We start from the raw sequence: 115,343 nt of genomic DNA, 5'->3' as shown, positions 1-115,343 counted from the left end.
CCCTCCCTGCCGACGTACGGCAGCAGGGCGTCGTCGTCGTCCTCGTCCGCGGTCACGAAGGCGGTGAACGGGTGGAGGCCGTCGCGCGCGTCGAAGTCGGCGGTCACGGCGGCCGCCGTGGTCGTCTCGTACGGCCTCACGCGGGTCGCGGTGCGGAACGCCCACACGGTGCGGTCGCCGACGGCGACGCTGTGTCCGCCCTGTTCGACCGACAGGTCCGCCAGCCGCTGCAGCGGCACGTCGCCGAGCGGGATCGCCTCGGCCGCGCGCACGCTCGGCGCGCCGCCGCAGCCGCCGGCCGGCAGCGCCAAGAGACATGTCCCGGCGAGCATGCCCGTTCGAACATGTGATTTTCGTCGCCGACGCCCGAGCAGCAGCAGCCCGAGCAGCAGCGCCGCGCCGCCGGGCTCGCCGCTGCGGCAGCCGCAGCCCGCCGGGGCCAGGCAGGTGTCGGGCGGCTCCCAGCTCGAGTCGGGCTCGACGAAGTTGAACGGGGCCGGCTCGCGGGTGCCAGCCCACGTGAACTCGAGGCTCGCCGACAGGTCGCCGTGACGCGCGCGCAACACCAGCTCGCGCGGGCCGTCGCGGTCCTCGGGGGCGACGCAGTCGTCGGACAGGATGAGCTGCTCCGGCGACGCCATCTCGGGCCAATAGGCCATGTTGCCGACCTCGGCCGACCACGTGACCGGCAGCCCGACCACGAGGTCGCCGGCGTCGTCGCGCGCGACCGCCCGGGCCGCGAACGGCACCGAGGTGCGGCCGATCAGCGGCGCGTCGGCGTCCTCCATGAAGTAGAAGGCGCCGGCCAGCTCGAGCGAGGTCGCCGCGTCGGCGGGCACGCCCGTCACGCGCGCGAGCGGCCAGCGGTGGCCGGCGAATTCGAAGCTCGCCTCGGACTCGGTGCCCGCGAAGGTGACGAGCTCGAGCTGCTGGCTGGGGTAGGTGATCGGCGCTCGCCCGCGCGTGGTCGTCCAGGTGACGGCGGCCTCGGGCTCGGATTGACGCGCGACGATGAGGTTCGTGCCGGGCTCGAACAGGCCGACGCCGATCGCGACCTGCTCGCCGGCCACGACCTTGAACTCGCGGGGCAACAGAGCGAGCCAGTCGGCGCCGAAAGCGGTGACGACCGGGTTGTCGCGCATCGCATGGCGCACGACCATCGCGTCGAGGGTGGAGGTGACGCGGGCCTCGACGGCGTCGGGGCCGACGACGCGCATCCGGACGCGGTCGGGCTGCTGGCCCGGGGCGCCGCAGCTCGGGTCGACCGTCCACACCACCTCGCCGGGCGACTCGACGACGAAACAGCCGTCCTCGTCGACCGCGACCGGGCCGCTGGCGTGGACGGCCGCGTCGTCGCAGGCCCCCTCTTCGGGGCAGGCCTGGCAGCGCAGCTCGGGACAGATCCGCGTGCCCGCGAGCACCGGGTAGGGAGGGTCCCAGTAGCTGCCGGTGAAGAGGTCGCGGGCGGTGCTCAGGCCGTCGACCACCAGGCGAAAGTCGCCGCGCTCGCTGACCATCTCCGGCGGGTCACAGGCCGTGAACGCGACTGCACAGAATACCATCCAACCTATACGCACCATGCCGGCAGGATAGCCCGAGTCCTCGCGACTGTCGAAGCCGCCCGGCGATTTTTTTCCATCGTGCCAGCGGCGAACGTCGCTTCCTGCGACGCGGCGGAATGCCACGCCCGGGCCTCAGGCGGCGCGGCGGAGGAAGAGCCGCTCGCGGGCGTCGAGCGGCTCGTAGTCGTGCTCGTGCGGGGTGCCGATCAGCGACTCCTTGCGCCCGAGCGCCAGCAGGCCGCCGTCGCCGAGGCTGGCGTGGAGCAGCCGGTGGACCCGCGCGAGCAGCTCGGCGCCGAAGTAGATCAGCACGTTGCGGCACACGATCAGGTCGTAGCGCCCGGGTGAGGGGTCGCTGGCGAGGTCGTGGCGGCCGAACACGATGTTGCGCCGCAGCGACTGCTTGACGATCGCGCGGTCGTAGCGGGCGGTGTAATAATGCGAGAAGTCGCCGCAGGCGCCCGAGTGCAGGTAATTGGCGGTGTACTCCTGCATCACCTCGATCGGGAAGATGCCGGCCCGGGCGGTGCGCACCAGCGTCTCGTTGACGTCGGTCGCGTGCAGCCGCGCGCGCTCGTACAGGCCCTCCTCCTCGAGCAGGATCGCCATGCTGTAGGCCTCCTCGCCCGTCGAGCAGCCGGCGTGCCAGATCCGCAGCTGCGGCCGCTCGCGCAGGCGCGGCACCACCTGCTCGCGCAGCGCCCGGTAAAAGCTCGGGTCGCGGAACATCGCCGTGACCCGCACCGACAGCGCCAGCCGCAGTCGCTCCATGCAGGTGACGTCGTGGAGCACGCGCTCCTGCAAGGCGGTGACGGTGGCGAGCCCCTCGGCCCGGATCTGGTTCCAGATCCGGCGGCGCAGCGAGGCGGGGGCGTAGCCGCGGAAGTCGAGGCCGTAGCGGCGGTGGATCGCCTCGAGCAGCAGGTCGAGCTCGAGCTGTTCGAGCTCGGACGGGGGCCGGAGGGCCGCGACCGAGAGCAGCCGCTTCGGCGCTTCAGCCATACAGCCACACGCGCAGCAGCGAGAGCAGTCGGTCGGGCTCGACGGGCTTGGTGATGTAGTCGGAGGCGCCGGCGCCGAGGCACTTCTCACGATCGCCGCGCATGGCCTTGGCGGTGAGGGCGATGAGCGGCAGCGAGGCGAACCGCGGGTCCTTGCGGATCTCTCGCATCGCCTCGTAGCCGTCCATCTCGGGCATCATGACGTCGAGCAGGACGGCGTGGATGTCGGGGTTGTCGCGCAGGATCGCCAGGCCGCGCCGGCCGTCCTCGGCGTAGAGCACCCGCATCTTGTGGCGCTCGAGCACGCTGGTGATGGCGAAGATGTTGCGCACGTCGTCGTCGACGACCAGCACCCGCTTGCCGGTGAGCACCGGGTCGGCGTCGATCTGCTGCGCGAGCAGCTGGTGGCGCGAGGCCGGCAGGTCGGCCTCCACGCGGTGGAGGAACAGCGCGGTCTCGTCGAGCAGGCGCTCGAGCGACTGCGGGCTCTTGACGATGATCGCCTCGGTCATGCGCCCGAGCTCGAGCTCCTCCTCGGCGGTCAGCGACTGGCCGGTGTGGACGATGATCGGCAGCTCGCGCAGGCGGGCGTCGCCGCGGATCTTGCGGATCATCTCGAAGCCCGACATCGCCGGCAGGCCGAGGTCGATCACCGCGCAGTCGAAGTGACGCTCGCGCAGCAGGGCGAGGCCCTCCTCGGCGCTGGGCACGGCGGTGACGGCGACGTCGCCGTCGCCGATCAGGTCGACGAGGACGTCGCGCTGGAGCGGGTCGTCCTCGACGAGGAGGAGGCTGCGGACGCGGCGCTCGACGAAGCCCTTGACGTCGGCGAGCGCGGCGGCCAGCGCCTCGCGCGAGACCGGCTTCGACAGGAAGGCCAGCGCGCCCTGCTTGAGCGCGCGCGTGCGGGCGTCGACCTCGCTGCCGGAGATCAGGTGGACGGGGATGTGGCGGGTGCGCGGGTCGTGCTTGAGGCGGTCGAGGACGGTCCAGCCGTCGAGCCCCGGCAGATCGAGGTCGAGGGTGATGGCGTCGGGCTTGACGTCGCGGGCGAGCGCGAGGCCGTCGTCGCCGCGCAGGGCGACGAGGCCCTTGAAGCCCTTCTCGCGCCCGAGGTCGAGGAGCAGGCGGGCGAAGGCGGGGTCGTCCTCGATGATGAGGAGGGTGCGGTCGCCGGGGACGATGCGCTCGCGGTCGTCGCGGAGGATCGCCGGCGAGGACCCGTCGGGCGCGCCGTCGGCCGGCAGGCCGAGCGAGCTGGCGCCGAGCACGGCCTCGGGGGTCTGCGGGATCAACAGGGTGAAGGTGCTGCCGGCGCCCGGGGCCGAGCGGACCAGGATCTCGCCGCCGAGCAGGCGGGCGATCTCGCGGCTGATCGAGAGGCCGAGCCCGGTGCCGCCGTAGCGGCGGCTGGTGGTGCCGTCGGCCTGCTGGAAGGCCTCGAAGATGATCCGCTGCTTGTGCGGGGGGATGCCGATGCCGGTGTCGCTGACCGAGAACGCGAGCACCTCGCCCGAGCGACCGTGGCGGTCCGGCGCCGGCTCGATGCGGAGCTCGACCTTGCCCTTGTCGGTGAACTTGAAGGCGTTCGACAGCAGGTTCTTCAGCACCTGCAGGAGCCGCCGCGGGTCGGTGTAGAGGACGGGCGGGACGTCGGCGCCGACGTGGATCTCGAAGGCCAGCCGGCGGGTCTCGGCGACCGGCCGAAAGCCGCGCTCGACCTGGTCGCACAGGTTTTCGATCAGCAGCTCGTCGATGTCGATGCCCATGGTGCCGGACTCGATCTTCGACAGGTCGAGGATGTCGTTGATCAGCGCGAGCAGCTCGGAGCCGGCGCTGTGGATCGTGCGCGCGAACTCGACCTGCTTGGGGTCGAGGTTGCCCTCGGGGTTGTCGGCCAAGAGCTGCGCCAAGATCAGCAGGCTGTTCAGCGGGGTGCGCAGCTCGTGCGACATGTTGGCGAGGAACTCGGACTTGTACTTCGAGGACAGGATGAGCTGCTGCGCCCGCTCCTCGAGGTCGAGCTTGGCCCGCTCGATCTCCCGGTTGTTGCGCTCGACCTCGAGGTTCTGCTGCTGCAGCAGCTCGGACCGCTCCTCGAGCTCACGGTTGGTCTGCTGCAGCTCCTCCTGCTGCAGGCGCAGCCGCTCCTCGCTGGCCTGCAGCGCGAGCGCCTGCTGCTCGAGCCGACGGTTGGTGGCGGTGAGCTCGCGCTGCTGGCCGCGCAGCTCCTCGGCGAGCGACTGCGACTGGGCCAGCAGCTGCTCGGTGCGGGCGCCGGCGGCCAGGGTGTGGAGGACGACGCCGATCGAGTCGGTGAGCTGGTCGAGGAAGGCGAGGTGGATGTCGCCGAAGGCGTAGACGGAGGCGAGCTCGACGACGGCCTTGAGCTCGCCCTCGAAGGTGACCGGGAGGACGACGACGTTGCGCGGGCTGGTGTCGCCGAGGCCGGAGCCGATCCGCACGTAGTCGGCGGGGACGTCGGTCAGCAAGATCCGCCGCCGCTCGAGCGCGCACTGACCGACGAGCCCCTCGCCGAGCTGCACGACCTCGCGGCTCAGCTCGGCCGGCGCGGCCCAGCTCGAGACGAGGCGGAGGAACCTCGGCTCGTCGTCCGACTCGCCGCCCTCGACGACGTAGAAGAGGCCGAGCTGGGCCCGCACCAGCGGGGTCAGCTCGCGCAGCACCAGCGCGGCCAGCTGGGCGCGGTCGCGGTGGCCCTGGAGCAGCCGGGTGATGCGCGCGAGGTTGGTCTTGAGCCAGTCCTGCTCCTTGTTCTTGCGGGTGGTGTCGCGCAGGTTGGCGATGAGGAGGCCGATGCTGTGGGCGAGCGCGCCGAACTCGCCGCGGGCGTCGCCAGGGACGCTGCGGGTGAGGTCGCCCTCGGTGACGGCGACGACGACGTCGGCGAGCGCCCGCATCTGCATGCCGAGGTTGACGACCATGCTGTCGACGCGGTCGCTGGGGGTGACGCCGCCGACGCGGGCGACCTCGGCGCGGGCGCGGTCGAGGTCGCGCGTGAGCCGGCGGTTCTGGTCGAGCAGGTCGTTGAGGGCGGCGTAGAGCTCGCCGACGATGCCGGGTTCACCGGCGGGCAGGCGCCGCGAGGGGTCGAGGGAGCGCAGGGTGTCGAGCAGCGGCCGCAGCTCGGGGGCGTCGGCGAGGCTGCGCGGCAAGTGGACTCGCGACATGACAGCGGACTCTACGTGGCGAGCAGTCGGAACAGATCGTCGAGGTCGATCGGCTTGACGAGGTGGGCCATGAAGCCGGCCTCGAGCGAGCGCCGGCGGTCCTCGGGCTGACCGTAGCCGGTCATGGCGACGAGGCGCGTGCGCAGGTCGGGCTCGGACTGGAGGATCTGCGCGACGCGATAGCCGTCGAGGCCGGGCAGGCTGATGTCGATCAGCGCGAGCTCGGGGTGGGCGGAGCGGATCCGCTCGAGGCCCTCGTGCCCGCTCTCGGCGACCTCGACCCGGTGCCCGAGCAGCTCGAGCTGGTCGGCGAGCGTGGCCCGGATGTCGGGGTTGTCGTCGACGATGAGGATGTGCCGCGAGAGGTCGGGCGCGGCGACCTCCCGCGGCGCGGCGACGGGGGCCGGGGCGCCGGCGTTGACCGGCAGGCGGACCACGAACTCGGCCCCCTGCCCTTCGCCGCGGCTGTGTGCGGCCACGCTGCCGCCGTGGAGCTCGGCGAGGCGCTTGACCATCGCCAGGCCGACGGCGAAGCCGCCCTCGGCGCGGTCGCGGGCGCGGTCGTTGTGGACGAAGAGCTCGAAGATCCGCGGCAGCACTTCGGGGCGGATCCCGCGGCCCGGATCGCGGACGCGGAACTCGAGCTCGTCGCCGTCGCGGGCGACCGAGAGGGTGATCGTGCCGCCGGGGTCGGTGCAGCGGGCGGCGTTGTTGAGCAGGTTGACCAGCATCTGGGCGACGCGGTCGGGGTCGGCGACCAGCTCGAGCCGGCCCTCGGGCAGCTGCACCTCGAGGCGGTGCTGGCGGGCGCTGAACAGCGGTTGGCTCATCTGCGCGGCCTGCTGGACGACGGCCGCGACGTCGATGGTCTGGTGGTGCAGCTCGATGGTGCCGGCGGTGTAGCGCGAGGCGTCGAGCAGGCCGTCGACGAGGCGGACGAGGTGCTGCACCTGGCGCTCCATGGCCTGGCGGGCGCGCTCGAGCTGGAGGGTGCCGGGCTGGGCGCGCCGCAGGGTCTCGAGCGCGGTGGCGATCGGCGTCAGCGGGTTGCGCAACTCGTGCGCCATGACGGCCATGAATTCGTCCTTGCGCCGGTCGGCCTCGGCGAGCACCTGCGCGCGCGCCTCGAGCTCGGCGACGGCCAGGCGGCGCTCGTGAGCCTGTCGCTCGGCGACCCGCAGCTGCTCGGCCTGACGGCGGACCTCCTCGGTCTTGCGGTAGAGGTCGGCGAACACCGCCACCTTGGAGCGCAAGATCTCGGGCACGATCGGCTTGAACAGGAAGTCGACGGCCCCGAGAGCGTAACCGCGGTGAACCTGGGTATCGCTGCGGTTGAACGCCGTGAGGAAGATGATCGGGATCCGCCGCGAACGCTCGCGGCCGCGGATCATGGCGGCCGTCTCGAAGCCGTCCATGTCCGGCATCTGGATGTCGAGGATGATGAGCGCGAAGTCCTGCTCCAGCAGGCACTTGAGGGCGTCGACGCCGGAGCGCGCCTTGACGAAGCGGGCGCCGATGTCCGACAGCAAAGCCTCGAGCGCCAGGAGGTTGTTCGGATTGTCGTCGACCAGCAGGATGTCTACGGGCGCTTCCACCAGGTGTGCTCCCCTCCTGAGAGGAGCCTATCGGTGTTCGTTCCAAGTTGTCGGCCAGACCGGCGCGGGGTCCTCACGCACAGGCCTCGGAGGGCGCGCGCGACGGGCCGCGGTGCGGGGTGGGCGCATTCGGCGCATTGGCAATGAATCAATGTTCACTGCCGCAGCGACGATGTTCCGTGGGCTCGCGGCGCAAGCCGTCGAGGCGGCGGTACGGCCGCCGGACGGTGTGTCGGGGTCGGAAGCCCGCGCTGCAACGGATCGTCCTGACCCCCACGCTGGGCTCAGGCGGATCGGCTGGTGCCGCGGTTGACGAGGTAACCGAACGCGGCCGCGGTGAAGAACATGATCAGGCTGTAGACGGCGGGCGGCACGGCCATGGTGGTGTTATTGAGCAAGGACGGCGCGCTGGCGATGGCGATCGCCAGGGTGCCGTTGTGGATCCCGATCTCCATGCCGATCGCGATCGCCTGGCGCTTGGGCAGGCGCACCACCACCGGCACGAGGTAGCCGACGGCCATGCTGACGAGGTTGAAGGCCAGCGCGGCCAGGCCGACCTGCTGGAAGTACTCGACGACGTGGGCCCGCTCCTTGGCGACGGTGGCGGCGATGACGAGCAGGAGGAACACGGCCGAGAGGATCTTGACCGGCTTCTCGAGGCGGTCGGCGAGGCCCTGCTTCCTGGCGCGCACGAACATGCCGATGCCGACCGGCACGAGCACGATGGCGAACACCTGCACGACCTTGTCGAACTGCAGCGGGATGACCTTGCCCTCGCCCATGAAGTGCATGAGCGAGTAGTTGACGATGAACGGCAGGGTCAGCAGCGAGAGCACGCTGTTGACGGCGGTGAGCGTGATGTTGAGGGCCACGTCGCCCTTGGCGAGGTGGCTGAACAGGTTGGCCGTGGCCCCGCCCGGCGAGGCCGACAACAACATCAGGCCGACGGCGAGCGCCGGCGGCAGGTCGAAGCCGGTGGCGATGGCGAAGCAGACGACCGGCAAGAGGAGCATCTGACACAAGAGCCCGATGAACACCGGCTTCGGCATCACGATGACGCGCTTGAAGTCCTCGAGCGTGAGGCTGAGGCCGAGGCCCAACATGATGACGCCGAGCGCGATGGGCATCAGGACGGCAGTAAGAACACTCGACTCCACGCGGGACCTCCGACGTTCGCACGATACCCCGCCGCTCACGCACGCCCAAGCGCCGCGCACGCGGGCCTGGAGGCGACAGGCGCGAGTTCGCGCGGCTGCAGGGGTGGGTCAGTCGAGACCCAGGCGCTGCATGTCGTCCTCGTCGAGGCCGAAATAGTGGCCGATTTCGTGGAGGATCGTGACTTCGACCTGCTCGCGCAGCTCGTCCTCGTCGGCGAACATCGCCAGCAGGTTGGCGTAAAAAAGGACGATTCGGCTCGGGGCGGCCGCGGCCTCGATGCCCCGCTGGTTGAAGTGGTCGGGGCCCTCGAACAGGCCCAGCGCGCGCGGGTCGAAGCCGTCCTGCACGAGGTACTTGGCCGGCCGGGCCTCGAGCACCACCGGGACGTTGCCCAGGCGCTGCTTGAATTCTTCGGGCAGGTTCTCGAGGACAGCCTCGGCGACCCCGGCGATGAAGCGCTGGTCCTCCTTGGTGCCGATGCCGGCGCCGATGTCGTCGTGGGCGTCGAGCCGCAGGACCTCGAGGTAGTGGCGGATCATCGCCGGCCGCTCGTCCATGGCCTCGTGGACCTGGGCCAGCGCGTGGTGGGCGTCGGCGAACCGGGGGTCGCGCTCGAGCGCGCGGCGGAAGTGCGGCTCGGCGGCCTCGGGGCCCTCGAGCGTCCACACGAGGTCGCCGCGGAAGTAGTGGATCTCGGGGTGGTCGTGCCAGTCGGGGCTGGCCTCGTCGAGCAGCTCCAGCGCCTCGGCAGGGTCGTCGGCGGCGACGTCGGCGACGTCGTCGAGGAAGGCGTGGAGGGCGGGATCTTCGGGCGGCCGGGACTTCACGGGCGGGGCTCCGGGGCTGGCGGGACGAGGACGGTGATCTTGGAGATCCGCTGGATGAAGGCGCCGCGCGAGGTGCCACGCCCGAGCTCGAGGTCGCTGACGTGGACGCCGTCGACCTTGAGCAGGGTCTCGCGCTCGCCGGCGGGGGCGCCGTCCTGCCGGCCGGGGCACGGGACAAGGTACTCGGCGAACGAGTGGATCGCCATCGGCGCGCCGGCGTCGTCGCGCCCGAGGTAGAGCATGATGTGCCCCGGGAAGTGCAGCAGGACCACGCCCCGGCGGTGGGCGGCGTCGATCCGCCGCAGCCGCTCGGCCTCCGGCAGGTCGGGCGCGAGGTCCTCGACGGCGCCGGCCAGCGCCTGGTCGCTGGTGTGCCGCGGGAGCACCAGGCCGAGGCCGCCGAACATGTCCATGAGGAAGCGCGAGCAGTCGCGCCCGCCGGCGTAGTCGCCCCAGCCGTAGGGCCGGTGCAGGAAGGAGAAGGCCTCGGTGAGCACGGCCCGGCGCGTCAGCGGGCGCTCGGGGGCCGAGACGAGCTCGGGGTCGACGCGGCGCGTGACGACCCCGCCGGGGCCGGCCAGCAGCACCTCGCCGCGGCGCGCGGCGGTCGGCAGCAGGCTGGCGAACGGGACATGTATTTCGGGACCTTGCCCACCGGACATGTCCTCGGAGACATTGAAGTCGCGGGCGGCGCGGACGAACGGGCCGTCGCTGAAGCGACGCACGTGCTCGGCGGCGATCGGCGGCGACAGGGCGGCGCTGCCGAGGTCGATCCAGCCCATGACGTAGGGGGTGCGGGCGAGCGCGAGGCCGCCGTCCCAGGGGCGGAGGATCTGCACCGGCTCCTGCGCGCGGGCCATGCTGCACAGGTTGCGGTCGAAGGCGAGGTCGCGGGTCGGGGTGTAGTAGGGCTCGCGCCGGGGGGCGCAGCGGATCGGGATCAGGTCGAGGGCGACGCGCACCTCGACCGGCAGCTCGGCGAAGGCGCCGGCGTCGAGGACGGGCGTGAGCGCGGCGATCTGCGCCGGCGTCATGGCGGCGCCGTCGGGGTTGACGTAGGCCGCCGACTCGAACTTGCCGCGCAGGTAGCCGAGGCGCGTGTTGAGGTCGTCGGCGAGGCGCGCGGGGTCGACGGGCGCCAGCAGGTCGGCGCGGGCGCTGGCGCCGAAGACGTCGCGGCGGGCGATCCGGGCGTTGTGGGCGGCGAGCTCTTTGGGGGAGAAGAGCGGGCGATCGAGGTCGGCGACGGCGGCGGTGCGCGTGAGCCAGTAGTCGAGCTGCTCGTGCTCGGGGCGGGTCCGCGGCAGGGGGTCGACGGCGACGCCGGTGGCCGGGCAGTCGGCCGCGGGCTCGGCAGGCCCGGCCGTGCGCGCCGCGCCCGGCGGAGGCGGAGCCTGCGAGGCGAGCTCCGGCGGCGGGGTGCCGCAGGCGAGCCCGAGGAGGCCGCCGAGGAGGACACCGCAGGGAGAGGCGGACTTCACGGGTCGCGGCAGTGTACGCGAAGCGGCCGGACGAGGAGAAATTCGCGGCCCGAGCGAGCACATGCGCGCGCGCAGCGGCGCCGGCGCCCGACGCGGGAGGGGGATGGGACCGGAGCGCGCGTCTTGCAGCCGCGCGGCCGTTCGGCTCGCAGGCGACCCTGGCGGCAGCGAGCACGACGGGCGCGAAAAGCTGGTATGAGGTCGCTCGTGCACGCTGCGCTGCGAGTGGCGCTGGGTCTGACGCTGGCCATGGGCTGCGCGGGGCGACCCCCCGAGGAGCGCGGGCGGGCCGAAGCCAGGGCGGAGGAAGGCCTCGCGCGCGGGTCGCTGGGACAAGAACGATCGGACATGTCCGATTCGCCAGCCGCTCCCCGGGCCCCGGCCGCAGCGGAGGAGACGGTCGAGTCGCCGGCCGGGACGTCGCCGCGAGCCGCGGGCGAGCCGGTCGGAGGGGCTGCGGGCCCGCATGGCGAAGAGAACATGTCCCGTGCGACAGGCTCTGCGGCGGCCGGCGCTCCCCTGCCCTCGCCGCGGCCGATGCCGGCCGGCTACCTGGCGTTCTCGCGGGCGTGCGAGCCGGGCGAGCGGATCGTGGTGGCGGCGGTCGGCGACCTGCTGCTGCACCACGAGCTGCAGATCCAGGCGACCGTGGCGAAGCAGCGGTTCCGCGTGCTGTGGGAGAACGTCGAGGACCTGCTCGCCGCGGCCGACCTCACCTACGCCAACCTCGAGGTGCCGCTGGCGGCCGGGGTGCTGCGCTCGGGCGAGGAGGTCGCGGACCCGGGGCTGGTGTTCGACCGCAAGGTCTACACCGCGTACCCGCGCTTCAACGTCCATCCGTCGCTGGCGCTCGACCTGGTGGCGAGCGGCGTCGACGTGGTGTCGACCGCCAACAACCACGCGCTCGACCGCGGGCCGCTCGGGGTCGACAAGACGCTGGCGGCGCTCGCAACGGCCAAGCTGCGGCACACGGGCACGCGCGCGCGCGGAAAAGACGGGCCGTGGCACGCGGTGACCCAGGCGGGCTCGTTCACGGTGGCCTGGCTGGCCTGCACGCTGCACACGAACATGATCGCCGACGAGCACGGCCAGGTGCTGCGCTGCTTCGACTCGCCGACGGCGGTGGCCGACGCGGTGCGGGCGCTGGCGCGGACGCCGGGGATCGACGCGGTGATCGTGACGCCGCACTGGGGCAAGGAGTACGCGCCCACGGCGACCAAGCAGCAGACGGAGTTCGCCCGCCGCTGGGCCGAGGCGGGCGCGACGGCGATCGTCGGCAACCATCCGCACGTGCTGCAGCCGTGGGAGTCGCTGACGACCGGCGACGGCCGCGAGGTGCTGGTCGCCTACTCGCTCGGCAACTTCGTCAGCCACCAGCCGGAGCTGCCCAAGCGGTCGACGGCGATCCTGTACTTCGGCCTCGGCCGCGCGGCGAAGGGGCCCGCGTTCGTCACCGGCGCGGGCTACGTGCCGGTCCACGTGCGCCAGACCGGCGAGGAATTCTTCGCCGAGGCGATCGACCGCGTCGGCGGGCCGGCCGACAGCCGCGCGCACATCGTCGCCAACTTCGGCGCGGCCAACCTGCTGGCCGCCGACAAGCCGATCGAGGTGACGCCGCAGTGCACGCCGCCGCGCGAGTGAACGGGGCCTCGACGAGGCCCGGCCGCCGCGCTGAGACGAGGCGTAGCGGAGGTTTACCGCGTGCTCGGTCGGACATGCCCTCTCGAGCATGCCCGATCGGTCATGTTCTGCGCAGCGGGTAGGGCCCGCCACGGTCTGCGGCGGGTCGGAACGCCGGCCGCCGCTCTGCGCGATCCGACCGCGCCTGGAAAATCCGACGCCCTGCCCGCTGGTGCCTGCGTCAGACGATCGTGGTGCCCGCGAGGCCGGGCGGGCTCTTGGGGTACTCGAGGTCCATGCGCTCGAGCGCGCGGACGACGATGCGGGCGACCAGGTAGTTGCGGAACCACTTGCGGTCGGCGGGGATGACGTACCAGGGCGCGTCGTCGCTCGAGGTGCGGAGGAAGATCTGCTGGTACACGGCGGTGAATTCGTCCCAGGCGGCGCGCGCCCTGAGGTCGTGCGGGTCGAACTTCCAGTGCTTCTCGGGGGTGTCGAGCCGCTCCTGCAGCCGCTCGCGCTGCTCGTCCTTGCTGATGTGGAGGAAGAACTTGAGCACGCAGGTCCCCGAGTCGTGCAGCAGCTCCTCGAAGCGGCGGATGTGGTCGTAGCGCGGCTCGACGACCTGCTTCGGCAGCAGTTTTTCCACCGTCGGGACCAGGATGTCCTCGTAGTGCGAGCGGTTGAAGATGGCGACGTGACCGGCCGGAGGGACGTGGTGGTGGATCCGCCACAAGAAGTCGTGCGCCCGCTCGAGCTCGTTGGGCGCCTTGAACGCCATGACGTGGGTGCCGAGCGGGTTGAAGCCGCCCGCGACGTGCTTGATCGTGCCGTCCTTGCCGCTGGCGTCCCGGCCCTGCAAGATCAGCAGCAGCGACCGCTTGCGCTCGGCGTACAGCCGCTCCTGCAGGTCCTGCATGCGCGCCAGCAGGCCGGGCAGCTCGGCCTCGGCCTCGGAACGCTCGAGCCCGCCGTTGTCGTCGGGCTCGTACCCGCTGAGCTTGGCCCCACCCGCCCCGCGCACCCGGTAGTCGTCGAGATCCATGGAGCTGTTTTTGCGCGATCGGCGGCGAATGTCCACCCCGCCCCCGCGCAGGCGGAGCCGAGCGCTGGAACGGGCATGTCCTTTGGGACAGGGGCGATCGGACGATAATGTCTCTTCGGGCATGTCTTCATAGACATGACCGAAAAGTTAGCCGACCCTCGGCGCGCGGGGCCGGGAGCGATGGATCCGGCACGACGCCGGGATCGGCGACGGCCGCCGCGTGAGGACGCGGGCGGCCGAGGACGAGGTGCGGGCTAGCGACGGCCCGCGCGCGGGGTCGGCCGCGGGACGGCCGAGGGACGCGGCGACGAGGGGCGCGGGGACGAGGGACGCGCTTCGGGGCGCGGGGTCGGCCGCGGAGTCGGCCGCGACTCCGGCGGGCGCGGGGTCGGCCGCGGGCGCGACTCGGGCATCGGCGTGGGCCGCCACTCGGGCTGCGGCCGCGGGCGCGACTCGGGCACCGGCCGCGGCTGCGGGCGGGGTTCGGGCCGCGGGCGCGACTCGGGCTGCGGGCGCTCGGGTCGCGGGCCGGAGCCGGGCTCGTAAGGCCGCGGGCTCGGCCGCGTGCTCGGGCCGGGGTCCGGCCGGGGGCCCGGATCGGGCCGCGTGCTCGGGCCAGGGTCGGGCCGCGGCTCGGGCCGCGGGATCGGCACCGGCCGGTCCGGGTAGTCGGGCCGCGTGCCCGGGTTGGGCCGCGGGATCGGCACCGGCCGGTCCGGGTAGTCGGGCCGCGTGCCCGGGTTGGGCCGCGGGATCGGCACCGGACGGTCCGGGTACGTGGGATCGGGCCGCGTGCCCGGGTTGGGCCGCGGGATCGGCACCGGACGGTCCGGACGCGTCGGGTCGGGCCGGGTGCCCGGGTCGGGCCGCGGGATCGGCACCGGCCGGTCCGGACGCGTCGGGTCGGGCCGGGTGCCCGGGTCGGGCCGCGGGACGGTCGGGTCGGGCCGATCGGGGTCGGGCCGTGGGATCGGCACCGGCCGCTCGCCGGGCTGCGTCGGATCGGGGCGCGGGACCGTCGGATCGGGCCTGTCCGGACGGTCAGGCAGCGGCTGGCCGCCGGGGCCGGGCACCGGGCGCGTGCCCGGCGGCGGCACCGGGATCGGCTGGCCGCCGGGGCCGGGCACCGGGCGCGTGCTCGGCGGCGGGACCGGGACCGGCTGGCCGCCGGGGCCGGGCACGGGTCGGGTGCCCGGAGGGACAGGTTCGGGCAAGGGCTGGCCGCCGGGGCCCGGCATCGGCCGCGTGCCCGGGTCCGGATACGGATGGTCGGGATACGGGCGGCTCGGCGGCGGCACCGGCACGGGTCGGCCGCCGGGTCGCGGGTACGGGCGCACGCCGGGGCGCCCCGCGGGCACCGGCAGGACCGGGCGATAGCTGCTGTCGGCGTAGCTGTGGAAGCCGTCCGGGCGCGGGCCGCCCCAGTACCAGCCGGCCCCGTAGCAGCCGTCGCCCCAGCTGTACTGGCGGGCCGGATAGGCCCCGTTCCACACGTAGATCAGCGCGGTGGGCGGGGTCCAGTAGTAGACCCACGTGTGCATCTCCGGGCTGAAGAAGACGAGGTGGCCCTCGATGTTGTAGTAGGGCCGCCCGGCCCACGTGACTCGCGGGTACGAGTCGATGGGCATCGTCGACAGGTGGGTGTACTCGACCAGCTCGAGCTGCTGGTTGTCGTACATCTCGTAACCGACGACCACGCTGGACCGGGTGCCGCACACCGACTCGCAAGTGCCAGTGCCGTAGCCGTAGCCGCCGACCGTCGTCACCCGGGTGTCCCGGGCCTGGGGATAGACGCTGTAGTAAGTGCAGCCGGAGCCGCCGAGGAGCGCCGCGACGGCTATCGCGGCCAGCGAGAGGAACCGAAACCGAGAACCACTCATAAGAGGACCGACTCTCGAAGATGAAAAACTGTTCATGATCGTCTTCACTTCCCGGTCGCATCTCGGTCTGCGATGGAGGACCAGCCTCGCTGGTCGCTCGCGCGCGGTCCCCAGGCCGTGGCGGCGATCGGGACGCCCGCTTCGACGGCGACGAAGTCGAGGAATTCGCGGCTTTCTCGGCTGTCGGGGCCGCTCCAGCCGGGCAGCCGGCGCCACCGCGGACGCGCCTCCACCAGCGCGCGGGTGGCCTCGGCGCGGGCTTCGAGGCTGCCCTCGACCGGGGCGAATTCGCGCACGACGGCGCCGTTTCTGAAGATCCAGGCGTCGCAGACCGAGATCTCCCGGCGGCCGGCGAGGCGGTCGAGGTGGGTGACGACGAGGCCGTCGACGCGACCGGCGATGGCGAGGCCGAGCCGCGCGGCGACGAGGTCGAACCAGCCGACGCGCATCGGCCCCTGCCAGGGACCGGGGAGGTTGTGCGGCTCGGGCAGGTCGAGCGACGGCTCTTCGGCGACGAAGGGGCCGGGGCCGTGGCGCGTGCCGTGGGCCCGCAGCACCCCGAGCCGGCGCAGCGGCGGCGCCGACGAGACCTCGGCGCACAGCGCCTCGGCCTGGGCGAAGGAGACCGGCGACGGGGTGACGAAGGGGAAGAAGCCGCGGTCGGCGTCCAGCAGCGCGCCGTGGGCCCCCTCGAAGATCACGGCCGCGGGATCGCTCTGCAGGGCTCCGCGCAGCTGCTCGCCCTCGTCCACCTGCAGGCGCGCGGCGATCGCGAGGTAGGCGTCGGCGACGACCTCGGCGAGGCCGGGGCGCGCGAGCTCGGCGACGAGCGGGGCGATCGCGGGCGCGGGCGCGGCCTCGGCGAGCTGCTCGGCGCGGTCGAGCTTGAGCAGCTGGATCTGCCGCAACGCGCGGACCAGGACGCCGCGGTCGCCGGCGAGCGCGCCGACGCGAAGGCACGGCGCGTGCGGGTTGTGAGCGTCGCGCCAGGCCGGCCCGACGCCGAGGCCGCAGCTGCCGTGGCGACCTGTCCCTCGGGACAGTTCTTCGATGCGGCCGAGCAGGCGGTGGAACGGGGTGACGACGGCGCAGCGGCGGTCGACGACGAGGCCGGACCAGGGGTCGACGAGACCGGCGTCCCGCAGGGCGTCGGCCTCGCGGGCGAGCGCCAGCGGCTCGACCAGCATGAAGCGACTCAGGACGCTGCGGGCCCCCGCGAGCGCGCCGGCGCCGAACTGGGCGAAGCAGTGGACGCGCCCCTCGGGGGTGACGACGTGGTGGGCCGCCTGCGGGCCGCCGTTGAAGCGGACCACCCGCGGCCGCCCGCGCGTCCGCAGGCGCGCGAGGGCGTCGACGACGGCGCCCTTGCCCTCGTCGCCGAAGCCGAGGCCGAGGACGGCGACAGGTCCTTCGGGACAGGTTCGAAGTGCCAGGTCGCCGACCACGGACGCGTCGCGGCAGGCTGGCACGAGGCGGCCGCGACGGTCAAGCCGCCCGCCGCGGCGCGCGGATCCGGCGGGCGCGGCCGGAGCCGGGCTTCGATCGTGAAGCGCTCTTCAGCGAGACCGCGAACGATCGCGCAGCCGAGGTGAGCGCGTCGACCAGCGATCGCTCAGGCGCTGTACTTGAGCGTGCCGCCGACCACCAGCGCCGCATGTCTCTTGAGCCAGGTCGTCACCGTGTCGCGGTGGCGCAGCTCCTGGGCCAGCGGCTCGCGCAGCTTGTGGGCCAGCGCGGCCTCGCCGAAGTCGTCGGCGAGGTCGACGAGCTGCTCCCACGACGTGCTGTCGACCAGCTCGGCGACCAGGTGAGCGTGGAGCGCCTGCGGCAAGGTCGTGCGCGGGTCGGACACGACCTGGACGATGCCGGCCAGCTCGACGCCGGCGAGGTCGGCCGAGGGCGTGATCGCCGTGGGGTCGGCGCCGAGGTTGATGAGGACGTCCTGCAAGAGCGCGAAGTGATGGGCCTCGTCGGCGCGGAACTGCGCCAGCTCGGCGAGCGTCGGTCCGCGGTCCCAGCTGCCCTGAGCCTCGAGCTTGGCCATCAGCGCGTCGAACAGGCGCACGCCGGTGCGCTCGAACGCCAGCCGTTCGCCGAGCTTGTCGAGCAGGAGGTGGACCTTGTGCCGCCGCAGCACCGCGCCGCCGACGTTCTCGACCACGCGCAGGCTGGCCGGCGCCGGCATGTGGCCGATCAGGCCGACCTCGCCGGCGTACTGTCGCCGCACCTCCGCGAGCGCGCGCGCACAGCCGGGCGAGCTCGGGGCGTCGCGCGCCCCCTCGACGACCGCGGGTCCGTCGGTCGGCGAGAGGTAGATGCCGGTGCGGTTGAGGGCCAGGTCGGTGGGTCGTCGAGCGCGGTTCATGATCCGGTCGCTTTCAGCGGGGGGAGGACGGAGGCGTCGCGGATCCGCGGGTCCGCGAGCTCGGTGCCGGGCGACCAGCGATAGCCGGCCGCCACGGTCTCGGACGGGGAGCCGTCGCGCTCGAGCTGGGCGCGGTAGCTCTGGGTGGCCCGCGACTCGGCGTCGCGCGGCACGAACTCGGTGCCCGCGGCCCCGAGATCGGCCTCGGCGGCCAGCACCTCGCGGATGAACGCGCGCTCGCCCGCGAACTGGAGCGGCTCGCTGAAGCAGAGCGGCACGACCTCGGAGGCGTCGCGCATCTCGGTCTTCTCGAACAGCTCGCGGACGATCCGCAGGTGCTCGAGCTCGTAGGCGAGGAAGCGGTCCCACACCGCCCGCACCCGCGGGTTCGACTCGGACGACAGGCAGCCCCAGTACAGGTAGACCTCGGCGGCCTCCTGGAGCAGCCACCGCTCGAGCCAGGTCTCGGCCGGGTCGAGCAGCGACTCGCACTGCGTGACGTGCTGCTCCTTGACCGAGGCGAGCTCGGCGTAGAGCTGGCGGGCGACCGGGTCGGCGAAGGTCGGGCCGACGTCGAGGTAATGGTCGCGGGCCTGGTAGGCGATCGCGCCGGCGATCCGCGCGTGCAGCTTGGTCGCGGGCGCGGTCGCGTAGCGGTCGTACCAGCGGCGCAGGTCGTCCTCCGGCGCGCGGTGCTGGGCCGCGGTCGGCCGGCCCGGGCGGATGTCGGTGTACGACTGGAGGATCGCGTTGGCGTCGCGGCCCTCGAGGCGGTCCATCAGCGCGGCCAGGCGGTAGAGGTGATCGAAGTCCTCGAGCAGGCCGAGGCGCAGCGCCTGGGCCACGTACGGGTCGGGCTCGCAGCGGGCGATCTGCGCCCCGACCTCGACCGCGGCCTGGGCGACGGCGATCGAGCACTCGAGCGGCGACTGATCGGCGGGCTGCAACCAGCGCAGCAGCGTGGCCTGGTGGTGCTCGACGCGTCGGATGTCGGCGAGGAGGAGCCGGTGCTCGGCGCCGAAGCGGACGGCCGCGTGCTGGAACCGCACGGCCGCCTGTTCGACCGCGTGGCCGACGATCAGCCGCACGCGCGTGAAGGCCTCGTCGTCGAGCTTGCTGATCGGCTCGCGCACCAGGTCCTTCCACGTGAACACCTGACGCGCGAGCGGGGTGCCATGCTCTCGCAGCAGATCGAGGGTCATGGCGAGAGGTGTGACCGGGTCAGCCGCGCAGGCAAGCTCAGGCGCGGCGCCGACGGCGAGAGACGGCGCGAGCGCCGGAGCCCCGGACGGCAGCAGCGGCGGCGGACGTCGGCGAGGCTGACGCCGCGGTCATCGCGCGCGACGGTCGAGGAGCTCGCCGCTGAGGCCCCTGGCCGCGTCGCTGGCGAGGAACACCAGGTCGCCGGCGCCGAGCTCGAGGTCCTCGCCGGGGACGACCGCGTTGACGCGGATCTTGACGCGCGCGAGGTTGTTGGCGAGCGAGCGCGTGCAGGTGCCGATCGCCGCCCGGATCGCCTCCTCGTCGCGCACCGGATCGGCGGGCGGCCGCGGCGACGAGGTGTTGACGATGCTCGCACCTGGCCGATCGCGCAGGTACGGCAAGAGCCGCCGCGTCAGGAAGAACAGCGAGAAGAAGCTCGGCGGGGCCTGGCGCGCGACCAGGTTGTTGACCAGCACGTCGACGCCGCCGAACCGCTCGATCACCCCGGCCACCAGCGCCTCGCAGAAGCCGGGGTCGTCGACGTCGCCGCACACGGCCAGGCACGCGCGACCCTCGCGCTCGACGGCGCGCACCAGCGTCTGGGCGTCGCCGTGCGCGGACAGGTGGGTGAAGGCCACGTCGGCGCCCTCGCGGGCGAACCGGATCGCGGCCGCGCGGCCGATCCCGGTCTCGCCGCCGGTGATCAGCGCGACCTTGCCGGCCAGCGTCAGGGTCCGCCGGGGCGCCGGCGACGAGGACTCGCGCGACGGGGCCCGGCGCGGTGGGTCGGCGGCGGAAATTTCGGCGGGATCGTCCATATCCCGGGTCTTTGGGCGGGGTCCGCCGGCCCCGCAAGAAAAAGCGCGGGGACCTGTGATCCGTTGCGTACCCTCGTGACACTACCTCGGTGCGACGACCGAGCCGGGCGCGGTCGTGCGCCGCTCCGGTGGTATTCCGGGCGACTATCCCGGCCCTCGTCGAGCAGCCGCCTTATCGTATCGTCGCGGCCCCGATCGGCGCTATTACTATGGGACATGTCCGATAGGACATGCAGGCCGGATAGACAACCAGCGGCGTATGAGCCCGCGGTCGCTGAGGGACGGACTTAACTCACGGACCTCAGCGCCCGCCACGGAACCCGCCCCACGGCGGCCGTTTATGGCCTGCTATCGTGCGGGCATGCGTACCAGTTTGCGGCTTATCGCAGCGTTCTCCATGATCGCCGGCTGCGGCGATTCGACGGCAAACACCGGCACGAGCGAGGGGACGAGCTCGACCGGTGAGTCGACGTCTTCGTCGTCGTCGACGACCCTCGACACCCCGACGACCACCGGGACCACCGCGCCGTCCGAGTGCGCGCCCGACAGCGTCGTCTGCGTCACCGAGACCGAGGTGTCCGTGTGCGGACCCGACGGCCAGCTCGGCGCGCCGACGACCTGCCCGGACGGGGGCGTCTGCGTCGACGAGGTCGGCTGCACCGGCTGCGAGCCCGGCGCGGTCCGCTGCGAGGGCGACGCGCTGCAGCAGTGCAGCGACGACGGCGCGTGGGAGGTCCAGCAGACCTGCAGCGCGGCTCAGGGCCTCACCTGCGACGCCGAGGCGATGGCCTGCGCCGGCGCGTGCGCCCCCGATGCGCTGCCCCTCACCGCCTCGGGCTGCGAGTTCTACGCGCTGACCGCCCTGCAGCTCAACCAGAACGGCGCGATCTTCGCGATCGCGGTCGAGAACCCGAACGACGGCCCGGCCACTGTCACGATCACGCAGAACGAGGACTTCATGCCGGTGGTCGAGACGGTCGACGCCGACAGCTACCGCGTGATCGAGCTGCCCTACACCATGGGCCTGTTCAACGCCCTGGTCGGCAAGCTCATCTACGACGGCGCCTACCGCATCGAGAGCGACCTGCCGGTGCGCGTGGTCCAGTACAACTCGCTCAACCTCACCGCCTCGAGCGACAGCTCGCTGCTGTGGCCGCGGCACACGTGGGGCACCGACTACTTCGTGTCGTCGTACGCGCCGAGCGAGGTCGAGGGCGGCTTTTACCACGGCGCGTGGGCGGTGGTCGCCGGCGCCGACGAGATGTCGGTCGAGGCCACCGCGCTGCCGGGCACCAAGTCGAAGGCGGCGCCGGGGATCGGCGTCGACGGCAACGGCAAGGCCCCGCTCAACACCGGCGACGTGCTGCAGCTCGTCAGCGCCGACGACGGCGACCTCACCGGCACCCGCCTGGTCGCCGACAAGCCGATCCAGGTGCTCGGCGGCCACGAGTGCAGCTTCATGCCCAAGGACGTGCCGTACTGCGACCACCTCGAGGACATGATGCTGCCGGTGTCCCAGCTCGGCACCGAGTACGCGATCGTCGCCCCGTCGCAGCACAACCCGCCGACCGAGCGGCGACGCCAGGTGGTGCGCGTGATCGCCAGCGAGCCGAACACCGAGCTGACGTTCGAGCCGCCGATCTTCGCGCCGATGACGATCGCGAACGCGGGCGAGTACGTCGAGCTCGAGCCGGAGAGCGAGCACTACGCGCTCGCCAGCAGCGCGCCGGTGCTGGTGACGCAGTACATGGTCGGCTCGACCCTCGAGGACGACTACACCGATCCGTCGATGCTGGTCGCGCTGCCGGTGACGCGCTGGCACGACACCCACTACGTCCACGCCCTGCCCGACTGGCTCCCGGTCGACGTCGACATCGTCGCGCCCACGGGGGCGACGGTCACCGTCGACGGCGCGCCGGTCGCCGGCTTCGAGGCGATCAGCGGCACCTCCTACCAGACCGCTCACGTCCGCTTCAACGAGGACCCGGGCCTGGTCGAGATCGTCGGCGACCAGCCGATCTCGGTGAGCGTCTACGCCACCCGCTCGGAGTCGCCGGCGAGCAGCTACTGGCACAGCACGGGGGGACAGCTCGCGCCCGAATGAGGCGTGGCCGGCGCGGAGGACATGGCCGAGAAAGCATGCTTGCTCGGCCATGTCCTTTTTAACATTTCCCATTAAACATGTTTGAATAGCCAGTCCGGTCCGAGGCGCGCCGAGCCCCGCTCGGCGCCGAGCCCGACACGTCGCGCTCACTCGACCCGCGCGCCGACGAAGACGTGCCCGCGGAGGTCACTGGCGCGCGCGTCGGCGCCGGCGAACACGAAGGTGAAGCCGCCCAGCTCCGGCCGCTTGGCGGCGAGGAAGCGATCGTCGCCGGCGTGCTCGAGCGGGACCTCGGCGAGCCCCAGCCCGGGCGCGGACAGCCGCAAACCGGCGCCCTGCGCCGAGATCGTCACCACCTCGCCGAGCCGCGCCGCGCGGTACGTGCCGGTGTAGCGGGCCGGGGGCCGCATCGCCGCCGCGCGCTCGGGCGCCACGCCCACCAGCTCCTGCAACACGGTCGCCACGGTGATGCGCAGCGGGTCGCCGGTGTTGCTCAGCACCGCGGCCGCGAATTTTCTCTCCGGCACGAACACCAGGTCGGCCGCGAAGTCGCCGGTCGCGCCGCTGTGGCCGTAGATCGCCGGGCCGCCGGCCGAGGTCCGCACGCGCACGCCGAGGCCGTAGCGCTCGCCGGGCCGCTCGAACGTCGGCACCTCGGCGGCCAACAGCTCGCCCCGGGCCGTCGGCGACAGCGGCGAGCGCCCGGGATCGACGAGGTCTCGCACCGCCGTCACGAGCTCCGCCGCCGCCAGGATCGCCCCGCCGGCCGGGGCCGTCCAGCGCGCGTCACCTGTCCCCAGGGCCAGGTCATCGACGACGCTGAACGCCCGGGCCCGCTCGCCGCGCCCGAGGTGGCCGCAGGCCGCACCTGTCCGCAAGGCCAGGCCCGGCTCGAGGACCGCCGCGCCGAGCCCGAGCGGCGCGAGCAGCTCGTCGGCGAACAGGCGCGAGAACTCGACCTCGCGCAGCCGCGCGAGCGCGGCGCCGACCAGCGCGTAGCCGTCGCTCGAGTAGCTCCACAGCGCCCCCGGCTCGCGCCACAGCGGCCGCTCGCCGAGCGCCGTCAGCCACTCGGCCCCGAGCTCGAGCGGCGACGGGTCGGGCACGCCGGCGGTGTGCGTGAGCAGCTGCCGCCAGGTGATCGCCCCGGCCCGCTCGTCGACGCCCGCGGCCAGCTCGGGCAGCACGCGCGCGACCTCGGCGTCGAGCTCGAGCCGCCCGGCGTCGACCTGACGCAGCACCAGCGCCGCCGTCAGCAGCTTGGTGATCGAGCCGACGCGGAAGCGCGTGTCCGCGGTGACCGCCTGTCCCGCGAGACAGGCGCTGCCGGCGGTCGCCACGAACGGCGGTCCGTCCCCCTCGACGATCGCCAGGCTCGCGCCGACCCCCGCCAGGTTGTGATGCTCGGCGCAGAAGGCCGCGACGATCCGGGCGTAGCGCGCAGGCGCCCCGGCGTTGCGGCGGAGACACTCGCCCCGGCGATCGGCCCCACCGGCCGGCTCCGGCCGTTTCGCCGCCGCCCCTCTCTCCTCGTCCTTCGAGGCACCACTCTCGGCGCGCGCCACCGGCTCCGGCTGGTTCGCCGCTCCCGCGCCCCGCCAAACACCGCTCCCGGCCCGGTCCACCCGCTCCACCGAATCGCCGCTCCCGGTCCGCTCCGCCGCTTGGGCCGCCGCCACGACGATCCCCGCGCCCCTCTCTGCCGGAGGGCCGTCGTCCCTCCGCTCGGTCGGGCCCGGAGCACACGCCAGGAACAGCGCGCACCAGCCGATTCGCCCGCGCCGCCTCACCTGTCCCGCTCCACCGGCGACGGCTGTCTCGCCGCCCCCGCGCCCCTCGCATCACCGCTCCCGACCCGCTCCGCCTGCTCGGGGTCGTCGTCCCTCCGCTCGGCCCGGCCCGGAGCACGCGCCAGGAACAGCGCGCACCAGCCGATTCGCCCGCGCCGTCTCACGCCCTCCGCTTCGAGCGCTCGCCGTCCGGCGAGCGCGGTCGCTCCGAGGGACATGCCCTCGAAAACATGTCCTTCGAAACATGTCCTATCACGTCTGTCCGAATAAACATGTCCCCGACGCATTGTTGGACGGGTGAGGCCCCGCGGGGAGCGCCCCTCCCGAGCAGCGCCCACGCGCACGCCCCGGCGCGCCGCCTGCCCGGCGAGCCTCGGCGCGCCGCGGCTCGCCACGTCTCGCCTACTCCGCCTCGCCGCGGATCGTCCGCAGGCGCACCGGCGCCCGCGCGCGCTGGCGGAAGCGGCGCTCGGCGTAGGCGACGTCTTCGAGCCACAGCCGGGCCGCGCGGCGCTCGATGAGCGGTCGCAGCAGCCGACCTGCCCCGAGAGCCAGCTTGAAGCCCGGGCGCTCCGACGTCGCCAGCGTCGCCTCGAGCACCACGCAGCGGCCGGGGCCGAGCGGCGTCGCGTGGGTCTCGACGACCGAGCCGACGCCCTCGCCGCCGACGATCGTCATCACGATCGTGCGCGGGTCGGGGCAGTGGAAGGTCGCGTCGACCTCGACCGCCAGCGGCCCGAGCACCCGGTACGCCACGCGCACCAGCAGGCGGTCGGGCTCGTCGGCCAGCACCTTGAGGCGGGCGAACGAGTGCGGGTGGTAGTGGGCGCCGTGCCACGGGTCGAGGCGGTTGGCGAGGATGTCCGAAGGGTCACATTCGGCCTCCATCCGCACCACGCCGGACAAGAATTGCGCCGGCCGCGGGGCGAGGATCGGCGCCGGCGTCGGCGCTTCGGCGTGACCTGCCTCTTCGGACAGCTGCACCCACACCAGCACCCCATCGTCGTGGGTGGGCAGCGGCCGCCAGCGGCCGTGCGGCTCGTCGCCGAGCTCGAGCCCGTGCCACGGGCAGATCAGGTTGTCGCCGCGGACCCTCGCGCACGCCAGCGACGCGCCCATGTGCGGGCACGCCTCGGGGGCCGCGCGCACGCTGCCGTCGCCGGTCCGCCACAGCACCAGCTCGTGGCCGTCGACCGCGTAGGCGCGCGGCGTGCGGCCGATCCGCTCGCGCGCGTCGACGGCGAACCACCCGCCGCCGGACAGCGTCAGCGCCCGCTGCAGCGCCTTCTCGATCCGCCCGGGGTTGGCCTGCACCCAGTCGGGCGCCTCGCTGTGCGCCTCCCCGGGGACGCCGGGAGCATTGCCGAAGGTGTAGAGGCGCGTCATCGGAGCGGCAGGGAGCGCCAGTGTACTATGGGCGCGCCCGTTCCGCACGAGCCGCGCGGAGCGAACGCGGTCCCGGTAGGGCCGAAGCGTTCACCGCCCGTCCGCCGCGGCGAGCCCGTCGCCGGGGCCTCGGGGCGAAGCTCGCGGCGGGCCGGCCGAGCGCCGGCCGGCCCGGACGACGGGGCGCTACCACGCCGCGAACGCGACGCAGCTCATGGCGTCCAGCGAACCCGAGTGGGTGAGCGCGACCGACTTCACGCTGTTGTTGTTGAGCGGGCCGGAGGTGGTGCCGACGAACGGCCCGGGCGTGCCATAATAGTGCGAGACCGTGTACGAGATCAGGGCGCCGCTCGGGATGTTCGTGCCGATCGAGCAACCCTCCGAGGCCAGCGTGGACAGCCGAACGTGCGGGTTGAAGATCGAGGGGAAGGTGATCGTGCAGCACAGGGACGCGAAGCCCTCGGCCGCATCGGGGCGGTCCTGCAGGACGTCGATGCCATGCTCGGCGAGGCCCCCGGCGGCCGCCTCGGCCTCCGCGGCCTCCTCGGCCGCGAGCTCGTCGCTGGCCTCGACATCGTCGAGCGCGGCGAGCTCCGCCTCCTGATCGGGGTCATCACAGGCGGTCGCCAGCAGCGCACACGGCAGGGCGAGCGCGCACAGTCGCAGCGAGCGAAGGTTCAAGCGATACGTACGGGACGCGATGGTCATTGCTGATTTTCCTTTCCTTCACCGAGTAAACAGCGTGCATGCTCGTCGCCCGCGCCCAGGCGGTGCCACGCTCATCACGCTCGATCGCAAGGTGCCCGTCGTCGACCAACCAATTGCAGCGCCGTCGTTTTTTTTGCCGCGAAGAGAGACGGCGCATTCGAATGGGTGGGGTCCAGGGCGGACGCCGGGCCGCGCCCGAGCGCAGGCTCGCCCGCACCCGCCTCCGAGCCGGCCAGGGGCTCTCCCCGCATTCTCGCGGAATGCGTCGTGGCATCCGCTCGATTCGCTCGATTCGCCGGCGGAACAGCGAATGCCTCGACGTCGGCCCCGCCGCCCCTGGTCAAAGTCCCGGCGAGCTGACTGCTCGTCACCCTCGATTCACCGGCGATTGGTCGGGGTGAAATTCCCCGCTCACCGCCGTTCGCACCGCCCGACGCGATGCGGCGTCAGGTGGCCGGGCGGAGCCACAGCGCCCGCGAGCGCACCACCGCCGCCGTCATCTCGGCCATCGGCGTGGCCAGCATCACCCGCGGGTAGTCGAGCGGCCCCGCGTGGTCGCTGAGGAAGCGACACAGCAGGTCCGGCGGCAGGCGCTCGAACAGGTCGACGAGCAGCGGCGGCCCGCGGCCGGGCGTGCGCTGCAGGTGGGCCAGCAGCACCCGGTCCATCGCCACCGCCGCGGCCGGCCGGGGCGCGGGCACCCGCGGCGGCGCACCTGGCCTTTCGAGCAGCTCGCGCGCCAGCAGCTCGGAGGTCCGCTGGATCGCCTGGAACGCGTAGCCGGTCGAGCCCTTGGCCAGGCCGCCGCGCAGGCCGAGGTGGATCACCCGCGGGCCGGAGCGCAGCGACGCCGGCCGGCTCGTCATCGGGATCGCCCCTCGCTCGCGCCAGCGCACCTCGGGCGCCGTCAACCCGTAGCGATCGCGCAGGTAGCCGCGCAGGTCGTCCTCGTAGGTCGCGTCGGGGAGGCTCGCCGGCGAGATGTAGGTCGTCTCGACCAGCGCGCGGGTCGGCGCGAACGGCAGCACGTACATGAAGTGGATCCCGCGGCTCTGGTCGACCGTGAAGTCCATCAGCGTCGGCACCTCGGGGTCGAACACCGGGGCGGGCGCCTCGACCTCCCAGCCGACGAAGTGCTGCAGCAGGTCGACCTCGTCGCCGCCGGGCGCCGGGGCCGGCGCCGGCCGGCCGTCGAACACCAGCCGCGCCTGCACCACCTCGCCGTCGGTCACCACCTCGCACGCGTCCGCGGCCTCGCGGATCGCCCGCACCGCGCAGCCGCGGCGCAGCTCGATCTCGGGGAACTCCGCGAGTGTCCCCAAGGCCATGTCGTAAAAGACATCCGACGGCACGTGCTCGTACGGGTGGCGGGTGGTGCCGCGGACCAGCGAGCGCCCGGCGTCGGCGACGCGCCAGCGGGTCCAGCGGTGGCGGACCGCGGCGGCGAACGGGTGATCGACGAAGCGCCAGTAGCACCACGTGCGGTCGCGGGCGTGCCGCGCGCGCGGCTCGATCAGCACCACGCGCGGGCAGGGGACCCCGCGGCGGCGGGCCTGGAGGGCGATCTGCACCGCGAGGCTGAGGCCCGCACAGCCGGCGCCGGCGATCACGTAGTCCGCGCGCACCGCCGCATCTATGGCCCAGGCGCGGCCGGATCTCAAGGTCCGACGATCTTCGTTGCGGTGATCACCCGGGCTCGGCGCGCGATCCTTAATGCTAACGTCGGCCGCATGCGCGACCTCCGGCTGCTCCGTCGACGCCTGCACACCGCCCTCACCTCGGGGCTCTTGCTCGCCGCCTGCGGCCCGGCGCCGACGCCCGCGCCGGTCGAGGCCGCCAAGGCCGCGCCGGCCAAGGCCGCCACGCCCGAGCCTGCGCCGGCCAAGGTCGAGGCGGCCCCGGTCGTCGCCGCCCCGCCGGCGCCGGCCGGACCGCAGTACCCCGCCCGCACCGGCATGGATCCCTTCGACCCCGACGGCCTCGAGGAGGAGGGCTGCACCAACGGCGACTGGTGCGGCTCGCCGGCGGCCGCCAACAAGTTCCGCGCCCCGCAGGCCACCGACGAGATCGGCTGTCCCACGCGCCTCATCGGCCGCCCCGACCCCGGCGTCAGCCCGAACGACAAGACCTACAAGGGCCTGTCGATGAACCCGATGATGATGGGCCGCCTGCGCAAGATCGCCACCGGCGACAAGCGCAAGGCCACCGGCGACGGCGAGATCTGCTGCTACCACTGGTTCGACTACTGCAGCGGCCGCCCGCTGCTGACCGCCGGCGACGACGCCGTGGCCGCGCCCGTAGTGTCCGGAAGTACATGGCTCGGGGACCAGGTCCCGGAGGACATGCTCGGAGAGCCAGGTGCCGACGAGCGCCCGCTGCTGGCCGCCGCCTGGCTCGAGGACGCGCAGATGGAGCACGCCTCGGTCGCCGCGTTCGCCCGCGCCGCGCTCGAGCTGATGGCCGTGGGCGCCCCGCCCGAGCTGCTGGCCGGCTGCGCCGAGGCCGGGCTCGACGAGGTCCGGCACGCGCAGGTGTGCTTCGCGCTGGCGGCCGCGTACGGCGGCGTCGCGCTCGGGCCGGGCCCGCTGCCGCCGGTGCAGCCGCGCGCGGGCGGCCTGGTCGCGCTGGCCTGCGACACCTTCCGCGAGGGCTGCGTCGGCGAGACGCTCGCCGCCCTCACCGCTCTGCGCGGCCGACGCGGCTGCGCGGCTCCGGCCGCCGATGCGGCCCTGGCGGCGATCGCCGCGGATGAGACCCGTCACGCCGAGCTCGCCTGGGCGACCGTGGCCTGGGCGATCGACGTCGGCGGCGTCGAGGTCGCCGAGGCGGTGCGCGCCGTCGCGGCCGAGCTGCGGGCCGCCGCCTTCGTCGACGAGCCGCCGGCGGCCCGAGCCGACCTGCGCCGCTTCGGTCGCCTCGGCCCCCAGGAGCGCGCCGCGGCGCGCCGCGACGCGTGGACGGGCGTCCTCGACCGCATGCTCGCGCTGGTGCTCGGCGACGAAGACGAGTTCATCGAACCGCCGGGTCGCGCCGAGGCCGCAAGGGCGGACGCGCACGCCAGCGCCTGATTTGCGGCGCGGCGGCGCCCCCGCCTATGATCGGGGGATGGTTCGCCGCATCACTCACCTCGCGCTCGTCACCCTCGCGGCCTGTGCCGGCGGCGAGGACGTGACCCAAAGTTCAGGTTTCGGCGGCTCATGGCCGGCGCCGACCGGCTCGCAGGTGACGACCCAGGGCATGTCGGGCACCTCGGCGCCGAGCACCGACGACTCCGCCGGCACCACCGACATGATCCGCCCCGACTTCGGTGACGTCGCCCCGACCACCGACGCCGAGCCGACCACCGGCGTCGATCCGTCGGGCGTCACCACCGACGACCCCGGCACCACCACCACCACCGGCCCGGCGATCACCTGCGGCGACGGGACGATCGAGCCGCCCGAGGAGTGCGAGGGCGCCAACGTCAACGGTCAGACCTGCCAGGGCCTCGGCTTCACCGGCGGCCTGCTCACCTGCGACGCCGCCACCTGCACGTGGAACAAGAGTCAGTGCGTCAGCGAGTCGTGCGGCGACGGCGTCAAGAACGGCGGCGAGGAGTGCGACTGCGGGCAGCAGGGCAGCAACTGCAGCGCGGCGCAGCTCGGCAACGCCGTGTGCGCGGGCCTCGTGGCGCCGGCCAACGGCAACTACCACGGCGGCACGCTGGCGTGCGGCAGCCCGGGCAGCTGCCTGTTCGACAAGGCCGGCTGCTTCTGGTGCGGGGACGGGGTGCGCAACGGGCCCGAGTCGTGCGAGGGCGCCGACCTCGGGGGCCAGACCTGCAACGGGCTCGGGTTCAGCGGCGGCACGCTGAGCTGCAACGCCAACTGCACCCACAACACCGCCGGCTGCGTCAACATGGTCTGCGGCGACGGCGTGTGCAGCGGCGGCGAGGACGATTGCTCGTGTCCCGAGGACTGCCCCGAAGACCCGTACTCGTGTTCGGACTGCGAGTGCGGCGGCTTCAGTGGCGCCTGCGCCTGCGACCCCGACTGCGTCTTCTTCGGCGACTGCTGCATCGACGGTCCGTGCTGAAGCCACCTCGACGGACGCTGACTCGCGGGCCTGCAATTCGGCCGCGGACGGCGTCGTCTCGGGGATGACTTTCGCGAGAGAATGTTCGCCGCGCGGCCTTCGTCCCCCCGCGCACGATTCTTGCCGGCGGTCGCGCGGATGCTATCGTCGGCTCGCGTACCCGGGGGAACTGCGACATGCGTCCAATCGCTCTGTTCAGCCTGACCTTCGCGGCCGCCGCCCTGCTCGGCCTCGGACCCGCCCGCGCCGCCGCGCCGGCCGACAACACCTGCTTCGCCGGCTGCACCGCGCCGGGCCTGTCCGCCGACGACCAGGCCACCTGCCGCCTCCAGTGCGCCCGCCTGGCCCAGTCCACGCCCTCAAGCCCGCCCCCCGCCGCCAAGCCAGCCACGCCGCCGTCGTCTTCGCCCCCCGCGTCTTCGCCGCCGCGTCCGGCTCAGCCCGCCAGCCAGCCCGCTCCCGACCTCGCCCACCAGAAATTCTTGTGCGAGTCGCAGTGCGACGCCGAGCCCACCCCGGGCGACCGCGCCACCTGCCGCCTGCAGTGCGGCCAGCTCGCCCGCGCCAGCGCCCCGCAGCCGACGTCGTCGCCGGCCGGCAACACCACCACGTACAGCTTCGCCCCCGGCGGCGGCTCGGTGCCCGTCGCGACCTCGTCGGTCGGCAACACCACCACGTACAGCTTCGCCCCCGGCGGCGGCTCGGCGCCGGTCACGACGGCGCCCGGCACCTCGCCCGCGTACAACCCCCACGCCGCGCAGCCGGGCAGCACTGCCGCCGCGTACAACCCCCACGCCGCGCAGCAGCAGCAGGTCGCCGCCTGCCAGGCCACCTGCGACCGCGAGGCCTCGGCCACCGACCGCGCCACCTGCCGCAACAACTGCGGCGCCGTCGGCACGGTGCTCGGCCCCGCGGCCCCCAGCCAGTGGGTCCTCGGCCCGGCGCCGACCATGACCGAGGCCGAGCAGCGCGCCGCGGTCATCCGCTCCTCGGGCGGCGTGGTCCCGGGCAGCGCCCCCGGCGGCGCGCCCCGCCCCGTCGCCGCGCCGACCCATCCGCCCACGCCGGCCCAGGCCACCTCCACGGCCCCGCAGGGCCAGCAGCCGCACAACCCCCAGTGCGCCGCCCAGGCCCAGAGCTGCAAGGTCGGCTGCGCGAGCGAGCAGACGTCGTGCAGCGCCCAGTGCGACCAGGGCAAGATGTCCGAGACCGACCGCGCCACCTGCAAGCTGACCTGCAGCAGCAGCGGCGACATGTGCCGCGACGACTGCCGCCTGAAAGAGGCGGCCTGCAAGCCGCCCGTGTACCGCTGAGCCGTGGCGCTCATGAACGAAGGGACATGCCCGCTCAGGCATGCCCCTTCAAACCTTTCCAAAAGGACATGCCCCGCCGGGCATGTCTCTTCGTTCACCCGGGGATCGGCACGTCGCAGCCGAACACCACGTCGACGTCGACCACCTGCCCGTTCTTGAGCGCCTCGCAGGCGGTGCCGTGGAAGGTGACGGTGTTGGTGTTCGGGTCGTAGGTCCAGCCGTTGTCGGGGTCGTTCGGGACCCCCGGGACCATGTCCTCGAAGAACACGTAGATCTCGCTCGGATCGTCGGGCACCGTGTCGAGCTCGAAGGTGCAGGACACCACCGCGCCGGCGATCGCGTCGAGCGCCGCCTCGAGCGAGGCCGGGTTGTTGGCGTTGTAGGGCGTCATCGTGCCGCCGTTGGTGGCGATCTCGGCCAGCGAGCCGAGGATCCCATCGGCGAACCCGACCGCGTAGGTGCGGACCGAGATCGCCTGCGCGAACAGCTCGGCGGCCGCCGCCGGCCCGTTGGTGGTGCCCTGGCACTCGCCGCTCTCGTTGCCGTCGGTGATCAGCAGCACCGCGTTGGCGCGGGTGGGGTCCTGGATCTGCGGCTCCCCGACCAGCGCCTTGAGCGTGTTGCCGGTGCTCGTCTCCGGGTCGCCGGAGTTGCACAGGTAGTCGTTGCCCTTGTCGGCCAAAAACTGCTGGATCGCCCCGCCGTTGAACTCGGCCAGCGGCACCACGACCGTCCCGGCCGAGCAGCCGTTGCCGACGCACGCCGAGTAGGTGACGAGGCCGAACCGGATCTCCTCGTTGAAGGTCGTCACCAGCTTGTTGATCGCGTCCTTCGCGACCTCCCAGCGGTTCTTGTCCGAGTCCTGGACGTCGCCCTCCATGCTGCCGCTGCGGTCGAGCACGATCATCACGTTCGGCACGACCTTGGTCAGCTCGAACTCCTGCGCCCCGCAGTCGCCGCCGATCATGCACATCCCGTCGGTGCAGGTCTGGCCGCCCTCGCAGTCCTCGTCGAACAGGCAGCCGCCCGCCGGCAGGCACTCGCCCGACCAGTCGCCGCAGTGCTGTCCTTCGGGACAGTCGGTGTCGGCGGTGCAGCCGGCGCCGCCGGTCGGCTGGGTGGTCGGCGTGCCGGTCGGGTCGCCGGACGGGTCGACGCTGGTGGTCGTCCCGTCGGTGGCCGTCTCCGTGGTCTCGCCGCCGGTCTCGGTCCCCCGGTCACGCCCGTGGCGCCGCTCGCCCCCGTGATGCCCGTCGGCGCCGTCGCCCCCGCGGTCGAATCGCCGCGGCCGCCGTCGTCCCCGCAGCCCCCGACCATCGCCCCCGCCAGCAGCCAACCCGAGACTCGCCCCGTTCGCGTGCGCATGACCGACTCCTCCGGCGCAAGATGCGCCAGGCGCGGCTCTTACCGGAGCACGCGCATTCGTGTCAATCAGCCGCGCACCGACGCACAAACCCTCATCGCTCGCGCGTGCTCGGGAGCAATCGCCGAACAGAGCACCGCCCGCTCGCGCGCCGCACTCGCGACAACGAGGCCTCGAGACCGCAAGCCGTCGCTCCCTCGCGCGACTCTCAGCGAACTCGACCGCGTGGGCCTCGCTGCCTGGCGCGACTTTTCAGCGGACTCGACTGAATGAACCTCGCTGCCTCACGCGACCTCCCGGCGAACCGAGCGCATGAACCTCGCTGCCGCGCGACTGCTCCGCGCGCTCGACCGCATGGGCCTCGCCGCCTGGCGCGACCCGGCGAACCGAGCGCATGACCTCGCTGCCGCGCGACCTCCGGCAAACCCGAGCGCATGAACCTCGCTGCCGCGCGAGTCCTGGCAAACCCGACCGCACGGACACGCTGCCTTGCGCGGCTTCCCGGCGAACCCGACCGCGCGGGCCTCCGCGACCCTCCTCAATTCCTCGCGCCCGACTCGAGTCATCCGAAGCATGCTCTCTGGAACATGTCCCCAAGGACAGCCTCCCATCGATTGCCGAAGTCGGCAGCCCTCGTTGCCGCGCTCGGCCGGCTCTCACCCTCACGATCTTCGCGAGCGGGCTTGAGAATCTTCGCGACCCCCGCTCGCGGCAGCCGCGCGATCGCCTGAAAACCTTGATATTTCCGGCCTGACCCGGGCCGTGCATATAGACGCCGCGTGCCTCTCGCGCGCGCCGTCTGCCTCGTCCTCGCCCTGTTCGCGGCCCCCGTGCGCGCGGCGCCGGCCGAGTCGGCCCTGAGCGGCTCATTCGACATCGACACCGCGGTCGCCGTCGCGCTCGAGCGCAGCCCCGGCCTGCAGGCCGCGGCGCACCGGATCCGCGCCGCCGAGCACCTCGCCGAGGCCGAGCGGCGACCCGAGGCCACGCGCCTCACCTTCGACATCTGGCAGGTCCCGCTGGCCCGGCCGTGGGCCTGGAACGAGTCGCCGATGGTGATGCTCGGCCTGCGCCAGCCGGTGCCCGCCGCCGGCAGCCTCAAGCTGCGCGCCGCGGCCCGGCGCAAGGACGCCGCCGCCGACGCGGCAGGCCGCGAGGTCGTCGCCCAGGATCTGGCCACCGCGGTGCGCCACGCCTTCATCGACTACGCCGCCGCGGTCGCGCGCCACAGCGTCCACCTCGAGCACCAGCGGGTCAGCGAGCACGTGCTCGCCCTGGCCCGCGCGCGGCAGGTCGTCGGCGGCACGCTCCTCGAGATCGCCCGCGCCGAGACCGAGGTGGCCCGCGCCCGCGCCGACGTCGCCACCGACGCGACCGCGACCCAGGCCGCGCGCACGCGCCTCAACACGCTCATGGCCCGCGAGGCCGACGCCCCGCTCGGCGCGCCGCAGGACCCGGCGCCCGCCACCGTCGCCGTCGACGCCCGCGGCCTCATCGCCGACGCCCAGCGCGCGCGCCCCGAGACCCGGGCCGCCGACGCCCGCCGCGAGGCCGCCGCCCTCGACCTGCGCGCCACCAGGCGCGAGGCCAACCTGCCGAGCGCGATGCTCGGCGTCGCCTACTTCCCCGCCACCAAGCCGATGCCGATGCACGGCTACGGCCTGATGATCGACCTCCAGCTGCCCTGGCTCACGGGACAGGGTCGAAAGCGCAGGGACGCCCAGGCCGAGCTCAGCGCCGCCGCGGTCCGCGACGTCGCCCAGGTCAAGCTCGGGATCGCCGGCGAGGTCTCGGGCGCGCTGGCGACCGTCCAGAGCGCCTCCGAACGCTACCAGGCGCTCGTCCGCGAGGCCGGCCCCGCCAGCGCGCGGGCCCGCGAGGTCGCCCTCACCGGCTACGAGTCCGGCCGCGGCGACTTCACCGCCCTCCTCGCCGCCGAGGCCGTCCACGTCGAGGTGGCGATGGACGTCATCGCCGCCAAGTCCGACCTCGACCACGCCCTCATCGACCTCGACCGCGCCGTCGGCTCGCCCGTCGCCCGCCGCCCGCTCGCGCAAGGCCCCGCCGATCGCTGACCGGCGGTTCTGTCCTCGCGGCCATCTCATCAATCTGTCCCAAAGGTCATCCCGTGCTCGACCCTCACCCCGACGACCCCCACTCCCTGCGCGAAGGCGCCGAGGCGCCGCCGCCCGGCGTCGCCCTGATGGCGGGCGTGCGCTGGCTGCTGCTGCTCGGCACCCTCGCCGCGGCCAGCTTCTCCTGGTGGTCGTACGCGAACGCCGAGCCGGTCGCGGCCCAGCACGCTCCCAGGTACAGGTGCCCCATGCACCCGCAGATCACCTCGCACGAGCCCGGCGAGTGCCCGATCTGCCACATGGCGCTCGAGCCGATCCCGGAGGACGACGTCGAGACGGTCTACCGCTGCCCGATGCACCCGCAGATCCAGCAAGCCCAACCCGGCGCCTGCCCGATCTGCGGCATGGACCTCGAGCCGGTCGCGGCCGAGGCCGCGGCTGTCTCTCCGGACATGCCCGCCGGGACAGCCGCGATCACGCTCGGCCTCGACCGCCTGCAGGCGATCGGCGCCCGGATCGTCGTCGCCGCCGAGCGCGAGTTCGCCGGCGAGCTGCGCAGCGCCGCCCTGACCGAGTTCTCCGAGGACGGCGCCGCGCGGGTCCACGTGCGCGCGGCCGGCTTCATCGAGCGGATCGCCGTCGCCGAGACCGGCGTCCGCGTGCGCAAGGGTCAGGTGCTGGCGGAGTACTACAGCCCGGAGATCTACCAGGCCCAGGCCGAGCTGCTGGCGGCGCACAGTTGGTCCGGGCCGGTGGTCGGGGCGGCGCGCCAGCGGCTCGAGCTGCTCGGCCTGTCGTCCGCCGCGGTCGACCGGATCCTCAAGTCCGGCAAGGCCGACCGCACCACCCCCGTGGTCGCGCCCGCCAGCGGCGTCGTCGTCGCTCGCACCGCCGTCCTCGGCGCCTACGTCCGCCCCGAGGAGCCGCTCTACGAGCTGCGCGAGGACCACGCGCTCTACCTGGTCGCCGAGCTGCCGGCCGCGCAGGCCTCGTCCATTCGGACAGGTACTAAGGGACATGTCCGATTCACCAGCAGGCCGCAGCTCGACCGCGACGTCGCCGTCGACCTGGTCTACCCGAGCGTCGCCGCCGACAGCCGCAGCGTCCGCGTGCGCATGCCGCTCGACAACGACGACCGCGCGCTGGTGGCCGGCATGCCGGCGGTGGTGACCTTCGCCCTGCCGAGCGAGACGGGGGTGGCGGTCCCGCGCGACGCGATCGTCGACGCCGGCAGTCAGCCCTACGTGTTCGTCGACGCCGGCGGCGGCCGCCTGGTCCCGCGCCAGGTCGTGCTCGGCGCGCGCGACGCCGAGTTCGTGCGCGTGCGCGAGGGCGTGACCGCCGGCGAGCGCGTGGTCGCCGGCGCGACCTTCCTCGTCGACGCCGAGAGCCGCCTGCGCGCCGCGCTGGTCCCGGCGGGCACTACTGACGGAGCCGCCGCGCCCCCGCACGCGCAGCACTCGACGAGCGCGGCGCACGGCTCGCAGCCCGCGCCCGAAAATCACTCGCAGCCCTCGCAGCACGGCACCGGCAATCACTCGCAGTCCGCGCCCGCGCAGCCTTCACCCGCCGCTCCTTCGCAGCACGCCGCCGACCCCCACGCGAAACACTCCGCCGCCGCGACGCACTCCTCCGACCCCCACGCGAACCACTCCGCCGCGGCGAAGCGATCTGCCGAGCACGCGCACCACTCCGCCGCGAAGCAACCCGCCGACGCTCACGCGAATCACTCGGCCGCGAACCACTCCGCCGAGTCCCACTCGCAGCACGCCGGGCACGCCCCGTGACCGCCGCGGCTCTCCTCTGAGCTCCCCATGATCTCCGCCATCGGCAAGCTGATCGACGCCTGCGCGCACCACCGCGGCCTCGTGATCATGGCCTACGTCGTGCTCGGCTGGCTGGCCTTGCGCGCCCTGGAAAAAGTCCCGCTCGACGCCGTGCCGGACCTCTCGGATCCGCAGGTCATCGTCTTCACCGAGTGGCGCGGGCGGTCGCCGACCCTGGTCGAGGACCAGGTCACCTACCCGCTCACCGCCTCGCTGCTGGCCGCCCCCGGCGTCGAGGCCGTGCGCGGCTACTCGATGTTCGGCATGTCCTTCGTCCACGTCCTGTTCGCCGAGGACGTCGACGTCTACTGGGCCCGCTCGCGCGTCCAGGAGTACCTCGCCGGCATCGGCCCGCGCCTGCCCGAGGGCGCCACCGTCACGCTCGGGCCCGACGCCACCGGCATCGGCTGGGTGTTCGAGTACGCCCTGGTCGACAGGACAGGTCAGCACGACCTCGCCGAGCTGCGGGCGATCCAGGACTTCGAGCTGCGCTACGCCCTCGAGAGCGTCCAGGGCGTCGCCCAGGTCGCCAGCGTCGGCGGCTACGAGCGCCAGTTCCAGGTCCAGCTCGACCCCCAGCGCCTGCGCGCCCACGGCCTCACGGTCGGCGACGTCGCCGACGCCGTGCGCAGGACCTCCGGCGAGTCCTCCGGGCGGATCCTCGAGCTCGGCGGCCGCGAGGCGTTCGTCCGCGGCCGCGGCTATCTGCACGACCTCGCCGGCCTCGAGTCGGCTGTCCTCAAGGCCAGCCCCGAGCTCGGCGCCCCGCTGCGCCTCGGCGACGTCGCCGAGGTCCGCTTCGGCCCCGACATCCGCCGCGGCCTCGCCGAGCTCGACGGCCAGGGCGAGGTCGTCGGCGCCATCGTCGTCGCGCGCTACGGCGTCAACGCGCGCGACGTCATCGAGCGCGTCAAGGCCCGGCTCGACGAGGTCGCCGCCGGCCTGCCGCCGGGCGTCGAGGTCGTCACCACCTACGACCGCAGCGGCCTCATCGACCGCGCGATCGACACGCTCAAGCACGCGCTGGTCGAGGAGGGGATCGTCGTCGCCCTGGTGATCTTGATCTTCCTCCTCCACGTGCGCAGCGCCTTGCTGCCGATCGTCGGCCTGCCGCTGGCGGTGCTGCTGGCGTTCTTGCCGATGGCGTGGCTGGGGATCCCCGCCACCATCATGAGCCTCGGCGGGATCGCCATCGCCATCGGCGCCACCGTCGACGCCGAGATCGTCATGGTCGAGGCCTGTCACAAGCGGCTCGAACATGCCCCTAAGGACATGTCCGAAGAGCAACGCCGGAACCTGCTCGCCGAGGCCGCGCGCGAGGTCACCCCGGCGATCTTCTTCTCGCTGCTGATCATCGCCGTCGCCTTCATCCCGGTGTTCGGGCTCGAGGGCCAGGCCGGGCGTCTGTTCAAGCCGCTCGCCTACACCAAGACCTTCGTCATGCTGGCGGCCGCGCTGCTCAGCGTGACCCTCGCGCCGGCGCTGCGCGACCTGCTCGTGCGCGGCAAGATCTACAGCGAGGAGCGCCACCCGATCTCTCGCGCCATCCGCGCGGTGTACGAGCCGTTCGTCTACGTCGCCCTGCGCAAGCCCCGGACCACCCTGGCGATCGGCGTGTTCGCGGTGCTGTCGGCGATCCCCGTGTTCATGCGCCTGGGCAGCGAGTTCATGCCGGCGCTGAACGAGGGCGACATCCTCTACATGCCGACGACCTTCCCGGGCCTGTCGATCGAGGAGGCCAAGCGGCAGCTCGCGCGCCAGGACGCCCGGCTCGCCGAGTTCCCCGAGGTCGAGCGCGTGTTCGGCAAGGTCGGGCGGGCCGAGACCGCGACCGACCCGGCGCCGCTCAGCATGGTCGAGACCGTGGTGATGCTGCGGCCGCCGGAGGAGTGGCCCACCGTCACGCGCGAGCGCTGGTGGAGCGGCTGGGCCCCGTCGTTTTTGCGCGGCCCGCTGACGCGGCTGTGGCCCGAGGAGACGCCGGAGACCTGGGACGAGTTGGTCGCCAAGCTGTCGGCCGCCGTGCAGATGCCGGGGTGGACGCAGGCCTTCACCATGCCGATCCGCGCCCGCGTCGACATGCTGACCACCGGGGTGCGGACCCCCGTCGGCGTCAAGGTGTTCGGCCGCGACCTGCCGGCGATCGAGGCCGCGGGGGCCCGCATCGAGGCCGTGCTGCGCGACGTGCCCGGCACCCGCAGCATCCTCTACGAGCGCTCGCTCGGCGGCGTCTACGTCGACATCGTCCCGCGCCGCGACGACCTCGCGCGCCACGGCCTGCAGGTCGCCGATCTCGGCGAGTTCGTCGACCTCGCGATCGGCGGCGAGCCGATCGCCGCGACCATCGACGGTCGGCGCCGGTACACCGTCCAGCTGCGGGTCGCCGAAGATCTGCGCGGCGACCTCGACCGCCTGCGCGAGCTCCCGGTCGCCGTGCCCGGGCCGACGAGCGCCGTCACCCGCACCGTGCCGCTGTCCGAGGTCGCCGACGTCGCGCTCGCCGAGGGTCCGCCGATGCTGCGCAGCGAGGCCGGCCTGCTCGTCGGCTATGTGTACGTCGACATCGAGCCGTGGCGCGACCTCGGCGGATACGTGGACGACGCCCGCACCCGCGTCGACGCCGCGCTCGCCTCGGGGGAGCTCGTCCTCGGGCCCGGGATGTACCTGAAGTGGACCGGGCAGTACGAGCAGATGCAGGCCATGGAGGCGCGGATGCGGGTGCTCGTCCCACTCGCCCTCGCGCTGGTGGCTCTGCTGTTGTGGCTACAGTTCCGCGACCTCACCGAGGTCCTCATCGTCCTGCTGTCGATCCCTTTCGCGCTCGTGGGCAGCGCCTGGTTGCTGTGGCTCCTCGACTATCGCCTGTCGACCGCGGTGTGGGTCGGCATCATCGCCCTCGTCGGCCTCGCCGCGCAGACCGGCGTCGTGATGATCGTCTACATCGACCAGGCCTTCTTTCGCCGTCTGCGGGCCGGCAAGATCCGCGACCTCGACGACATCATCTGGGCCCACATGGAGGGCACCGTCCTGCGGGTCCGCCCCAAGTTGATGACCGTCGCCTCTATGATGTTGGGGCTCGTGCCGCTGTTGTGGGCGACCGGCAGCGGCGCCGACGTGATGAAGCGGATCGCGGCGCCGATGGTCGGCGGACTGGTGTCCAGCGCCTTCCTGACCCTCGAGCTCATCCCCGTGGTCTACACCTACTGGCGTTACGCCCAGCTCCGCCGGTCCCAACGGACAGGTCGGCCGCTGGCCGAGATCTGCGGTTTGCACCGCTGAGCGCGCGGCCACCGTACGCATGCGCAGGCGCGCAATTCTGCCCGCGCGCCCACGCGCCCCGGCGGCTGCAGCGCCATGCGCCTACACGTGGGCGTGATCCGTCGCTGGCGATTTTTCGCTACAGTCGGTGAAGTGTCGACGGCCATCACGGACGGAGGAGGCTCCGCTCCTGTGGCGAGGCGTTCGCCAGCGTCCGCCTCGCTCGGCGACGCACGGATCCGCCAGATCCGCTTCGCCATCATGGCCTTCGTCGGGCTGACCACGACCCTGGTCGGCGCCGCGATCCTGAGCACAGCCGGGCCCGAGCAGGACTGGGACCGGCTGTGCGGCGTGGTCTACGTCGTCATCGCCGCGTTCTGCTTCCTCACCTGCTCGCTCACGCGGACGCGGCTGACCCGCACCTCGGAGCTGATGATGCTCGGCACCGCCTACGGCGGCACGGCCGGGGTCGTCATCACCAGCAAGCCCGACACCGCCCTGCTGGCCGGGGTCGCCGCCCTCACCCTCGTCGTCTTCCTGCCCGGCATCGCCATCCGCACCCGCGGCCGCTCCGGCATCGTCCACATCGTCACCATCAGCTTCGTCTACATCGCCAGCGTGGTCGCCCGCCTGCTCATGCGTGAGGATGAGACCGGTACCCAATTCGGCGACATCGCCATCAAGCTGCTGGTTCCCCCGACTGCCTTCTGGCTGCAGTGGTTGATGGCTCGCGCCCTCAACCAGCGGATCATGGAGGCCCTGGAGGAGAGCGAGCGCTCGCGCAGCGCCCTGGCCGTGAGCAACCAGCTGCTGGAGCTGACGAACCGCAGCCTCGAGGCCGCGCGCATCGACGCCGAGCGGGCCCGCGACGGCGCCGAGTCGGCCAACCGGGCCAAGAGCGCCTTCTTGGCCAACATGAGCCACGAGCTGCGGACCCCGCTCAACTCGGTGATCGGCTACACCGAGATGATCATCGAGGAGGCCCGCGAGGACCGGCAGCGGCCGATCAGCGGCGTCCTGCCCGACCTGCGCAACATCGTGCTGTCGGCCAAGCACCTGCTCGGCCTCATCGGCGGCGTGCTCGACCTGTCGAAGATCGAGGCCGGCCGGATGGAGCTGGTGCACGAGCAGTTCGCGCTCGACGAGTTCGTCAACGAGGTCGAGCAGACGATCTTGCCGGCCGTGCGCCGGCGCAACAACCAGCTGCACGTCAAGTGCGACGGCGACATCGGCTGGATCGTCACCGACCGCGGCAAGCTCAAGCAGGTCCTGCTCAACCTGCTCGGCAACGCGGCCAAGTTCACCAGCGAGGGCCAGATCTTCCTCCGCGTCCGCCGCGAGGCCGCCCGCCTGGTGTTCGAGGTCCGCGACACCGGCATCGGCATCGACCCGTCCAAGCTGAACCTGATCTTCGAGAAGTTCACGCAGATCGACGCCACCTCGACCCGCCGCTACGAGGGCGCCGGCCTCGGCCTCGCCATCACCCGCGAGCTGTGCGCGATGATGGGCGCGACCATCGACGTCGCCAGCGCGATCGGCAACGGCACCACCTTCACCGTCGTCCTGCCGCTCACCCCCACCCTGCCCGAGCGCGCCGCGGCCTGAATCTGTCTTTTTCGACATGCCCGCTCGGGCATGCTCGCAAGGACATCTCGATCGGCCGCGCGGACCGGCGGCCGCGAATGATTTTTGGGACATGTCTAAAAGGACATGCTCGATCACACATGTCGGCTTCCGCATGTTCGAATCGCCACCTCCCTCATGGCCCCCGGAGACCCCTCGCCCGCGCGCCCCGGGGGTCGTTCGGCCGCACCCGCTCGCGGACTCGCTCGCGCCGTCGCGGCGGGGTGACGGTTCGCCGCATCTCCGCGACCAGGCTCACAGCGCGGCACCGCCCGCGTGCGGCCGGGCGCCGCAGGTGGCGGTCGACGCCTGAACCGGCGCGAGGTTTTTGGGTACACCCTCGCCATGCCGTCCTCTGAACCGGTCTCGCGCCCGCGCCTGTGGGTGGGCGGGGCCATGCTGCTGATGGTCGCGCCGATCGCCGTCCAGGGGCTCGTGCTGCTGCTGTCCTCCTGGACAGGTGAACCGCACGCCGCCCTGCCGGTCACGCTGGCCACCCTCTTGGCCGTCGCCCTCGCGTGGGCCGTCGCCCTCGTGCGCGGCGCCGTCCACCCGCTCGTCGCCTGGCTCGCCGCCGGGCTCGCGGGCGGCCTCCTGTTGCTCGCCACCGGCGCGCCGCTGTCGTCGCTGGCGACCGCCGCGATCGCCGGCGGCCTGACCGCGGCCGGCCTGCCCCTGGCGGCCACCCGCGCTCCGCTGCCGCGCGGACGCGTGACCGCGGCGCTGTGGGGCCTGCTCGCCGTGCTGGCGCTGCTGCAGTTCGGGCGCATGAGCGTGTTCATGGCCGACCCGGCCCAGCGCTGGGGCGCGCTGGCGCCGGCCGAGTTCATGGCGCGCCACTCGTGCCTGACCAGCTACGTGCACGGCGCCGAGCTGGCGCGCCGCGGCGACGCCAACATCTACGACGACCGCTACGGCTTCGAGCTGCAGGACCCCGGGCCCGAGCTGCCGCCGGTGATCGACATCGGCCCGCTGACGATGGACACCTACGAGTACCCGCCGCAGTTCCTGCCGCTGCCGCGGCTGATGCTGGCGCTGACCGACCAGTTCATGGCGATCCGCGCGCTGTGGTTCGCGCTGACCGCCGCGGTGCTCCTCGCCGCCAGCCTCGCGCTCGCGCGCTGGCTCGGCGGCGAGGCCGAGCGGCGGGCCCAACTCTTGACGCTCGCCATCGGCCTGTCGCCGCCGCTGCTCATCACCGCCTACTTCGGCAATTTCCAGGTGATGGCGATGGGCCTGTCGGCGCTGGCGATGCTGTGGCTGGTCCAGGGCCACACGCGCCGCGGCGCGGCCCTGCTGGCGTTCACGATCAGCGCCAAGATCTTCCCCGGCATCCTCGGCGTGTGGCTGCTGGCCTCGCGCCGGTTCGCCGCCGCCGCCTGGACCGCGCTGTTCGCCGGCCTCTGGGCCGCGCTCGCCCTGCTGCTGTTCGGCGCCCGCCCGTTCGACGACTTCCTCGGCTACCACCTGCCGCGCCTCGCCAGCGGCGAGACCTTCGCCTTCCTCAGCCAGCCGCTGCCGACGATGTCCAACCTCGGCGTGTTCGGCCTGCCGTTCAAGGCGCGGCTGGCCGGCTGGGGCGGCTCCGAGGCCGACGCGTGGGCGCTCGGGCGCGAGCTCGCGTGGGACTACACCCTCGGCCTGTTCGTCGTCGCCCTGGCGTCGGGCTGGCGCCGTCCCGCGCCGACCACCACCCACGGCCGCGCCGTCATGCTCGGCGAGTGGTTCGGCCTGCTCGCCCTCGGCGCCCTGCGCAGCCCGTTCGCCCCGCCCGAGGCGCTGATCCCCCTGGTCTGGGCCCTCGCCTTCCGCGCCGCCGCGGCCGAGCGCCGCCGCGAGGTCGCGTGGGTCGTCGTCGTGTGGATCGCCATCATGATCGCGATCCCCTCGCCCTCGCAGCCGGCCGCCGTCGTCGCCCTGCTCGTGCAGGCCCTCGTCTACGCGGTCGCCCTGTGGCTGGCCCTGCCCGGCCGCCGCACGTGACCGTTCGGCCACGTCCGAGCGGTCGCGCCCATGCCCCGCGGCCCCGCCGCGCGGGCGCCCGCCCGCCGCCCGCCGCGCTTCGTGGTGTATGCCCTCGAGGCCATGCCTGAAGGAACATGTTCCTCAGGGCATTCTCCTTGAAACATGCTCTCGAGGGCATGTCCGATCAGTCTGGGTGCTCCGCCAGCCAGGCGTCGATGCGCCGCCGCGCCTCGGCCGGGTCGTGGAGCGGCAGGCCGTCGGCGGCGGCGCGGGCCTGAGCGCGGCCGGCGGCGCGATCGCGGCGCCAGCGGAGGCTCGCGGCCGCGAGGTGGTCCTGGACGATCTCGAGCCCGGCGGACGGGTTCGCCGCCACGATCGCGCGGCCGCGGGCGAGCAGGGGGGCGGCCTCGGCCTGGCGGCCGACGGCCGTCAGCGCCTCGCCGAGCAGGTTCGCCGCGAACCCGACCTCGACGTGCTCCGGCCCGAACACCCGCTCGCGGATCGCCAGCGCCTGCTGCAGCGGACCTATCGCCTCGGCCGGGCGCTCGTGCAGCTGCATCACCAGCCCGAGGTTGTAGAACACCCACGACGCGTCGCCGCTGGCCTGCTCGCCGTGCGCCTGCACGATCGCCTCGGCGCGGCGCAGGTGGCCCTCGGCCGCCGCGAACTCGCCGTGCGTGGCCAGCTCGAGCGCGAGGTTGCACAGCGGGTTCAGCAGCGCCATGTCGGCCGGTCCGTGGGCCTCCTCGGCCAGCGTCAGCGCGCGCCGGTTCAGCGCCAGGCACTCGGCGTCGCGGCCGGCCTGGCACGCCGCCACCGCCAGGCCGCCGAGCGTCTCCGCCACCCCCGGGTGACCGGGGCCGAGGCTGCGCTCGCGGATCGCCAGGGCCCGGCGGAAGTGCTCGAGCGCCGCCTCGTTGTCGAGCCGCATCACCCCCACCCGGCCGAGGTTGTGCAGCACCACCGCGACGTCCGGGTGGTGCTGCCCGAGCACCTGCTGGCGCAGCGCCAGCGACTCGCGCAGCAGCGCCTCGGCCTCGTCGAGGCGGTTCTGGTCCATGCGCGAGGCGGCCAGGGCGTTGGCGGCGCGCACGTAGTCGAGCGGCGCCTCGCGCCGCCGCGACTCGGCCAGCGCCAGCGCCCGCGTCTGCACCTCGGCCGCCTCGACCAGGCGGTCGGCGGCGGCGAGGGTCAAACCGAGCGCCGCGAGCTGGGCCAGCCGCGGCGTCGGCGGGTCGCCGAGCCGGCGCAGCTTGGCGTCGGCGACCTCGCTCCACAGCAGCGCCTCGGCCGGTTCGCGCAGGCGCACTCCGTTGACGTGGCTGAGCTGGGTCGCCGCCGCCGCCGCGACCTCGTCGTGGCCGGCCGCCTCGGCCACCGAGAAGGCCCGCCGCAGGGTCGTGCGCGCCTCGACGTACGCGCCGGAGGCCGCCTGCGCCGTCCCGTGGCGGACCAGCGCCTCGGCCAGCGCCGGCGCGTAGCCGATCGCCTCCGCCGCCTCGACGCAGGCGCGGGCCGCGTCGCGGGCGGTGGCGAAGCGACCGGCGTCGTGCTCCGCCTTGGCCGCCGCCAGCCGGTCGCGCAGCGCCGCCACCGCCTCGACCTCGGCCGGCTCGCGCGGCGGCGGCACCCGCTCGGCTTCGGCCCGCAGCGCCGCCAGGTCGGCGCAGCGCGCCAGCGGCGTCAGCCCGGCCGCCGCCTGCGCCGCCCCGCGCACCGCCTCGACGTCGGCCGCCTGCAGCACCCCCGCCAGCGCCCGCAGCTCGGCCCGCCGGCGCTCGAGGCAGCCCTCGTGCAGCGCCTGGACCTCCGGCGCCAGCCCGCCCGCGTGGCGCATGAGACATGCCCGCTCGGTCATGTCCTGAAGTTCACCCGCGTACACGTCGAGCCGGTGGGCCGCGGCCGCCCACGCGTCGGCGGCGAACGGGGCCGCGGTCGCCAGCACCGCCGCCCGCGCGGCCGCCCGCCCGTCCTCGTCCCAGCCCGAGACCAGCGCCGCGGCGGCGCGGCACTGCGCCGCCGGTCCCTCCGGACCTGTCCTTGCCGCCATGTACCCGAAGCCAGCCGCCATCGCGATCGCCGCCAGCGCCCCGGCGGCGACGAGCCGCCGCCGGCCGCGCTGGGCCGCCTCGGTCAGCGCGGCCAGCAGCGCCGTCATGTCGGGGAAGCGGGCGTCGGGGTCGAGCGACAGCCCGCGGCGCAGCACCGCCGCGATCGCCGCGGGCACCGATCCTCGCGGCGCCCGCAGCTCGCCGGCGAACACCTGCGGCGCCAGCTCCTCGACCCGCCGGCCGACGAACGGGCGCGCCCCGTACAACCCCTCCCACAGCGACACGCAGAACCCGAACTGGTCCGAGCGGGCGTCGGCCGGCGCGCGCATCATCTGCTCCGGCGCCATGTAGGCCGGCGTGCCGAGCAGCGTCCCCGCCTCGGTCAGCGGCCCCGACAGCGCCGACGCGTCCGACGCGAACAGCCGCGCCGAGTCGGTCAGCGTCTGCGGCAGCCGCGGCGGCCCGCGAACCTCGTCGCCGTCCTGCGCCGGCACGCGGGCGATCCCGAAGTCGACCACGCAGACCCGGCCGCTCGCGTCGATCATCGCGTTGTCGGGCTTGAAGTCGCGGTGGACCAGCCCGGCCGCGTGCGCCGCCGCCAGCCCGCGGCCGGCCTGCACGTAGGCCGCCAGGACCTCGCGCCACGTCCTCGCCTGCCGCTTCTGCCATGTCCTCAAGGTCAGGCCGTCGAAGAACTCCATGGCGAGGAACACCCGGTCGTCCGCCTTGCCGACCGCGTACACCTGGACCACGTTCGGGTGCGACAGCTTGGCCAGCGCCTGCGCCTCGCGCAGCATCCGCGCCCGCCCGAACGAGCCCTCGTTCTCGCCGGCGTGCATCCACTTGAGCGCGACGCAGCGGTCGAGCTCCTCGTCGTAGGCCAGGTAGACCGCCCCCATCCCGCCGACGCCGAGCTGACGGATCACCGTGTAGCGGTCGATGCGGAACGGCTGCGGCGCCCCGACGTCCCGCGGCGGCGGCCCGGCCTCGTGCCGCGTCGGGGCTTCGCTGGGGTCGCTTGTCGCCGCCGGATCCACCCTGGCCCCTCCAGCCTACCGAGCCGGTCCCGCGGCGGGAACGCGGCCGCGTCACTGTCCCGCAATTCGGGGCCCCTCGCCGCACAGGTGCGTACTCGGGCGATCGCCGAGCCCGCGCGCGCCTTCGAGCCGCGCGCCCGCGCCGCCGTTCACTCGGGGTCGCAGGCGCCGTCGCAGAAGTTCTCGATCTTCCCACCTGGCCGGAGGAACATGTCGATCTGCTCGCGGATCTTCGGGTTGCGGCGCACCAGCTCGTGGACGTTGTGCTCGTCGGCCGGCGCCGGCGGGATCTCGGCCTCGATGCCCGGCAGCTCCGGCACGTGGAAGTCGACGGGCACCCCGGCCGAGCCCGCTGCCGGCGAGGGTGTGGTCTGCAGGCCGTAGACCGCCTGGGCCGGCGGGTCGAGCAGCTCGATCCCGGTCGCGCGCAGCAGCAGGTGGCTGGCGAGGTTGTTGACCGAGTGGTCGCCGACCCCGTACGAGAACAGGATCTTGCGCTCCGGGCTGTCGTCGTACGGCTGCTGCAGCACGCGCGGCGCGTAGGTCAGCGGGTCGACGCGGTCCCAGGTGTGCTGCGACAGGGCGATGAACTTCTGGATCGCCAGCGGCTGGTCGCCGATCACCACCTTGACGATGTCGAACAGCATCGAGAACGAGCCCGAGCGCGTCATCATCAGCGAGTAGGGCCCCCCGCCGACGTCGAGCACCGCCTTCTCGACCACCGGCGACAGCGCCATGAACGTCAGGCCGAAGATCGAGCCCTGCGAGATGCCGTACCAGTAGACCTCGTCCGGCGCGTACAGCAGCTTGTCGAACGCCTTGAGCTCGTCGCTGGCCGCGAGGGTCGTCTGGATCGCGTACGACAGCGCGAGCTGGTTGGCGAAGCCCTGGTGGAGGCGGTCGGTGAACAGGAACACGTTCGACGGGTCGTCGAAGATCGCCTCGACCACCGCGCCCTGATCCTCGAGCGCCATCCCGGCCCACTCGGTCGCGACCATGATGAACTTGCGCTCGGTCGAGAACGCCCGCATCGCGCTCCAGTTGATCTCCTCGCGCTCGCCGAAGAACCCGTGGCCGTACTGGATGATGCGCGCCGGCTCGAAGTCGGCGTCGAGCGGGTACACCGACTTCGGCACCTGCAGCGTGAACGGCACCCAGGTCGTCCCGTTGGCCGCCGGCTTGCCGTCGGGTCCGCGGTGGATCCGCGCCATCGGCTCGTCCGCCTCGAGGTACAGCGGCACCTCGATCTTGCCCTCGACCCGCAGCGCGAACTCCTCGCTGTAGTCGGGGATCACGCTGTCGAACTCGACCGCCGGCCCGCTCTGCCCCAGCGTCGCGATCACGTCCTCGCGGATCGCCGCCAGGTCGTCCGTGTTGCGCGCCTCCGAGGCCGTCGTGAAGTCCCACGCCAGCTGCAGCCCCGCGCGGCTCACTCCGGCCTGCTCGAGCGCCGGGAAGATCTGCTCCTCGTAGCGCTGCGCCAGCGGCTCCAGCACCGGGTGCCCCGCGACGTCGCCCTGCAGCACGTGCGAAAAGCCCAGCGGCGGCGCCACGGCCGTCCCGTCGGCCGCCACCAGCCCCTGGAACGCCACGATGTAGCGCGTGCTGTCCTTCAGCCGCACGAACGGCCGCACGATCAGCGCCTGCCGCGTCGGGTCGGCCGTCATCGCGTCGAGCTCGACCCAGTGCGGCACCAGCTCGCCGCTGTCCGCCTCGAGCAGCAGCGTCGGGCTCGTCGCCGCCAGCGTCGCGTCGCCGCCGTCGGTGTGGAACGTCAGGTTCTGCGTGTCGATGCCCTCCGGGAACAGCGCCAGGATCGGCATGTGATGCGAGAACCCGTCGGCCGGGTGCGACTGCAGGTTGTCGATCGCCACGCCCATCATGGTCTTGGGGACAGCCTGCTCCGTCAGCGCCACCCGCACGCCGTTCGGCAGCCCCGCGTCCTCGACCAGGAAGAAGTCCGACGGGTACGGCAGCATGCAGTCGGCCGCGTACGCGATCGGGTTGCAGCCCTCGGGCACCTCCGCCGGCGGCAACGGCTCGCCCGTGGTCGGGTCCTCGCTCGTCGTGCTCGCGTCCGTCGTCGTCGTCCCCGAAGTCGTCGTCGGCGTCTCGTCGGTCGTCGCCGCCTCGGTCGTCGTCGCCGTCCCGGTCGAGCCGGCGTCGTCGGTCGTCGCCGACCCGGCGTCGCCGCAGGCCAGCACCGTCAGCGCCGCCAGCGACGCGAGACACGAACAGGAGATCGATAGCCGCGAGTGCTTCATGTTTGGGCGATCATAAGCGCCGCGGGCCCGACCCGACGCGTCCCCGCTCGCGGGCCCGCTCACCCTCGCCAGCCCCGCGCCGCGGACCCACGTCGCCGCGCCCTCGCCCGCGAGCCGCCCACTCTCGCCAAGTCCGCGCCGACGCGCCCTCGCCCGCGAGCCGCCCGCTCTCGCCAGATCTCGCGCCGCCAGCGACGAGTCGTGGGCCGGCCTCACGCGGTTTCGCGCACCCGCTCGTACGGGCCACAAACGCCGGCCGGAGCCGGCTCACGGGCGGCCGGACGGCAACGCCCGGCGCACCAGCGCCACGTACAGCAACAGCCCGACCGGTCCGAGCAGCAGCGTCAGCACCTGGCACGGCACCACCAGCCAGCGCGAAGCGCCGCGCGCCGCCGCGTCACGGCCGATCCACGCCCCGATCCACAGGTCGAACGCCAGGTAATGCACCCACCCCGCGAGCATGAACCACGGCTTCTGGAACTGGCGCAGCACCCCTTCGAGCGAGTTGCCGTCGCGGAACGCGTCGAGCTCGAGGTGCGGGACCAGGATCGCGATGTAAACCGCCGCGAGCAGCAGCGAGAACAGCCCGCTGTACACCAGCCGCTGCGTCACGCGAGCGCGCGGCGCCAGCCACAAGAGCACCCACCCGGCCAGCGCCGCGCTATTGAGGATTGTGAACAGTCGATGCGGATCCACGGCCCGCATCCTTTCACAAATTCTCCCCCGCCGCGCACCCCGACGCGCTCCCCCCTCGTCCGCTCCCTCACCGCGGGGTCCCGCCAGCCGGCCGACGGCCGCCCACGTCCAGGCACCGCGCCCTCCCTCGCGCCCGAGCTGCCGCTCCGGATCGCTCGCCGCCCACGCTCGCCACCTCGCTTCTCCCCCTCAGGCCCACGAAGACCTGTCCTTCCGGCCATCTTGTCCCTCACCCCCGCGCTCGCTCCCCGGCTCGAAGGCACCTGCCCTTCCGGCCAGCTCGCCCCGCACCCCGCCGTCCCGCTCGCTCTCCAGCTCGAAAGCACCTGCCCCTCCCGAGCAACTCGACCCGCACCCCGCCGCCCCGCTTGCTCCCCGGCTCGAAAGCTCCTGCCCTTCCGGCCATCTCGCCCCTCACCCCCCCACCGCCCAGCTTGCTGCCAGCTCGAAAGCACCTGCCCTTCCGACCAGATCGTCCTCACCCCGCCGCGGCGCTCGCTCCCCGCCGCGTGAGAACCTGTCCTTCCGACCAGCTCGCCCCTCACCCCCGCCGTGGCGCTCGCTCCCCGCCTCGAAGAACCTGTCCCTCCCGAGCAACTCGCCCCTCACCCCGCCGCCCGCCTCACTCTCGCCGACAGGAGATCCGCTCCCCCTGTAACTCGCCCCGCCGTGGCGCTCGCTCCCCGGCCCGTGAACGCCTGTCCCTCAGTCCAGCTCGCTGCCGACTCCGCCGCCTCCTCGTTCGCCGGCCCGTGAACGCCTGTCTCTCCAGCCAGCTCACCGCCGCCGCCTCGATCTGCGAACGACCTGTCCCTTCAGCCATCAGGTTGAGCGAGCCGGCGCGCTGCCTCTCGCCGCCGGACCAGGTGCGCCCGAGCGGCGGCGAACGTCGGCGAGCTTCACGACGGCTCCACGCCCGTGCGACGTCACCTGTCCCCGGGGACATCTCCTTGCGCGCACACCGACTCGCCGCGCTGGGGTCTGGGGCCCTCGCAAATCACGCGCGGATCCGTCCGATCGGCATTGTGCCGGCTTTTGCCCGGCATACGATCTCGCACCCCTCGCACCCCGTGATCGTGCGCGCCGCGCCGCGGGTGCCCGTGATAGATTGGCCGTGCTCCGGCCTGCCGCCGCACCGGGCGCCGGTCCCGCGGGAGCGAGCCTCGTGTACTTCCGTGTCGTCCAGCAGTCGCGCGACGCGCTCGCGTTCCAGGTCGTCCTCGAGGGCGAGCGCGTCGGCCTGACCAGCGTCGAGTTCCGCGACCAGGCCGCGGTGCAGCGCGCGATCGAGGCCGTCATCGCCAGCTTGCGCGAGGGCGTCGACGCCTCCTTGCAGGTCGAGGGCGACAGCTATCACTTCACCTTGCGCGGCGAGGACGGCGAGCTCCTGGCCCGCGGGATCGCCTGCTCGAGCCCGGCCGAGGCCGACGCCGGCCTCGCCGAGATGCAGCGCTGGGCCGCCACCGTCGAGCGGTTCCGCGTCGTCAACCTCGCCAGACCGCAGAAGAGCGGCGCCAAGCCGGTCGACACCATCCAGGTCGCCGTCCGCTACGACCTCGAGCCTTGCACCCGGGCCAAGAAGCCCGGCCTCGAGCTGCTGAACCGCGCCAGCGACGGACTCTTCACCGCGCACCTCCACGGCGAGCGCGGCGAGGTCCTGCTCTACCTGCGCGGCTTCACCACCCGGTTCGCGCGCGACGAGCAGGTCGAGTCGGTCTTCGTCGCCGCCGCCGACCCACGGCGCTACGATCGGCGCGAGGCCGAGGGCCGGCGGTACTTCGTGCTGACCGCCCGCAACGGCCGGGAGATCGCGCGCAGCCCCTGGCTGGCGAGCGAGGCCGAGTGCGACGCCGCGATCGCCCAGCTCGTGCGCCTCGCCCCGATCGAGGCGAAGGAGTACGGCGCCGCCCGGACCCGCCGCAAGGTCGCCGAATCCGGCTACGACCTCACCCGCAGATCGACCTCGGGCGCCGCCGGATTCGAGGCATTCAAAGCGGAAGACGGTCATCACTACTTCCACTTCAACGACGAGCGCGGCGAGGCCCTCCTCTTCAGCCACGGGTACAGCACGCCCAAGGCCCGCGATCACGGCATTCGCAGCCTCTTGAAGGGCGCCGGCGATCCGGTCTGCTACCGCGTCGCCGCCGACGAGCTGCGCTTCGCCATCTCGGCCGTCAACGGCCGCGAGCTCGCGCGCAGCCGCCTGTTCGGCAGCCGTGCCGCGCTCGACCGCGCGATCGCGTGGATCCGCAGCGAGATCATCCCCCTGGGCCGCAAGTACGGCATTCGCCTGTGGGAGTCCTCGTTCATCGAGCTCCCGCACGAGCTCGGCGGCGGCGACGACGGCGCCCATTCGCAGGACCCCGATGAGCTGGCCCGCCAGGCCCTCGACGCCTCGCGCGACGCCTCCCTCGCCCGCCTCGCCCCGCCGTCCGCCCCTCCGCGCCCGACCTCCGCCCCGCCTTCACCCGCCGCACCGCGCGACGTCTCCCTCCATTCCGCGCGCGCCGCCTCGTCCGCCCCGTCCGACGCCTCCCCCCATCCCCGCGCCCGACCTCCGCCCCGCCTTCACCCGCCGCACCGCGCGACGTCTCCCTCCATTCCGCGCGCGCCGCCTCGTCCGCCCCGTCCGACGCCTCCCCCCCATCCCCGCGCCCGACCTCCGCCCCGCCTTCACCCGCCGCACCGCGCGACGTCTCCCTCCATTCCGCGCGCGCCGCCTCGTCCGCCCCGTCCGACGCCTCCCCCCATCCCCGCGCCCGACCTCCGCCCCGCCTTCACCCGTTCCCGATCCCGCCGCACCGCGCGGCGCCTCCCTCCATTCCCCGTCCTCCGCCTCGCGCGACGCCTCGCCCGTCTCCCGCGCCGCTTCCCCCCGTTCGCCCGAGTCCGCGATCACCTCGCCTCACGCCTCCCGGACCTCCCCCGCCGCGGGCGACGCCTCCTCACAATCTCCATCCTCTCCCTCGCGCGACGTCTCCCCCCATTCCCCGCCCGCCGCCTCGCGCGACGACTCCCCTCAATCGCCGCGCTCTGCTGCCCGCGACGAGGTTATTCGCGACGACTCCCCGCATTCGTCCGACGCCGCCGGCTCGGCGCCCTCCTCCGCCCAGCTCCTCTCCGCCTCGCGCGACGCCTCCTCTCACTCCTCCGACTTCACCGCCCGCGACGCCGCCGATCACTCCGGTCCCGCGTCCACCTCCATCTCCGGCGCTCGCGACCCCGCCCCTTCGCCCGACCCATCCCGCGCTCTGTTCGTCGAGGGCGAACGAAACTCCCCGGCAGCCTCGCCGTCTCCCGCCGGGACCGACGCCCTCGAGCTCGACGCGCTCGAGCTCCCCGACCTCCAACTCTTCGATCCCTCGCCGCGCCGCGGCGAATCACCGGTCCCGGTCGCAGACGCGCCGGAGCCGCCGAGCGGCCCGTTCTCGGCCCGCGAGCTCGACGACGCCCTCGCCCCGCTCACCGCCCTCGAGTTCGACGACGACGCCCCGATCGCGGTCGACCCTGACGACTCCGCGACCTTCGCTGCCGCGTCCGTGCATGCCCTCCCGCACGTCCCGCTGCCCGAGGAGGACTCGCTGACCCTCGCCCTCGATTCGACCGACCTCTCGACCTTCGCGACCGCGTTTCCCCATCCTCCACCCCGCCCCCTCGATCCGCTCGACTCGCACGACCCGGACTCTTCGTCGCCCTCCGAACCCGTCCCCGCGCCTCGGTCCACCGATTCGCTCGTCGCGCGCGCCACTCCCGGCGTCGAGCCGTCGCCGCACCTCGTCCGCACGCCCGCGGCGTCACGACCGATCGCGACCTTCCCGCCTCCGTTCACGCCGACCCCGATCGATCCGCCCGATCTCGCAGCGAGCGATGGCACCGAGGATTCGCTGGCCATCGAGCTCGACCCATCGGAGGTCTCGACCTTCGACCTCGCCGACCCCGCGCGCGCCGCCTCGATCCTCGGCGACCGCGAGCAAGAGCCGGTGCCACCGCTCGCCGTCGTCGACGCCGCTCCCTTCACCGCCGAAGGCCACGCCAGCGGCTCCGGCCACGCGTCGGCCGAGCCCTCGCTCGATCCTCCGGAGGCGCACGCGCCCCGCGAGCCCGAGGCCACGGAGCTCTCGTCGCGCCGCGAGGACTCGCTGACCCTCGCCCTCGATGCTCTCGAGGCGCCTCTCGCGGCCGAACCTCCGACCGCCGCCATTCCCTCGACCGATCTTCGTTCTGCCCTTCCCGGCCCCCAGGACAATCCACCCGCCGGCGAGACCGGCGAAGATTCCCTGACGCGCTCGCTCGAGGCGCTGGACGTCCCCGAACCCGTCGCTCTGCCGACCGGCGACCGCGACGATGCACCGCCGCTCGCGTTCCGAGCCCCTCCGTCCGTCGCCCGGGAAGCGCCAGGAACGCCGGTCCCCTCGATCGAGGGAGCAAGCTCCGGCCCGGGCGCCGCTGTCGAGGACCGCACGAAGACTCCCGCGCTCGCGCCGTTCGTCGACGCTCCTCTCGCCGCCTCGGCCCGCATCCCCCCGCCGTCTCCGGCACGCGAGGATTCACTCACGCGAGCGCTCGACGCCCTCGACGTCCCTCCCGACGCCGAGCCGTTCACCTCGGATGACGACGACTCGTCGACTCGAGCCGTCGGCGCCGACGATGCACGACCCCAGCAACTCGATGGCGGCGACCCGCTGCCAGCCGATCGGCAAGATCCGCAATCTCGAGCGCTCGACGCTCTCGCCGTCGACACCGACGACGTCCCCAGCGATTCCCGACCGCCCCAGGCCGACACGTCCCCCGACCCCCAGGACTCGCTGGCTCGAGCCCTCGACGCTCTCGCCGTCGACGCCTCACCGGCCACCGATGACGACGACGCCCCCAGCGATTCCCGACCGCCCCAGGCCGACACGTCCCCCGACCCCCAGGACTCGCTGACTCGCGCCCTCGACGCTCTCGCCGTCGACGTCTCACCGGCCACTGACGACGACGACGCCCCCAGCGATTCTCGACCGCACCGGGCCGACCTCGCGCCCCTCGGCGGCGACACGTCCCCCGACCCCCAGGACTCGCTGACTCGAGTCCTCGGCGCTCTCGAGATCGACGCCGTCGACGACCTCGAGAAGGTCCGACCCACGGCTCAAGCCTCGCCAGTGCGCGCCGATGACGGCCTCCCGACCGAGGACGAAGCAGCTCTCGCTGCCGGCGCCGCCCCGGAGCCGACCCGCGCCGACCCTCCCGCGGGATCGCCCTCCCGCGGAGCCTCCACTGCGCTCCCCTTCTCGGCCGTCCCGCCGACGTACGCCCACGAGGACCTCGCCCCGAAGCCGGGAGATTCGCTCACCTCGCTGGCCAGTCTCGGGCCGCAGGATTCGGGTGGCGACCATCCCACCTCGCCGTCCCTCGACCCCGCCGATTCCCTCGCTGCCATCGCCGCCCTGCACTCGCGTCACCTCCCCTCGCCCGCGCGCGACCCCGCCGATTCCCTCGCCGACCTGCAATCGTCCGCTCTCTCCCCGCAGAAAGACCCGGCCGATTCCCTCTCCGACCCGAACCCGCGCAACCTCTCCGACTCGCCGCTCGACCCGGCCGATTCTCTCGCCGCCATCGTTCGACTCGAGGCCGACGTCTCCGGCGTCGATTCGCATCTCCACGCACGCTCCGACCTCGGTCAAGCCGACGAGGACTCGCCGCTCGACCCGGCCGATTCTCTCGCCGCCATCGTTCGACTCGAGGTCGACGTCTCCGGCGTCGATTCGCATCTCCACGCACACTCCGACCTCGGTCAAGCCGACGAGGACTCGCCGCTCGACCCTGCCGATTCTCTCGCCGCCATCGCCCGACTCGAGGTCGACGTCTCCGGCGTCGATTCGCATCTCCACGCACGCCCCGACCTCAGTCACGCCGACGAAGCCTCGCCGCTCGACCCTGCCGATTCTCTCGCCGCCATCGCCCGACTCGAGTCCGACCTCACGGCTCCTCAATCCCACGCGTCCCCTGGCCTCGGCGACGCGCACCAAGCCTCGCCGCTCGACCCTGCCGATTCTCTCGCCGCCATCGCCCGACTCGAGGCCGACCTCGCGGCTCCTCAATCCCACGCTTCCCCTGGCCTCGGCGAAGCGCACCAAGCCTCGCCGCTCGACCCTGCCGATTCTCTCGCCGCCATCGCCCGACTCGAGTCCGACGTCTCCGGCGGCCATCCGCGACCTCACGCGCGCCCCGACCTTGGTCAAGCCCACGAGGGATCGCCGCTCGACCCCGCCGATTCCCTCACCGCGCCCGGCGTCCTCGATCCTCGGCGCTCCGGCAGCGCTTCGTCGACGCGGCGGATCGATCCCGCCGAATCGCTCACCGCCTTCGCGGTGCTCGATCCGCAGGACTCCGGCACCGGTGTCCTCGACTCCCCCGCCGCCCGCCTCACACGGGCCGCGCGCGCCTCGGACCCTTCTCCCGCCGAGTCGCTGACCTCGCTGGCCGTCCTCGAGCCCGACGACGACGACGCCCCCACCCCGTCCCCGCCTCCGCCCACCGCGGCGCGCGGCCACTCACCGCTTCTCTTGACCGACAGCGACGGGTCCGACGAATCGTCCGAAATCGCGGAGTTTGACGTCGAGCCTGCCGGCCCGCCCGAGCCCGTCGCCGAATCCACGCTCGCCGCGCCTCAGCCCGACCAATCGATCGTCAGCGATTCCGCGCACAGCTCCACCGATCCGCCCTTGCTGGTCGAGCCGCCCATGTTGCCGGCCCTCGAGGACGCCGCCCCGCTGTATCGATTGAGCGCCCCGCCGCAGCCCGTCTCGGACGGTCCGCTGATCCTCTCCAACCCGGTCGACGACCCTGCCGCTGCCGCCACCGCCCCCCACGGCGACCGGGCCGTCGTCGACAACTCGCCGCGCGAGCCCACCGCGCGCCCCGAATCGCGGCCCTCCGTCCGCCCGCAGCCTCGACCGCCCTCGGCAGAGTCACCGCGCGCCCCGTCTCGCCCGCACGCCGCCTCTCCTGCCCTCGCGTCCCCGCCGAGGCCCTCCAGCGAATCCTCTCGCCCACACGCCGCCCCCCCGCCGAGGCCCTCCAGCGAATCCAGCCGCCCGCACGCCGCCTCCCTCGCTCCCCATTCGCCGCCCGGCTCCGCCCGCGAATCCTCTCGCCCCCACGCTATCTCCCCCGCTCCCCATTCGCCGCCCGGCTCCGCCCGCGAATCCTCTCGCCCCCACGCTACCTCCCCCGATCCCCATTCGCCGCCCGGCTCCGCCCGCGAATCCTCTCGCCCCCACGCTATCTCCCTCGCTCCCCATTCGCCGCCCGGCTCCGCCCGCGAATCCTCTCGCCCCCACGCTATCTCCCCCGATCCCCATTCGCCGCCCGGCTCCGCCCGCGAATCCTCTCGCCCCCACGTATCCCTCGATTCGCCTCGCTCGCCCTCACTCGCCACGCCCCCCGACCCTTCGTCCACTCGCGAATCTTCGCGCCCCCACGCCTCTCCCTCCCTCCCTTCGTCGACTCGCGAATCCTCCCGTCCCCACGCCTCCTCTTCCCTCGATTCGCCTCTCTCTCCCTCCCTCCATTCGTCGACTCGCGAGTCCTCCCGCCCCCACGCCGAATCCCTCGATTCGCCTCCTCCCTCCCTCGCCACGGCCTCCGATCATTCCTCCACTCGCGAGCCCTCCCGCCCCCACGCCGAATCCCTCGATTCGCCTCCCTCTCCCTCCCTCGCCACCGCGCCCGATCATTCGTCCACCCGCGAGTCTTCCCGCCCCCACGCCGAATCTCTCGAGTCGCCTCGCTCGCCCTCCCTCGCCGCGGCTTCCGATCATTCCTCCACTCGCGAGTCCTCCCGCCCCCACGCCGAATCCCCCTCTCCTCATTCGTCCACCCGCGAGTCCTCCCACACCGCCTCCCTCGATTCTCCGCGGTCGCCCGCCCTCGCCACCGCCCCTTCGTCCACTCGCGAACCCTCCCGTCCCCACGCCTCGCTCGGTTCCCCGTCCCCTGCGGCGTCCCCGCTCGCGGGCGAATCACCCTCCTTCACGGACGAATCCCCCCTCGCTCCCACCGATCTCGGATCCGACGACTCCCCCCGTTCCCGCTCCCTTTCGGACGCGCCGTCGCTCTCCGAGCTCGCGGCCGCGCACGTCGGACAGCCCGCAGCGTGGATCCCTCCGCACCTTCCAGTCATGGCCAAGCCCGGCCCGGCTGGCCCGATTCCGCCGATCACCAATCCCTACCCGCGGCCCTTCATCCCGCCCGGCACCCTCGCCGCCATCGGTCTCGCCAATCGCCCCGGCGCTGCCGCTGCTGCCGGTTCCAGCCCCGCCCCGAGCGCTCCCACCCCCGTCGCCGCGCCTCCGTCCCCGCCGCCCGTCGAGCCCGGCGAGGCCACCGCCCGGCCCGACCTCGGCCTGCTCGGCCCGCCCGAGCCTGCCGACCTGCCGCGCGCCGAGGCCCCCGCGCTCGTGCCCGAGCTCGCCGTGTTGCTGCGGGACACCACCATTCCCAGCCCGCGCCGGCGCGAGGGTTCTGCCCCGCTGTTCGCCGCCCGCCGCGAGCCCTCGAGCACCCACGCCGTCCCCACCTTGCTCGCCCGCCGCGAGCCCTCGAGCGCCCAGTCAGCGCCCGCGCTGGTCCCTGCCCTCGACGCCCTCGAGTTCGAGTCACCGGGCGGCCCGCGGCCGCGGCGTTCTCTGCCCAACCTGATCCCCGAGCCCGGCGCTCCCGTCACCGTCAACCTCGACCGCCCGCTCGTCGAGCGACCGCCCGTCGAGCCCCCGCGGCGCTCCCTGCCCAACCTGCTCCCCGAGCCCGGCGCCCCCGTCTCGCCGCTCGATCGGACCCTCCTCGCCGAGGCCGAGCGCCGCGAGCCGCCCGCCGGCGAGCCACCTGTCTCGAAGGACATCTCATCATCCTCGCCGGGTACGCCGCAGCCGGGCGCGCTGCACGACCTCCCGACCCTCGTGCCGGTCGGCCTCGCCGTCACCCAGCCGGCCCCCGTCAAGCCCGCGCCCGCGCCCGTCCTGCCGACCGACGTCCCGGTCCCGCTGCCTCGCCTCCCGCCGATTCGCGTGGTCCCCGGCGTCCGCGATCGCTGGCTGTGGGTGGGCGTCGTCCTCGCCGCGCTGGCCTTCCTCGGCGCCGTCGCCTCGCGCCTCCATCGCGGCGGCGAGCCGGCCTCCGAGGTCGCCGAGCGCGTCGACCCGCCGCCGAGCGCCGACCAGCCCCCGGCCGAACCCCCGCCCGAAGCGACCCCCGAACCGGCCCCCGCCGAACCCCCGCGCGAGCCGGCCCCGCCTGCCGTCATTCCGCCCGGGCCGCCCCCGCTGGCCGGTGCCGCCATCGTCTGCCCCGAGACCGCCGACCCCGCGATCGGCCTCCTCGTCGCGCCGTTCACCCCGCTCGCCGGCGAGCCGCTGCGGGTCTTCGCCGCCACCCTCGAAGGCGACGTCGCGCTCGGCCTGCACGTCCTCGCCGGCGACGGCCCCGCCGCCGGGGCCCTCGACGCGCGCGTCCACCTCGGCACCCCGTCCTCCGCGGTGGCCGGCTTCACCCCCGCGGCCGTCGGCGAGTACACCTTCGCCGTCGTCCGCGACGGCGCCGCCGTGACCTGCTCCAAAGTACAGGTCCTCGGCGAGCCCCCGCAGCGTCCCCCGTTCGCCGCCAAGGGCCGCGCGTGGGCTGTCGAGCGGGCCTGGAGCGCCGCCGAGGAGGCGCTCTACAGCGCCTGGGTGCGCGAGCTGTTCAGCGCCCCGCCGGGCGACCCGCTGAGCTTCGCCCGCCTCGACGTCGCCACCGGCGATCCCGCCCGCAACCTCCTGCACGACGCGCTCGGCCTGCGCGAGGATCGGCTCGACGATCCGGTCGCCTTGCGGCTGCGGCCCGACGGCGCCGATCTCCCCTACGTCGTGCGCGCCTACTGGTCGTGGAAGCGCCGGCTCCCGTTCGCCTATCGCAAGTGCAAGCGCGGCGGCGACGGCAAGGCCCCGCGTTGCGGCGACGCGCGCACCAACCTCGCGCCCGGGCCCGGCTTCACCATGCCGGCCACCGAGCTCGCGCGGGTCCAGCGATTCGTCCACCGCAACATCGGCTGGGGCGTCCACGCCGGCAATGCGCGCACCGCCATCGGCGACTCCGCCTCCGACCTCTACCCCGTGCGCCTCGATCACCGCGGCCTGCGTCCGGGCGCCGTCTACGCCGACCCCTACGACCACGTCTTCTTCGTCGTCGACCTCGTGCCCGCGCGGGACGGCCGGCCGGGCGCGCTGCTGGCCGTCGACGGCGAGCCCGACGGCGGCATCGTCCGCCGCGAGTTCTGGGAGGGCGAGTTCCTGTGGAGCACCGAGCCCGCCCACGGCGGCGTCGGCTTCAAGCAATTCCGCCCCGTCGTGCGCCAGCCCGGCGGCGGCCTGGTCCAGCTGGGCGACGCCGCGATCGCCGGAGCACCTGACCTCGGGGACATCTGGACCGGCCACGCCGAGCTGGCCGGCACCGCCTTCTACGACGCCGTCCTCGCGCTGTTCGAGCCGCCGCCGTGGGACGCCTCGCGGCTGCAGCGCGAGGCCGTCGCGGCCTTCGCCGAGCTGGCCCGCAGCCGCGTCGAGCCGATCGCGCGGGCCGCCGAGTTCGCCCGCGACCGCAAGCGAGCGATCGCCATGCCCAAGGGCTGGCAGGTGTTCGAGGCCACCGGCGCCTGGGAGACCCATTCGACCCCGGCCCGCGACCTCCGCCTGCTCCTCGCCCTCGACGTCGTCCTCGGCCTGCCCGACCGCGTGCGCGAGCGGCCGAACCTCTACGTCACCGACGGCGACCCCGAGGCCCGCGCCCGTGCCCTCGCCGAGGAGCTCGACGTCCTCCTCCGCGACCCGCAGTACGCGATCACCTACACCCGCAGCGACGGTAGCCCGTGGACCCTCAGCCTGCGCGACCTCGCCGACCGCGAGGAGGCGCTGGCCCGCGCCTACAACCCCAACGATTGCCCCGAGCTGCGCTGGGGCGCCCCCGAAGGCAGCGACGAGCTCGCCACCTGCAGCTTCCGCGCCCCCGCCGAGCAGCGCGCGCGCATGGAGGCCTACCGCGGCTGGCTGCAGCAGCGCCGCCTGCCCACGCGCGGCGACAAGTCGCCCTGACGCCGGCGCGGTCGTCCTCCGCGCATGGCCGATCCGACATGTTTCATTAAACATCTTCGCGTGGGCGCCCACGCGGTCCGTCGCAGCGGCGCCGCCCGCCGAGCGAGGGCCACCATGACGCTCGCCCGATACCGGCGCAGGTGCTGCATGTCACATAAGACATGACTCCTCAAACATGTCCCGATGAACATTGCACCGCTCCGACGCCCGCACGCTCGCTCACGCCGGCAGGCGCACCCGTCCACGGCCTCACCATGGACGGCACCCGACGCCGCTGACGGCCCGCATTTCGCGTCGCGCCGCCTCGCGGCGCGTCTCTTCCTCGCTCGCCGACTCCCCTCGACCCAGCCCGCCCCGCGCGCGCGAACCCACCCGCCGAGCCGCGCCGCGCTCGCGCTGCCGGTGTAGCGATTTCGTCGCTCGCGCGGAACCGCCCGACGCGCCCAATATGCACACCGTTCCGCGCCCCGCGAACGCGCGCCCGCGCTCGCGGTCGCGCGAGCTTTCGCCGCGTCGCCCTTCCTGGCAGCCTCTCTTTTTGACCGCGCCTGCAGGAGGCCGCCGTGTTCGACTCAGTCGTCCTCGACATCGCCATCGGGCTGATCTTCGTGTTCCTCGCCACCAGCCTCGCCATCACCGCGGGCAACGAGCTGCTGGCCTCGCTGTTCAAGTGGCGCGCCAAGGACCTCGCGGCCGGGCTCCGCCTGCTCGTCGGCCGGGACGACGGCGAGGCCCGGGCCGGCCAGCCCGACATCACCCGCGTCCTGTATCAGCACCCGCTGCTGCGCGGCCTCCACCGCGACGCCGCCACCGGCGGCGACGCCAAGGCCCCCTCGTACATCCCGCCGCGGATGTTCGCCATGGCGCTGCTCGACATCGCCTTGCGCCCGGCCGACGGCACCGGCCAGCTGGTGGCCGGCAACATCGCCGAGATGCGGGCGCAGATCGAGTCGAAGCGCGGCGAGCTCGGCAATCGCGTCACCGACACGCTGCTGACATTCGTCAATCACGTCGAGATCGACGCGCGCGCCGCCGCCAACAAGCTCGCCAGCCTGCAGCGCGACGTCGAGGCGTGGTTCAACGCCGGCATGGGCCGGGTCAGCGAGGTCTACCGCCGGCGGGCCCAGCTGTGGAGCAGCCTCCTGGCGGTGTTCTTCGTCGCCGCCCTCAACCTCGACGCCATCCGGATCACCCGCTCGCTGGCCAACGACCCGGTGCTCCGCGCCTCGCTCATCGCCCAGGCCACCGAGGCCGTCAAGCAGGAGACCCCGCCCGCGCGCGTCACTCCGGCCGCGCCGCCGTCCGAAGGCGACAAGAGCCCCCTGCCCGCCCCCGCCGGCGAGACCGCGCCGTCCGCCACCGCCGGCGCCTTGCGGCAATTGCAGACCGACATCAGCACCATCAATCAATTGGGCATCCCCGTCGGCTGGGAGGACAACCCGCCCCAGCCGAACGTGTGGTGGTGGGTCAACAAGGTCCTCGGCCTGCTGCTCACCGGCCTCGCCGCCTCGCTCGGCGCCCCGTTCTGGTTCGACGTGCTCAAGAAGGTCAGTAGCCTGCGCGCCGCCGGTCGCATGCCGCCGCCGCCCGACACCTCGAATACGCGCCGCGACCAGCCCGACCCGGCTTGAACCGGCCCTGCGGCTGGTTGAGGGCCGGCCGCGCCGCGCGGTAAATTCAAGGCCATGTCGCCGCTCGCCCGCCCTCGCCGCCTGTCCCTGCTCGTCGTCGTGCTGACCGGCTGCCCGCCCGTCTACAAGCCGGGCGCCACCACCGCCGAGACCACGACCACCGGCACCACCACCGGCGGCACCACCGAGCCGGTCGAGCCGACCGGCTCAGGTACCACCATTGCCACCACCACCGTCGGCACCGGCACCACCACCACCGGCGCCGTCGACACCACCACCGGCGAGCCCGGGACCACCACCGGCGAGCCGGCGACCACCACCACCGGCGAGGCCACGACCACCACCGGCACCACCGGCGACCCAGATCCGGGCCTGATGGGCGAATGGGGCCACGCCTGTCAATCCGACGACGAGTGCGCGGCGATCCTCGGCGACAAGGGCGTGTGCCTCACCGACATCCTCATGCTCTACTCCTTGCCGGGCGGCTATTGCACCAAGGAGTGCACCCTGCCCGACGCCATGACGTTCTATGAGCCCGGCGACCCCGCCTGCGCCCCCGACGCGATGTGCATCGGCGCCTCCGGCTACTTCGAGGCCTGCGCCGTCGAATGCACCGACGACAGCGATTGCCCGCGCGAGGGCTACGAGTGCCGCCTGATGCCGCAGATCGGCCAGCCCGGCGACCCGATGTTCTGCCTGATGACCGACGAATACATGCTGTAACGGCGCGGGCCGCGGCCGCCGCGGCGGAGCCGCCGGCATTTTTTAAAGCCTTCGACCGCGGATGCCGTGCGCCTGCTCCCGCTGGCTGTGCTCGTCGGCGCCGATAGCGACAGCTCATGCTTGACGAGGAGCCCTCATGCCGAGCACCACGACCATCCGCTCCCCGTCGGTCGCCTGCTGTGCGCTGCTGCTCGCGGCGTCGCTCGCCTTCGCCGCCTCCGCGGCGTCGCTGTACGTCGACGCCGCGGAGGCCTTGCAGGACGAGGCCCAGCGCGACGCCTGGTATTCGCTGCTCGCGCGGTTGAAGCGGGACTTCGACGATATTTGCGGCGACACCTTCTGCGAAGGCGAGTACAGCAACATCGAGCCGCTGCGTTATCTCTGCTCGGTGGATCGGGTCAACGGCCGCATCGGCACGTGCGTGTGGCTGTTCGCCGCCAGCGACGAGCAGATCGATCCGGCGACCGGCGAGATCCTGGAACAGCCGAAGTTCTGGCGCTGCCCCACGCCGCTGGCGCCCGATACCACCATCGACGCGTTGCTGTCCGCGGTCGCCGGTCCGTCGCCGCTCTACGCGCCGTTGCCCGGGACGGACCGCTCGATCTACGACGGCCTGGTCGACTGTTTGTGAGCCGCGGCGCGCCTACGACCGGCCGGCGAGCCACGCTCGAATCGCGGCCGCGATCGCGTCCGGGACGTCCTCGGGCGCGTGGTGGCCGGCCTTCTCGAGCGCCGTGATCGACAGCTTCGGGAACGCCTCGCGCGCCCACTCGACCAGCGCGGGCGAGGTGAGGCCGCTGCCCGCGAAGGTGAGCAGCAGCGCGGGCACCTGCCCGCTCGCCAGCCACGCGCCGTTGCGCTCGACGATCGCGGCGACGTCGCGCGGCTCGCCGTCGATCGGGATCTCGCGCGGCCACGCCAGGATCGGCCGCCGCGACGCCGGGTCGGGGAACGGCGCGTGGTACTCCTGGCGATCCTGCTCGGCGAGGCCGCGATGGACGCCGTGCGCGAGCGACCGCGCGAGGAACTGGTTCTCCTCGAGGACGAGCTGCTCGCCGACGCCGGGCGTCCGCAGGGCCCGGAACAGCTTCTCGCCCTCGGGCGGCCAATCGTGCCAGTGCATCGGGCGCAGGAACGTCTCGAACACGACGACGCCGCGGACGCGGTCGGGATGACGCGCCGCCCAGTCGAGCGCGAGGACCCCGCCCCAGTCGTAGCCGACGAGCAGGACGTCGCGCAGGTCGAGCGCGGCGAACCACGCGTCGAGGTAGCGCGCGTGGTCGACCAGCCGATAGGCGATGTCGGGCTTGCCCGAGCGCCCCATCCCGACGAGGTCGGGCGCGAGGCACCGCGCCGCGCCGGCGAAGTGCGGGATCACGTGCCGCCAGACGTGCGAGGAGGTCGGGTTGCCGTGCAAGAACACGATCGGTCGACCCTCGCCGACGTCGCGGTACGAGAGGAAGCTGTCGAGGACCTCGACGGTGCGCGCTGCGTCCGCGCCTGCGTCGCGGCGGGTGGTGCTCGTGGGGGTGGTCATGCGCTGGCTCGTGGGGGTGTGGGTCGGTTGGCAGGCCGCCAGCGCGAGCGCTGCGGCCATCGAGGACCTGTGCATGCCTCCACCATGCGCCGGCGGACTCGAACCTGGTACTGATGATTCGTGAGTCGTAACCTCATCTCCCGTGAGCATCGAAGCCATCGACCTCAACCTGCTGCACGTCCTCCACCTCGTGCTCACCGAGCGCAGCGTCGCGGGCGCGGCCCGCAGGCTTCATGTCACGCCGTCGGCCGTCAGCAACGCGCTCGCCCGCCTGCGCGACCTCCTCGACGACCCGATCGTCACGCGCAAGGGTCGCGGCATCGTCCCGACCCCACGCGCCGCCGAGCTCGCGCCCGCGATCGCTCGCGCCCTCCACGACCTCGACGTCGCGCTGTTCGCCGCGCGCTTCGATCCCGCGACCTGCACCCGCACGTTCACCCTCGCGGTCGCCGACGCCGGCCAGCTCACCTACGTGCCGCACATCGCCCGCCGCATGACCGCCGAGCTGCCGAGGGCGCGCCTCCGCGTCGTCGGCATCGACTCGCTCGTCTCGCTCGGCGACCTCGCCGCGCCCGAGGTCGACGTGCACATCGGCATCCCGGGCCGTGGCCCGGGGATCCACCACGAGCCCCTGCTTACCGAGCACACGGTCCTGATCGCCCGCGACCGCCACCCGGCCACCCGCGCGCGCCTCACGGGAAAAGCCCTCGCATCGCTGCGCCACGTCCGCGTCGAGATGGTCCCCGGCCGCGCCTTCCGCGATCCCGTCGCCGACAGCTACAAGCGCGCCGGGGTCGAACGCGAGGTCGTACTGTCGGTACCGACCTTCACCGCAGCCGCCGCCGTCGTCGCGGCGACCGACCTCGTCGCCACCGTCCCCGCCTCGTTCGCGCGCGCGTACGGCCCCCGCTTCGACGTCCGCGCGCTCGCCGGGCCCATCCCCGCGCGCCGCATCTCGCTCAGCCTGTCGTGGCACGAACGCACGCACCAGGAGGCGGCGTCGATCGCCTTTCGCACGCTGATCAAGCAGGCGATGGCGCAGTTCGGCGAAGACAAGGAAGGTCCGGACCTGCGCGGCAGCTGAAGCGCGCGAGCCCCCGGGCGACCTGCGCCCTCGGCCGGCCGACGCTCCATCCGTCGAGCGTCCGTCACGCCGGGGACACGTCCCAGGCGCCGAACGGATCGGGGAGCCTGCGCCAGGCCGTCGGCCCCGCGGCGAACTCGGCCGGAGTGAGCAGGCAGCCGTCGAGCGCCGCTCGCAGGCGGACCTCGTCGAGCCGCTGACCGATGAACACCAGCTCCTGCCGGCGATCGCCGACCTCGGGGTCCCACACCGCCGCGATCTCGCTCCGCGAGGCCTGGTCTTTCGGCCATGTATCTTCCGGCATGTCCGCCCACCACGGGCCCGCCGCGCCGAGCGTGCAGGCGACGCCCGCGTGCGACCATTGCCCGCAGCCCTCGCGGGTCGCCAGCCAGACGAAGCCCTTGGAGCGCAGCACGCCGCGCAGGCGGGTGGTGATGAATTCGTAGAGGCGCTGGGGGTGGAACGGGCGGCGGGCGCCGTACACGAACGAGCCGATCCCGTACTCCTGCGCCTCGGAGGTCACCACCTCGCGCGGCTGGGTCAGCCACCCGCGGGCCTGGGCGGCCCGCTCGGGATCGAAGCGGCGCGCGCCGAGGACCTCGCGCACGGGGATCCGGCCGTGCTCCGCGGCGATCACGACGGCGGCGGGGTTGAGGCGTCGCAGCAGCGCCCGCAGCCGACCGAGCGCCTCGGCGTCGACGAGGTCGGTCTTGTTGATGACGATCACGTCGGCGAACTCGACCTGCTCGACCAGCAGGTCGACCAGCAGCCGCTCGTCGCCCTCGCCGAGCGAAAGCCCGCGCGCCCTCAACGAGTCGGCGCTGCGGTAATGCGCGAGGAAGCCGGCCGCGTCGACGACGGTGACCATCGTGTCGATGCGCGCGACCGCGTCGAGCCGCTGGCCCTCCGCGTCCTCGAAGGTGAAGGTCTCGGCCACCGGCATCGGCTCCGAGATCCCCGTCGACTCGACGACGAGGTGGTCGAAGCGCCCCTCGCGGGCGATCCGCGCGACCTCCACCAGCAGGTCCTCGCGCAGCGTGCAGCAGATGCAACCGTTCGTCAGCTCGACCAGCCGCGCGTCGACGCGCCGTAGCTGCGCGTCCCCCTGGCGCACCAGCTCGGCGTCGATGTTGATCTCGCTCATGTCGTTGACGATGAGCGCGACGCGGAGCCCCTCGCGGTTGCTCAGGAGGTGGCGTAGCAGCGTCGTCTTGCCGGCGCCGAGGAAGCCGGACAGCACGGTGACGGGGAGGCGAGGATCGAGCTTGTCTGGCGTCATGGTCTCCTGGACCGGCACGCGCGCGATGCTCTCACTCTTGCAATCTCTTTGCAAGAGACATTCAAAATTTTTTGCAATCTCATTGCATCCGTGGACCAGCGCGTGCTCGCGCGTGCCCGGCCGGACCCACACCCGACGCGCGCGAGGAGGCGCGTGACGGCTCCTCGGGCGAGGCTCGCCGCGCCGCGGGCCTCACCGGCGCGCGGGCTCGTCGAGCGGCTCGTCCAAGTCGACCGCGAACCGGAGCTGCAGGCCCCAGCCCGACTCGTCGGCGAAGGAGCGCAGCAGGCTCGACACGCGGGTATCGGGGAAGTCATAGCGACCGGCGAGCCCGAGTCCTTCCGGAGTGGGGGCGGGACGCATGCAAGTGATCCGGCCCGTCCGTAACGTCTCCCCCCATCCAGCGTGTTACCCTTCCGGCGCGTGACCATCGCCCGAAGATGCTTGACGGACGGCTCGACCAGGGGTAGAGCATCGAGAATGCGAAGCTCAAATGTCTGCCTGCTTCTCCCCGTCACATTCGTTGTAGCGTCTTTGACAGGGCCGGCTTGTGACGCGGGGGAGGTTCCCTCCACCTTCTCGCTCGGGGGCACCGACGCGATTGAAGAGCAAAAATCAGACGGCTCCGAACAACCGACAAACTCTTTAGCGCTTGAGTCCGGCGAACTCGTACTCGTCGGCCAGAGTGTGTTTCATGACCGAGATACAGAAATTCGGATGTATGAGACCACCAGCGGGTTGACGATCCTGGTTGAAGACGGCCCCATCGATCGGCCCGCCATGTTGCGGTCTCCAACGTCCGAGCTCGACCTCTCTGTCCTGGAAATCATGCTCCAGGGCGATGTCGAGGGCGACATTCCTGCTGCTCTCTTTGACGAGCACGCGATGCGGTTCAGCCGCCCTCCCGTCGAGAGATCGGGCCCCTCTTACGTTGATTTGGAGTCTAACGATCCTGCCACCTGTACGTTGACGGACGATGGCGAGATCTTCGACGCGAGCAAGGCTTTCTACGACGAATTCGCCTGGTTCTATCGATGGTACACCCCTTCAAACTGGGCGGCACTCCCCGTCCAAGTGACCTCGTCCTGGTACACTGCCGAGATGGCTCAGGCGCATCTGTGCAACAAAGCAGGGAACAGCGTGTATTTTAACCTCGAGTGGGCGCTGCCTGGGGATCCGAACTTCGCGGATTATTTGGTGCTGACGAACGTCGGTCGTCGCACCACCGTGAGAGCCTTTCATCACACTCAAAGCTTTGATTTCCGATCTGCGCTGACTCCATGGGCCTTTACGCATGTCAACCAGGAGACATTCTGGGGAATGCTTTGGTGCGCAGACTCGGTCTGCTGACCAGCGCCGATCACCGGCGCGGGCGCTCGTCGAGCGGCACGTCGAAGTCGACCGCGAAGCGGAGCTGCAGGCCCCAGCCCGCCTCGTCGGCGAAGTAGCGCAGCAGGCTGGTGTAATCGCGGTAGCGCGTGTTGGTCAGGTTGGTCCCGATCAGCGACAGGCGAAACAGCCGCCGCTCCGACATGAACTCGACGCCGGCCCCCGCGCCGAGCAGCGCATAGGCCGGCGGCGGCGGGCTGAAGTCGACGTCCTCCGGGAACCGGCGCTGGCGCGCGACGATGGTGGTGTTCACCTCGATGTAGCCGCGCCCCGACACCCGGGTGTCCGGGAAGTAGTAGCGACCCGCGAGCCAGTAGCGATCGGCGGGGATGAAGGCGAGCGGGGCGCCCGTCTGCAGGTCGAGCGCGCGCACCCACGAGGCGCTGCCGGCCAGCCCGAACGGCAGGCGCGGGGCCCGGAGGTCGAAGCGCAGCTCGCCGCCGCCGAAGAACGCGTCGACCGGCGTGAACGCGAACACCGGCAGCGGCCCGCGCGCTGTGCAGCTCAGAAAGCCGCACTGGCCGTTCTGTCGCTGCGGCACGAAGTAGATGTAATCGTCGATGTAGGCCGCGTGTCCCGCCGCCTCGACCAGCAGCCAGTCGCCGTCGTACTGCAGCGTCGACTCGCCGCCCCACGAGCGCTCCACGCCGAGCTTCGAGCTGCCGACGCCGAGGATCGGGAACGACGGGGCGGCGCCGTTCATGAACTGCTCGTCGATCGAGGGGATCCGCGCGGACGAGTTGAGCTGGGTCCGCCAGGTGAACTCGGGGGCGCGACCGAAAGGCCGCACCAGCGCGCCGAGCGTCGCGGACGCGGTGTGAAAGCCTCGCTCGCAGGTGCCGCCGTCGCCGCTCGCGCGGCAGGTCGTGGGGTCGAGGCGCCCGCCCGCCTGTTGCCCGAGGAAGTCGCGCTCCCGCAGATCCGCCGTGCGGTGGAGCCCCTCGTAGCGCGCCCCCAGCTCGAGCTCGACGCGCTCGTGGACGAACCGCTCGATGTCGTAGACCGCCCAGCTCGCCTGGCGGTAGTCGGGGATCAGCGTCGACGACGAGGTGAAGCGGTTGGTCTGGTGGCTGAAGGTCGCGCCCACCGTGCCGACCAGCGACCACTGCCCGAGCTGCAGCCGCGCGTGCTCGTAGCGGACCTCGGCCGCGTGCGTCGCCAGGCCGAACGTCAGCTGCGGCCCCTCGACGCTCTTGCGGACGACGTCGTACTCCTTGCGGTCGTTGAACTGGAACGAGTACAGCGCGTGCAGCTCGCCCGCGCGGCCGAGCCCGACGCGCGCGCGCGCGAACGCCAGGTGGTGCCAGATCTCCTGCTTCGCCCGCTCGATCTCGAAGTCCGCGCGGTACAGCTCGGCGCCGATCGGACGCGAGCGCGCGATGCTCTTGTCGAAGTCCTCGGGGCTCGAGATCCGCAAGCACGTGCAGATCCCGCCGACCGCCCGCATGACGCGGTAGCCGACCCCGAAGTCGACCGCGTCGCTGGCGTAGCCGAGCTGCGTCCCGGCGTTCCAGGTCGCCGCGCCGGTGTTGTCGAGCGGGTAGGTCGGCGTCACCACGGCGCGGTGGCGGGACGCGTTGCCCTCGACCCGGATGGCGAAGCCGCGAGCGCGGGCGGGGGCCCAGTCGATGCGCGCCGAGCCGCCGCCGCCGAGCGGGTTCGAGTAGCCGACGGTGCCGATCTCGCTGCGGACGCTCGGCCGTTGCGGCAGCGGCCGCGAGTCGAGCAGGACGACCCCGCCGATCGCCTTGGCGCCGAAGCGCGTGGTCCCGGCGCCCTTGACCACGGTGATCCGGTCCGCGACGTTCGGGTCGACCTCCGGCGCGTGGTCGATGCCCCAGTCCTGGCCCTCGTGGCGGATGCCGTCGACGACGATCAGGTTGCGCCGCCCGACGTGCCCGCGGATCATCGGCTTGCTCATGCCGCCGGCCGTGCCGCGCAGCGTCGCCACGCCCGACATGCCCGACAGCGCGTCCGCGAGGCCCTGACCGCGCGTCCGCGCCAGCTCGGCGCCCGCCAGCGACTGGCTCGTCGACACCCCGGTGGGGCGCTCGGTGTGGACGTTGACGGCGATCACGTGCCCGCTGTGGCGCGGGTGCAGGGCCTCGAGCTCGATGCGCGAGCTGGTGGTCGACCCCGACAGCGCGACCTTGAGGCGCCCCGGCGCGTGCTCGGGCACCTCGGCCACGACCTGCATCTCGCCCGCGCACAGCCCGTCGACGCGGACCCGCCCCTGCTCGTCGGTCCGCGCCTGGATCGGCGCGCTCCGCCCGGGCGCGCGCAGCTCGAGCCGCGCGTCCGCCAGGCCCTCACCGGTGCCCGACTCGACGACCGTCGCGACCCACGCCACCGCGCAACCGGCCGCGGGCGCCGGCTGCTCGGGTGCAGGCGGCGGCGCGGCGGGCTCGGAGAGGCTCAGGTGCAGGAGGAGTGCGACGAGTTCCGCGGCCAAGCGCGCGCCTCAGGATACGGCGAGGACGAACGAGACGTCGGCGTCGACGCTGCCCGGGAGGTCGCGACCCGCGGCGAGGTCCGCGGCCAGCTCGCCGGTCTTCTGCGGCTGCCCGTTCACCTCGGGCAGGTGGCGCAGGATCACGCGCAGCTCGCCGGTGCCGGCGGCGTTGCCGGTGATCGTGTTGACGAGGCCGACCGGCAGGTCCTCGCCGACCGCGTTCGCGCCGTAGTCCGACTCGACGTCCGCGTAGGCGTGGGTGACCAGCGTCGTCGGGGCCGACGACCCCGGACCGGCCACGTCGCCGACCACGAACACCATGTGGTCCTCCGCCTCGGCCTCGATCTCGCCGGTGAGGTCCTCGGGCGGCTGGACGAGCGAGTTCTGGAAGCGGACGGCCAGCGTGTACTCCACCCCCGCAGCGAGCTCGACGCGGTCGGCGGTCCCCGAAGCGCCGCCGTCGCCGTCCGGATCGTCGAACGCGAAGACCAGCGGCGCGCCCCCGGCGGTCGGCGTGAACGTCAGCTCGACCCGGGAGATCACCTCGTTCTCGTGGTCGTGATCGTGGTCGCCGTCGTGGCCGTGCTCCTCACAGGCCGCGGCAACCAGGGCCGCCACGAGCGCCGCGCCCCCGAAGATCTTCTTGCAATGCCTTTGCATGTAGGGGACCCTAGTCGAGGCCGACGCGCCCTGTCAAGCGGGCGGTCGGTGGACCCGACGCCGGCGGCTGCGACCCGCCGTCGTGCTACCCTGCGGCGACGATGGCGCGCTCGAAGACCCCCTCCCTGGACGCTCTGCGCGCCCTCCTGCGCGACGCCGGCCTGCGCTGCACGGCCCCGCGGGTGGCCGTGCTCGAGCACTTCCAGACCCACCGCAAGCCGCTCAGCCACGGCGAGCTGGTCGAGGCGCTCGCCGACCGCGAGTTCGACGCGGCGACGATCTACCGCAACCTGATCGACCTCGAGGGCGCCGGCCTCGTGAGCCGGGTCAACGTCGGCGACAACGTGTGGCGGTTCGAGCTGCGCGACCAGGACGCCGAGACGCAGCGCGAGCACCCGCACTTCGTCTGCGTCGAGTGCGGCGAGATCAGCTGCCTCGAGCAGGTGCGGATCAAGCTCACCCCCGCGCCGGGCTCGCTCAAGTCGGTGGTGAACCAGGTGTCGGAGATCCTGCTCAAGGGTCAATGCACGCGGTGCGCCTGACCGGCCGCGCCGACGGCTGCTGGCGCGCGAAGGACTCACCCGTCCGAGGGGCGCGCTCGCCCGGGTCCAGCGGCCCCGGACACCGTGGCCCTCGCCCGGCCGACCGGCCGCGACCCCGACAGGTAGAGGCCCGGCGCACCTCTTTGGCCCGTCCGCGCGACCAGCCGCGGCGTCGTCCGCCCCGTGATATCCTGGCGGCTGTCGCATGCGCTCTCGTACCTGTACCTTAGGCCATATCATGAGTGTCGCCGCCGCGCTGACCGCCTGCGGCGGCGAGGGCAGCCCGACCACCGGCTCGACCGCCGACACCACCACGGGCACGACCGACGCCGCGACCACCGAGCCGACGAGCACCGGCACCACCGAGGCCCCGACCACCGGCGAGCCCGGCTTCACCTGCACCCCGCTGCCGCTCACCCCGGCCGGCCAGGGCTTCTTCCGCGACATCTCCGACGCCAGCGGGATGCGCGTCGACAACTTCGTCCCCGACCCGCCGACCCCGATCCCGATCAACGACCACAGCCGGCTCGCCTTCGCCGACCTCAACGGCGACGGCTTCGACGACATCGTCGCCCACAGCCTGTTCCCCAACCCGCAGCAGGGCGTCCCGTTCGAGCACCTCGTCTACCTCAACGACGGCGACGGCACCTTCACTCACTTCAGCGACGAGTCGGGCCTGCGCGCCGTCCAGGCCGGCTTCTTCGCCTTCGGCGACGTCGACAACGACGGCGACCAGGACGTGTTCGCCGGCCTCGACATCGAGCTCGAGGGCGAACACAACCGCGTCTTCCTCAACGACGGCGCCGCCCGGTTCACCGAGGTCCCCGACGCCGGCGTCGCCGTCAAGAACCTCGCCGGCAACGCCGTGTTCGCCGACTTCAACGGCGACGCCAACCTCGACCTCTTCGTCGGCAACGGCCAGACCAGCTACGCCGTCTCCGACCAGCTGTTCTTCGGCTACGGCGACGGCACCTTCCAGGACGTCACCAGCGTCTACATGCCGGGCGACCGCGACCAGCCGAGCAACGGCAGCGTCGCCTGCGACTACGACGACGACGGCGACCTCGACATCTTCGTCTCCACCTACGGCGTCAGCGTGTATGGCGGCCACAATCACCTGTGGGAAAACGACGGCACCGGCAAGTTCACCGAGGTCGGCCTGGAGCGCGGCTTCGCGGCTCTGGCGACCGGCAACTACTGGCTGGCCAGCACCGGTATGGGGATGAACCCCGAGCCGGACGTCGCCGCCGAGGACGTCGTCGGCTCCAACGGCTTCGGGATCCAGTGCGAGGACGCCACCGGCGACGGCCTCCCCGACGTCTTCCTCACCGCGATCTCCCACCCCGTCGACGGCGACTACTCGCGCAAGTGGTCCGACCCCTCGCAGCTGCTCGTCAACGGCGGCCCGGACGCCGGCTACGCCTTCAAGAATGAGTACCTCGCGCGCGGCCTGCCGTTCAACGAGGGCGACATCGACGGGGCGATGGTCGACTTCGACAACGACGGCCGCCTCGACCTGTCGGTCTCGCGCGACGCCAAGTACGAGCCGGGTTACAGCGAGATCGAGCAACAGGCCTGGTTCGGGCTGATGCATCAAGAGGCCGACGGCTCGTTTACCAGCGTCGGCCCGATCAGCGGGATCAACGACTCGCAGGCGACGCCGGCGCGCATGAAGCAGGCGCAGAACCACGCGTGGGCCGACATCGACCACGACGGCGACCTCGACCTGCTGGTCGGCGGCCGCGACATCGGCGGCGCCGGCCGGCCCAATTTCCTGTTCGAGAACCGGGTCGGCCAGGACAACCTGTGGATGTCGATCCGCCTGCGCGGCGACGGCGACGCCATCAACCGCGACGCCATCGGCGCCCGCGTCACCGTCCGCTACGCCGACTGGTCCGTGTCCCGCGAGGTCAAGTCCGGCCGCGGCACCTACAACTCGCACGACTCCCGCACCCTCCACTTCGGCCTCGGCGACCTCGGCTGCGACTACGAGGTCGACGTCCGCTGGCCCGACGGCACCACCCGCACCTTCTCCCCCGAGGAGCTGCCGACCGGGCGCCTGGTCGTCCTCGATTATCTCGAGGGCGTCCTGGTCGACCCGTGAACGCCCCCGCCCGCTCGTCAGCGCACGCGACCTGTGCCACCATCGCCGCCCTGCATGCCCGCCGCGTTCGACCGCGTCGTCGTCCTCGACTTCGAAGCGACCTGTGACTCGGGCACTCCGCCGAGCCCGCAGGAGGTGATCGAGTTCCCCTCGGTGCTGGTCTCGCTGCGTGACCGCGAGGTGGTGGACAGCTTCGGCACCTTCGTCCGTCCGGTGCACCACCCGACGCTCAGCGCGTTCTGCACCGAGCTCACCACCGTCCGCCAGCAGGACGTCGACGCCGCCCCGGTGTTCGCCGACGTCCTGGCCGCCCACCGCGCCTGGCTCGAAGGACATGGCCTGTTCGACGGCCAGGGCCGCGAGCGGTTCGCGTTCCTCACCTGCGGCGACTGGGACCTGCAGACCATGCTGCCGGTCCAGTGCGCCGCCGCCGGGATCCCGATCACCAGCCTGCCGCGCGCCTATCGCCGCTGGATCAACCTCAAGAAGGTCTTCCTCGACGTCGTGCGCAAGGCCAAGACCACCAGCATGCTGGCCATGCTGCAGGCGCTCGGCCTCGAGCTGCAGGGCACCCACCACCGCGGCATCGACGACTGTCACAACATCGCCCGCCTCGCGCTCGCCCTGGCCGACCGCGGCGCCCGCTTCGAGCTGACCGGCAAGCTGGCCGCCTCGCACTACCCCGAACTTCCGCTCGAGCTGCAGCGAGGCGACCGCGTCGAGCGAATCTTCTTGAAGAAGCGCCACCTCGCCAGCTTGCTCGGCCTCGCCAGCGGGGTGTTCCGCACCAAGATCGTCCGCGTCGTCGGCCCCGACGGCGCCGCCATCGAGGACGACGACCCGCTCGCCGAGCTGCCCCCCGAGTCGCGCCTCCGCGTGTTCGGTGCCCGCGACCCCGCGACATGACTGTTTCGACATGCCCTCGCGGACCTGCCTGAGAGGACATGTCTCTTCAACCATACCCACCGCCACCTCGCCATGTTTGATGAGACGCGCTACGCCTACGTCGGCCCGCCGGCGATCCGCGATCGCGCCCGCGGCGAGCCCGGCGCGGCGATCGTAAACACCGCCGACCTCGAGCGCTGGCTCGCCGCCAACCCCGACGCTGCCGGCGAGGGCGCCACCTACGTCGTCGACTTGCAGGGCCGCCTGCGCCTGGCCCCGCGCCGCTCCGAGCACATCGACTGCGCCGGCGGCCAGGCGGTGCTCGCCGCCGGCGAGATCCGCTTCGGCCGCGCCGCCGACCGGCGAATCGTCGTCCCCGAGGTCAGCAATCCATCGACCGGCTATTGCCGCGACCCCGACTGCTGGCGATCCGTGGCCGCGGCGCTGACCGCCGCCGGCGTCGACGCCCCCGCCTTCTTCACCCGCGCCTTCGTGTTCCGCCGCTGCCCGGCCTGCGCCGAGATCAACCTCGTCAAGGACGACTGGTTCGCCTGCGCCGCCTGCGACGCCGAGCTGCCGCGCGCGTGGAACTTCGCCGCGCCGGCCGCTCAGACGACGTCGTAGCTGTCCTTGCCGCGCCCGACCTTGAACGGCTTCAGCAGCTCGGTCTCGGCCAGGGCGGCCAGCAGCCAGCGCTCGCAGCGGCCCAGGTGCCTGAACGCCTTCGGCTCGATCTTCGGCCCGGTCTTGACCCGCTCGCGCAGCGCCGCCAGGCGCTCGGGCCTGCGCGCGTCGCTGCGCTTGAACTCGGGCACCAGCTTCTTCACCAGCGCGCGCCCGTAGGCCCGCTCGGCCCGCTGGAGGCCCGCCTGCCCGTTGCGCGCGAGCTGGGGTCCGAGCTTGGCGGTGTCGAGGTCGAACCGATAGCGCAGGACGGGGTCGCCATGACGCCGAGCGTACGACGCCTCGCGCCTCACTCCGCCACCAGCGCGGCGATCTTCTCGCGCTCCGTCGCGTCGGGCAGCCGGCCGAAGCCCGCGCGCACGTTGTCGGCCATGTGCTTCGGCGAGCTCGTGGCCGGCAGCGGGCAATGCACCGCAGGGTGTCCGAGGATGAACTTCAAGAAGAGCTGGCCGAAGCTCGTGCATTCGAGGTCGGCCGCCCACCCCGGCAGCGGCTGGCCCTTCACGCGCGCGAACAGCGACCCGCCGTCGAACGGGCGCATCACCAGCACCGCCACCCCGAGCTCGGCCGCCGTCGGCAAGAGCCGCTGCTCGGCCGCGCGGGTCGCCGCCGAGTACGGCAGCTGCACGAAGTCCAGCGGCTCGCGCCGGAGCACCCGCTCGAGCTCGTCCAGCCCCGAATGGGTGTAGTGCGTGATCCCGAGGTAGCGCACCCGCCCCGCGTCGCGCAGGCGCCGGAGCGTGGTGATGTGCGTGTCGAAGTCGAGCAGGTTGTGGACCTGCAGCAGGTCGAGGCGGTCCGTCCGCAGCAGCCGCATGGATCGCTCGATCTGCGCCTCGCCCTCCGCCCGGCCGCGCGTCCACACCTTCGTCGCCCAGAACGGCTTCGCCGGCGCACCTGTCTCTGCGACCAGGTCACCCGCGACCTCCTCGGCCCGCCCGTACATCGGCGAGCTGTCGATCACCCGCCCGCCCGCCGCGGCGAACTGCGCCAGCACCTCGCGCAGCGGCGCCCGCTCGCCCGCCCCGCGCCCGACGTCGAAGGTCTGCCAGGTGCCCATGCCGATCGCCGGCAGGGCCTCGTGCGTGCGCGGATGGGTGCGCGTCAGCATGGTCGTCGCTCCTCCTGCCGGGGTCGTCGGCGTCGCTGCGGCCGTCGTTGTCGGCGCCGCCGGTGTCGCCGCGGACGCCGCGCTCGAGCGCGGGCCGTCGGCGGCATCGACCTGTCCCTTGCGACAGGCGGCCACCAGCCCGCCGGCGACCCCGAGCAGCGCGCGACGGCTCATCATGCCGCAAACCTACGGGAGCCGGCCCCACCCCGCAACCGCGCCGACTCGGCCGCCGCAGAGGTCGCGTCGATGGGTCCCTCCGGGTGCCGCTCGTCGGCTCGGACCCGCTCGACGTCGACGTCGTGCCGCCGGTCGTCGGCTCCGGCGCGCCCGAGGGGTCGCTCGTGGCAGGCTGACCGCCCGTACCTGAACCGCCGGTCGGGTCTGGGCGCCGGTCGCGTCGGTCGCGGTCGACGCCGCCGTTCCGTCCCCTGCGGATCGCCGGCCTTCTGCTCGCAGGCGAGCATCACCGCCCGGGGAAGCCAGGTCCGCCGCATTCCCCGGGGCGGCGCGCCTGCAGACGGCAGCCAATCGCGACCGCGCCCGGTGTAGTGTCGGAGCATCTCGAAGACGCACCCAGACACCCTGCCGCCGCGCGACGACCGGCCGGTCCGGTGGATCGGCCGCATCATCGACGGCCGCTACCGGATCGTCGAGCTGCTCGGCGAGGGCGGCATGGGTGCCGTGTATGTCGCCGAGCACCTCAAGCTGCACAAGCACGTCGCGCTCAAGACGATCCGGGCCCAGTTCGCCGCCAACAGCCAGGCCGAGGCGCGGTTCACCCGCGAGGCGCTGGCGACCGCCCGGCTCGATCATCCGCACGTCGTCAGCGCGATCGACTACGGCCATTTGCCCGAGGGCGGCGCCTACCTGGTGATCCAGCTCGTGCGCGGCCACAGCCTGACGAAGCGGCTCGAGCAGGGCCCGCTGACGTGGCAGCAGGCGTGCAAGCTGGGCGCGCAGATCGCCGACGCCCTCGCGGCCGCGCACGGCCTCGGCATCATCCACCGCGACCTCAAGCCCGACAACATCCTGCTCGAGCCGCGCGAGGGCGACGAGTTCCACGCCCGCGTCCTCGACTTCGGCATCGCCCGCGTCTCCGGCGGCGAGGGCACCGGCACGATCGCCGACATCAGCCTGCCGATCACCCGCATGGGCGCGGTCGTCGGCACGCCCGGATACATGGCCCCCGAGCAGGCCGTCGGCGAGAAGGTCGACGTCCGCGCCGACCTCTACGCGCTCGGCGTCATCCTGTGGGAGGCCTGCACCGGCCGCTACTTGTGGGACGCCGAGTCGCTCACCGACCTGTTCGCCGCCCAGCTGTCCAAACCGGCCCCGCACCTGCCCGCCGCCACCCGCCGCGAGATTCCGCCGGCGCTGGCGACCCTCGTCGACCACCTGCTCGCGCGCAAGCCGGAGGAGCGGCCGGCGACGGCCGCCGTCGTGCGCGACGAGCTGCGCAAGCTCGCCCTCAGCGCCGAGGTCAACCTCATCCTCGCGGCAGGCCCTGCCCCGACTCATGGCGGCGCTGCGGCCGGCTCTGCCGCCGCGCTTGCTGGATCCGCCTCGAACGCCCCCGCCGCGAGCGCGGCTCTGGCCCCCAACGCCCCCGCAGCGCTCGTTGCCTCCGCCTTCAACTCCTCCCCCGCCGCGAGCGCTGCTTCCGCCCCCCGCTCCCCCGCCGCGTCAGCCGTAGCCACTGGCCCCGCCGCACGTCTCGGCTCGCCTGCCCCGGGCGCCGCCGTTGCATGGTCCGAGGCGAGCCGCTCGCCCGCACGCGGCTCGCCCGCCCCGGGCGCGCCCGCTGCGACGCCCACGGGCTCCGTCGCGCGACCCGGCCCGGCCCCCGACAGGACCCCCTCCGTCGCCGAAGTCGTGGCCGCGGTCCCGTTCGCCAGGCTCTCGGCGGTGATGCCGGGCTCCGCCGCCGCGTCCCCGCTGTCGGGCTCTGCGCCCGCGGAGACGCCGGCGAAGCCATCGCCTGCCGGATCTGCCACCGACGCCTCGTCCGCGAAGCCGGGCCTCACCGTCATTTCCGCAGTCACACCGGCCGCGGGGCCCGCTGCCGCCATTTCTGCCGCGAGCTCCGGACCCGCCATTCCTGCGACCGCGAGTGCTGTGATTCCCGCCGCCTCGACCTCGGGGCCCGCGGCTGCCGCCTCGACCTCCGGGCTCGCGCCCGCGGCCTCGAGCCCGGTGGCGGCGAATCGCACGATCACCGCTGCGAACCGGGCCGTCGCGCCCGCGGGCAGCGCCACCGCGATCCCCCGGGTCGTCCGGCTCGGCGGTCTGATCGGCCTGGTGCTGATCGTCGTCACGATCCTCGTCGCCGTCCGGGTCTCTGGCCGAAAGGACAGCCCCGCGAGCGTCGCCGCCCCCGCCGACGCCTCCGCGAGCGTCGCGCCCGCGGCCGAGCCTCCGCCTCCGCCGCGCAGCGGTCGCAGCACGATCGACGAGCTGATCGCCGAGGTCCCGGAGCTCTACGCCGAGCACGCGCGGACGCTGCTGACCAGCGACGACGCCCGCGCCCGCGCGCGGGCCGGCACCGCCATCGCCCTCGCCCCGCCCGAGGACAAGCCTGCGATCCCCGAGTACCTGCGCAACCTCGCCTGGTTCGAGCAGGTCACCGACTGCGAGGACAAGCGGCCGATCCTCGACAAGATCCGCGAGGCCGACGACACCCGCGCCTTGCCCGGCCTGCAGCGGATCGCCGCCACCCCGCCCGGCGAGTGCCGCGTCGGCTTCATGCGCTTCGAGTGCATCGAGTGCCTGCGCGACGAGCTCGCCCGGGTGATCGCCCGCTTCGAGGCCCGGCCTTGAGCCGCCGCGCCGCTCGACGCCGCGACATGTCCCTTCGACCATCCTTACAAAAGGACATGTCCCGATGGGCATGTCCATTCGACCTACCCCGTCCGAGCGCCCCGCGCCTCTCACCCCCTCGACGTCCGCCCCGCCTCGGCCGCATCCTGGGCGCATGAGCGGCCGCACCTCGTTCACCTGTTTCCGCGACCTCGTCGAGCACACGCGGCTCGGCCCCGGCCATCACGCCGTCGTCGAGCTGCTCTTGCGGCTGTGCACCGAGGTCGACGCCTTGCGGCAGGCGCTGGCCGACCCGCGCGTCCCGGCCGAGGTGCGGGCCGGCTACCGCGACGCTTACGCTCGCGTCGTCACCCGCGCGCACGACCCGGCCGGCCCGCTCGGCGCCCCGGAGAAGGTCCTGCGCGCCTTCTACAACCGCGAGCCCGACGCCGACCGGCGCGCGCCGGAGCTCGGCATGGCGGCCAGGCTGGGGGCGGGCCCCGACGAGCTCGCGGCGCTGCGCGCCACCCTCGAGGAGGTCGAGCAGTACATTTGACCGCGTCACGAGGTGCGCGGCGAGCGGGCTCCAGGACCGCCCATTCGTCGTCCCTCGCCGCGCGCGCTCTCGCGGCGATCACGCCGTGCACCACCGCACGGCCCGCGCGGGGCCCATGCGCCGCGGCTCATGTAGTCTCCGCGCCCGTGATCCACATCGACGCCATCTCCAAGCAGCACGGCAAGCTGCTGCTGTTCGTCGAGGCCTCCGCCACCGTGTTCCGCGGCGAGAAGGTCGGGCTGGTCGGGCCCAACGGCGCCGGCAAGACCACCATCTTCCGCATGATCATGCAGACCGAGAGCCCGGACGAGGGCCAGGTGCGGGTCGAGAAGAACATCTCGCTCGGCTACTTCAGCCAGGACGTGGGCGAGATGGCCGGGCGCAGCGTCGTCGCCGAGACCATGGACGGCGCCGGCCCGGTCGCGGCGGTCGCCGCCGAGCTGGCCGCGCTCGAGCAGGCGCTGGCCGACCCCGCGCGCATGGACGAGCTCGACGTCCTGGTCACCCGCTTCGGCGAGGTCCAGGCCCGCTTCGAGGAGCTCGGCGGCTACGGCCTCGACGCCCGCGCGCGGGAGATCCTCGCCGGCCTCGGCTTCGACCAGGACATGATGGACGGCGACGTCGGCAAGCTCTCGGGCGGGTGGAAGATGCGGGTCGCGCTCGCGCGGATCTTGCTCATGCGCCCCGACGTGCTGCTGCTCGACGAGCCGACCAACCACCTCGACCTCGAGTCGATCCTGTGGCTCGAGGGTTACTTGAAGGACTTCCCGGGCGCGCTGATCATGACCAGCCACGACCGCGAGTTCCTCAACCGGATCGTCACCAAGATCCTCGAGATCGACGGCGGCGAGCTCACCACCTACGGGGGCAACTTCGACTTCTATGAGCAGCAGCGGGCCCTCGGCGAGGCCCAGCAGCAGGCCCAGTACGAGCGCCAGCAGGCCATGCTGGCCAAGGAGATCCGCTTCATCGAGCGGTTCAAGGCCCAGGCCGGGCGGGCCGCGCAGGTGCAGTCGCGGGTCAAGAAGCTCGACAAGATCGAGAAGCTCGAGCCCCCGCGGCGGCGCAAGGTCCTGTCGTTCGACTTCCGCGTCGCCCCGCGCAGCGGCAACGACGTCGTCAAGCTCAGCGGGATCCACAAGGCCTACGGCAAGAAGGTCATCTACGCCGGCTTCGACCTGATGATCCGCCGCAAGGAGCGGTGGTGCATCATGGGCGAGAACGGGGCCGGCAAGTCGACCCTGCTCAAGCTGATCGCCGGCCAGACCCAGCCCGACCGCGGCGAGGTCACGATCGGCGCCGCGGTCAAGCTGGGCTACTTCGCCCAGCACGCCATGGACCTGCTCGAAGGGTCAGGTACCGTCATCGAGTCGCTGATGGCCGCGTTCCCGCTGGCCTCGATCGGCCAGCTCAAGGCGCTGGCGGGCGCCTTCGGGTTCTCGGGCGAGGACGCCGACAAGCCGGTCCGGATCCTCTCCGGCGGCGAGAAGGCCCGCGTCGTCCTGGCGCGCATGCTCTACGACCCGCCGAACCTGCTGGTGCTCGACGAGCCGACCAACCACCTCGACATGGCGACCAAGGACATGCTCGTCGGCGCGTTGTCCAACTTCGAGGGCACGATCGTGTTCGTCTCGCACGACCGCCGGTTCCTCGCCGCGCTGTCGAACCGCGTGCTGGAGCTCGGCGCCGGCGAGCCCCGCGTATACGGCGGAGGTTACAGCGAGTACGTGGCGCAATCCGGCCACGAGGCTCCAGGAATGCGGGCGTAAGCCGATTACACCGCGCCCGCGCTTGACGATCGCGATCGTCCGGCTCAAGTAGTCAGCGCCGCCATTCGCGGCCTTGGTATCGGCTACTGTCCGGGATGATAGGATCGTCATGCTCGTATCGCGTCGCCCTCACGTCCGCCTCAGCGCCATCGCCACCGCCGTGCTCGCCCTGGAAGCGGCCGGCTGCGGCACCGCTTCCAGCTGCCCCGACCCCAGGCCCCGGACCTCCGATTTCGTGGGCGCGGTGAAGGGACCGGACCTCGAGAACGCGCGCGAGGACGGCGAGACCGACGCGGACCGCTGCGAGCTCGCCTGCCGGGTCGTCGCCGAGGAGGAGCTCGACGACATCATGAAGTGCGAGGCGGTCGGGCCCGAGGCCGATCCCGAGCACCCCTGGGCCGAGGGCGTCGACGAGATCACCGTCACCTGCACCGCCACGTACACCCCGGAACAGTTCTGCACCGGCCGCCGCCCGCAGGGCCACCGCGAGGCCGAGATCGTCGTCCAGTCGCGCGCCGACTGGTTCGCCGTCCACGCCCACCTCGAGCGCGCCGCCGTGACGGCGTTCCGCGAGCTCGCCGAGTGGCTCGACCGCCAGGGCGCCGCCGCCTCGCTGGTCGCCCGTTGCCGCGACGCCGCCGCCGACGAGGTCCGCCACGCCGACGCCCTCGACGCGCTGGCCCGCCGCGACGGCGCCGACGTCCCGCTCCCGCGCGCCGATCCGCCCGTCGACGACCTGTTCGCCGTCGCCTGCCACAACGCCGTCGAGGGCTGCGTGTCCGAGGCGTTCGCCGCCGTGGTCGCCGCGCACCAGGCCGGCCACGCCCGCTCGCTCGAGCTGCGGGCCCTGTTCTCGCGCCTGGCCGCCGACGAGCTGCGCCACGGCCAGCTCGCCTGGGACCTCCACGCCTGGCTGTGGGACCGCCTGACGCCCGCGCAGCGAGCCGCCGTCGCCGAGCTGCAGGCCCGCGCGCTGGCTGGCCTCCCGCAAAGCTCCCGCCGCGCCGCCGCGGCCACCCCGCGCGAGCTCGGCTGGCCGGGCCCCGACCACGCCGCCCGCATGGCCGAGCTGTTCGCCGACCGCCTGCGCGCCGCCGCCGGCCTGGCCGCCTGATCGCGCCGGGCTCGACCGAGCCTCCGCGTCATTGCCGAACGGGCATGTCCTCACGAACATGCCCGTTCAGACCTGCCTTAAAGAGCCTGCTCTCGCAGCCAGCTGCCCCGCGAGCGCGCCGTGCTCGACGCGAAGCGGCGGGCGAGCAGCGCCTCATCCGCCGCGCGAGCTCGTGCGTCGCCGGCAGGCTCGGGCGCAGCCGGTCAGCCGCACGCGTCCATGTAGACCATGTTGTCGTTGCCGCAGTAGTAGTTGTCGCCGTTCGGCATGCAGCAGCCGATGCCGTTGACCTCGCCGTCGACGGTGCACGGGTCGCCGACCGCGACATTCGGCGGGCAGTCGATCGGGTACACGCCGTCGGGGTCGGAGCCGGCGCCGCCGCAGCCGTAGTACAGATTGGCGGGGTCCCAGCCGCAGTTGCCGTGCGCTCCGCCGCTCGTCTCCGACTCGGTCGTATCGAAGGTCGTGCCCGGGGAATCGGTGGTGCTCGACCACTCGGTGGTGGTCAGCGGCCCGGTGGTGCTGATGTCGGTGGTCGACGTCGAGCCGCTGCCACCACACGCCGGCTCGTCGGGGAACAGCGCCCCGTAGTTGGCGAGCCCCTCGGAGCAGGCGTCGAGGCACTCCTGCGTCAGCTCGGGCGTCGTCCAGCAGGTGCCCTCGGGCCCGTAGGCCATCTCGACCTCCGGCAGCGAGTCGGGGGCGAGCGCCCCGACGCACTGGATGTACTGCGGACAGTCGCCGTACTGCCCGCCGCTGCCGGTGGTGCCCTCGGTCGGCCCGCCGGTCTCGGTCGCGCTCGTGCCCTCGGTGCCGCCGTCGGTCGGGTCGCCGGTCGGGTCGCCGCCGCTCGGGTTGTTGCCGCTCGGGTTGCTGGTCGGGCCGGCCGAGGCCGTGATGTTGCCGATCGTATCGAGCGGGTCCTTGTTCTCGCCGCAGGCGACGAGCAGGAGCAGGGACGGGACCCAATTGACGAGGGGACGAGACAGGGACGCGGGGGACATCGGCGGCGCTTCTACCAAGCGCCCCCGCCCCCCGCAAGCGTGGCCGCGGGCCCTCGGGCCAGGTCCCCGGCCGTCCTGGAGCCTTCGCCGCCCGACGGCCCGCACATGTCCCGAGAGACATCTGACAGTGGCCCTGCGCCCCGCCGGGCCCCGCGGTCGCTCTCGTCCCCGCGGCGCCGGCGGACGCCGCCATGGCGCTCCCGGCCGCGAGCGGTCGGACCGACCGCGTCGATCCCCCGGCCCGCGCCCGCAGCCGCGCCGGTCCTGCCGGCCGCCGCGAGCACGAGCGAACCCGCGAGGACCGGCCCTCGCGGGACCTCGGTCACGGCGTGCAGTAGGCGACCGTGCGGCCGGCGTAGTCCGTGGTCGCGCAGCCGGAGTAGCCGGCGGCCACGCAGTCGATCGTGCCCGGCTGGTCCCAGTCGCAGAACGAGATCGTCGCGCCCTCGCAGCTCTCGGGCGCATCGAGCCCGCACTGCGTGTTCACGAGGCCGCACGAGGCCCCGCCGGCGAACGGCCCCGCCTGCAGGTAGCCGCAGCCCTGCCCGAGCGGCTCGACGGTCGCGCAGTCGCGCCGGCTCAGCTTGCCCCCCGCGCAGGTCTCGAGCACGTCGCCGTCGCACTCCTGCGAGAAGAAGTCGCACGGCTCGCCGGTGCCGACGCAGGCGTTCGCGTTGCGCATCGGGTCGAAGCCGCAGGTCTCGCCGGCGATCGTGAACCGCTTCTCGCCGTCCTTGCCGTTGATGAGCACGAAGTTGTTCTGGGTGCGGCAGTCGACCCGCTCGAGGAACCCGTCGGGGTTGCACTCGATCAGCACGTCCGGGTCGTTCGGGTCGCACGTCGACGCCGTCACCCCGTACTCGCACGGCTCGAGCCCGCACCCGGCCCAGATCTCGGCCCCGCACTGCTGCCCCGCCGCCGCGCAGTCGAGCGCCGCGACCGGCTCGCCCTCGAAGCCGCAGACCACCCACTCGTCGCCCGCGCACAGGCTCTCGCCCGGCTTGTCCGCGCAGGCGTCCGCGTGCGGCGCGGCCGGCGGCGTGCAGGCCCGCACCGTCTCGCAGTCGGGCGCGGCCAGCTTGCACTCCATCGCCTCGATCGCCATCCGCATCGTCCCCGTCGACGCCCACGTCCACGGCACCTCGAGCGCGTGCGCCAGGCAGGCCTGCAGCCCCATCGGCGCGCCGCCGTCGGCCTCGCAGGCGTTGATGCGCAGGCAGTGGGCCACCCGCGGATCGATCTCCGACCCGGTCGTGCTGTCGGTCGTGTCGCCGCCCGTCGGCGCCCCGGTGGTCGGCTCGGTCGATCCCTCGCTCGTCGATGCGGTCGTCGTCGCGCTGTCCGTCGTCGAGCCGGTGGTGGTCGTCGCCCCGTCGGTCGCGCCGCCGTCGTCGCCGCAGCCGACCACGAGCGCCCCGCCGAGCGCGAGGGCCACGAAACTTCTATGCACATGCCAAGAACGCTGCATGCGGCGAGGGTTAGCACGCCCATCCCACCCGGCCACGTGACGTTTTGGCCCGGCGCAGCGGCGCGAGCTTGCGATCCCTCTCGCGCCGCGGGACCGCCGCGAATCGTCACGCCGACGCGCCTCGATGTCGCACCTGATCCCATCATCCACACCCGCACCTGCGGATCTTCCCACATGCTTTCCAGGACATTCCCCTTCCGCCATGTTTTTTAAGACATGTTTGAATGGACATGCCATTGTTCACGCGTCGCGCTCCCCTCGAGCCGGGCCGCGGCCGGGCCGGCTGGGCGCGCGCCGGTTCGGGCGCCAGCGCGCGCCGGACGGCCGTTTCCGCGCTTTTCTCACGCGGATTACCCCTCCGCCGGCGATCCGGAATACCCTCACCGTGGCCGGCCGTAGATCGCCGGCCGAGCGAGGCGACGATGGCCCAGCGAGCCGAACCCCCCAGCCCCACGCCGCGCCGCCGCGGGCTGCGGGCCCTGTCGATCACCGTCCAGCTGCTGTTCGGCCTCGGCCTCGGCGCCGCGCTGACCGAGGTCGCCTTCTCGGTGCGGAACGGCGGCGCGTTCCCCCACGTCAACTTCTACGTCGCCGACCCGGAGCTCGGCGTCCGCCTCGAGCCGGGCGCGACGATGGAGTTCCAATTAAAACCCAACCCGGCGACGACGATCCACGTCAACAGCCGCGGCTACCGCGGCGACGAGTGGCCGGCGCCCGGCGGCGACGAGGTGCTCGTGGTCGGCGACTCGCAGGTGTTCGGCCTCGGCGTCGACGACGACCGCACCTTCTCGGCCCAGCTCGCCCAGCTCAGCGGCCGTCCGGTGATCAACGGCGGCGTGCCGACCTACGGGCCGATGGAGTACCTCGCGGTCGCGCGCGAGCTGCTGGCCGAGCGCCGGTCGAAGACGGTGGTGGTGGTCCTCAACTTCGTCAACGACCCGTTCGAGATCGATCGGCCCAACCGCGAGCGTCACGCGGTGTGGGACGGCTGGGCGGTGCGCAGCGAGACGGCCCCGACCTCGGTCACCCAGTTCCCGGGCCGCAAGTGGCTGTTCTCCAGGTCGCACGCGTTCTACACCCTGCGCCGCTGGCTGCACGCGCGCGGGTCCGTGAAGATCCCCGAGGACTCCGAGCTCGGCAGCCCCGTCGACGTCGGCACCCCCTCCGAGGGCGGCCTCGACGACCTCGTGCTCGCCAGCCGCACCGCCCGCGCCGCCGCCGACGCCGAGCACCAGACCGCCGTCGCCGCGCTCACGACCTCGCGCACCCGCCTCGACGCCGTCGACAAGCAGCTCGTCGAACAGCGCGAGACCATCGACCGCAAGCTCGCCGCCGCCAGCGAGGACGGGAAGCTCGGCAGCTTCCAGCTCGAGGTCGCCCGCGGCAGGCCCGGCGACATCGTCCGCGAGGACTACGGCGAGTCGAGCCGCTCGATCCAGGTCACCGCCAGCCTCATCCGCCAGGCCGCCAAGCTGCGCAACGACCACCTCGCCGCGCAGCTCAAAAAAGAGGAGAAAGCCGGCAAGACCGAGCTCAAGGACCTCGTCAAGGCCGAGGCCGACCTCGTCGCCGAGCAGCAGCGCCTGCGCAAGGAGATCGCCGCCGGCGTGCCGCCGCCCAGCCGCCCGCCGTCGCGCTTCCACGAGTACCTGCAGCAGTTCAAGGCGATGTGCGACGAGTACGGCGCCGAGCTGGTGGTCGTCGCCCTGCCGATCGACGTCCAGGTCGACCCCGGCGAGTGGGCCAAGTACAACGTCAACGACGCGCCCGACATGCAGGACTCGCTGATCCTGCTCGAGGATCTGGTCGCCGACGCCGAGGCGCTCGGCCTGCGCGCGCTCGACGTCACCGCGGCCCTGCGCTCGGCCCAGCCGGGGGCCTTCCTCGACCACGACATCCACATGACCGCGAAGGGCCACGCCGCGTTCGCGGTGGCCCTCGCCGATCGGCTGAAGACCCCGCTCGCGGCGCCGCTGCAGGCCCCGCAGCCCGGCCTGCCCCCGGGGCGCTCGTTCGTGCCGACGGCCGCGGAGTGGGCGTCGGCGCCGGAGGTCAAGGTGGTCGGCTCGACGGCGCTCGGCTGCTCGACCCAGATCGAGCGCGAGTGGCTGCGCGTGCAGTGCCGCCGCCGCAGCGCGACCGAGGGCTTCGGCGGGGTCGTGGTCCGCGAGGGCGCGACCCCGGCGACGATGGCGATGCGCACGCCGGACGGGCTGTCGCTGGTCACGCCGCTGACGGTGGGCGAGCCGCTGACGGCCCGCTTCTCCTGGAAGAAGGAGGTCCACGACCTGCAGATCCGCTGGCCCGCAGGGGCGGACGGCAAGGCGAAGTTCGCCGGCGAATTCGTCAAGGCGGAGCCGGCGATGCTTCCGACCGACGCCGCCGCCGAGGCGGCGATCGCCGGCCTGTGCGCCTGCCACAAGCTGACCCGCAAGGAGCAGCTGTGCCCCCAGAACGGCAAGCTGCTCGACGAATACGAGCAGGACGTCTACGACTGCAAGGAGGTCTGCAGCGACCTGTGGGGCGATCCGTCGCTGATCGCGGCTTGCACGCTCCAGTACCCGGAGGAGAAGGACTGCGCGGCCCGCCTGGCCTGCGCGCAGAACGACCCGCTGTTCGCGCCGACATGTCCTGAAGGTCAGGTACATGCATTCGCCAGCAACCACTGCCGGACGCCCTGCGACGAGGACCACCCGTGCGAGGGCGGGCGCCGCTGCATGCCGTGGCACGGCGGAGGCGTGTGCTTGTGAGCGTCACGCGGGGGCTCGGCGGCAGCCTGGGAGCTGCGCTTCGCGATTTGCCGACTGCGCCTCGCGGGGGGGCCGGAGAAGGGGCGGCGACGAGTTCAGCGTCTGGCTGGACGCTCGTGCCTCGCGCCCAGCCTGCCTCGTATTCGTCGCTGCCCCTTCCCCGGACCCCTGGCACGGCTGCAGCCGTGAGAGGCCGACACGCCGACGGCGACTCCGAGGAACCATTGTCGCCCGGAGCCGAGCGCCGGGCGTCTGTTCGACGGCCGGGTCTGGCCGCCGAACAGACGCCTCCTCGCGGCCTCCACGCCGTGTCCTCCTCCCGCGAGGAGACACGCGTCGCCGCAACGAATATGTCCTTCGAGACATTTCCTCGGAGACATGCTTTGAAAAACATATCACTGCCGAGTTCCCGACCGCAGCACGCACGGACTGCCCGCGCCGGGAGGCGCCGATGAGCCGCGACGTCATCGGCGCGCTCGCCCGCCTGCTCAGTCCGCTGGCCTGGAGCGGTCCGGCTCGCAGCGCGCGCAAGCTGTACGCCTTCGCGCTGGCCGAGCAGGGCAGCATGCTCGACCTGCGGCTGGCGGCGGCGCGCACCTCGTCGGCGGCGCGGGCGGCCGCCTATTTGCGCCACGCCGACGACGAGGCCCGGCACGCGCAGATGTTCGCCCGGCGGGCGGCGAAGCTCGCCGGCGAGGCCGCGCGGCCGTTCGTGCTCCCGCCGCTGCGGGCCGACTGCGAGCGGCTGTTCGAGCTGCTCGGCGAGCGCGACTTCCTCGCCTTCGTCCACGTCGGCGAGGAGCGGGCGCGGCGGCAGTTCGAGGCCTACGTCACCTGGTTCAAGGGACAGGCGCGCGATCAGGACGCCGTCCTCTTCGAGACGATCCTCGTCGACGAGCGGCGGCACGGCCGTTACACCCGCGAGCTCCTGCTCGAGCTCGTCGGCGAGGTCGAGGCCCGCAAGGCGCTGCGCCGCGTGGCGCGCTGGGAGCTCGGGCGCCGCTGGCTGCGCGCCGGGCGGTTCGTCGCCGAGCGGGTCTACCTGGTCCTCACCCTCGCGCTTTACGTCCTGGCCGCGCCGCTGGCCCTGCTGGTGCGCCTGGTCCGGCCGATCCGCCCGGGCCTGCGCGCCGAGGGATCGGCCCGAGCCCTGCCCGCGCCCGAGTGATCGCCTCATGGCCCGCGTCCTCGGCATCTCCGCGCACTACCACGACGCCGCCGCCGCGCTGGTGGTCGACGGCGAGGTGGTCGCGGCGATCCAGGAGGAGCGGCTGTCGCGGATCAAGCACGACCCGGGCCTGCCGCTGGCCGCCGCCTTCGCCTGCCTGCAGCACGCCGGCCTGCGACCCGGCGACCTCGACGCGGTCGCCTTTTACGAGGAGCCGTTCGCCAAGCTCGAGCGCGTCCTCGTCCACCTGCTGCGCCACCTGCCGCGGACCTGGCGGGCCTTCCCGCGCGCCCTCGCCGGCCAGCTCGGCAGCAAGATCTGGGTCCTCGATCACCTGTCCGAAGGGCTCGGTGTCGCCCGCGACCGCGTGGTCCGCTTCGACCACCACCGCAGCCACGCCGCCAGCGCCCTGCTGGTCTCGCCGTACGAGCGCGCCGCCGTGCTCGTCGTCGACGGCGTCGGCGAGGCCCACGCGACCACGATCTGGGACGGCCGCGGTTACGACCTGCGGCTGCTCGCCAGCGTCGACTTCCCCCACTCGCTCGGCCTCCTCTACGCCGGCCTCACCGCGTACCTCGGCTTCACCGTCAACGAGGGCGAGTACAAGGTCATGGGCCTGGCCGCGTGGGGGCAGCCGCGCCTGCGCGAGCAGTTCGCGCGGATCGTCCGCCTCACCGGCGACGGCGCCTACGAGCTCGACCTGGCCTGCTTCGCCCACATGAGCGACGCCGACCTCGGCTTCGGCCCCGCGCTCGAGCGCCTGCTCGGCCCGCGCCGCCCGCCCGGGCGCCCGTGGGACTTCGAGCGCGAGGACGACCGCCACTACGCCGACGTCGCCGCCACCCTGCAGGCTGTCCTCGAGGACATCTTGCTCGCGCTCGCCCGCAAGGCCCGCGCCTTGACCGGCGCCGACCACCTGTGCCTCGCCGGCGGCGTCGCCCTCAACGCCCTCGCCAACGCCCGCCTGCAGGCCGAGGCCGGCTTCGCGCGGGTGTTCGTCCAGCCGGCCGCGGGCGACGCCGGCGGCGCGCTCGGGGCCGCCCTCCTGGCCGCGCGCGAGCGCGGCGACCCTCGCCCCGCGCCGCTCCGCACCGCCGCTCTCGGCCTGCCGGTCGACGCCGACCGGGCCCGCGACGTCGCCGGCGAGCTCGGCCTCCCCGTGCGCCGCGTCGACGAGCCCGCCGCCGCCGTCGCCCGCCTCGTCGCCGCCGGGAAGATCGTCGCCCACGCCCGCGGCCGCTTCGAGTGGGGCCCGCGCGCCCTCGGCCAGCGCTCGCTGCTCGCCTGCCCGCGCGACCCCGCCACCCGCGAGCGCATGAACCGGCTGATCAAGGAGCGCGAGCCGTTCCGCCCGTTCGCCCCCGCCGTCCTGTCCGAACGGACAGGTGATTTCTTCGCCGCCGGCCCCGACGACATGACCCCGTTCATGACCACCACCGCCCGCGTGCGTGACGACGCGCGCGAGCGCCTCGGCGCCGTCACCCACCGCGACGGCACCGCCCGCCTGCAGACCGTCGAGGCCGCGCGCGCCCCCGAGCTGCACGCCGTGCTGACCGAGCTGGCCGCGCTCGGCCACGACCCGGTGGTCCTCAACACCTCGCTCAACGGCGCCGGCGAGCCGATCGTCGCCGGCGCCGAGGATGCCCTGGCCTTCTGGTTGCGCCACGGCGTCGACGCCCTCGTCGTCGAAGATCTGCTGATCGAGAGGAGCCCGTGAGCGCCATGTCTCTCGTCGGCGCCGGCGAAGCGCTCACGATTGCGAGGACCGCATGAACGCCCCCGTCACCCGTCCGCCGCGTCCCGGCCTGCTGCGCCGCCTCGCCGCCCGCCTGCGGACGATCGCCGGCCTCGTCCTCCACTTCCTCCACCCCGCGCGCTTCGTCCTCGCGCCCCTGCTCATCGTCCTGCTGCTCGCCGGCGTGCTGCTGTGGCTCACCGGCGGCCTCGCCTACGTCGCGCCGTTCGTCTACACCCTGTTCTGATCGCTGCGTCGTCGACGGGGAGCTGCGCGAGCGCGGTGACAGGAAAAAAACGTCCTCCCGTCAGCGCGTGCACGCACGGACGCACCGGCTCCGCCTCGCGCGGGGGCGGTCGCCCGCATGGCCGCGCGCGGGCTGCGACCGTGGTCGTGCGCGTGGTCGGCCCGGACGACGCACCGGCGCCGCCTCGCGCGGGGCCGGTCGCACGCGTGGCCGCAGTCGGACCGCGGCCATTCATGCCAGAGCGCGTGACGCCCGGCGGTCACGCCTGCGACGAATCGCCCGTGCTCTCGGGGAACCGCTTCGCCATCCACGCGCGCCACTGCGGCTCGACCTCGGCCGCGGCCTCGGCGGAGCGGTCGCCGTAGAAATAGAGGCTCACCGCGGCGCGGGCCTTGCCGCCGTACGAGTAGGTCCCGACCTGAGCGATGCCCGGCGCGGGCCGCTCGAGCCGCAGCATCACCTCGCAGGTCTTCATGCCCTGCTGCACGCGCTCGACCGTGCCGACGAGCGTCGGCGCGTCGACCGGCGTCGACCGCTGCTCGCCGACATTGGGCCCGGACAGCCCGAGCGCCGCGCTCACCTCGCGCCAGGCGTCGTGATGCGTCCCCGGATGCACCCCCGAGGCGCCGAACGCCACGGCCTTCTGATCGGGGAAGTGCGACAGGTACGCGCGCAGCACCTCGAAGAAGCCCGGCCAGCCGGCCTCGAAGCTCTCGAGCTCGTCGTCCCAGGTGTCCTCGGTGGTGAACAGGCTGTGGACCATGCGGACCACGCAGTCGTCGCCCGAGCGGGCGCGAATGGTGATCTCCGTCGCCACCGGCGGCGCGCCGCTGCTCCACTCGTGCTCCTCGTAGCAAAGGCGCGACGGCGGGTGCCACTCGGTGATCGTCCCCCGCGACGCCGCGCCGCCGCCGAAGTCGAACGCGATCGCGCCGCCCTTCCGCTCGTCGACCGTCGTGGGGGTGAACCAGGCGCTGATGCCCGGCCCGGTGGCCATCGCGCGCCACAGCTGCTCCGGCGTCCCGGGGAACACAACATCGAGCTCGACCCATCGCTTCTCGGTGTCATTCTTGACTGGCATGGCAATCCTTTCTTGCTGCGTCGGCGGGCCGGGGGTGCGCCATCACCAGCAGGCGATAGTCGCGGCCGCCGGGCGCCGAGGTGTCGTGATAACGGGCGACCAATGTCGTGATCGCCAGAGTCAGATCTTTCGTGAACGCGGCGCGCTCGCCCGCGGAGGCGAAGCGGACCTCGGTGTCGATCGAGAGCGTCGCCAGCCGCTTGTCGGCGTCGACGGCCCGGCGCCACAGCGCCCCGACCTCGCGCACGACCCGGGCCGCCAGGGCGATCAGGTAGCCCGCCGACAGCCGATCGGTGGTGCGCCGCGGATCGGCGGCCACCGGCCCGAGCGCGCCGGGCGAGACGACGTACGAGCCGGCCGTGGCGACGAACAGGCGCTCGGTGAGGCCGCCCCAGCGCCGCTGCTCGGCCTCTCGCACCAGGCCGTGGTCCGCGAGCGCGCGCAGGTGGTAGTGGACCTTCTGCCGCGGCATGTCGAGCCGCGCCGCGAGGATGGCCGCGGACGCAGGCTCGGCCAGCTCGGCCAGCAACCTGCTCCGCACCGGATCGAGGGCGACCGTGGCCGCCGCCGGATCGTCGATGACGGCGATGTCGAGCACACGGGCACATTAGTTTGAAAAAAAAGTTTGTCAATGACCTACGAATCGGGAAAACTTTCGCCGCACCCGCCCTCCATTGCCTCCTCGGCGCCGCTTACCGCACGGTGAGAGGATTCATCGCGCGCGGCCCCATCCGACCGGGCCGGCCAGCGCAGCCTCCTCCATCTGCCTATTCGAGCATGTTCATCGGGTCACCCTCGAGGACGGCGAAGCTCGGCTCGCCCGCTCCTCCGCGCGTGCTCGGCGGGGCACGGGCGGCTCGCCGGCGCCGACGTCGGCTCACCCCGGCCAGCCGACGAACACGCAGTGCAGGGCGGCCGTCGCCAGCCCGACGAGGGCGCCCACGGCCCCGCTGTCGTTCGCCGGGCGGCGGCTCGTGAACGTCGCCAGCAGCATCGCCGAGAACAGCACCGCCCACGAAGCCGAACCGGCCCTGCCACGAGTGGGGCAGCGCCAGCGCCCACACGAGCGGCACCCCCTGGGCCGCCATCGAGCGTCCCTCAGACCAGGCGATAGATCGCGTGGCGCAGCGGGCGGATCAGCTGGATCGTCGCCTCGTCGCCCTTCAGCAGCGCCGCGGCCGTCAGGCACGCCTCGGCCAGCACCACTTCGATCAGCTCCGCCGACAGCCCGAGTTGCTCGCCGACGGCGCGCACGCGCGAGCGCTCGGCGCCCGACAGCCCGTCGAGCGCGGCCAGCAGCGTGCCGCCCGACAGCATGTACACCGCCAGCGAGCTGCGCGGTTGCACGACCTCGGCCACGTGCTCGGGGCGGACCATCGACACGTCGAACTCGAGCAGGTGGCGCTGCGCGACCTCGGGCAGCCCGTGGCGATCCATCAATCGCTTGAGGCCGGTGACCTCGGCGCCGCTGACCCCGTCGGCCGCGGCCATGTATTTCGACAGCAGGATCAGGTGCAGCTCGGTCTCGACGCTGATCTCCGCGCCCAGGCCGTGGACCGCGTGGTCGCGGACGCTGAGCTCCACGTTGCGGTACGTCTCGTCGTCGAGGCTGTCCAGGAGCTCCTGGACCGACGCCAGGATCGGATTCGTCGCCGCGTTCACGCAGTCCTCCGCCGGGGTCGTTATAACCCACGCGATCCGCGGCAGCATGGGGGTCGACGCGCCCGCTCGCGCGCGATCTCGTCTCGGACGCGCTCCTGGCCGCGAGCCCGGCTCGCGGCGGTCGTGATCACCCGCGGCCCCGAGCTCGTCCGCGCGGCGTCCGAGGCTCGCGTCGAGATCGCCCTCGCCGACCTCGGGCCGCCGCCGACGCGCCTCGCAGTGCGTGCATTTGATCCCGACGAGGCGCGGCCCCGCCGCGGTTGCCGGGCCTCCGGCGCGCGCCCTACACTGCGCCGCAGCATGCCGAAGCACGTCGTGGCGCCTGGCGAAGGGGTCTCGAGCATCGCCGATGCGTACGGGTTCTTTCCCTTGACCCTGTGGAACCATCCGGAGAACGCGCGCCTCAAGGCGGAGCGCGAGGACCCCAACATCCTGGCGCCGGGCGACGTGCTCTTCATCCCGGAGAAGCGCGTCCGCCACGAGGAGGTCGCGACCGACAACGTCCACCGCTTCGTCAAGCGCGGCACCCCGGCGCTGCTGCGCCTGCAGGTGTTCGTCGACGACGTGCCCCAGCGCGAGCGAGACTACGAGCTCACGATCGACGGCGCGATCCGCCGCGGCCGCACCGACGCCGACGGCGTGCTCGAGGAGGCGTCCCGCCGGCGGCGAAGCTCGCGATCCTCGAGATCGGCCCCGAGCGGACGCGCTTCGAGATCCGGATCGGCCACGTCGATCCGCTCGACGTGCGCCGCGGGGTGCAGGGCCGCCTCGGCAACCTCGGGTTCGCCTGCGGCGACGAGGAGAGCACGCGCGCCGCGGTCGCGGCGTTCCAGCGCCGGGTCGGCCTGCCCGTCAACGGCGACGTCCAGGACCCGCAGCTCCTCGCGGCCCTGCGGCGCTACCACGACGAGCGCGAGCCCTTGCCGACCCAGGCCGCGAGCGGCCGGTTCTTCCGCGACGAACCGCTCTAGTGCCGCGGCCCGCTCTCACTCGCCGAGGACGTGGGCGAGCACCGAGGCGACCGCGGTCACGACGACCACGGTCGCCGTGTAGCGCCGCCAGTGGGCCAGCGTCGCCGGTTCGCCGGCGGCCGTCGTGCCGCTCCAGCGGGTGATGTCGACCCGTCGCGCGAGGATGCCGAGGACGACGGTGACCCAGACGACGCCGTCGAGCGGTGAGGGGAAAGCAGCCCCCTCCATTGCGATCACCGCCAGCGACGCGTACACGATCGCGTTGCTGAGGAGCATCCAGAACAGTCGCAGCGCGCAGCCGGCCGGAGCGGGAGCGTTCTCGGGGGTATGGACCTGTTGCACGGTTCGCCTCCACCGCCGCAAGAGTGCGGCATGCGAAATGGCGGCCCGACCATTCCAGCGCCCACGACCGCCTCGGGACGGGATGTGCGCCCAAACCTGCGCCGGCGAACCGATCGCCGACGCACCCTTGATTGCCTGTGAGTCTATCTCGCTGGGCCTCGGCTCTGACGAAAGCCACGCGCACGATGAGGAGCGCGTGGTGCCTTCATTGCCCGCGGCGTGCCATCAGCGAGGCGGACTTCGCTCGAGCTGAAACACGAACACCCTTCCGAACACACCGACCGCGACGGTCGCGTCGCCGGTGGTGGCCGAAACGAGCAGGTAGTCGCCGTGGATGAGCACCGGGTCGTTCAACGACGCCGCGGCGCGGAGCGCGTGCAGATGCTGCGTCCGGTCCGGCTTCGTGAGCACGGCCAGCACGAGCAGCGTCGCCACGGCCATCTTGTCGAACCAGCGCGGCCGGACGCCGTGCCGCGCGCGCACCGCGAACCAGAGGAGCGCCAAAAAGGCGACGAGGACAGGGATGGCGACCGCCTGCTTCACGAGCGGACTGATCGCGTCTCCCGCCAGTACGGTGGCGACGAGGGTCGGTGCGGACACGAGGTCCAGCAGGTCGAATTGCATCGGATCGTCTTCCGCGATCGCTCCTGCGATCTGCGGAATGGCGGCCCGACCACTCCAGAACCTGTGACGGACCTCCCGCCACACCCCACGCGGATTTGCACCGCGTGCTATGGAGATATCGCAGCACGGCTCGGCCTGCAAGTGATGCTCGCCGGGATTACCAAAATTTCATCCTCCGCCCGCGACTTCGACGGCCCGCGGACGGCCATCGCTTCGCGGTCGAGATGCTCCGCTCGCGGCGCGGCCAGCGTGAGCGGTCGAGCACCTGCCGCGGCAGATCCAGCAGCGCACCGAGCTCGGCGTGCCGCAGGAGGTGCCGGCGGAAGAACTCGGAGTCGCAGCACAACTCGCTGCAGGTCGCTGCGGCCGAGCCACGAGCAGCGGCCGCGGCGCCGGCGCCCGCAGCGGCGCAACGTGACGGCTCGCTCCTCACGAGACCTCGTGACGGACGGCGCGCCGCAGCAGACCCGGCGGCGCGCCGCTCGCCCGCGGATCGAGCTCGCGAACCAGCGGCGCCCCGGACGACGGCGACCGCGATGTCGTCCTCGCTGCCCGCGAGGCGTGGAGGTACACGACGGTCTGCCGGGCGCAACTCTGCTGATTCGCGTGGATGCGCGGGCGGGTCTCGAGGCCCGTGGGCACGGCCGCGGCCGGGTACGGCGCGCACTCGTGGAGCGCGGCGAAGGCGTCGCTGACGGCGATGCCGGTGACGATCCCGCCGACGATCGAGCGCGCGTTGTGATACGTGCTGGCGACCGCCGCGCCGACCGCCTGCACGGCCGCGTCGACGTAATCCTTGGTGCGGCTCGGCCGATCGGGCTGGGCCGTGGGCAGCCCGTTGTCCCGCGTCGCCCGATCGGTCCACGACCAGCGGATCCGGAAGTCGCCGAGCGAGCCGAACCGCGGCGCGGGGGCGCGCTGACCGGCGCTGTCCTGCAGGTAGACCTGCGCCCGGATCGGCAGCATCGGCCGCGGCAGGAAGGCCCGCTCGACCGAAACCTTGCGGTCGGTGTTGAACTCGGCGTCGATGCCGACGTAAAAGCGGTCGGCGTCGAGGTAGAGCCGCTCGTCGCGGTTGGCGTCGGCGAACACGCGCGGGTCGCCGAGGATGTACTCGGCCGCGTTGCCGGCGCTGTCGAGGCGGTGGTGATCGCCGCGGTGCAGCGCGGCCAGCAGCTCCGGCGTGATCGCCTTGAGCCCGCCCGGCGCGTCGACCCACGGGGCCTGCAGGTCCTTGCCGGTCGGATCGTACTGAAACAGCCGGCGCGACAGCTCCGGATGGTTCCGCTTGTAGCGCAAGATCGCCAGCTCGAGGCCGGCGGTCAGCGCCGGCGGCGACGGCTGCGGGCCGGGGAAGTACCCCATCGCGCCGAGGCGGTACCAGGTCCAGAGAATGATGTCGGGGTCGGTCAGCGTCGCCGCGGCGAACGTGGGCGCGAGCCCGGCGACGGCGGCGTCGAGCCGCTGCACCTCCTCGGTCGGGAGCCACTCGCCCAGCGAGAGCTCGATCGAGTGATAGAGCACCGCGACCTGATGGAGGGTCGGCACCGGCGGCGCGTCCTTGACCAGGCTGGTCACCTTGTTCTTCGCGCTGGCGAAGAAATGGAGGGAGGCCGCGAAGAGGCCCGGCGGCGCCGGGTTCTCGACGCCGTAGAGCCGCGCGCGGTACGGCGAGTCGAGCGGACCGACGAAGCGCATGGGAGCGTCGGGCGCGGCGTGATCGCCACGGCCGTCCCACAGCGTCCCGTCGTAGAGGCCCACGGTCCGGTTGCGATAGACGACCCGGCCCTGGCGATCGCTGATCTCGAACTCGTAGGTGTCGAAATGCTTCGGGTTGCGCGGGTCGTACACGAATGTCACGGATTCGTGCCCGGGCGCGAATTGCTGCAAGTCGGTGCTCTGAATGTTCAGCTCGGTCCGGGGCACGGCGAAACCTCAAACTCTCCCGCGGCTGGCAGAGGGGACGACGCTAGGAGGCGCTACGGGGAGTGTCAAGGCGGCGAGAATGCGCATTCGCGCGTTCGCCGGGATCGCCGCGGCTCGCGTGCGCGCCCGACCGGCTCGCGCCGCGTGGCGCGCGAAGGTCGGGGCGCGCGAAGGTCGGGGCGCGCTCGCGATTGTGCGGAGTGGGTCGGCGAGGCCGTCGTGGTCACCACGTCGCCGTGAATCCCCCGACCCGCGAGTGCTGCCGGCGACGAGGACGCGGCGCGCGCGCGGCGGATTCGCGGCTCGGCGACCTCGCGGGCCCGCACGGCGGGCGCGGGGCTCAGCGCTTGAGCTGGACCCCGCCGGTGGGCGGGAGCCGCGACGCCCCGCCGGCCCAGCGGTTGAAGAAAGCCTGCGCCGACTTGTTGTCCGGGTCGATGCGCAGCACCCGTTCATAATAATGGGCAGCGCGGTCGTAGCGGGTCATCGCCTCGTTGACCTGGGCCAGCCCGAGCAGCGCCGTCAGGTTGCGCTCGTCGGTCGCGGCCAGCAATTGTTCGAAGGAGCGCTCGGCGTCGGCGTATTCGCTGATCTGCTTGAGGCCCTGGGCATAGCAGCGCAGCGCCTCGATGTTCTGCGGCTTCTGCTCGAGCACGCCCTTCAAGATCGCCACGCCCGCCTCCGCGTCGCGGGCTCGCACCTGGTAGCAGCCGTCGTCGATGCGCTCCTCGATCGACTTCTTGGTCCGCTTCTGCCCGGGGTTCGGCGAAGTGGGCGGCTTGTCGTTGCTCGGCTTGCTGGTCGTCGCGCCGCCTGCCTTGCCGGCGGTGGCGCTCTCGTCGGGCGGGCCCTGCTCCTCGCCGGTCGTCGTCGCGCCGTCGGTGGTCTCGGCGCCCGGCTCGGGCCCGGACGTGGTCAGCTCGGCCGGCTTGTCGCCCGTCGCGGGCGGCGGCGCGCTGGTCACCGTCGCCGGCGGCAGCTCGGGGCCGATCTTCTCGAAGCGCGGCCCCGAGTCGTCCTGCTTCTCGGGGGTGTCGGGCTGCGCGGGCGTGGTGGACGGCGCGTCTTTCTTGCCCTCGCTGCGCTGGAGCGTCGACGGCACGAGCGGGCGCGAGTCGTCGCTGTCGCGCTCGTCCTCGGCGGTCTCGCGCAGGCCGGGCCCTGCGATCTGCATCGCCAGCAGCACCAGCGCCGCGCTGGCGAACAGCCCCAGCAGCGCGTACACGCCGCGACCGGGCGCGCGGGCCACGGGCCCCGGCGGCGGCATGGGCTGCGCCTGCGCGGCCGCCCGTGCGTCGAGCATCGTCGTCTGCCGCGGCGCTCGCTCGGGCGCGTCGATCTCCGCGCTGGCGACCGTCGCGTCCGCGAGCGCCATCTCGGCGGCCGTCGCCTGCACGGCGGTCGCCGACAGGTTCGCCGTCGTCAGCGTCGCCTCGGCCGCGCGCGCGGCCTCTTCTCGCAGCGGCGGAGCCGTGATCCTCGCCGCCGGGGCCCTCGGCGCCGCAGCGAGCGGCGGCGGGGTGCTCGGCGCCGCCGTCACCGGCGCCGCCGTCACCGGCGCCGCATCCGAGTCCTCGACCTCCTCGACGATCGGCGTGAAGCTCTCCAGCCCCGCGCCCGTCGGCCCCGCGGCGCCCGGCGCACCTGCTGCCGCCACCGGCTTCGCCGCCGCCAGCGGTCCCGACTCGGGCAGCGGCAGGGTCGCGAACATCGCGGTCCACGTCGGCGCCATCGCCTGCTTCTGCGTCACCGGCGGCGGCGCGGCCTCCGTCTCCGTCTCGGCCCACGCCGTCGACAGCGCCTGCGTGAACTCGGCCGCCGAGCGGAAGCGGCGCTCGATCTCCCACGCCACTCCCTTCTTGAGCACGTCCTTCATCAACCCCCCGCAGTGCAGGCGGTCGATGAAGCGGTCGGCGTCGCGGACCACCTCGAGCGGCAGCTCGGCGCCGTGCAGCCCGAACACCGCCGTCATCGCCAGGCCGTAGATGTCGGCGCGGTGGTCGGCGTCCTGCGGCCGGTTGAGCACCTCGGGCGCCGCGTAGATGAAGGAGCCCATCGGTCCGGTGCGGGTCGAGCCCGACGCGTCCTGTTCGCGGACCAGGTCGAAGTCGGTCAGCTTGGCCGTGCCGCCCTCGCCGAGCAGCACGTTCGACGGCTTCACGTCGCGGTGGACCAGCCCGCGCTCGTGCGCGTGGACCAGCGCCTGGCCGACGGCGACGATCCCCGCGACCACCTGGTCGTGCGTCAGCTTCTTGTCGAGCACCGCCTCGTGCAGCGTCCCGCCGGACATGTACTCCATCACGAAGTAGTGCCGGCCGGCCTCCTCGCCGTACGGCTCGAGCACCTGGACGATGGCCGGGTGGCGCAGCTCGGACATCTTCCACGCGCCGCGGAAGAAGCGGTCGCGGCGGGTCTTGTCCTCGGCGAATTGCCCGTGCAGCACCTTGAGCGCCACCTCGCGCTTGGCCGTCTCGTCGCGCGCGTGCCACACCGTGGCGAACCCGCCCTGACCGATCGGCTCGAGCAGGCGGTAGCGGCCGCGGGCCAGCACGTCGCCCTCGCGGAGCTGCGCGCCCTCGCGGAACTCGCGCTTGAGCGCCGCGATCTCGGCCTCGACCTCGCTGGTGGCGCGGCCCTCCTCCTCGAGCTGCTGGCGCTTCGTCAGCGCCGCCTCGAGCTTGCGACCGAGCGTCGCCTTGGCGCCCGCGACCTTGAGGTCGAGCGGGCCGCCGGCCCCGAACACGCGGGCGTACACCTCGTTGCGGAACGGGTCCATCCCGCGGCACAGGCCCGTGAGCTGCAGCTCCTTGCGGTCCTCCTCGCCGAGCTCCTCGCCGTCGACCAGGCGGCGGAACAGCATCGCCAGGCGCGGGTCCTGCGTGACCAGGCGGAAGATGTTGTAGAAGTGGATGTTGCGCGAGCTCTCGGCGACGATGGTCGTGACCACCGCGTCGACGTCGCTGGCGTCGAGCTTCCTGGCCCCGCGGGCGGCGCGGTTCCACAGCGCCTCGAACACGAGCTGGCACAGGAACACCGAGCCCGCCGTCAGCTCGAACACGCGGGCGACCAGGTCGGGCCCGGCGAACGCGCCGGCGGTCGCCAGGTACGACGCGAGCTGGCTGACCTGGGCCAGCGTCAGGTCCTCGAGCGCGATCTCGATGGCGACGTTGAACGGCGACCAGCGCGGGTCGGAGATGAAGCGCGACGAGTGGGCCGCCCCTGCCAGCACGAAGGTCAGGCGCTGCAGCGCCTCCTCGTGCGCGCGCAGGTTGAAGAAGGTCCTGATCTTGCTGAAGATCTGCTCGCGGCACTCGACGTGGAGGAGCACGTCGATCTCGTCGACGAAGATCACCAGGCGGCCGGGGAACGCCGACAGCCAGGCCTTGAACACGTCGCGCGGGTCGCCCTTGCCGATCGGCGCCGGGTCGAAGTTGGCGCTGCGGGCCACCTCGTGCAGGAACTGGCGCCAGAAGTCGTCGTACGAGCGGACCACGAACGGCGACAGGTCGACCAGCGCGCAGCGGAACTCCGGCGCCGGCAGCGACGACATCGTGCGGGCGATCAGGCTCGACTTGCCGCTCTGCCGCGGCGCCGCGAAGTACGGGTAGTACTGGTTGTCGCGGATCTGCTCGACCAGCTCGGCGTCGGCGCCGCGGCGGATGTACGCCTTGCCGGCGAACGCCCCTGCCGCCCGGTACGGGTTCTCGACCGTCACCGGTAGCTCTCTTTCTTGCGCACCCGCGCCGCCAGGTCGGCGTCGCTCGCCCCGGCCGCCTCGTCCTTCCACAGGTTGAAGCACAGGCACTGCGCCGGCTTCGGCAGCATCTTGGTGCGCTCGCAGATCGCCGCCTGCTCCGTCTCCGCCACCGCGCGGGCCCGCGGCGGCAGCAGGGCCAGGAGCCGGCCGAGCTCCGCCTCGGTGAACGGGCGCAGCTCGACCTCGGGCCAGTCGCCGAGGTTCGGGTTCGACAGCTCGAAGCTCGCCAGCACCTCGGCGATCGGGTCGCGCGTGGTCACCACCAGCCGCATCGCCCCCGCGAGCTGCGTGACCACCCGGTACAGCGCCGGCACGAACCGCTGCGCCACCTCGGGCGTCAGCCCGCCGAACTCGTCGAGCGTCAGCAAGAGCGGCCGCTGGCCGGCGGCCGCCTGGACCTCGCGCCAGCTCTTGAAGCTCTGCCCGTAGGCGCGGCCGACCTCGGCGAAGAACTCGTCGAAGAACAGGTTGACGTCGTCGACCCGCATCATCTGCAGGTCGAGCAGGCACACCGCCGCGCCCGCCCCGCTGGTCCACGCGCGATCGGCCCGCAGGAGCAGGCTCGACTTGCCGATCGAGAAGTCGCCGCGGACCACCACCACGTGCGCGCCGCCCTCGAGCGCCTCCGCCAGCGCCGCGTCGGCCGCCCGCGCCACGTACGAGCGCGCCGCCAGCCCCAGCATGCCCGCCTTCTGGAACGGGTTCGGCCCCGAGGGCATGCCCGAAGCGACATGCTCCCCAGGACCGGTCCCGGAGGACATGCCCGAAGCGCCCTGTCCCAGCGAACCTGTCCCTGAAGACCCGTGCCCCGTCGCGCTCGCCGGCGTGGCCCCCGGCGCGCAGGCGGCCTCGGCGTGGGTCCCGAGCACCGCGGCGATCGAGCCGGTCGTGTGCGACGACGACGCCTCCGGGGCGGCAGGCGGCTCGATCGGCCGCTGCCCGCTCTCGCCGGCGAAGAACGACCCGCTGTGCCCCGGCCGCGCCCCGCCGTCGCCCGCGTGGTGCGCCCCGCTCTGCCCGGCCCGCGCTTCGCCGTCGCCCGCGTGGTGCGCCCCGCCGACCGGCGCCGTCGACTCGGCCAGCCGCTCGGCCAGCCGCGGCAGGAACGCGTGGGCGTCGATCCCCTTGTACAGCACCACCCGCCCGAGCTCGATGCCCGGGCGTAGCGCCTCGAGCAGGCGGCTCGACCCGCGCACGATCGCCGCCTCGTCGTCGGGGTAGAACGCCCACGCGATCTTGATCGGCGCCAGCCCGCCGCGGATGGTGGCGATCAGCGAGCGCGTGAACACGTCGTCCCACCCGCTGTAGCCGAGCACCACCAGGGTGCGCGCGCTGATCAGGTTGGCCAGCGACGCCGACAGCTTGGGCCGGTCCTGGCCGAGCTGCGCGGGCGTGTGCAGCGTGTCGGTGCGGAACCAGTCGCCGTGGAAGTGGACCACCAGGCAGCCCTGGCCGTCGACGCCCGCCAGGCTGCCGTCGCCGTGGAGCGCCGTCACGTAGGCGCGACCGCCGGCCCGGCGCACGCTGATCGACACCAGCGGGTCGAAGTTCGACGTCAGCACCAGCGGGCGGGTCGCCGCCGGCGCGCGCGCCAGCACCTGGCCGAGCGCGTCGGCGGCCGGCGGCAGGTGCCAGCCCTCGACGTCGTCCTCGAGCGCGCGGCACACCTCGTGGTCGTCGTCGATCACCGCCGGCGGCGTCGGGAACCGGGTCGACGGCCGGCGGGCCAGCAGCACCGCGCGGCGGATCACCGCGTTGGCCACGTCCTGGTCGCGCGTGCGCAGCAGGTGGCGAAAGGCCGCCTGATAGCGGTTGTCCGGCTCCTTCGCCAGCGCCGCCTCGAATCGCTGCAGCTCGCTGGCCCGCTGGTACTCGCCGCGGATAAGCTCGATCACCCCGTCGACCCGCGGCACCCCCGGCTCGCCCGCGCGGCTCGGGGCCGTCACCGCCGAGCCCACCAGGTACACCAGCTCGTGCGGCCGCGCCGAGAGTCGGTCCAGCAGGTCCTCGTCGCTCGCGAACTCGGGCGCCATCTGGCCGGCGGAGGAATCGGCGGGCATCGTGTCACCCGAGGATACCCCACGCCCGGCCGCCCGGCCCCGCCGGCTCCCCCGGCCGCGAATGACAGCGGCGACAGCGTCTCGGCCGCAGGCGCGCGCGCGTGGACGCGACGTGTCATGCCGTTCCCTCGCCAGCGCGATTTCGCGCAAGCGTCCGGGGATCGCCTCCGCCGCGGCTGCGCCGCCCGTCTCGCCCGGCCGCGCCGGCCTTTCGACTGCCGCCTGACGGAGCCCGTCCTGCCGGCATCGACGACCTCCGCGGGCTGGGAGCTCCCCGCGGCCGTCGCGCCCCTTCGGCCATGACCCGAAAGACATGTCTCAAAGGCAGGGCCGCGCCGGCGCCTCCCCGCGGCCGTCGCGCCCATTCGGACACGACCGAATAAACATGTCTCCAAAACCAGGCCTCCGCGGGTGTGCACAATCCAACGACATGTCCCCGAGGACACGTCCTTTCGATCGATCCTCTCCGGCGCGGCTCCATGCACCCGTCGCATCCCCGCCGCGCGCCGCCCTTGCGAGCCCACGCGCGGCGGGGCGCCTCCCCCATCACGACCCCGTCATGTCGAGCCGCTCCTGTCGCGCCCAGCGGGCGATGATCTCGCGCGCCAGGCCCTCCACCCTGCAGTTGGCGAACCCGCGGATCTGCACGATCCGCCGGCTCTGCGGCTCGACCTCGATCGTGAACCGCGACGCGAACTCGCCGCCCGGGCCCGCGCTGCGCAGCGACCAGATGCTCGAGATCCCGCGGACGCAGCGTCCGACGTAGGTGCCCACGCAGTGGCGCAGCGCCTGGCCCTCGGCCCGCAGGCCCTCGCTCGACAGCAGCTCGCCGATCTCCCACACCGTCACCTTCGGGTCGCCGCTGTCGTCGTCGATCCGCAGCCCCGCCCAGCCCGCGGCCGCCCACGTCCTGAACGAGCTCGCCGCGCCCAGCAGCTCGCGCTGCCGCGCCATCAGCAGTTCGTGCTGCCACTCGCGGACCTGTCGCCACAGCGCCTCGGGCGAGCGCCCGGCCCCCGCGAACTGCGGCGTCGGCCGGGTCGGCTCGCCGGCAGCGCCGTCCGTCGCGCGCTCGCGGAGCTGCGTCGCCTGCAGGTATTTTATCAGCGGCTCGACCTGCTCCGGCCGCAGCGCCTCCCAGTGGCGGATCATCCACTGGAACACCCCGCGCCAGAATCGGCTGTGGCGCAGATCGGCGCCCAACTCCGTCTGCGAGATCGCCTGCACCAGCTCCGGCTCGGCGCCCAGCCCCAGGAGTTCGGCCCGGCGGATCGCCGCGCGCACCGGCAGGTCCGCCGGTGACTTCAGCAGGATCTGCTCCATCTTGCGCGTCAGCTGCACCGGCAGCCCCGTCAGCTTGCGGAACGGGCGCCCGCCCGCGTGTTCGATGAACCACCCGCGCTCCTCGTCGCGGCCCGGCGAATCGTCGCCGAACCACGCCGAGGCCAGCATTCGCGGCGCCGGATAGCGACCCATCAGGTGCTGCGCCAGCGAGTGTACCAGCGCCATCGGGTGGCCGCGGCCGCCCTTCCAGCCCTCGACCTCGGCCCGGTGCCAGGCGTGGAAGCGGGCCAAATTGACGATCGCCTCCACCGCCCCGACGCCGCCGTCCAGCAGGTTCGAGCGCTCGCTCGCCGTCCACAGCACCCGCGCGAACGCCTCCTGCGCCGCTGGGTCGGCGCGCAACAGCGAATAACCGAGACTCACCGCATGATCGACCGTCCGCCGCGCGTGGCGACGGAAACAAATGATATTGGACACACGACTCTCCCTGCGCGCCACCGTCACCGCGCGCCGTACGAACCGACGAATCGACGCGTCGCGTGGCTCGGCGCCGATTCGGTCGGCGGCGGCGCGATGGCGGCTCCTGCCACGCGCACCCGGCCCAATCGCCGCAGATCGCCGCAAACGCGGCGCTCACGACCCGTCGAGGACTCTTCGTAGAGACCGGCGCCGCGCCACGCCCATCGAGCGCACGACGCGATCAGCCGGCCTCAGGAGAACCGAACGAACATGCCGGGGAGAATGCACGCACCCCCCACCCCTGTCAAGCACCATTCGCACGAGCGCGCCCGCTCACCTTCTGCATCGGTCGACCGAGCGCCGAGGCGAACATCGTCACATGTCCCCGAGGACAGCCCACGATTTTGACCCGGACGACCGCCTCGCCGCAGACCGACACACCGCGCTCACCCCAGCCGAGCCCGCCGCCTTGCGAACCGCGTCCTCCCGCACGAGCCCCGGGGCGAACGCCGACCCGTCCCCTCATCGGCACCGACCTCTCCGCCGTCCGACCTCGCCCCGCCCCGAGGCGGACGCAAACCCGCGGCTCGGCCTCGCATGCCACGAGTCTCCCGCGAGGCCGCCAACCCCAGCTCGAGTGGTGCGACCAGCCCCCGCTTGCAGGCCACGCCTCGCCACCGCACTGCGCTTCGTCGATCCGCGATCTCCGCATCGTGCCGGGCGAGCAACCGATGCTACGTTCGCCGCGATGCCTCGCCTCGCCCTCGCGACCCTCGTCTTCCTCTTCACGGCTTGCAGCGACGACCCTGCGACCTCGACGGGCGACGCGAGCGGCACCGGCCCCGGCGCGTCGACCTCGTCCGCGGCGAGCACCACCGACGACCTCGCGCCCACCAGCACCACCCCCGGCACCACCGGCGCCCCGGCTCCCACCAGCACCAGCGACCCCGGCACCAGCGACCCCGGCACCAGCGATCCCGGCACCACCGACCCCGACACCAGCGACACGGACAGCCCCCTCACCAGCACCACCGCCCCCGACACCACCGGCCCCGACGCGACCACCGACGCGACCCCCGACACCACCGGCCCCACGCCCGACCCGATCTGCCTCGACCCACCGGCGTGCGCCGACGTCGAGCCGACCGCGACCGAACATCAATTGGAGCTCCTCGACGGCTGCGCCTTCGCCCTCGCGCCGAGCGACTTCGCGGCCGGCATCGCCCGCGCCGACGCCCTGCTCGCGCGCACCGGCACCGCGGTCACCCTCGACGACGTGCTCGGCCAGCTCAACCGCGAGGCCGTGCCGGGCCTGTCGGCGTACCAGGCCGAGCGGATGAAGAACCACGACTACGTCGGCTTCCGCTGGAACGCCGGCGACGGGGCCGTCGACTACTGGTACCCGCAGGGCATCACCGGCTCGAGCGACGCGCGGGCCGACCACAAGGTCGGCGGCAAGCGGCTGCTTTTGGTCTCGTGGTACCACAAGATCGAGCGCGAGCCGACCGACCCGCCGGCCCGGGGCGTGCGCCTCAGCCTGGTCGACATCAGCGACCTCGACTCGATCCACTACCGTCACCTGCTGCTCGTCACGCCGACCGGCGACGGCCCCGACGTCAACTTCGCGGCCGCCAACACCAAGAGCGGCGACGCCCTGCACGCCGGCGGCATCGCCTGGGTCGGCGACCGCCTCTACGTCGCCTCCACGTCGGCGGGCTTCCGCGTCTACGACATGTCGCGGATCTTCGAGACCACCGCGAGCGACGACGAGGCGGCGATCGGGATCGCCGGCGGCAAGGTCCAGGCCCACGGCTATCGCTACGCGGTGCCGGAGATCGGTCGCTACAACCTCACCGCCGACTCGTGCCCGCTCCGCTTCTCCGCGGTCGCGCTCGACCGCAGCGCCGACCCGCCGGTGCTCGTCACCGCCGAGTACATGACCGACCTGACCGGCCGCCTCGCCCGCTGGCCGATCGACCTCGACAGCACCCGCCTCGTCGAGAACGGCGGCACCGTGTTCGCCCTCGACGCCGCCCTCGCCGGCCAGACGCGCACCCAGGGCGCCGTCACCTACGAGGGCGTCTACTACATGTCGTGCTCGAGCCAGGCCCAGCAGTGGGGCCGCCTCTACCGCAACCTCCCCGACTCGACCAGCGAGATCACCGCCTGGCCCGACGGCCCCGAAGACCTCTACGTCGAGCGCGACCTGAAGCTGATCTGGACCGCCGCCGAGCACCCCGACAAGCGCGTCACCCTCGGCATCCCGATGCAGGGCTATTGACGGCGGCGCGATTCGACATATGTCCTCCAGGACAGCCCCGGGGCGCGCCGGAAGACACCTGTCCCGAAGGTCAGCGAGGCCGGCCCGGGCAATCGACCTGTCCTGCAGGACAGCCGAGGCCGCGCCGCGACATCACCGGCCCCGAGGGGCAGCCGCGCCTCAGTTCGCCTCGGCGCCGGCGAGCATGTCGGCGACGATCGCGTCGGCCGCGGCGGCCGGGTCGGGCGCGCCGAGGATCGGGCGCCCGACCACCAGGTACGCCGCCCCGTCGGCGACCGCCTGCCCGGGCGTCATCACCCGCTTCTGGTCGCCGACCTCGGCCCCCGCGGGGCGGATGCCCGGCACCACGCAGGCGATGCCCGGCGCCGCCGAGCGCACCCCGGCCAGCTCTTGCCCGCTGCACACCACCCCCGCGCAGCCGGCCGCGCGCGCCAGCGCGGCCCGCATCACCACCAGCTCCGCGGGCGCGCGCGTGTGCCCGGCCTCGGCGCAGGCGGCCGCGTCCTGGCTGGTCAACACCGTCACCGCCAGCACGCCGAGCTCCGCGCCGGCCTCGGCCACGCACGCCTTGAGGTGGGCCAGGCCCGAGCCGGCGTGGACGGTGATGAAGCGGCAGCCGAGCGAGCGAGCCGAGCGGATCGCGCCGCACATCGTGTTGGGGATGTCGTGGAGCTTGAGGTCGAGGAAGATCTCGAGCTCGGGCACCTCGCCGCGGAGGCGGCGCACCACCTCGGGGCCCTCGGCCACGAACAGCTCGAGCCCGACCTTCAGCATGCCGACGTGGCCCTTCAGCGTCTGCGCCGCCGCGACCGCGGCCCGGGCGTCGGGCACGTCGAGCGCGACGATCAGGCGGCGGCGCATTTCGGACTCGGAGGCGAGGTGCAGCGGCATGGGCGGCGATCTAGCAAGCGCGGCGCGGGTGTTGCAAGCTCGCCGGCGTGCGTGAAGATCCGCATCGCGACCTGTTCGACCTCCTCGAGCACGGCGTCCGCGCCGGTGTTTACCCCGGCTGCGTCGCCCTCGTCTGGCGCGACGGCGCCGAGGTCTACCACGAGGCCCACGGCGACCTCGGCAGCCGCGAGGGCGCGCCGGGCTACCTGCGCGCGGTCAGCCGCGACACCGTCTACGACCTCGCCTCGCTGACCAAGGTCCTGGCCACCACCAGCCTCGCGGCCCTGGCCGTCGCCGAGGGGCGGGTCGAACTCACGACCCCGGTGCCGGCCGACTGGGATCGCGCCTGCCCGGGGGCCACGCTCGCCCACCTCCTGTCCCATAGTTCAGGTCTGCCGGCGCACCGCGAGTACTTCGCCGACCTGAGGCCTGGCCGCCCCGAACGGGTGCTCGACCGGATCGCCCAGACCCCGCCCGAGTACCCGCTCGGCAGCAAGGCGGTCTACAGCGACCTCGGGTTTATGATCCTCGGCGCCTGGCTCGAGCGCCTCTACGGTCAGCCGCTCGACCGCCTGTTCGACAACAAGATCGCCTGGCCGCTCGACCTCCATCGCGGCGACGTCCCGCGCCTCGGCTTCCACCGCCTGCTCGGCGCCCGCGGGCCCTCGTCCGCCCAGCAGCACCGCGTCGCCCCGACCGAGGTCTACGACCCCGCGCTGCACCCGGACGGCGTCCCGAGCTGGTTCGCCTGCCGCGCCCCCGTCCGCTGCGCCCACTACGAGGTCCACGACGACAACGCCTTCGTCATGAGCGGCGTCGCCGGCCACGCCGGCCTGTTCGGCGACGCCGCCGCGGCGCTCGAGCTGGCGCGCGCCTGGCTCGAGTGCAACCTGCCGGGCCTCGACCCCGCGACGCGAGATGTCTTTTGGACCCTGTCCAAAGTGCCAGGTTCCACGAGACAGCTCGGCTGGGACAGCCCGAGCCCCGACGGCAGCGGCACCGCCGCCGACGTGCTCTCGGCGCGCGCCTCCGGCCACACGGGGTTCACGGGCACCAGCCTGTGGATCGACCCCACCCCGCCCGACGGCCGCGGCCCGCTGATTGCGATCTTGCTGTCCAACCGGGTCCACCCCACGCGCAACGGCCCGCCGATCTTGCCGATCCGCCAGCAATTCCACCGCGCCGCCGTGCGCCTGTAGGCGAATCGAAGCCCGGGCCGCGACCGCGACCGCGACGAGCGCGAAGCCGGGCCGGTCCCTGTCATCGAGCAGCCCGAAGCGCGGGCCGCTCCTCCGCGGCGTGGCGAGCCCTGCACGCGGACAAGCTCTCTGCGCCGCCGTGCGCCTGGAACCGCGCACGCGCCGACTCGTCGCCGCGGGGCGCGCCTGCGAGGCCTGCAATTGCTCCGCAGAAGGCCCCTGCCCCCTCTTCACCCCAGGCCGCGGGCGTGCGATCCTCCGCGCCACGATGCCCCTCCGCCGCGCCGTCCCGTTCGTCCTCGCCCTCTCCATCACCACCGCCTGCGGCGGCGAGGCCAAGAAGGCCGAGCCCGAGGTCAAGGCCGAGGAGCCGAAGAAGGTCGAGGACGACGCGATCGCCAAGCGCCGGGCCGAGCGCGAGGCCAAGGCCAAGGCCGAGAAGGACGCCGAGGACGCGCGGATCGCCGCCGTCAACGCCCTCGCCACCCTCCCGCCCAAGCTGCCGAAGGACATCAAGAAGGCCTGCGACGCCGTCGCCGACGCCCAGCTCAAGTTCTTCGAGCGCATGTTCGAGGGCCCCGAGCTCGAGAAGCTCAAGGCCGCCCAGGGCACCCAGCGGCCGATGACCATCAACGGCTGCACCGGCCTCGGCAGCATCGAGGCCGCCGCCTGCCAGGTCGCCGCCCTCGACGCCGCCACCGACAAGACCCTCAAGTCGTCGATCTCCGACATCATGCGGGTGTGCATCGAGAAGTACGCCAAGCCGGCCGGCTGATCGCCTGTCCCTTCGCACCTGTCGCGAGGGACCTGCCCCTTCGCTCCTGGCCAATGGGCCAGGTCATGTCGCCGCCGGGCTCGAGCCCGGCGTTCGCGCGTCGCCGCTCCGGTCTCGGCGACGAAAAGCCCGAGGTGTCCCAACCCGCTCGCCCCCGGCCGCGCCCCTCCGCGGCCCCACCGATCTCGCCGCGCGCGCCTGCGCTCATCTGCACCAGCCCCCCTGGATGCTACGCTCCCCGCATGCACGACCTCCGCGACGTCGGCGGCACCCCCGGGGGGCTCCCCGTCTTTCTGCTCGGCCTCGGCATGCTGGGCGCGGGCGCGTACCTGCTGCTCAACCAGGTCATGGTCCACAGCGGCTACTGGACCTTCTGGGGCGACAGCACCTTCGGCTTGACCCTGCTGCCGCTGCTGTTCGGGATCGGCTTCTTGTTCTACAGCGCGCGCTCGATCGTCGGCTGGGCGCTCACGGGCCTCGGCGCCGTCTTCATCTTCGTCGGCATCATCGCCAACCTCGAGATCCATTTCCGCCCGACGACCCTGTGGAACACCCTCGTGATCCTCACCCTGCTGGTGGGCGGCCTCGGCCTCGTGTTCCGCTCGCTGCGGCCGATGCGGCGGCGTTGAAGCGACCGGGTCGCGGCTGCGCGCGTTGACAGCCCGGGCGGGCGCGTGGTGCCATTCCGGACATGGCCCCTCCGCCCTTACTGCCTACGACTCGCCTCTACGCCTGCCCTGCCTGCCGTGAGCACATCAAGTCGGACACCTCCACCTGCCCGCACTGCGGCGCCGAGCTGCACCGCGAGGGTCGGTTGGCCCGCGCCGCCTCCGCGGTGATGGTGAGCCTGGCGCTCTCGGGTTGCCCCGACAAGGGTGACGACACGATGAGCGGCAGCGACTCCAGCACCGGCCAGAGCACCACCGACGCCAGCACCGGCACCGGCAACACCACCGACACCACCACGGGCAGCACCACCGAGGGCAACTCGGCCTCGATGACCGAGTCGCCGACCTCCGCCGAGCCCGAGTACGGCGTCCCCGCCACCGACACCCTCGCCACCACCACCAGCACCTCGGGCGAGCCCGACTACGGCGTCCCCTCGACCACCGACGCCACCGACGGCACCACCGCCGGCACCACCACGGGAGACACCGACACCGTCGGCGAGCCCGAGTACGGCGTGCCGCAGACCACCGGCGGCCCCGAGCCCGACTACGGCGTCCCCGGCACGACCTGAGCCTCATCCGCCGGGGCAATCACGCGGCCCCGGGCGCCCGCGCAGCGACTGCTCTCAAGGACAGGCCCCATCGGCCCTGTCCTTTTTAGCATGTCGCTCTTGCCATGCGCCGAACGCCAGGCTTCCATGCGCTCGACCGGACCGCGACCGGCTCGCCCAGCGCCGCCCGTCCGCGCATCAGCCCCTCCCAGCAGGCAGCCGGGCTCGCCCACGCCTCGCCCATTCACGTCCGGTCCCCAGCGCGCTCGCTCGGCCGCGCTCGGCCGGGCGGGCTCGCCCACGCTCCGCCCGTTCACGCGTCCAAACCACCTCAGCGCGCCTGGGCCGGGCTCGCCGTTCGCGCATGCGAGCAGGAGCACGTCCGGAAGCACATGCCCTTTTCGCCATGCTCTCTCGGACATGCTCCATCGAGCATGCCCGGACGACCAGCTTCCGCTCACCCCGCCAGCACGGGCAGCCGCACCGCCGCGCGCGGCGGGGCCGAGTCCCACGGCTCCTCGACGATCTCGTACTGTCCGAAGTCGTACGGGTCGCCGGGGGCGGCCTGGCGCAGGACCACGCGCTCGCGCAGCCCCTTGCGCTTCATCTGCGTCGCCCGGTAGTAGCAGAAGGGGTTGTTGCCGCGCTTGCCGATCGCGCTGTGGGCGGTGAACGAGCAGCCCGCGCGGCACACCTCCGCGTAATAGCAGGACTTGCAGAAACCCCACAGCTCGGACGTCCCGCGGTCGCGGGCGAACGCGATCTCGGGCGCCTCGTTCCAGATGTCCGCGAGCGCGGCCGTCTTCACGTTGCCGCCGGTATAGGGCGCGGTCGGCAGCGACGGGCAGCCCTTGATCGTCCCGTCGGACTCGATGCCCATCACGAACTTGCCGGCCGAGCAGCCCTGCCAGTAGCTGTCGGGAGAGCCCGGGCGGGTGCGCAGCAGCTGCTCGTGCGGGCCGAAGTAGCCGAGGTTGTTGCCGAGGCGGACGTGGAACGCCCGCTCCCACGGAATCCCCCGATCCGCCGCGCGCCGCTGGGCCCAGCGCTGGATGTCGGCCAGCGTGTCGATCACCTCGAGCACCATGTACGGCTCGAGCAGCCAGTCCGGGCGGTCGGCCGCGCGGCCCATCGGCGCCGTCATCTGCGCCCGCCACACCGCCACCCCCGCGTCGGCCAGCAGCTCCGCCGTCTCGCGCAGCACGTCCTTGTTGAGGCGGTTGATCTGCGAGTTCGACGTCACCAAAAGCCCCGCCTCGCGGGCGTTGCGGATGCCCTTGAGCGCCGCCGCGTGGCTGCCGGGGCTGGCGCGCAGCGTGTCGTGGGCCGCCTCCGGCCCGTCGACCGACACCCCGATCGCCGCCAGCCCGGCCTCGCGCAGCTTGCGACAGCGGTCCTGCGTCAGCCCGCGCCCGCCGGTCTGCATCGTCACGCGGATGCCGGCCTTCGTCATGTGCTCGATCAGCCGGTAACAATCACCGCGCAGGTACGCCTCGCCGCCGATCAGCGTGACCTCGCGGCTGCCGAGGCGCACCAGCGCGTCGGCCACCTCGAGCAGCTCCTCGGTGCTCAGCTCGTCCGGCCGCGCGTCACCGGCCCGCGACCCGCAGTGCGCACACTCGTGATCGCAGCGCAGCGTCGTCTCCCACACCACATAAATCGGTCGCGGCTGCCGTAAGTCGTCAGGGCGCAGCGCGCGTGCAGGCGAGTTCATACCCGCATCCTACCCGATCGGGCCGCGTCGCGTCCGCGCAGGCATGGGGTCCGCGCGGCGGCACCAGGATCGGCGCCGCGCGGGCGCGCGACCACGGTGCGCCGCGAGGTCACGACATTTTTGTCTCACCGCATCGGCGCGGTCAGCCGCCCGAGTCGGCGTCCTCGGCGTCGGGTCCGGGCGGGGTCGCGTCGTCGAGGTCGTCGAGGTAGCCGTGCGGCAGCGCGACCTTCTGCGGCGGCCCGCTCTTGCCGCGCACCAGCCGGGCCGCCGCCGCGGGGAACGGCTCGGCGAGGTCGACTTCGCCCGCCAGCGCCGCCAGCTCGGCGAGCCGCTGGGCCTGCATCAGCTTCGGCACCACCGGCTCGGCGCTGTGAAAGCCCAGCGTGTACCAGCGCGCGTGCTTGCGGAACGCGGCCATGGCTGGCTCTTCGGACATCCACGCGCACAGCCGCTCCGCGTGCTCCAGCATGATCGCCCACACCTCGCCGAGCGACGGCGGCGCCGGCGGCGGCGCCCCGGCGAACGCGGCCGCCAGCTCGCGGAACAGCCACGGTCGGCCGAGGCAGCCGCGGCCGACCACGACCCCGTCGCAACCTGTCTCTCGGACCATGCGCAGGGCGTCCTCGGCCTCCCAGATGTCGCCGTTGCCGAGCACGGGGATCGTCCGCACCGCCCGCTTGAGCGCCGCGATCGCCTCCCAGCGGGCCGACCCCGAGTACAGCTGCGCGGCCGTCCGCGCGTGCAAGGCGACCGCGGCGCAGCCCTCCTCCTCGCCGATCGCCCCCGCCTGCAGGTAGGTCAGCAGCCCGTCGTCGATGCCCATGCGGAACTTCATCGTCACCGGCACCGCCCCGGCCGCCTTGACCGCCGCCCGCACGATCGCGCGCAGCAGGTTGGGCTTGACCGGGATCGCCGAGCCGCCGCCCTTGCGCGTCACCTTGCGCACCGGACAGCCGAAGTTGAGGTCGATGTGATCGACCCGCCCCTCGCCGACCAGGAAGCGGACCGCGCCGGCGATCGTGGTCGGGTCGACGCCGTAGAGCTGGAGGCTGCGCGGCGACTCGTCGCGCCCGAAGTCCGACAGCTGCAGGCTGCGCGCGTCGCCGCGCACCAGCGGCCCCGCCGTGATCATCTCGCTGACGTAGAGCCCGGCGCCGAACCGCCGGCACAGCGCGCGGAACGGGTAATTCGTGATACCCGCCATCGGTGCCAGCACGACCGGCGGCGACACCCGCAGCGGCCCGATCTGCAGCGCGGACGGCTCGCCCGACTCGCGCCTCGCCTCCGTCGTCGTCACGCGGCGCTCATAACACAGGGCCCTCCCCTTCGCACAGCGCGGCGCACACGGCCGCGACGTAGGTGGCGTGCGGTGGCAAATCCACCGTTGACGGTTCGCGCCGGCCGCGGCCACGATAAGGGGCATGAGAGTTGGAATGATGGGACGCGAAACCGCGGTCGCGCTCTTGCTCGCGACCGCCTGCGGCGATACGAGCAACACCACCGCCGGCGCCGACGGCACGGAGACGCAGGCCGGCACCACCGACACGAGCGCGGGCACCGCCGGCGATCCGACCGGAGGCGTCAGCGACAGCGAGACCGGCACGCCGACGACCTCGGCCGGCAGCAACTCGGGCGACAGCGACACCGCCACGACCACCACCACCGGCGACACCACGACGACCAGCACCACCGCGCCGACCACCGAGACCGGACCCGACACGACGACCACCACGACGGCGCCCGGCACCACCACCGAAGACACCACCACGACGACCACCGGCGACACCACGACCACCGGCGACACCACCATGGGCGTCGACGACACCGGCCTGAGCAGCACCACCGCCGACACCGGCTCGACCACCAGCACGAGCGAGCCCGACACCACCACCGGCGACCTCCCGTGCGGCAGCGTGCTCAAGGCGACGATCCGCGACTTCGCCTTCGCCCACCCCGACTTCGAGAACTACGGCGGCAACACCGCCTACAAGGGCCTGGTCGAGGAGGACCTCGGCCCCGACGA

The 115,343-nt window shown here is 73.1% G+C and carries 80 protein-coding genes (2 of these 80 cut by a window edge); 35 read left to right on the top strand and 45 right to left on the bottom strand.

Annotation, left to right across the window (positions count from 1 at the left end):
• The 7 genes from NAEX_RS26420 to NAEX_RS26390 form a co-directional block, all read right to left on the bottom strand.
• Nucleotides 1-1,562: the 5' portion of a DUF4185 domain-containing protein gene (locus tag NAEX_RS26420; RefSeq protein WP_177325883.1), read on the bottom strand. Its footprint begins 760 nt before the window's first position; only the first 1,562 of its 2,322 coding nucleotides appear in the window; the start codon lies at nucleotides 1,560-1,562; its stop codon lies off the left edge, out of view.
• A 132-nt stretch (nucleotides 1,563-1,694) separates the two neighbouring features.
• On the bottom strand, nucleotides 1,695-2,564 hold the full coding sequence (locus tag NAEX_RS26415; protein WP_096330253.1) for a CheR family methyltransferase: 870 nt from the start codon (nucleotides 2,562-2,564) through the stop codon (nucleotides 1,695-1,697).
• A complete protein-coding gene (locus tag NAEX_RS26410; protein WP_096330252.1) occupies nucleotides 2,557-5,754 on the bottom strand; it encodes a response regulator in 3,198 nt (1,065 codons plus the stop codon). The genes NAEX_RS26415 and NAEX_RS26410 overlap by 8 nt, the downstream gene beginning before the upstream one ends.
• A gap of 11 nt (nucleotides 5,755-5,765) precedes the next feature.
• Nucleotides 5,766-7,349, bottom strand: a complete 1,584-nt coding sequence (locus NAEX_RS26405; protein WP_096330251.1) for a response regulator — start codon at nucleotides 7,347-7,349, stop codon at nucleotides 5,766-5,768.
• A gap of 284 nt (nucleotides 7,350-7,633) precedes the next feature.
• Nucleotides 7,634-8,476 carry a bile acid:sodium symporter family protein gene (locus NAEX_RS26400; RefSeq protein WP_245913805.1) on the bottom strand — a complete coding sequence of 281 codons (843 nt, stop codon included), beginning with the start codon at nucleotides 8,474-8,476 and terminating at the stop codon, nucleotides 7,634-7,636.
• A gap of 138 nt (nucleotides 8,477-8,614) precedes the next feature.
• Complete coding sequence (locus NAEX_RS26395) at nucleotides 8,615-9,334, bottom strand: metallopeptidase family protein (RefSeq protein WP_096330249.1); 720 nt, start codon at nucleotides 9,332-9,334, stop codon at nucleotides 8,615-8,617.
• Complete coding sequence (locus tag NAEX_RS26390; RefSeq protein WP_096330248.1) at nucleotides 9,331-10,815, bottom strand: NlpC/P60 family protein; 1,485 nt, start codon at nucleotides 10,813-10,815, stop codon at nucleotides 9,331-9,333. Before NAEX_RS26390 ends, NAEX_RS26395 begins: the two co-directional genes overlap by 4 nt.
• Nucleotides 10,816-11,295: 480 nt before the next feature.
• Here NAEX_RS26390 and NAEX_RS26385 point away from each other — a divergent pair, with 480 nt between their 5' ends.
• A complete protein-coding gene (locus NAEX_RS26385; protein ID WP_170136021.1) occupies nucleotides 11,296-12,456 on the top strand; it encodes a CapA family protein in 1,161 nt (386 codons plus the stop codon).
• 220 nt (nucleotides 12,457-12,676) lie between these two features.
• On the opposite strand, the gene NAEX_RS26380 is transcribed toward NAEX_RS26385, so the two are convergent.
• The 6 genes from NAEX_RS26380 to NAEX_RS26360 all read right to left on the bottom strand — a co-directional run bounded on the left by NAEX_RS26380 (nucleotide 12,677) and on the right by NAEX_RS26360 (nucleotide 19,746).
• On the bottom strand, nucleotides 12,677-13,480 hold the full coding sequence (locus tag NAEX_RS26380) for a PPK2 family polyphosphate kinase (protein WP_096330246.1): 804 nt from the start codon (nucleotides 13,478-13,480) through the stop codon (nucleotides 12,677-12,679).
• A 254-nt stretch (nucleotides 13,481-13,734) separates the two neighbouring features.
• Entirely contained in the window at nucleotides 13,735-15,360 is a 1,626-nt protein-coding gene (locus tag NAEX_RS48315) for a hypothetical protein (protein WP_143825627.1), read from the bottom strand.
• A 44-nt stretch (nucleotides 15,361-15,404) separates the two neighbouring features.
• Entirely contained in the window at nucleotides 15,405-16,829 is a 1,425-nt protein-coding gene (locus NAEX_RS26375) for an adenylosuccinate synthetase (RefSeq protein ID WP_096330245.1), read from the bottom strand.
• 143 nt (nucleotides 16,830-16,972) lie between these two features.
• Entirely contained in the window at nucleotides 16,973-17,725 is a 753-nt protein-coding gene (locus tag NAEX_RS26370) for a ferritin-like domain-containing protein (RefSeq protein ID WP_096330244.1), read from the bottom strand.
• Nucleotides 17,722-18,927, bottom strand: coding sequence for a hypothetical protein (locus NAEX_RS26365; protein WP_096330243.1), 1,206 nt, complete (start codon nucleotides 18,925-18,927; stop codon nucleotides 17,722-17,724). The genes NAEX_RS26370 and NAEX_RS26365 overlap by 4 nt, the downstream gene beginning before the upstream one ends.
• A gap of 129 nt (nucleotides 18,928-19,056) precedes the next feature.
• Complete coding sequence (locus NAEX_RS26360; RefSeq protein WP_096330242.1) at nucleotides 19,057-19,746, bottom strand: SDR family NAD(P)-dependent oxidoreductase; 690 nt, start codon at nucleotides 19,744-19,746, stop codon at nucleotides 19,057-19,059.
• Between the two features lie 361 nt (nucleotides 19,747-20,107).
• Between NAEX_RS26360 and NAEX_RS26355 the strand changes: the two genes are divergently transcribed.
• Nucleotides 20,108-21,850, top strand: a complete 1,743-nt coding sequence (locus NAEX_RS26355; RefSeq protein ID WP_143140304.1) for an IgGFc-binding protein — start codon at nucleotides 20,108-20,110, stop codon at nucleotides 21,848-21,850.
• Nucleotides 21,851-21,996: 146 nt separating this feature from the next.
• On the opposite strand, the gene NAEX_RS26350 is transcribed toward NAEX_RS26355, so the two are convergent.
• The 4 genes from NAEX_RS26350 to NAEX_RS26330 form a co-directional block, all read right to left on the bottom strand.
• On the bottom strand, nucleotides 21,997-23,415 hold the full coding sequence (locus tag NAEX_RS26350) for a serine hydrolase (protein WP_170136020.1): 1,419 nt from the start codon (nucleotides 23,413-23,415) through the stop codon (nucleotides 21,997-21,999).
• A 627-nt stretch (nucleotides 23,416-24,042) separates the two neighbouring features.
• Nucleotides 24,043-25,026 carry a DUF5914 domain-containing protein gene (locus NAEX_RS26340; RefSeq protein ID WP_096330238.1) on the bottom strand — a complete coding sequence of 328 codons (984 nt, stop codon included), beginning with the start codon at nucleotides 25,024-25,026 and terminating at the stop codon, nucleotides 24,043-24,045.
• A gap of 186 nt (nucleotides 25,027-25,212) precedes the next feature.
• Entirely contained in the window at nucleotides 25,213-25,734 is a 522-nt protein-coding gene (locus tag NAEX_RS50730; RefSeq protein ID WP_170136019.1) for a hypothetical protein, read from the bottom strand.
• A 446-nt stretch (nucleotides 25,735-26,180) separates the two neighbouring features.
• Nucleotides 26,181-27,359, bottom strand: coding sequence for a lycopene cyclase family protein (locus tag NAEX_RS26330; RefSeq protein WP_170136018.1), 1,179 nt, complete (start codon nucleotides 27,357-27,359; stop codon nucleotides 26,181-26,183).
• A gap of 105 nt (nucleotides 27,360-27,464) precedes the next feature.
• Between NAEX_RS26330 and NAEX_RS52240 the strand changes: the two genes are divergently transcribed.
• The 3 genes from NAEX_RS52240 to NAEX_RS26315 all read left to right on the top strand — a co-directional run bounded on the left by NAEX_RS52240 (nucleotide 27,465) and on the right by NAEX_RS26315 (nucleotide 31,121).
• Nucleotides 27,465-28,802: a hypothetical protein gene (locus NAEX_RS52240; protein ID WP_177325882.1), complete on the top strand. Its 1,338-nt coding sequence runs from the start codon at nucleotides 27,465-27,467 to the stop codon at nucleotides 28,800-28,802.
• Nucleotides 28,803-28,839: 37 nt separating this feature from the next.
• Nucleotides 28,840-29,808 (top strand): hypothetical protein, encoded by a 969-nt coding sequence (locus tag NAEX_RS26320; protein ID WP_096330235.1) that lies wholly within the window; start codon nucleotides 28,840-28,842, stop codon nucleotides 29,806-29,808.
• Between the two features lie 176 nt (nucleotides 29,809-29,984).
• Nucleotides 29,985-31,121: a hypothetical protein gene (locus NAEX_RS26315; protein WP_096330234.1), complete on the top strand. Its 1,137-nt coding sequence runs from the start codon at nucleotides 29,985-29,987 to the stop codon at nucleotides 31,119-31,121.
• Between the two features lie 94 nt (nucleotides 31,122-31,215).
• Here the strand turns inward: NAEX_RS26315 and NAEX_RS26310 are convergent, their stop codons facing one another.
• Entirely contained in the window at nucleotides 31,216-32,457 is a 1,242-nt protein-coding gene (locus NAEX_RS26310) for a vWA domain-containing protein (protein ID WP_096330233.1), read from the bottom strand.
• Nucleotides 32,458-33,263: 806 nt separating this feature from the next.
• On the opposite strand from NAEX_RS26310, the gene NAEX_RS26305 reads away from it, so the two are divergent.
• From NAEX_RS26305 to NAEX_RS26285, 5 genes are all read left to right on the top strand, one after another.
• On the top strand, nucleotides 33,264-34,559 hold the full coding sequence (locus NAEX_RS26305; RefSeq protein WP_096330232.1) for a TolC family protein: 1,296 nt from the start codon (nucleotides 33,264-33,266) through the stop codon (nucleotides 34,557-34,559).
• A gap of 53 nt (nucleotides 34,560-34,612) precedes the next feature.
• Nucleotides 34,613-36,346, top strand: a complete 1,734-nt coding sequence (locus NAEX_RS26300; protein WP_096330231.1) for a heavy metal-binding domain-containing protein — start codon at nucleotides 34,613-34,615, stop codon at nucleotides 36,344-36,346.
• Between the two features lie 27 nt (nucleotides 36,347-36,373).
• Nucleotides 36,374-39,664, top strand: a complete 3,291-nt coding sequence (locus NAEX_RS26295) for an efflux RND transporter permease subunit (RefSeq protein WP_096330230.1) — start codon at nucleotides 36,374-36,376, stop codon at nucleotides 39,662-39,664.
• A 171-nt stretch (nucleotides 39,665-39,835) separates the two neighbouring features.
• Entirely contained in the window at nucleotides 39,836-41,248 is a 1,413-nt protein-coding gene (locus NAEX_RS26290; RefSeq protein ID WP_170136017.1) for a sensor histidine kinase, read from the top strand.
• Nucleotides 41,249-41,611: 363 nt separating this feature from the next.
• A complete protein-coding gene (locus tag NAEX_RS26285; protein WP_143140301.1) occupies nucleotides 41,612-43,249 on the top strand; it encodes a glycosyltransferase family 87 protein in 1,638 nt (545 codons plus the stop codon).
• Nucleotides 43,250-43,415: 166 nt separating this feature from the next.
• Here NAEX_RS26285 and NAEX_RS26280 read toward each other — a convergent pair whose 3' ends face one another.
• From NAEX_RS26280 to NAEX_RS26250, 5 genes are all read right to left on the bottom strand, one after another.
• Complete coding sequence (locus tag NAEX_RS26280; protein ID WP_096330227.1) at nucleotides 43,416-46,319, bottom strand: serine/threonine-protein kinase; 2,904 nt, start codon at nucleotides 46,317-46,319, stop codon at nucleotides 43,416-43,418.
• Between the two features lie 149 nt (nucleotides 46,320-46,468).
• Nucleotides 46,469-48,583, bottom strand: a complete 2,115-nt coding sequence (locus NAEX_RS26275) for a hypothetical protein (protein ID WP_100792804.1) — start codon at nucleotides 48,581-48,583, stop codon at nucleotides 46,469-46,471.
• Between the two features lie 267 nt (nucleotides 48,584-48,850).
• Nucleotides 48,851-49,279, bottom strand: coding sequence for an ABA4-like family protein (locus NAEX_RS26265; RefSeq protein ID WP_096330224.1), 429 nt, complete (start codon nucleotides 49,277-49,279; stop codon nucleotides 48,851-48,853).
• Between the two features lie 997 nt (nucleotides 49,280-50,276).
• Nucleotides 50,277-51,632, bottom strand: coding sequence for a hypothetical protein (locus tag NAEX_RS50725; RefSeq protein WP_170136016.1), 1,356 nt, complete (start codon nucleotides 51,630-51,632; stop codon nucleotides 50,277-50,279).
• 2,605 nt (nucleotides 51,633-54,237) lie between these two features.
• On the bottom strand, nucleotides 54,238-55,467 hold the full coding sequence (locus tag NAEX_RS26250; protein WP_170136015.1) for a hypothetical protein: 1,230 nt from the start codon (nucleotides 55,465-55,467) through the stop codon (nucleotides 54,238-54,240).
• A gap of 1,974 nt (nucleotides 55,468-57,441) precedes the next feature.
• On the opposite strand from NAEX_RS26250, the gene NAEX_RS50720 reads away from it, so the two are divergent.
• The 4 genes from NAEX_RS50720 to NAEX_RS26230 all read left to right on the top strand — a co-directional run bounded on the left by NAEX_RS50720 (nucleotide 57,442) and on the right by NAEX_RS26230 (nucleotide 63,369).
• Nucleotides 57,442-60,384 (top strand): hypothetical protein, encoded by a 2,943-nt coding sequence (locus tag NAEX_RS50720; RefSeq protein ID WP_096330220.1) that lies wholly within the window; start codon nucleotides 57,442-57,444, stop codon nucleotides 60,382-60,384.
• 563 nt (nucleotides 60,385-60,947) lie between these two features.
• Nucleotides 60,948-62,015 carry a hypothetical protein gene (locus NAEX_RS26240; RefSeq protein ID WP_096330219.1) on the top strand — a complete coding sequence of 356 codons (1,068 nt, stop codon included), beginning with the start codon at nucleotides 60,948-60,950 and terminating at the stop codon, nucleotides 62,013-62,015.
• Between the two features lie 54 nt (nucleotides 62,016-62,069).
• Nucleotides 62,070-62,738 (top strand): hypothetical protein, encoded by a 669-nt coding sequence (locus NAEX_RS26235; protein WP_096330218.1) that lies wholly within the window; start codon nucleotides 62,070-62,072, stop codon nucleotides 62,736-62,738.
• Between the two features lie 136 nt (nucleotides 62,739-62,874).
• A complete protein-coding gene (locus NAEX_RS26230; protein ID WP_096330217.1) occupies nucleotides 62,875-63,369 on the top strand; it encodes a hypothetical protein in 495 nt (164 codons plus the stop codon).
• Nucleotides 63,370-63,381: 12 nt separating this feature from the next.
• On the opposite strand, the gene NAEX_RS26225 is transcribed toward NAEX_RS26230, so the two are convergent.
• Nucleotides 63,382-64,350 (bottom strand): haloalkane dehalogenase, encoded by a 969-nt coding sequence (locus tag NAEX_RS26225; RefSeq protein ID WP_245913804.1) that lies wholly within the window; start codon nucleotides 64,348-64,350, stop codon nucleotides 63,382-63,384.
• A gap of 67 nt (nucleotides 64,351-64,417) precedes the next feature.
• Between NAEX_RS26225 and NAEX_RS26220 the strand changes: the two genes are divergently transcribed.
• Nucleotides 64,418-65,359, top strand: a complete 942-nt coding sequence (locus tag NAEX_RS26220; protein WP_096330215.1) for a LysR family transcriptional regulator — start codon at nucleotides 64,418-64,420, stop codon at nucleotides 65,357-65,359.
• A 64-nt stretch (nucleotides 65,360-65,423) separates the two neighbouring features.
• Here NAEX_RS26220 and NAEX_RS26215 read toward each other — a convergent pair whose 3' ends face one another.
• Both NAEX_RS26215 and NAEX_RS50715 read right to left on the bottom strand, forming a co-directional pair.
• Nucleotides 65,424-66,638, bottom strand: coding sequence for a GTP-binding protein (locus tag NAEX_RS26215; protein ID WP_096333740.1), 1,215 nt, complete (start codon nucleotides 66,636-66,638; stop codon nucleotides 65,424-65,426).
• Nucleotides 66,639-66,830: 192 nt separating this feature from the next.
• Nucleotides 66,831-67,001 (bottom strand): hypothetical protein, encoded by a 171-nt coding sequence (locus tag NAEX_RS50715; protein WP_170136014.1) that lies wholly within the window; start codon nucleotides 66,999-67,001, stop codon nucleotides 66,831-66,833.
• Nucleotides 67,002-67,355: 354 nt separating this feature from the next.
• On the opposite strand from NAEX_RS50715, the gene NAEX_RS26210 reads away from it, so the two are divergent.
• Nucleotides 67,356-67,988: a hypothetical protein gene (locus tag NAEX_RS26210; protein WP_096330214.1), complete on the top strand. Its 633-nt coding sequence runs from the start codon at nucleotides 67,356-67,358 to the stop codon at nucleotides 67,986-67,988.
• 10 nt (nucleotides 67,989-67,998) lie between these two features.
• On the opposite strand, the gene NAEX_RS26205 is transcribed toward NAEX_RS26210, so the two are convergent.
• Together NAEX_RS26205 and NAEX_RS26200 are read right to left on the bottom strand one after the other, a co-directional pair.
• The gene (locus NAEX_RS26205; RefSeq protein ID WP_096330213.1) at nucleotides 67,999-70,479 is read right to left on the bottom strand and encodes a TonB-dependent receptor; all 2,481 of its coding nucleotides are present in this window, start codon (nucleotides 70,477-70,479) and stop codon (nucleotides 67,999-68,001) included.
• Nucleotides 70,480-70,488: 9 nt separating this feature from the next.
• Nucleotides 70,489-71,139, bottom strand: a complete 651-nt coding sequence (locus NAEX_RS26200; protein WP_096330212.1) for a hypothetical protein — start codon at nucleotides 71,137-71,139, stop codon at nucleotides 70,489-70,491.
• A gap of 101 nt (nucleotides 71,140-71,240) precedes the next feature.
• Between NAEX_RS26200 and NAEX_RS26195 the strand changes: the two genes are divergently transcribed.
• From NAEX_RS26195 to NAEX_RS26180, 4 genes are all read left to right on the top strand, one after another.
• Nucleotides 71,241-71,681, top strand: coding sequence for a Fur family transcriptional regulator (locus tag NAEX_RS26195; RefSeq protein WP_096330211.1), 441 nt, complete (start codon nucleotides 71,241-71,243; stop codon nucleotides 71,679-71,681).
• Between the two features lie 238 nt (nucleotides 71,682-71,919).
• Nucleotides 71,920-73,785, top strand: coding sequence for a CRTAC1 family protein (locus NAEX_RS26190; RefSeq protein ID WP_096330210.1), 1,866 nt, complete (start codon nucleotides 71,920-71,922; stop codon nucleotides 73,783-73,785).
• Between the two features lie 54 nt (nucleotides 73,786-73,839).
• A complete protein-coding gene (locus NAEX_RS26185) occupies nucleotides 73,840-74,691 on the top strand; it encodes a 3'-5' exonuclease (RefSeq protein WP_096330209.1) in 852 nt (283 codons plus the stop codon).
• Nucleotides 74,692-74,763: 72 nt separating this feature from the next.
• Complete coding sequence (locus NAEX_RS26180; protein WP_096330208.1) at nucleotides 74,764-75,294, top strand: hypothetical protein; 531 nt, start codon at nucleotides 74,764-74,766, stop codon at nucleotides 75,292-75,294.
• Here the strand turns inward: NAEX_RS26180 and NAEX_RS26175 are convergent.
• Nucleotides 75,279-75,647 carry a hypothetical protein gene (locus tag NAEX_RS26175; protein WP_096330207.1) on the bottom strand — a complete coding sequence of 123 codons (369 nt, stop codon included), beginning with the start codon at nucleotides 75,645-75,647 and terminating at the stop codon, nucleotides 75,279-75,281. The genes NAEX_RS26180 and NAEX_RS26175 overlap by 16 nt on opposite strands.
• Nucleotides 75,644-76,642 carry an aldo/keto reductase gene (locus NAEX_RS26170; RefSeq protein WP_245913803.1) on the bottom strand — a complete coding sequence of 333 codons (999 nt, stop codon included), beginning with the start codon at nucleotides 76,640-76,642 and terminating at the stop codon, nucleotides 75,644-75,646. The genes NAEX_RS26175 and NAEX_RS26170 overlap by 4 nt, the downstream gene beginning before the upstream one ends.
• A 381-nt stretch (nucleotides 76,643-77,023) precedes the next feature.
• Between NAEX_RS26170 and NAEX_RS26165 the strand changes: the two genes are divergently transcribed.
• From NAEX_RS26165 to NAEX_RS26150, 4 genes are all read left to right on the top strand, one after another.
• Nucleotides 77,024-79,282 (top strand): protein kinase domain-containing protein, encoded by a 2,259-nt coding sequence (locus tag NAEX_RS26165; RefSeq protein ID WP_338042619.1) that lies wholly within the window; start codon nucleotides 77,024-77,026, stop codon nucleotides 79,280-79,282.
• Nucleotides 79,283-79,436: 154 nt separating this feature from the next.
• A complete protein-coding gene (locus tag NAEX_RS26160) occupies nucleotides 79,437-79,817 on the top strand; it encodes a hypothetical protein (RefSeq protein WP_096330205.1) in 381 nt (126 codons plus the stop codon).
• 146 nt (nucleotides 79,818-79,963) lie between these two features.
• A complete protein-coding gene (locus tag NAEX_RS26155; RefSeq protein ID WP_096330204.1) occupies nucleotides 79,964-81,586 on the top strand; it encodes an ABC-F family ATP-binding cassette domain-containing protein in 1,623 nt (540 codons plus the stop codon).
• 109 nt (nucleotides 81,587-81,695) lie between these two features.
• Nucleotides 81,696-82,700 carry a ferritin-like domain-containing protein gene (locus NAEX_RS26150; RefSeq protein ID WP_096330203.1) on the top strand — a complete coding sequence of 335 codons (1,005 nt, stop codon included), beginning with the start codon at nucleotides 81,696-81,698 and terminating at the stop codon, nucleotides 82,698-82,700.
• Nucleotides 82,701-82,903: 203 nt separating this feature from the next.
• On the opposite strand, the gene NAEX_RS26145 is transcribed toward NAEX_RS26150, so the two are convergent.
• Nucleotides 82,904-83,704, bottom strand: a complete 801-nt coding sequence (locus NAEX_RS26145; protein WP_096330202.1) for a hypothetical protein — start codon at nucleotides 83,702-83,704, stop codon at nucleotides 82,904-82,906.
• A gap of 322 nt (nucleotides 83,705-84,026) precedes the next feature.
• Nucleotides 84,027-85,172 (bottom strand): hypothetical protein, encoded by a 1,146-nt coding sequence (locus NAEX_RS26140; RefSeq protein WP_143140299.1) that lies wholly within the window; start codon nucleotides 85,170-85,172, stop codon nucleotides 84,027-84,029.
• Nucleotides 85,173-85,594: 422 nt separating this feature from the next.
• Between NAEX_RS26140 and NAEX_RS26135 the strand changes: the two genes are divergently transcribed.
• The 4 genes from NAEX_RS26135 (at nucleotide 85,595) to NAEX_RS26120 (ending at nucleotide 91,072) form a co-directional block, all read left to right on the top strand.
• Nucleotides 85,595-87,922: an alginate O-acetyltransferase AlgX-related protein gene (locus tag NAEX_RS26135; protein ID WP_096330200.1), complete on the top strand. Its 2,328-nt coding sequence runs from the start codon at nucleotides 85,595-85,597 to the stop codon at nucleotides 87,920-87,922.
• 451 nt (nucleotides 87,923-88,373) lie between these two features.
• Nucleotides 88,374-89,090, top strand: coding sequence for a ferritin-like domain-containing protein (locus tag NAEX_RS50710; RefSeq protein ID WP_096330199.1), 717 nt, complete (start codon nucleotides 88,374-88,376; stop codon nucleotides 89,088-89,090).
• A 7-nt stretch (nucleotides 89,091-89,097) separates the two neighbouring features.
• On the top strand, nucleotides 89,098-90,807 hold the full coding sequence (locus NAEX_RS26125) for a carbamoyltransferase family protein (protein ID WP_096330198.1): 1,710 nt from the start codon (nucleotides 89,098-89,100) through the stop codon (nucleotides 90,805-90,807).
• Nucleotides 90,808-90,859: 52 nt separating this feature from the next.
• The gene (locus NAEX_RS26120) at nucleotides 90,860-91,072 is read left to right on the top strand and encodes a DUF5989 family protein (RefSeq protein WP_096330197.1); all 213 of its coding nucleotides are present in this window, start codon (nucleotides 90,860-90,862) and stop codon (nucleotides 91,070-91,072) included.
• Between the two features lie 259 nt (nucleotides 91,073-91,331).
• Here the strand turns inward: NAEX_RS26120 and NAEX_RS26115 are convergent, their stop codons facing one another.
• From NAEX_RS26115 to NAEX_RS26105, 4 genes are all read right to left on the bottom strand, one after another.
• Complete coding sequence (locus tag NAEX_RS26115) at nucleotides 91,332-92,153, bottom strand: SRPBCC family protein (RefSeq protein ID WP_096330196.1); 822 nt, start codon at nucleotides 92,151-92,153, stop codon at nucleotides 91,332-91,334.
• The gene (locus NAEX_RS26110; protein WP_096330195.1) at nucleotides 92,137-92,751 is read right to left on the bottom strand and encodes an ArsR/SmtB family transcription factor; all 615 of its coding nucleotides are present in this window, start codon (nucleotides 92,749-92,751) and stop codon (nucleotides 92,137-92,139) included. The genes NAEX_RS26115 and NAEX_RS26110 overlap by 17 nt, the downstream gene beginning before the upstream one ends.
• 279 nt (nucleotides 92,752-93,030) lie before the next feature.
• On the bottom strand, nucleotides 93,031-93,162 hold the full coding sequence (locus tag NAEX_RS53920; protein ID WP_275937640.1) for a hypothetical protein: 132 nt from the start codon (nucleotides 93,160-93,162) through the stop codon (nucleotides 93,031-93,033).
• An 89-nt stretch (nucleotides 93,163-93,251) separates the two neighbouring features.
• Nucleotides 93,252-93,863, bottom strand: coding sequence for a hypothetical protein (locus NAEX_RS26105; protein ID WP_143825624.1), 612 nt, complete (start codon nucleotides 93,861-93,863; stop codon nucleotides 93,252-93,254).
• Nucleotides 93,864-94,558: 695 nt separating this feature from the next.
• Here NAEX_RS26105 and NAEX_RS26100 point away from each other — a divergent pair.
• A complete protein-coding gene (locus tag NAEX_RS26100; RefSeq protein WP_143825623.1) occupies nucleotides 94,559-94,786 on the top strand; it encodes a peptidoglycan-binding domain-containing protein in 228 nt (75 codons plus the stop codon).
• A gap of 15 nt (nucleotides 94,787-94,801) precedes the next feature.
• Here the strand turns inward: NAEX_RS26100 and NAEX_RS26095 are convergent, their stop codons facing one another.
• The 6 genes from NAEX_RS26095 to NAEX_RS26060 all read right to left on the bottom strand — a co-directional run bounded on the left by NAEX_RS26095 (nucleotide 94,802) and on the right by NAEX_RS26060 (nucleotide 105,202).
• The gene (locus NAEX_RS26095) at nucleotides 94,802-95,128 is read right to left on the bottom strand and encodes a hypothetical protein (RefSeq protein WP_143825622.1); all 327 of its coding nucleotides are present in this window, start codon (nucleotides 95,126-95,128) and stop codon (nucleotides 94,802-94,804) included.
• 225 nt (nucleotides 95,129-95,353) lie between these two features.
• On the bottom strand, nucleotides 95,354-95,752 hold the full coding sequence (locus NAEX_RS26090; protein ID WP_096330191.1) for a hypothetical protein: 399 nt from the start codon (nucleotides 95,750-95,752) through the stop codon (nucleotides 95,354-95,356).
• Nucleotides 95,753-96,181: 429 nt separating this feature from the next.
• Complete coding sequence (locus tag NAEX_RS26085; protein ID WP_096330190.1) at nucleotides 96,182-97,678, bottom strand: hypothetical protein; 1,497 nt, start codon at nucleotides 97,676-97,678, stop codon at nucleotides 96,182-96,184.
• 340 nt (nucleotides 97,679-98,018) lie between these two features.
• The gene (locus tag NAEX_RS48285) at nucleotides 98,019-101,393 is read right to left on the bottom strand and encodes a protein kinase domain-containing protein (RefSeq protein ID WP_170136013.1); all 3,375 of its coding nucleotides are present in this window, start codon (nucleotides 101,391-101,393) and stop codon (nucleotides 98,019-98,021) included.
• Nucleotides 101,390-103,495, bottom strand: a complete 2,106-nt coding sequence (locus NAEX_RS50705; RefSeq protein ID WP_170136012.1) for an SIR2 family protein — start codon at nucleotides 103,493-103,495, stop codon at nucleotides 101,390-101,392. The genes NAEX_RS48285 and NAEX_RS50705 overlap by 4 nt, the downstream gene beginning before the upstream one ends.
• A 546-nt stretch (nucleotides 103,496-104,041) precedes the next feature.
• Entirely contained in the window at nucleotides 104,042-105,202 is a 1,161-nt protein-coding gene (locus NAEX_RS26060; protein ID WP_143140297.1) for a PcfJ domain-containing protein, read from the bottom strand.
• Nucleotides 105,203-105,986: 784 nt separating this feature from the next.
• Between NAEX_RS26060 and NAEX_RS26055 the strand changes: the two genes are divergently transcribed.
• Nucleotides 105,987-107,519, top strand: coding sequence for a hypothetical protein (locus NAEX_RS26055; RefSeq protein ID WP_096330185.1), 1,533 nt, complete (start codon nucleotides 105,987-105,989; stop codon nucleotides 107,517-107,519).
• A 159-nt stretch (nucleotides 107,520-107,678) separates the two neighbouring features.
• Here NAEX_RS26055 and pyrF read toward each other — a convergent pair whose 3' ends face one another.
• Complete coding sequence (gene pyrF / locus NAEX_RS26050; protein WP_245913802.1) at nucleotides 107,679-108,410, bottom strand: orotidine-5'-phosphate decarboxylase; 732 nt, start codon at nucleotides 108,408-108,410, stop codon at nucleotides 107,679-107,681.
• A 47-nt stretch (nucleotides 108,411-108,457) separates the two neighbouring features.
• Here pyrF and NAEX_RS26045 point away from each other — a divergent pair, with 47 nt between their 5' ends.
• From NAEX_RS26045 to NAEX_RS26030, 4 genes are all read left to right on the top strand, one after another.
• Nucleotides 108,458-109,609 (top strand): serine hydrolase domain-containing protein, encoded by a 1,152-nt coding sequence (locus NAEX_RS26045; protein WP_096330184.1) that lies wholly within the window; start codon nucleotides 108,458-108,460, stop codon nucleotides 109,607-109,609.
• Nucleotides 109,610-109,877: 268 nt separating this feature from the next.
• Nucleotides 109,878-110,384, top strand: coding sequence for a hypothetical protein (locus NAEX_RS26040; RefSeq protein WP_096330183.1), 507 nt, complete (start codon nucleotides 109,878-109,880; stop codon nucleotides 110,382-110,384).
• Between the two features lie 242 nt (nucleotides 110,385-110,626).
• Nucleotides 110,627-111,013: a hypothetical protein gene (locus tag NAEX_RS26035; protein WP_096330182.1), complete on the top strand. Its 387-nt coding sequence runs from the start codon at nucleotides 110,627-110,629 to the stop codon at nucleotides 111,011-111,013.
• A gap of 62 nt (nucleotides 111,014-111,075) precedes the next feature.
• On the top strand, nucleotides 111,076-111,624 hold the full coding sequence (locus NAEX_RS26030; RefSeq protein WP_143140296.1) for a zinc ribbon domain-containing protein: 549 nt from the start codon (nucleotides 111,076-111,078) through the stop codon (nucleotides 111,622-111,624).
• A gap of 436 nt (nucleotides 111,625-112,060) precedes the next feature.
• On the opposite strand, the gene NAEX_RS26025 is transcribed toward NAEX_RS26030, so the two are convergent.
• Nucleotides 112,061-113,317, bottom strand: coding sequence for a radical SAM/SPASM domain-containing protein (locus NAEX_RS26025; protein ID WP_096330180.1), 1,257 nt, complete (start codon nucleotides 113,315-113,317; stop codon nucleotides 112,061-112,063).
• Between the two features lie 142 nt (nucleotides 113,318-113,459).
• The gene (gene dusB / locus NAEX_RS26020; RefSeq protein ID WP_211302478.1) at nucleotides 113,460-114,617 is read right to left on the bottom strand and encodes a tRNA dihydrouridine synthase DusB; all 1,158 of its coding nucleotides are present in this window, start codon (nucleotides 114,615-114,617) and stop codon (nucleotides 113,460-113,462) included.
• 139 nt (nucleotides 114,618-114,756) lie between these two features.
• On the opposite strand from dusB, the gene NAEX_RS26015 reads away from it, so the two are divergent.
• Nucleotides 114,757-115,343, top strand: the 5' portion of a protein-coding gene (locus NAEX_RS26015; protein ID WP_245913801.1) for a fibro-slime domain-containing protein. 499 nt of this gene lie beyond the right edge of the window; the window shows 587 of its 1,086 coding nt (coding positions 1-587); it begins with the start codon at nucleotides 114,757-114,759; its stop codon lies off the right edge, out of view.

The organism is Nannocystis exedens, assembly GCF_002343915.1.
GTDB lineage: Bacteria > Myxococcota_A > Polyangia > Nannocystales > Nannocystaceae > Nannocystis > Nannocystis exedens.
Note: the sequence above shows the minus strand (reverse complement) of the source record. Positions and strands in the feature narration are given on the sequence as shown.

Coding starts and splice junctions, on each gene's coding strand:
- NAEX_RS26415 (WP_096330253.1), bottom strand. CDS start 2,564: ATGGCTGAAGCGCCGAAGCGGCTGCTCTCGGTCGCGGCCCTCCGGCCC.
- NAEX_RS26410 (WP_096330252.1), bottom strand. CDS start 5,754: ATGTCGCGAGTCCACTTGCCGCGCAGCCTCGCCGACGCCCCCGAGCTG.
- NAEX_RS26400 (WP_245913805.1), bottom strand. CDS start 8,476: ATGCCCATCGCGCTCGGCGTCATCATGTTGGGCCTCGGCCTCAGCCTC.
- NAEX_RS26385 (WP_170136021.1), top strand. CDS start 11,296: ATGTCCCGTGCGACAGGCTCTGCGGCGGCCGGCGCTCCCCTGCCCTCG.
- NAEX_RS26380 (WP_096330246.1), bottom strand. CDS start 13,480: ATGGATCTCGACGACTACCGGGTGCGCGGGGCGGGTGGGGCCAAGCTC.
- NAEX_RS48315 (WP_143825627.1), bottom strand. CDS start 15,360: ATGAGTGGTTCTCGGTTTCGGTTCCTCTCGCTGGCCGCGATAGCCGTC.
- NAEX_RS26370 (WP_096330244.1), bottom strand. CDS start 17,725: ATGAACCGCGCTCGACGACCCACCGACCTGGCCCTCAACCGCACCGGC.
- NAEX_RS26365 (WP_096330243.1), bottom strand. CDS start 18,927: ATGACCCTCGATCTGCTGCGAGAGCATGGCACCCCGCTCGCGCGTCAG.
- NAEX_RS26360 (WP_096330242.1), bottom strand. CDS start 19,746: ATGGACGATCCCGCCGAAATTTCCGCCGCCGACCCACCGCGCCGGGCC.
- NAEX_RS26355 (WP_143140304.1), top strand. CDS start 20,108: ATGCGTACCAGTTTGCGGCTTATCGCAGCGTTCTCCATGATCGCCGGC.
- NAEX_RS26340 (WP_096330238.1), bottom strand. CDS start 25,026: ATGACGCGCCTCTACACCTTCGGCAATGCTCCCGGCGTCCCCGGGGAG.
- NAEX_RS50730 (WP_170136019.1), bottom strand. CDS start 25,734: ATGACCATCGCGTCCCGTACGTATCGCTTGAACCTTCGCTCGCTGCGA.
- NAEX_RS52240 (WP_177325882.1), top strand. CDS start 27,465: ATGCGCGACCTCCGGCTGCTCCGTCGACGCCTGCACACCGCCCTCACC.
- NAEX_RS26320 (WP_096330235.1), top strand. CDS start 28,840: ATGGTTCGCCGCATCACTCACCTCGCGCTCGTCACCCTCGCGGCCTGT.
- NAEX_RS26315 (WP_096330234.1), top strand. CDS start 29,985: ATGCGTCCAATCGCTCTGTTCAGCCTGACCTTCGCGGCCGCCGCCCTG.
- NAEX_RS26295 (WP_096330230.1), top strand. CDS start 36,374: ATGATCTCCGCCATCGGCAAGCTGATCGACGCCTGCGCGCACCACCGC.
- NAEX_RS26285 (WP_143140301.1), top strand. CDS start 41,612: ATGCCGTCCTCTGAACCGGTCTCGCGCCCGCGCCTGTGGGTGGGCGGG.
- NAEX_RS26275 (WP_100792804.1), bottom strand. CDS start 48,583: ATGAAGCACTCGCGGCTATCGATCTCCTGTTCGTGTCTCGCGTCGCTG.
- NAEX_RS50725 (WP_170136016.1), bottom strand. CDS start 51,632: ATGGGCGCCGTCGTCGCCGCCGCCGAGCTCGTGCGGGAGCTCGATGAA.
- NAEX_RS26250 (WP_170136015.1), bottom strand. CDS start 55,467: ATGGCCGCCGGAGACGTCGGACTCGAGTCGGGCGATGGCGGCGAGAGA.
- NAEX_RS50720 (WP_096330220.1), top strand. CDS start 57,442: ATGGCCAAGCCCGGCCCGGCTGGCCCGATTCCGCCGATCACCAATCCC.
- NAEX_RS26235 (WP_096330218.1), top strand. CDS start 62,070: ATGTCGCCGCTCGCCCGCCCTCGCCGCCTGTCCCTGCTCGTCGTCGTG.
- NAEX_RS26230 (WP_096330217.1), top strand. CDS start 62,875: ATGCCGAGCACCACGACCATCCGCTCCCCGTCGGTCGCCTGCTGTGCG.
- NAEX_RS26225 (WP_245913804.1), bottom strand. CDS start 64,350: ATGCACAGGTCCTCGATGGCCGCAGCGCTCGCGCTGGCGGCCTGCCAA.
- NAEX_RS26215 (WP_096333740.1), bottom strand. CDS start 66,638: ATGACGCCAGACAAGCTCGATCCTCGCCTCCCCGTCACCGTGCTGTCC.
- NAEX_RS50715 (WP_170136014.1), bottom strand. CDS start 67,001: ATGCGTCCCGCCCCCACTCCGGAAGGACTCGGGCTCGCCGGTCGCTAT.
- NAEX_RS26210 (WP_096330214.1), top strand. CDS start 67,356: ATGTATGAGACCACCAGCGGGTTGACGATCCTGGTTGAAGACGGCCCC.
- NAEX_RS26200 (WP_096330212.1), bottom strand. CDS start 71,139: ATGCAAAGGCATTGCAAGAAGATCTTCGGGGGCGCGGCGCTCGTGGCG.
- NAEX_RS26195 (WP_096330211.1), top strand. CDS start 71,241: ATGGCGCGCTCGAAGACCCCCTCCCTGGACGCTCTGCGCGCCCTCCTG.
- NAEX_RS26190 (WP_096330210.1), top strand. CDS start 71,920: ATGAGTGTCGCCGCCGCGCTGACCGCCTGCGGCGGCGAGGGCAGCCCG.
- NAEX_RS26185 (WP_096330209.1), top strand. CDS start 73,840: ATGCCCGCCGCGTTCGACCGCGTCGTCGTCCTCGACTTCGAAGCGACC.
- NAEX_RS26180 (WP_096330208.1), top strand. CDS start 74,764: ATGTTTGATGAGACGCGCTACGCCTACGTCGGCCCGCCGGCGATCCGC.
- NAEX_RS26170 (WP_245913803.1), bottom strand. CDS start 76,642: ATGATGAGCCGTCGCGCGCTGCTCGGGGTCGCCGGCGGGCTGGTGGCC.
- NAEX_RS26160 (WP_096330205.1), top strand. CDS start 79,437: ATGAGCGGCCGCACCTCGTTCACCTGTTTCCGCGACCTCGTCGAGCAC.
- NAEX_RS26150 (WP_096330203.1), top strand. CDS start 81,696: ATGCTCGTATCGCGTCGCCCTCACGTCCGCCTCAGCGCCATCGCCACC.
- NAEX_RS26145 (WP_096330202.1), bottom strand. CDS start 83,704: ATGTCCCCCGCGTCCCTGTCTCGTCCCCTCGTCAATTGGGTCCCGTCC.
- NAEX_RS26140 (WP_143140299.1), bottom strand. CDS start 85,172: ATGCAGCGTTCTTGGCATGTGCATAGAAGTTTCGTGGCCCTCGCGCTC.
- NAEX_RS26135 (WP_096330200.1), top strand. CDS start 85,595: ATGGCCCAGCGAGCCGAACCCCCCAGCCCCACGCCGCGCCGCCGCGGG.
- NAEX_RS50710 (WP_096330199.1), top strand. CDS start 88,374: ATGAGCCGCGACGTCATCGGCGCGCTCGCCCGCCTGCTCAGTCCGCTG.
- NAEX_RS26125 (WP_096330198.1), top strand. CDS start 89,098: ATGGCCCGCGTCCTCGGCATCTCCGCGCACTACCACGACGCCGCCGCC.
- NAEX_RS26120 (WP_096330197.1), top strand. CDS start 90,860: ATGAACGCCCCCGTCACCCGTCCGCCGCGTCCCGGCCTGCTGCGCCGC.
- NAEX_RS26115 (WP_096330196.1), bottom strand. CDS start 92,153: ATGCCAGTCAAGAATGACACCGAGAAGCGATGGGTCGAGCTCGATGTT.
- NAEX_RS26105 (WP_143825624.1), bottom strand. CDS start 93,863: ATGCTGCCGCGGATCGCGTGGGTTATAACGACCCCGGCGGAGGACTGC.
- NAEX_RS26090 (WP_096330191.1), bottom strand. CDS start 95,752: ATGCAATTCGACCTGCTGGACCTCGTGTCCGCACCGACCCTCGTCGCC.
- NAEX_RS50705 (WP_170136012.1), bottom strand. CDS start 103,495: ATGCCCGCCGATTCCTCCGCCGGCCAGATGGCGCCCGAGTTCGCGAGC.
- NAEX_RS26055 (WP_096330185.1), top strand. CDS start 105,987: ATGCCTCGCCTCGCCCTCGCGACCCTCGTCTTCCTCTTCACGGCTTGC.
- pyrF (WP_245913802.1), bottom strand. CDS start 108,410: ATGCCGCTGCACCTCGCCTCCGAGTCCGAAATGCGCCGCCGCCTGATC.
- NAEX_RS26040 (WP_096330183.1), top strand. CDS start 109,878: ATGCCCCTCCGCCGCGCCGTCCCGTTCGTCCTCGCCCTCTCCATCACC.
- NAEX_RS26035 (WP_096330182.1), top strand. CDS start 110,627: ATGCACGACCTCCGCGACGTCGGCGGCACCCCCGGGGGGCTCCCCGTC.
- NAEX_RS26030 (WP_143140296.1), top strand. CDS start 111,076: ATGGCCCCTCCGCCCTTACTGCCTACGACTCGCCTCTACGCCTGCCCT.
- NAEX_RS26025 (WP_096330180.1), bottom strand. CDS start 113,317: ATGAACTCGCCTGCACGCGCGCTGCGCCCTGACGACTTACGGCAGCCG.